At 60.4% G+C, this 115,343-nt stretch carries 102 protein-coding genes and 1 tRNA gene; 56 read left to right on the forward strand and 47 right to left on the reverse strand.

All coding sequences use genetic code 11. The features are described 5' to 3' along the window. On the forward strand, window positions 1-248 hold a 248-nt coding region (locus J5M66_RS00005; RefSeq protein ID WP_207817480.1), incomplete at its 5' end, for a hypothetical protein. A gap of 122 nt (window positions 249-370) precedes the next feature. Here J5M66_RS00005 and tyrS read toward each other — a convergent pair. Continuing rightward, the gene (tyrS, locus tag J5M66_RS00010) at window positions 371-1,570 is read right to left on the reverse strand and encodes a tyrosine--tRNA ligase (protein WP_207807657.1); all 1,200 of its coding nucleotides are present in this window, start codon (window positions 1,568-1,570) and stop codon (window positions 371-373) included. A 212-nt stretch (window positions 1,571-1,782) separates the two neighbouring features. Between tyrS and J5M66_RS00015 the strand changes: the two genes are divergently transcribed. Next, the gene (locus tag J5M66_RS00015; RefSeq protein WP_207807658.1) at window positions 1,783-3,207 is read left to right on the forward strand and encodes a peptidoglycan DD-metalloendopeptidase family protein; all 1,425 of its coding nucleotides are present in this window, start codon (window positions 1,783-1,785) and stop codon (window positions 3,205-3,207) included. 3 nt (window positions 3,208-3,210) lie between these two features. After that, a complete protein-coding gene (locus J5M66_RS00020; protein WP_207807466.1) occupies window positions 3,211-4,302 on the forward strand; it encodes an anhydro-N-acetylmuramic acid kinase in 1,092 nt (363 codons plus the stop codon). Between the two features lie 69 nt (window positions 4,303-4,371). Here the strand turns inward: J5M66_RS00020 and erpA are convergent, their stop codons facing one another. Together erpA and argC are read right to left on the reverse strand one after the other, a co-directional pair. Then, window positions 4,372-4,722: an iron-sulfur cluster insertion protein ErpA gene (gene erpA / locus J5M66_RS00025; protein ID WP_007918905.1), complete on the reverse strand. Its 351-nt coding sequence runs from the start codon at window positions 4,720-4,722 to the stop codon at window positions 4,372-4,374. A 168-nt stretch (window positions 4,723-4,890) separates the two neighbouring features. Then, a complete protein-coding gene (gene argC / locus J5M66_RS00030; RefSeq protein ID WP_056786719.1) occupies window positions 4,891-5,925 on the reverse strand; it encodes an N-acetyl-gamma-glutamyl-phosphate reductase in 1,035 nt (344 codons plus the stop codon). Window positions 5,926-6,059: 134 nt separating this feature from the next. Here argC and hemJ point away from each other — a divergent pair, with 134 nt between their 5' ends. The 6 genes from hemJ (at window position 6,060) to coq7 (ending at window position 10,593) form a co-directional block, all read left to right on the forward strand. Further along, window positions 6,060-6,488: a protoporphyrinogen oxidase HemJ gene (gene hemJ / locus J5M66_RS00035; RefSeq protein ID WP_123443853.1), complete on the forward strand. Its 429-nt coding sequence runs from the start codon at window positions 6,060-6,062 to the stop codon at window positions 6,486-6,488. Window positions 6,489-6,521: 33 nt separating this feature from the next. Continuing rightward, on the forward strand, window positions 6,522-7,490 hold the full coding sequence (locus J5M66_RS00040; protein WP_073476596.1) for a nitronate monooxygenase family protein: 969 nt from the start codon (window positions 6,522-6,524) through the stop codon (window positions 7,488-7,490). 66 nt (window positions 7,491-7,556) lie between these two features. Then, entirely contained in the window at window positions 7,557-8,504 is a 948-nt protein-coding gene (locus J5M66_RS00045) for a DUF805 domain-containing protein (RefSeq protein WP_123443856.1), read from the forward strand. 61 nt (window positions 8,505-8,565) lie between these two features. Beyond that, the gene (locus tag J5M66_RS00050) at window positions 8,566-9,354 is read left to right on the forward strand and encodes an SDR family oxidoreductase (RefSeq protein ID WP_056786709.1); all 789 of its coding nucleotides are present in this window, start codon (window positions 8,566-8,568) and stop codon (window positions 9,352-9,354) included. A 56-nt stretch (window positions 9,355-9,410) separates the two neighbouring features. Continuing rightward, a complete protein-coding gene (locus J5M66_RS00055) occupies window positions 9,411-9,749 on the forward strand; it encodes a histidine triad nucleotide-binding protein (protein ID WP_123443851.1) in 339 nt (112 codons plus the stop codon). Window positions 9,750-9,945: 196 nt separating this feature from the next. After that, on the forward strand, window positions 9,946-10,593 hold the full coding sequence (gene coq7, locus J5M66_RS00060; protein ID WP_041476678.1) for a 2-polyprenyl-3-methyl-6-methoxy-1,4-benzoquinone monooxygenase: 648 nt from the start codon (window positions 9,946-9,948) through the stop codon (window positions 10,591-10,593). 111 nt (window positions 10,594-10,704) lie between these two features. On the opposite strand, the gene speD is transcribed toward coq7, so the two are convergent. Beyond that, a complete protein-coding gene (gene speD, locus J5M66_RS00065) occupies window positions 10,705-11,499 on the reverse strand; it encodes an adenosylmethionine decarboxylase (RefSeq protein WP_024014530.1) in 795 nt (264 codons plus the stop codon). A gap of 237 nt (window positions 11,500-11,736) precedes the next feature. Beyond that, window positions 11,737-12,159, reverse strand: a complete 423-nt coding sequence (locus tag J5M66_RS00070) for an OsmC family protein (RefSeq protein WP_016772921.1) — start codon at window positions 12,157-12,159, stop codon at window positions 11,737-11,739. A 235-nt stretch (window positions 12,160-12,394) separates the two neighbouring features. Here J5M66_RS00070 and crp point away from each other — a divergent pair, with 235 nt between their 5' ends. After that, complete coding sequence (gene crp, locus J5M66_RS00075) at window positions 12,395-13,039, forward strand: cAMP-activated global transcriptional regulator CRP (RefSeq protein WP_016772920.1); 645 nt, start codon at window positions 12,395-12,397, stop codon at window positions 13,037-13,039. Here the strand turns inward: crp and J5M66_RS00080 are convergent. From J5M66_RS00080 to J5M66_RS00095, 4 genes are all read right to left on the reverse strand, one after another. Then, the gene (locus tag J5M66_RS00080) at window positions 13,036-13,734 is read right to left on the reverse strand and encodes a lipoate--protein ligase family protein (RefSeq protein ID WP_125925546.1); all 699 of its coding nucleotides are present in this window, start codon (window positions 13,732-13,734) and stop codon (window positions 13,036-13,038) included. The two genes, crp and J5M66_RS00080, sit on opposite strands and share 4 nt — an antisense overlap. Window positions 13,735-13,858: 124 nt before the next feature. After that, window positions 13,859-14,695 (reverse strand): indole-3-glycerol phosphate synthase TrpC, encoded by an 837-nt coding sequence (gene trpC / locus J5M66_RS00085; protein WP_123443849.1) that lies wholly within the window; start codon window positions 14,693-14,695, stop codon window positions 13,859-13,861. Next, entirely contained in the window at window positions 14,692-15,741 is a 1,050-nt protein-coding gene (trpD, locus tag J5M66_RS00090) for an anthranilate phosphoribosyltransferase (protein ID WP_123443848.1), read from the reverse strand. Before trpD ends, trpC begins: the two co-directional genes overlap by 4 nt. A 9-nt stretch (window positions 15,742-15,750) precedes the next feature. Then, complete coding sequence (locus tag J5M66_RS00095; RefSeq protein ID WP_041476683.1) at window positions 15,751-16,344, reverse strand: aminodeoxychorismate/anthranilate synthase component II; 594 nt, start codon at window positions 16,342-16,344, stop codon at window positions 15,751-15,753. A 407-nt stretch (window positions 16,345-16,751) separates the two neighbouring features. Here J5M66_RS00095 and estP point away from each other — a divergent pair, with 407 nt between their 5' ends. Then, window positions 16,752-18,659: an esterase EstP gene (gene estP, locus J5M66_RS00100; protein ID WP_016772913.1), complete on the forward strand. Its 1,908-nt coding sequence runs from the start codon at window positions 16,752-16,754 to the stop codon at window positions 18,657-18,659. A gap of 174 nt (window positions 18,660-18,833) precedes the next feature. Here estP and trpE read toward each other — a convergent pair whose 3' ends face one another. The 10 genes from trpE to J5M66_RS00150 all read right to left on the reverse strand — a co-directional run bounded on the left by trpE (window position 18,834) and on the right by J5M66_RS00150 (window position 31,300). Next, on the reverse strand, window positions 18,834-20,315 hold the full coding sequence (gene trpE / locus J5M66_RS00105; protein ID WP_122612453.1) for an anthranilate synthase component I: 1,482 nt from the start codon (window positions 20,313-20,315) through the stop codon (window positions 18,834-18,836). A 70-nt stretch (window positions 20,316-20,385) separates the two neighbouring features. Further along, complete coding sequence (locus J5M66_RS00110; protein ID WP_122612452.1) at window positions 20,386-21,204, reverse strand: phosphoglycolate phosphatase; 819 nt, start codon at window positions 21,202-21,204, stop codon at window positions 20,386-20,388. Beyond that, window positions 21,201-21,875, reverse strand: coding sequence for a ribulose-phosphate 3-epimerase (gene rpe, locus J5M66_RS00115; RefSeq protein WP_007918813.1), 675 nt, complete (start codon window positions 21,873-21,875; stop codon window positions 21,201-21,203). Before rpe ends, J5M66_RS00110 begins: the two co-directional genes overlap by 4 nt. 114 nt (window positions 21,876-21,989) lie before the next feature. Beyond that, window positions 21,990-23,138, reverse strand: coding sequence for an iron-containing alcohol dehydrogenase (locus J5M66_RS00120; protein WP_016772910.1), 1,149 nt, complete (start codon window positions 23,136-23,138; stop codon window positions 21,990-21,992). Between the two features lie 218 nt (window positions 23,139-23,356). Beyond that, entirely contained in the window at window positions 23,357-24,181 is an 825-nt protein-coding gene (locus J5M66_RS00125) for an ABC transporter permease (protein ID WP_016772909.1), read from the reverse strand. A 12-nt stretch (window positions 24,182-24,193) separates the two neighbouring features. Next, window positions 24,194-25,441: an ABC transporter permease gene (locus J5M66_RS00130; protein ID WP_016772908.1), complete on the reverse strand. Its 1,248-nt coding sequence runs from the start codon at window positions 25,439-25,441 to the stop codon at window positions 24,194-24,196. 198 nt (window positions 25,442-25,639) lie between these two features. After that, window positions 25,640-26,683, reverse strand: coding sequence for an ABC transporter substrate-binding protein (locus tag J5M66_RS00135; protein WP_016772907.1), 1,044 nt, complete (start codon window positions 26,681-26,683; stop codon window positions 25,640-25,642). 48 nt (window positions 26,684-26,731) lie between these two features. Next, window positions 26,732-27,856 (reverse strand): ABC transporter ATP-binding protein, encoded by a 1,125-nt coding sequence (locus J5M66_RS00140; protein WP_039757731.1) that lies wholly within the window; start codon window positions 27,854-27,856, stop codon window positions 26,732-26,734. 333 nt (window positions 27,857-28,189) lie between these two features. Continuing rightward, entirely contained in the window at window positions 28,190-28,819 is a 630-nt protein-coding gene (locus J5M66_RS00145; RefSeq protein WP_003228820.1) for a response regulator transcription factor, read from the reverse strand. A gap of 84 nt (window positions 28,820-28,903) precedes the next feature. Beyond that, complete coding sequence (locus J5M66_RS00150) at window positions 28,904-31,300, reverse strand: sensor histidine kinase (RefSeq protein ID WP_207807467.1); 2,397 nt, start codon at window positions 31,298-31,300, stop codon at window positions 28,904-28,906. Between the two features lie 74 nt (window positions 31,301-31,374). Between J5M66_RS00150 and J5M66_RS00155 the strand changes: the two genes are divergently transcribed. Beyond that, the gene (locus J5M66_RS00155; RefSeq protein WP_123443844.1) at window positions 31,375-32,361 is read left to right on the forward strand and encodes an alpha/beta hydrolase family protein; all 987 of its coding nucleotides are present in this window, start codon (window positions 31,375-31,377) and stop codon (window positions 32,359-32,361) included. A gap of 123 nt (window positions 32,362-32,484) precedes the next feature. Here the strand turns inward: J5M66_RS00155 and J5M66_RS00160 are convergent, their stop codons facing one another. From J5M66_RS00160 to J5M66_RS00170, 3 genes are read right to left on the reverse strand one after another with little or no spacing between them, the layout of a single operon-like run. After that, on the reverse strand, window positions 32,485-33,252 hold the full coding sequence (locus J5M66_RS00160; RefSeq protein WP_073476573.1) for a TerB family tellurite resistance protein: 768 nt from the start codon (window positions 33,250-33,252) through the stop codon (window positions 32,485-32,487). A gap of 1 nt (window position 33,253) precedes the next feature. Then, entirely contained in the window at window positions 33,254-33,925 is a 672-nt protein-coding gene (murU, locus tag J5M66_RS00165; RefSeq protein WP_123443843.1) for an N-acetylmuramate alpha-1-phosphate uridylyltransferase MurU, read from the reverse strand. Beyond that, window positions 33,922-34,941 carry a phosphotransferase gene (locus tag J5M66_RS00170; RefSeq protein ID WP_016772900.1) on the reverse strand — a complete coding sequence of 340 codons (1,020 nt, stop codon included), beginning with the start codon at window positions 34,939-34,941 and terminating at the stop codon, window positions 33,922-33,924. The genes murU and J5M66_RS00170 overlap by 4 nt, the downstream gene beginning before the upstream one ends. Before the next feature lie 130 nt (window positions 34,942-35,071). On the opposite strand from J5M66_RS00170, the gene J5M66_RS00175 reads away from it, so the two are divergent. The 11 genes from J5M66_RS00175 (at window position 35,072) to J5M66_RS00225 (ending at window position 49,171) form a co-directional block, all read left to right on the forward strand. Continuing rightward, window positions 35,072-37,873, forward strand: a complete 2,802-nt coding sequence (locus J5M66_RS00175) for an LPS-assembly protein LptD (protein WP_207807468.1) — start codon at window positions 35,072-35,074, stop codon at window positions 37,871-37,873. Beyond that, entirely contained in the window at window positions 37,848-39,170 is a 1,323-nt protein-coding gene (gene surA, locus J5M66_RS00180) for a peptidylprolyl isomerase SurA (RefSeq protein WP_207807469.1), read from the forward strand. Before J5M66_RS00175 ends, surA begins: the two co-directional genes overlap by 26 nt. Further along, a complete protein-coding gene (gene pdxA / locus J5M66_RS00185) occupies window positions 39,167-40,156 on the forward strand; it encodes a 4-hydroxythreonine-4-phosphate dehydrogenase PdxA (protein WP_207807470.1) in 990 nt (329 codons plus the stop codon). Before surA ends, pdxA begins: the two co-directional genes overlap by 4 nt. Then, complete coding sequence (gene rsmA / locus J5M66_RS00190; RefSeq protein WP_041476699.1) at window positions 40,153-40,971, forward strand: 16S rRNA (adenine(1518)-N(6)/adenine(1519)-N(6))-dimethyltransferase RsmA; 819 nt, start codon at window positions 40,153-40,155, stop codon at window positions 40,969-40,971. The genes pdxA and rsmA overlap by 4 nt, the downstream gene beginning before the upstream one ends. A 113-nt stretch (window positions 40,972-41,084) precedes the next feature. Then, window positions 41,085-41,465 carry a Co2+/Mg2+ efflux protein ApaG gene (gene apaG / locus J5M66_RS00195; protein ID WP_122612442.1) on the forward strand — a complete coding sequence of 127 codons (381 nt, stop codon included), beginning with the start codon at window positions 41,085-41,087 and terminating at the stop codon, window positions 41,463-41,465. After that, window positions 41,465-42,346 (forward strand): symmetrical bis(5'-nucleosyl)-tetraphosphatase, encoded by an 882-nt coding sequence (locus tag J5M66_RS00200; protein ID WP_207807471.1) that lies wholly within the window; start codon window positions 41,465-41,467, stop codon window positions 42,344-42,346. Before apaG ends, J5M66_RS00200 begins: the two co-directional genes overlap by 1 nt. A 33-nt stretch (window positions 42,347-42,379) precedes the next feature. Further along, window positions 42,380-42,709, forward strand: coding sequence for a thiosulfate sulfurtransferase GlpE (gene glpE, locus J5M66_RS00205; RefSeq protein WP_016772893.1), 330 nt, complete (start codon window positions 42,380-42,382; stop codon window positions 42,707-42,709). A 296-nt stretch (window positions 42,710-43,005) separates the two neighbouring features. After that, entirely contained in the window at window positions 43,006-44,928 is a 1,923-nt protein-coding gene (locus J5M66_RS00210) for a PrkA family serine protein kinase (RefSeq protein WP_016772892.1), read from the forward strand. Window positions 44,929-45,047: 119 nt separating this feature from the next. Beyond that, the gene (locus J5M66_RS00215) at window positions 45,048-46,319 is read left to right on the forward strand and encodes a YeaH/YhbH family protein (RefSeq protein WP_207807472.1); all 1,272 of its coding nucleotides are present in this window, start codon (window positions 45,048-45,050) and stop codon (window positions 46,317-46,319) included. Then, window positions 46,316-47,878 (forward strand): SpoVR family protein, encoded by a 1,563-nt coding sequence (locus J5M66_RS00220; protein WP_024014545.1) that lies wholly within the window; start codon window positions 46,316-46,318, stop codon window positions 47,876-47,878. The genes J5M66_RS00215 and J5M66_RS00220 overlap by 4 nt, the downstream gene beginning before the upstream one ends. Window positions 47,879-47,941: 63 nt before the next feature. Then, window positions 47,942-49,171, forward strand: a complete 1,230-nt coding sequence (locus J5M66_RS00225) for a multifunctional CCA addition/repair protein (RefSeq protein WP_024014546.1) — start codon at window positions 47,942-47,944, stop codon at window positions 49,169-49,171. A gap of 85 nt (window positions 49,172-49,256) precedes the next feature. Here J5M66_RS00225 and folK read toward each other — a convergent pair whose 3' ends face one another. Together folK and folB are read right to left on the reverse strand one after the other, a co-directional pair. Continuing rightward, a complete protein-coding gene (gene folK, locus J5M66_RS00230; protein ID WP_125916532.1) occupies window positions 49,257-49,775 on the reverse strand; it encodes a 2-amino-4-hydroxy-6-hydroxymethyldihydropteridine diphosphokinase in 519 nt (172 codons plus the stop codon). Next, window positions 49,766-50,122, reverse strand: a complete 357-nt coding sequence (gene folB / locus J5M66_RS00235; RefSeq protein ID WP_016772885.1) for a dihydroneopterin aldolase — start codon at window positions 50,120-50,122, stop codon at window positions 49,766-49,768. The genes folK and folB overlap by 10 nt, the downstream gene beginning before the upstream one ends. 74 nt (window positions 50,123-50,196) lie before the next feature. Here folB and plsY point away from each other — a divergent pair, with 74 nt between their 5' ends. Beyond that, window positions 50,197-50,766: a glycerol-3-phosphate 1-O-acyltransferase PlsY gene (plsY, locus tag J5M66_RS00240; protein ID WP_207807473.1), complete on the forward strand. Its 570-nt coding sequence runs from the start codon at window positions 50,197-50,199 to the stop codon at window positions 50,764-50,766. 23 nt (window positions 50,767-50,789) lie between these two features. Here plsY and tsaD read toward each other — a convergent pair whose 3' ends face one another. Beyond that, window positions 50,790-51,815 carry a tRNA (adenosine(37)-N6)-threonylcarbamoyltransferase complex transferase subunit TsaD gene (gene tsaD / locus J5M66_RS00245; protein WP_016772883.1) on the reverse strand — a complete coding sequence of 342 codons (1,026 nt, stop codon included), beginning with the start codon at window positions 51,813-51,815 and terminating at the stop codon, window positions 50,790-50,792. A gap of 199 nt (window positions 51,816-52,014) precedes the next feature. On the opposite strand from tsaD, the gene rpsU reads away from it, so the two are divergent. From rpsU to J5M66_RS00320, 15 genes are all read left to right on the forward strand, one after another. Then, window positions 52,015-52,230, forward strand: coding sequence for a 30S ribosomal protein S21 (rpsU, locus tag J5M66_RS00250; RefSeq protein ID WP_002551877.1), 216 nt, complete (start codon window positions 52,015-52,017; stop codon window positions 52,228-52,230). Between the two features lie 486 nt (window positions 52,231-52,716). Next, window positions 52,717-54,681, forward strand: a complete 1,965-nt coding sequence (dnaG, locus tag J5M66_RS00255; RefSeq protein ID WP_130887904.1) for a DNA primase — start codon at window positions 52,717-52,719, stop codon at window positions 54,679-54,681. Between the two features lie 67 nt (window positions 54,682-54,748). Continuing rightward, the gene (rpoD, locus tag J5M66_RS00260) at window positions 54,749-56,596 is read left to right on the forward strand and encodes an RNA polymerase sigma factor RpoD (protein WP_024014550.1); all 1,848 of its coding nucleotides are present in this window, start codon (window positions 54,749-54,751) and stop codon (window positions 56,594-56,596) included. Between the two features lie 126 nt (window positions 56,597-56,722). After that, on the forward strand, window positions 56,723-60,469 hold the full coding sequence (locus J5M66_RS00265) for a bifunctional diguanylate cyclase/phosphodiesterase (protein ID WP_207807474.1): 3,747 nt from the start codon (window positions 56,723-56,725) through the stop codon (window positions 60,467-60,469). Window positions 60,470-60,484: 15 nt separating this feature from the next. Further along, window positions 60,485-60,561, forward strand: a tRNA-Ile gene (locus J5M66_RS00270). A gap of 179 nt (window positions 60,562-60,740) precedes the next feature. After that, the gene (locus J5M66_RS00275) at window positions 60,741-61,202 is read left to right on the forward strand and encodes an Lrp/AsnC family transcriptional regulator (RefSeq protein WP_016772879.1); all 462 of its coding nucleotides are present in this window, start codon (window positions 60,741-60,743) and stop codon (window positions 61,200-61,202) included. 212 nt (window positions 61,203-61,414) lie between these two features. After that, on the forward strand, window positions 61,415-63,097 hold the full coding sequence (locus J5M66_RS00280; protein ID WP_207807475.1) for an NAD(P)/FAD-dependent oxidoreductase: 1,683 nt from the start codon (window positions 61,415-61,417) through the stop codon (window positions 63,095-63,097). A 12-nt stretch (window positions 63,098-63,109) separates the two neighbouring features. After that, entirely contained in the window at window positions 63,110-63,904 is a 795-nt protein-coding gene (locus tag J5M66_RS00285; RefSeq protein ID WP_197891290.1) for a carbon-nitrogen hydrolase family protein, read from the forward strand. Window positions 63,905-63,942: 38 nt separating this feature from the next. Beyond that, complete coding sequence (gene pqqF / locus J5M66_RS00290; RefSeq protein ID WP_207807476.1) at window positions 63,943-66,354, forward strand: pyrroloquinoline quinone biosynthesis protein PqqF; 2,412 nt, start codon at window positions 63,943-63,945, stop codon at window positions 66,352-66,354. A 156-nt stretch (window positions 66,355-66,510) separates the two neighbouring features. Then, window positions 66,511-66,585 (forward strand): pyrroloquinoline quinone precursor peptide PqqA, encoded by a 75-nt coding sequence (gene pqqA, locus J5M66_RS00295; protein ID WP_003444522.1) that lies wholly within the window; start codon window positions 66,511-66,513, stop codon window positions 66,583-66,585. 81 nt (window positions 66,586-66,666) lie between these two features. After that, window positions 66,667-67,578, forward strand: a complete 912-nt coding sequence (gene pqqB, locus J5M66_RS00300) for a pyrroloquinoline quinone biosynthesis protein PqqB (RefSeq protein WP_207807477.1) — start codon at window positions 66,667-66,669, stop codon at window positions 67,576-67,578. Window positions 67,579-67,717: 139 nt separating this feature from the next. Continuing rightward, the gene (pqqC, locus tag J5M66_RS00305) at window positions 67,718-68,470 is read left to right on the forward strand and encodes a pyrroloquinoline-quinone synthase PqqC (protein ID WP_039757691.1); all 753 of its coding nucleotides are present in this window, start codon (window positions 67,718-67,720) and stop codon (window positions 68,468-68,470) included. Then, window positions 68,467-68,742 carry a pyrroloquinoline quinone biosynthesis peptide chaperone PqqD gene (pqqD, locus tag J5M66_RS00310; RefSeq protein WP_136493063.1) on the forward strand — a complete coding sequence of 92 codons (276 nt, stop codon included), beginning with the start codon at window positions 68,467-68,469 and terminating at the stop codon, window positions 68,740-68,742. Before pqqC ends, pqqD begins: the two co-directional genes overlap by 4 nt. Then, on the forward strand, window positions 68,714-69,874 hold the full coding sequence (gene pqqE, locus J5M66_RS00315) for a pyrroloquinoline quinone biosynthesis protein PqqE (protein WP_280075023.1): 1,161 nt from the start codon (window positions 68,714-68,716) through the stop codon (window positions 69,872-69,874). The genes pqqD and pqqE overlap by 29 nt, the downstream gene beginning before the upstream one ends. Further along, window positions 69,840-71,639 carry a S9 family peptidase gene (locus tag J5M66_RS00320; RefSeq protein WP_207807478.1) on the forward strand — a complete coding sequence of 600 codons (1,800 nt, stop codon included), beginning with the start codon at window positions 69,840-69,842 and terminating at the stop codon, window positions 71,637-71,639. The genes pqqE and J5M66_RS00320 overlap by 35 nt, the downstream gene beginning before the upstream one ends. 113 nt (window positions 71,640-71,752) lie before the next feature. Here the strand turns inward: J5M66_RS00320 and J5M66_RS00325 are convergent, their stop codons facing one another. From J5M66_RS00325 to J5M66_RS00340, 4 genes are all read right to left on the reverse strand, one after another. Beyond that, window positions 71,753-71,911, reverse strand: a complete 159-nt coding sequence (locus tag J5M66_RS00325; protein WP_003228885.1) for a YqaE/Pmp3 family membrane protein — start codon at window positions 71,909-71,911, stop codon at window positions 71,753-71,755. A 95-nt stretch (window positions 71,912-72,006) separates the two neighbouring features. Further along, a complete protein-coding gene (locus J5M66_RS00330; protein ID WP_039757682.1) occupies window positions 72,007-72,327 on the reverse strand; it encodes a DNA-binding transcriptional regulator in 321 nt (106 codons plus the stop codon). Further along, window positions 72,320-72,676, reverse strand: a complete 357-nt coding sequence (locus tag J5M66_RS00335; protein ID WP_123443830.1) for a type II toxin-antitoxin system RelE/ParE family toxin — start codon at window positions 72,674-72,676, stop codon at window positions 72,320-72,322. Before J5M66_RS00335 ends, J5M66_RS00330 begins: the two co-directional genes overlap by 8 nt. Window positions 72,677-72,926: 250 nt before the next feature. Then, a complete protein-coding gene (locus J5M66_RS00340; RefSeq protein ID WP_207807479.1) occupies window positions 72,927-74,153 on the reverse strand; it encodes an aminotransferase class III-fold pyridoxal phosphate-dependent enzyme in 1,227 nt (408 codons plus the stop codon). 169 nt (window positions 74,154-74,322) lie between these two features. Here J5M66_RS00340 and J5M66_RS00345 point away from each other — a divergent pair, with 169 nt between their 5' ends. After that, the gene (locus J5M66_RS00345; RefSeq protein ID WP_123443828.1) at window positions 74,323-75,237 is read left to right on the forward strand and encodes a LysR family transcriptional regulator; all 915 of its coding nucleotides are present in this window, start codon (window positions 74,323-74,325) and stop codon (window positions 75,235-75,237) included. Between the two features lie 228 nt (window positions 75,238-75,465). On the opposite strand, the gene J5M66_RS00350 is transcribed toward J5M66_RS00345, so the two are convergent. The 10 genes from J5M66_RS00350 to bioB all read right to left on the reverse strand — a co-directional run bounded on the left by J5M66_RS00350 (window position 75,466) and on the right by bioB (window position 87,850). Next, complete coding sequence (locus tag J5M66_RS00350) at window positions 75,466-77,244, reverse strand: acyl-CoA dehydrogenase C-terminal domain-containing protein (RefSeq protein WP_123443827.1); 1,779 nt, start codon at window positions 77,242-77,244, stop codon at window positions 75,466-75,468. A 155-nt stretch (window positions 77,245-77,399) separates the two neighbouring features. Next, on the reverse strand, window positions 77,400-79,196 hold the full coding sequence (locus J5M66_RS00355) for an acyl-CoA dehydrogenase C-terminal domain-containing protein (protein WP_123443826.1): 1,797 nt from the start codon (window positions 79,194-79,196) through the stop codon (window positions 77,400-77,402). A gap of 90 nt (window positions 79,197-79,286) precedes the next feature. Then, window positions 79,287-80,576 carry a GGDEF domain-containing protein gene (locus J5M66_RS00360; RefSeq protein WP_039757672.1) on the reverse strand — a complete coding sequence of 430 codons (1,290 nt, stop codon included), beginning with the start codon at window positions 80,574-80,576 and terminating at the stop codon, window positions 79,287-79,289. Between the two features lie 191 nt (window positions 80,577-80,767). Next, window positions 80,768-82,573 carry a phenylacyl-CoA dehydrogenase gene (locus tag J5M66_RS00365; RefSeq protein WP_024014564.1) on the reverse strand — a complete coding sequence of 602 codons (1,806 nt, stop codon included), beginning with the start codon at window positions 82,571-82,573 and terminating at the stop codon, window positions 80,768-80,770. A 274-nt stretch (window positions 82,574-82,847) separates the two neighbouring features. Continuing rightward, window positions 82,848-83,144: a pyrroloquinoline quinone biosynthesis protein PqqE gene (locus J5M66_RS00370; RefSeq protein ID WP_130927163.1), complete on the reverse strand. Its 297-nt coding sequence runs from the start codon at window positions 83,142-83,144 to the stop codon at window positions 82,848-82,850. A 108-nt stretch (window positions 83,145-83,252) separates the two neighbouring features. Further along, window positions 83,253-83,933, reverse strand: a complete 681-nt coding sequence (gene bioD / locus J5M66_RS00375; RefSeq protein WP_016772864.1) for a dethiobiotin synthase — start codon at window positions 83,931-83,933, stop codon at window positions 83,253-83,255. Continuing rightward, window positions 83,930-84,739: a malonyl-ACP O-methyltransferase BioC gene (gene bioC / locus J5M66_RS00380; protein ID WP_207807480.1), complete on the reverse strand. Its 810-nt coding sequence runs from the start codon at window positions 84,737-84,739 to the stop codon at window positions 83,930-83,932. The genes bioD and bioC overlap by 4 nt, the downstream gene beginning before the upstream one ends. Further along, window positions 84,732-85,463, reverse strand: coding sequence for an alpha/beta fold hydrolase (locus J5M66_RS00385; protein WP_071173832.1), 732 nt, complete (start codon window positions 85,461-85,463; stop codon window positions 84,732-84,734). The genes bioC and J5M66_RS00385 overlap by 8 nt, the downstream gene beginning before the upstream one ends. Then, window positions 85,456-86,634, reverse strand: a complete 1,179-nt coding sequence (gene bioF, locus J5M66_RS00390) for an 8-amino-7-oxononanoate synthase (protein WP_207807481.1) — start codon at window positions 86,632-86,634, stop codon at window positions 85,456-85,458. Before bioF ends, J5M66_RS00385 begins: the two co-directional genes overlap by 8 nt. A gap of 160 nt (window positions 86,635-86,794) precedes the next feature. After that, window positions 86,795-87,850, reverse strand: a complete 1,056-nt coding sequence (bioB, locus tag J5M66_RS00395; RefSeq protein WP_016772860.1) for a biotin synthase BioB — start codon at window positions 87,848-87,850, stop codon at window positions 86,795-86,797. A gap of 91 nt (window positions 87,851-87,941) precedes the next feature. On the opposite strand from bioB, the gene J5M66_RS00400 reads away from it, so the two are divergent. The 5 genes from J5M66_RS00400 to rarD all read left to right on the forward strand — a co-directional run bounded on the left by J5M66_RS00400 (window position 87,942) and on the right by rarD (window position 93,734). After that, the gene (locus J5M66_RS00400; RefSeq protein ID WP_207807482.1) at window positions 87,942-88,676 is read left to right on the forward strand and encodes a ComF family protein; all 735 of its coding nucleotides are present in this window, start codon (window positions 87,942-87,944) and stop codon (window positions 88,674-88,676) included. A gap of 91 nt (window positions 88,677-88,767) precedes the next feature. Then, window positions 88,768-89,532: a TOBE domain-containing protein gene (locus J5M66_RS00405; protein ID WP_207807483.1), complete on the forward strand. Its 765-nt coding sequence runs from the start codon at window positions 88,768-88,770 to the stop codon at window positions 89,530-89,532. Between the two features lie 69 nt (window positions 89,533-89,601). Next, window positions 89,602-91,503 (forward strand): PhoX family phosphatase, encoded by a 1,902-nt coding sequence (locus J5M66_RS00410; protein WP_123443822.1) that lies wholly within the window; start codon window positions 89,602-89,604, stop codon window positions 91,501-91,503. Between the two features lie 164 nt (window positions 91,504-91,667). Then, window positions 91,668-92,642 (forward strand): serine/threonine protein kinase, encoded by a 975-nt coding sequence (locus tag J5M66_RS00415; protein WP_207807484.1) that lies wholly within the window; start codon window positions 91,668-91,670, stop codon window positions 92,640-92,642. Window positions 92,643-92,846: 204 nt separating this feature from the next. Then, on the forward strand, window positions 92,847-93,734 hold the full coding sequence (rarD, locus tag J5M66_RS00420; RefSeq protein ID WP_041476730.1) for an EamA family transporter RarD: 888 nt from the start codon (window positions 92,847-92,849) through the stop codon (window positions 93,732-93,734). 222 nt (window positions 93,735-93,956) lie between these two features. Here the strand turns inward: rarD and J5M66_RS00425 are convergent, their stop codons facing one another. Continuing rightward, the gene (locus tag J5M66_RS00425; protein WP_016772854.1) at window positions 93,957-94,475 is read right to left on the reverse strand and encodes a glycine cleavage system protein R; all 519 of its coding nucleotides are present in this window, start codon (window positions 94,473-94,475) and stop codon (window positions 93,957-93,959) included. Window positions 94,476-95,098: 623 nt separating this feature from the next. On the opposite strand from J5M66_RS00425, the gene J5M66_RS00430 reads away from it, so the two are divergent. Continuing rightward, a complete protein-coding gene (locus tag J5M66_RS00430; RefSeq protein WP_207807485.1) occupies window positions 95,099-97,276 on the forward strand; it encodes a malate synthase G in 2,178 nt (725 codons plus the stop codon). Window positions 97,277-97,479: 203 nt separating this feature from the next. Here the strand turns inward: J5M66_RS00430 and J5M66_RS00435 are convergent, their stop codons facing one another. Next, window positions 97,480-97,926: a response regulator gene (locus tag J5M66_RS00435; protein WP_123443819.1), complete on the reverse strand. Its 447-nt coding sequence runs from the start codon at window positions 97,924-97,926 to the stop codon at window positions 97,480-97,482. Between the two features lie 255 nt (window positions 97,927-98,181). Here J5M66_RS00435 and J5M66_RS00440 point away from each other — a divergent pair, with 255 nt between their 5' ends. From J5M66_RS00440 to J5M66_RS00475, 8 genes are all read left to right on the forward strand, one after another. Next, window positions 98,182-100,116: a putative nucleotidyltransferase substrate binding domain-containing protein gene (locus J5M66_RS00440; RefSeq protein WP_306662997.1), complete on the forward strand. Its 1,935-nt coding sequence runs from the start codon at window positions 98,182-98,184 to the stop codon at window positions 100,114-100,116. Then, window positions 100,113-100,820, forward strand: a complete 708-nt coding sequence (locus tag J5M66_RS00445; protein WP_207807486.1) for a 3'-5' exonuclease — start codon at window positions 100,113-100,115, stop codon at window positions 100,818-100,820. The genes J5M66_RS00440 and J5M66_RS00445 overlap by 4 nt, the downstream gene beginning before the upstream one ends. Before the next feature lie 242 nt (window positions 100,821-101,062). Further along, on the forward strand, window positions 101,063-101,539 hold the full coding sequence (locus J5M66_RS00450) for an RNA polymerase sigma factor (protein ID WP_189691481.1): 477 nt from the start codon (window positions 101,063-101,065) through the stop codon (window positions 101,537-101,539). Further along, the gene (locus J5M66_RS00455; protein WP_024014577.1) at window positions 101,536-102,510 is read left to right on the forward strand and encodes a FecR family protein; all 975 of its coding nucleotides are present in this window, start codon (window positions 101,536-101,538) and stop codon (window positions 102,508-102,510) included. Before J5M66_RS00450 ends, J5M66_RS00455 begins: the two co-directional genes overlap by 4 nt. Before the next feature lie 259 nt (window positions 102,511-102,769). Continuing rightward, entirely contained in the window at window positions 102,770-105,196 is a 2,427-nt protein-coding gene (locus J5M66_RS00460; RefSeq protein WP_125925483.1) for a TonB-dependent siderophore receptor, read from the forward strand. Between the two features lie 74 nt (window positions 105,197-105,270). Continuing rightward, window positions 105,271-106,401, forward strand: a complete 1,131-nt coding sequence (locus J5M66_RS00465) for a PepSY-associated TM helix domain-containing protein (protein WP_207807487.1) — start codon at window positions 105,271-105,273, stop codon at window positions 106,399-106,401. Further along, complete coding sequence (locus J5M66_RS00470) at window positions 106,398-106,577, forward strand: hypothetical protein (RefSeq protein WP_016772844.1); 180 nt, start codon at window positions 106,398-106,400, stop codon at window positions 106,575-106,577. Before J5M66_RS00465 ends, J5M66_RS00470 begins: the two co-directional genes overlap by 4 nt. A gap of 162 nt (window positions 106,578-106,739) precedes the next feature. Continuing rightward, window positions 106,740-107,369 carry a glutathione S-transferase gene (locus J5M66_RS00475; RefSeq protein ID WP_123443813.1) on the forward strand — a complete coding sequence of 210 codons (630 nt, stop codon included), beginning with the start codon at window positions 106,740-106,742 and terminating at the stop codon, window positions 107,367-107,369. Between the two features lie 181 nt (window positions 107,370-107,550). On the opposite strand, the gene creD is transcribed toward J5M66_RS00475, so the two are convergent. The 4 genes from creD to J5M66_RS00495 all read right to left on the reverse strand — a co-directional run bounded on the left by creD (window position 107,551) and on the right by J5M66_RS00495 (window position 111,725). Beyond that, window positions 107,551-108,918: a cell envelope integrity protein CreD gene (gene creD / locus J5M66_RS00480; protein WP_207807488.1), complete on the reverse strand. Its 1,368-nt coding sequence runs from the start codon at window positions 108,916-108,918 to the stop codon at window positions 107,551-107,553. Window positions 108,919-109,050: 132 nt separating this feature from the next. Beyond that, window positions 109,051-110,469: a two-component system sensor histidine kinase CreC gene (creC, locus tag J5M66_RS00485; protein ID WP_207807489.1), complete on the reverse strand. Its 1,419-nt coding sequence runs from the start codon at window positions 110,467-110,469 to the stop codon at window positions 109,051-109,053. Continuing rightward, the gene (gene creB, locus J5M66_RS00490; protein ID WP_024014583.1) at window positions 110,469-111,149 is read right to left on the reverse strand and encodes a two-component system response regulator CreB; all 681 of its coding nucleotides are present in this window, start codon (window positions 111,147-111,149) and stop codon (window positions 110,469-110,471) included. The genes creC and creB overlap by 1 nt, the downstream gene beginning before the upstream one ends. A gap of 69 nt (window positions 111,150-111,218) precedes the next feature. Then, a complete protein-coding gene (locus J5M66_RS00495; protein ID WP_016772839.1) occupies window positions 111,219-111,725 on the reverse strand; it encodes an ATP-dependent zinc protease in 507 nt (168 codons plus the stop codon). Window positions 111,726-111,983: 258 nt separating this feature from the next. Here J5M66_RS00495 and J5M66_RS00500 point away from each other — a divergent pair, with 258 nt between their 5' ends. Next, a complete protein-coding gene (locus tag J5M66_RS00500) occupies window positions 111,984-112,871 on the forward strand; it encodes an acyltransferase (protein ID WP_207807490.1) in 888 nt (295 codons plus the stop codon). 1 nt (window position 112,872) lies between these two features. Here the strand turns inward: J5M66_RS00500 and J5M66_RS00505 are convergent, their stop codons facing one another. Then, window positions 112,873-113,430 (reverse strand): DUF2780 domain-containing protein, encoded by a 558-nt coding sequence (locus tag J5M66_RS00505; protein WP_041476745.1) that lies wholly within the window; start codon window positions 113,428-113,430, stop codon window positions 112,873-112,875. Window positions 113,431-113,712: 282 nt separating this feature from the next. Here J5M66_RS00505 and J5M66_RS00510 point away from each other — a divergent pair, with 282 nt between their 5' ends. Next, window positions 113,713-114,021, forward strand: a complete 309-nt coding sequence (locus J5M66_RS00510) for a hypothetical protein (protein ID WP_024014586.1) — start codon at window positions 113,713-113,715, stop codon at window positions 114,019-114,021. 62 nt (window positions 114,022-114,083) lie between these two features. Here the strand turns inward: J5M66_RS00510 and fdhA are convergent, their stop codons facing one another. Beyond that, window positions 114,084-115,283, reverse strand: coding sequence for a formaldehyde dehydrogenase, glutathione-independent (fdhA, locus tag J5M66_RS00515; protein ID WP_016772834.1), 1,200 nt, complete (start codon window positions 115,281-115,283; stop codon window positions 114,084-114,086). Window positions 115,284-115,343 lie beyond the last annotated feature (60 nt).

The following is a 115,343-nucleotide window of genomic DNA, read 5'->3' on the forward strand; positions in this document are numbered from 1 at the left end:
CAACCGAGGCGCGCATTCTACAGCAGCCTCATTTGCTGTCAAGTGATTATTTTCAGAAGTTTTCGAAGAATTCTTCAACAACTTCAACCACTTGCGCTTCCGATCTCTCGTTAGCGGGAGGCGAATTCTACAGCGTTAATCGCTGCTGTCAACACCTCTTTTTCTCCGCTTTCGACCGAGAAGATCGAACCGTTAAAAGAGCCAAACATCACCACTCTCTCAACTCCTTCCAGACTTCGATGACCTGAAGCAAGCCGCTGTCGAAAACTGTGTAACTCTTTGAATCTCAAGGAGTTTTCCGTTTCGACTGCGCCGGAAGTGGGGCGAATTATAGACCTCTGGAATTCGCCGTCAACCCCCAATCTCAACTTTATTCAGATTTCAGCGTAATACGTGCAAAAGCCTTCTTGCCGGCCTGGCAAACGTGAGTCGCGCCCAGTGCATATATAAAGGAGCGATCAACCACCTCACCATCAACACGCACCCCGCCAGCCGCCAACAGATCACGCGCCGCCGCCGAGTTCTTCACCAGGCCTGCCTTATTAAGGACGGCAGCGATCGGCATATCCTCAACCGAAGAGAGTTCGATCTCAGGCAAGTCATCTGGAAGCTCGCCACCCTTCATGCGGTTGCCGGCGCCTCGGTGAGCATTCGCCGCAGCTTCTTCACCATGGAAGCGCGCAACGATCTCTTCAGCCAGCTTGATTTTGATGTCGCGTGGATTCGCTCCAGCTTCGACGTCAGCCCGGAAGGCGTTGATCTCATCCATCGAGCGAAAGCTGAGCAACTCGAAGTAACGCCACATCAGCGCATCCGGGATGGAAACCAGCTTGCTGTACATAACGCCTGGTGCTTCCTGAATACCGACATAGTTGCCCAGCGACTTGGACATCTTCTTCACGCCATCCAGACCTTCCAGCAATGGCATCGTCAGAATGCACTGGGCTTCCTGGCCATAACCACGCTGCAATTCACGCCCCATCAGCAAATTGAATTTCTGATCGGTACCGCCCAGCTCGACATCGGCGCGCAGCGCGACCGAGTCATAACCCTGAACCAGCGGATAGAGGAACTCGTGAATAGCGATCGGCTGGTTGGTGGTATAGCGCTTGTCGAAGTCATCGCGCTCGAGCATGCGAGCGACGGTATATTGCGAAGTCAGGCGAATGAAATCCGCCGGCCCCATCTTGTCCATCCAGGTGGAGTTGAAGGCAACTTCGGTTTTCGCCGGATCAAGGATTTTGAAAACCTGAGTCTTGTAGGTCTCGGCATTTTCCAGAACCTGCTCACGCGTCAGTGGCGGACGCGTGGCGCTCTTGCCACTCGGATCACCAATCATCCCGGTGAAGTCACCTATAAGGAAGATCACCTGGTGCCCCAGTTCCTGAAACTGACGCAGCTTATTAATAAGCACGGTATGCCCAAGATGCAGGTCTGGAGCGGTAGGGTCGAAACCAGCCTTGATACGCAGCGGTTGGCCGCGCTTGAGCTTCTCGACCAGCTCGGACTCGACCAATAGTTCTTCCGCACCACGTTTAATCAGCGCTAGCTGCTCTTCAACCGACTTCATAACAGACCCGCAAGGCTCAGATTCAAAGGGAACCAACCATACAAGAACGCGCACCAATTACAAGTTTTGCCCGGCGCACGGACACCAATCCACAGACCCGAGGTCTGCAGACTTGCTTCAGCGATGATTTGGTTATATTTTATACAGTTATTTCATCTTCATCATGTCATTCATCTTTTCCAATTCATCTATTTCAAAGTCAAAAATTACCTATGACCACAGAACCGTCTAAAGCTCCCCCGCTTTACCCGAAGACCCACCTGCTCGCCGCAAGTGGAATCGCCGCCCTTCTCAGCCTGGCGCTGCTGGTATTTCCCTCCAGCGATGTTGAAGCCAAAAAGACGACTCTGAGTCTTGAACTGGAAAGTCCTGCTGAACAACTGACACAAGATCAAGACGCTGCTGATGCGGCTCAAGCCACAAACGAGCCCGTAGCTTCGCCGTTCGCACAAATCGAAAACAGCGAAGAAAACGCCGCGCAAACCGCTGAAACCGCGCCGGCACCTGTTGCCCCTGCTGAGAAACCAAAAGAGCCTGGGCACCGTGAGGTCGTGGTTTCCAAAGGCGATACGCTGTCTACCCTGTTTGAAAAAGTCGGCCTACCGGCGGCCTCCGTGCACGAAATACTGGCAAGCGACAAGCAAGCCAAGCAGTTCAGCCAACTCAAGCGCGGTCAGAAACTCGAATTCGAACTCAGCCCGGACGGCCAGTTGACCAGCCTGCACAGCAAGGTCAGCGACATTGAAACCATTACTCTGACCAAGAACGATAAGGGCTATTCGTTCAATCGTGTCACCGCCAAGCCAACCGTTCGCACTGCCTACGTCCACGGTGTCATCAACAGCTCACTGTCGCAGTCCGCAGCCCGCGCCGGCCTTTCTCACAGCATGACCATGGACATGGCCAGCGTCTTTGGCTACGACATCGATTTCGCGCAGGACATTCGTCAGGGTGATGAATTCGATGTGATCTACGAGCAGAAAGTCATCAACGGCAAGGCTGTCGGCACCGGCCCGATCCTGTCGGCGCGCTTCACCAACCGCGGGAAGACTTACACCGCTGTTCGCTACACCAACAAACAAGGCAACAGCAGCTATTACACTGCCGATGGCAACAGCATGCGCAAGGCCTTCATCCGTACGCCGGTTGACTTCGCCCGCATCAGCTCGAAGTTCTCCATGGGCCGCAAGCACCCTATCCTCAACAAGATCCGCGCGCACAAAGGTGTCGATTATGCAGCGCCGCGAGGCACGCCGATCAAGGCTGCCGGTGACGGCAAAGTGTTGCTGGCCGGTCGTCGTGGTGGTTACGGCAACACCGTGATCATTCAGCACGGCAACACTTACCGTACGCTCTATGGCCATATGCAGGGCTTTGCCAAAGGCGTGAAAACCGGTGGCAGCGTCAAGCAAGGTCAAGTCATTGGCTACATCGGTACAACTGGCCTTTCCACCGGCCCGCATTTGCACTATGAGTTCCAGGTCAACGGCGTTCACGTCGATCCGCTGGGCCAGAAGCTGCCGATGGCCGATCCGATCGCCAAGTCCGAACGCGCGCGCTTCCTCGCGCAGAGCCAGCCGTTGATGGCGCGCATGGATCAAGAGAAGGCTACCATGCTGGCTTCGAGCAAGCGCTAAGCCATGGCCCTGTATATCGGTGTGATGTCCGGAACCAGTCTCGACGGGCTGGACATCGCCCTGATCGAGCAGACCTCGGCGATCAAACTGATCGCCACCCACTACCTGCCAATGCCTGACTCCCTGCGCGCCGAGCTGCTTGGCTTGTGCGCCAGCGGCCCCGACGAGATCGCCCGCTCGGCGATTGCCCAGCAACACTGGGTCGAACTTGCCGCGTCGGGCATTCACACCCTCCTCGCGCAACAACAACTCAAGCCCGATGCCATTCGTGCCATCGGTAGCCACGGTCAGACCATTCGCCATGAGCCGGCGCGCGGGTTTACCGTGCAGATCGGGAATCCAGCCCTGCTGACTGAGTTGACCGGTATTACCGTCGTCAGCGATTTCCGCAGTCGCGATGTCGCAGCGGGTGGCCAAGGTGCGCCTCTGGTGCCAGCCTTTCACGAAGCGTTGTTTGAAGAGCGTACTGGTAACCAGGCAGTCTTGAATGTCGGCGGATTCAGCAATCTCAGCCTGATTGAGCCGAACAAACCTGTAGCCGGTTTCGACTGCGGGCCGGGGAATGTTCTGATGGACGCCTGGATTCACCGGCAACGTGGCGAAAACTATGACCGGGACGGCAAATGGGCTGCGACCGGCAAGGTTGAACCAGCCCTGCTCAAGGCACTGCTCAGCGACCCGTTCTTCGTCACCAAAGGCCCGAAAAGTACCGGCCGCGAAGTCTTCAATCTGCCATGGCTGGAACAGCATCTTTCGAACCTGCCAACCTTCGCAGCCGAAGACGTTCAGGCCACGCTGCTCGAACTGACGGCGCTCACCATCGTCGAGTCGCTACAAGGCGCTCAATCGGACACTCAGGAATTGCTGGTTTGTGGCGGCGGCGCGCACAACGCGACGCTGATGAGACGTCTGGCGGATCTGCTGCCAAATACCCAAGTCGCCAGCACCGCAACTCACGGCGTTGACCCTGACTGGGTAGAAGCCATGGCCTTTGCCTGGCTGGCTCATTGCTGCCTCGAAGGCATCGCCGCCAATCGGCCAAGCGTCACCGGCGCTCGCGGCCTGCGCGTACTTGGCGCCATCTACCCGGCCTAAACTTCAGATACAAAAACGCCGCAGAACCGAAAGGCTCTGCGGCGTTTTTTTGTGTGCGGTGAAGCGCGATCAGATCGAGAACGACGAACCGCAACCACAAGTCGTGGTGGCATTCGGGTTCTTGATCACGAAGCGCGAACCTTCCAGACCTTCCTGATAATCCACCTCGGCACCGGCCAGGTACTGGAAGCTCATCGGATCGACCACCAGGCTCACGCCTTCGCGCTCGACGATGGTGTCGTCATCGGCCACGTCTTCATCGAAGGTGAAACCGTATTGAAACCCTGAACAACCGCCGCCCGTAACAAATACGCGCAGCTTCAAGCGATCATTCCCCTCTTCATCGACCAGGCTCTTCACCTTGTGCGCAGCACCTTGAGTGAATTGCAAAGCCGTGGGGGTGAAGGATTCGACGCTCATGCTGACTATCTCCCGGCGTTACGCCGCCATAATGCGTGATGACGCGCATTATCCGCTTGTCCTAGAAAATTGGTCAACTATTAGAGGAGCAGCGGCAAGCTTCAAGCGGTGAGCTTCAAGCTTGCCTCTGATCTCTTGTAGCTTGTGGCTTGAAGCTCGCAGCTGCTTTTAAGGCAGCATGCCGGCGTGTGACAGGCCGAAGCGCTCGTCCAGTCCGAACAGAATGTTCATGTTCTGCACCGCCTGGCCCGAGGCGCCCTTGACCAGGTTGTCGATCACCGACAGCACGACCACCAGATCGCCATCCTGTGGACGATGCACGGCGATGCGGCAGACGTTGGCGCCGCGCACGCTACGGGTTTCCGGGTGGCTGCCGGCTGGCATGACATCGACGAACGGTTCGTTGGCATAGCGCTTTTCGAACAGTGCCTGCAGATCAACCGAGCGATCCGCTACTGTCGCGTAGAGCGTGGAGTGAATACCGCGAATCATCGGCGTCAGGTGCGGGACGAAGGTCAGGCCGACGTCCTTGCCCGCCGCGCGACGCAGGCCCTGGCGAATTTCCGGCAGATGACGATGACCTTTTACCGCATAGGCCTTCATGCTTTCCGACGTCTCGGAGTACAAAGAACCAACAGCCGCACCACGCCCGGCACCACTGACACCGGATTTGCAGTCGGCGATCAAACGCGATGCGTCGGCCAGACCTGCTTCCAGCAACGGCAGGAAACCCAATTGCGTTGCGGTCGGATAGCAACCCGGCACCGCGATCAGGCGCGCTTTCTTGATCTGCTCGCGATTGACTTCCGGCAGACCATAGACCGCTTCGTCCAGCAATTGCGGTGCGCCGTGTGGCTGGCCGTACCACTTGGCCCATTCATCAGCATCTTGCAGACGGAAGTCAGCGGACAGGTCGATGACCTTGGTGCCCGCCGCCAGCAGCTCGCCTGCCAAGGCGTGAGCCACACCGTGTGGCGTGGCGAAGAAAACCACATCGCAGGCGCCAAGGGTTTTCACGTCCGGCACGCTGAACGCCAGCCCGTCATAGTGACCGCGCAGGTTCGGGTACATGTCAGCCACGGCCAGACCGGCCTCGGATCGGGAAGTGATGACGACCACTTCTGCCTGCGGATGCTGTGCCAACAGACGCAGCAGTTCGACACCGGTGTAACCCGTGCCGCCGACGATACCGACCTTGACCATAAACCTGCCCTCAACGAACCCACTGGAAAGCCGTCGATAATAGGGGTCGCGCGCGCCTGCGACAACCGCCAAGGTGACGCGCGGACGCTCAAGCCTCTACTATCTGGCTACCGTGAATGAGGGAATAACCAAAAATGCTCTATCTATGGCTCAAAGCGTTTCACATTGTCAGCGTCGTCTGCTGGTTTGCCGGGCTGTTCTACTTGCCGCGCCTGTTCGTTTACCACGCGCAAAGCACCGACACGATCAGCCAGGAACGCTTCAGCGTCATGGAGCGCAAGCTGTATCGCGGCATCATGGGCCCGGCGATGATCGCCACGTTGATCTTCGGTGGCTGGCTGATCTACCTCAACCCGAGCCTTTTCAGCCAGGGCGGTTGGATTCACGCAAAACTGACTCTGGTCGTTCTGCTGATCGGTTACCACCATATGTGCGGCGCGCAGGTAAAACGCTTCGCCCGTGGCGAAAACACCCGCAGCCATGTCTTTTATCGCTGGTTCAATGAAGTGCCGGTTCTGATATTGCTGGCTATCGTAATTCTGGTCGTGATCAAGCCGTTCTAACTTCAACCAATACAGATCCTCGGGGTGTTCTCAATGTCGCTGCCCGCTCTGCTCGAACAACGTCTGCGTCTGCCCGTCGTGGCGGCGCCGATGTTTCTGATCTCCAATCCGGAACTGGTGCTCGCCTGCTGCCGCAACGGCGTGGTCGGCAGCTTTCCGGCGCTGAACCAACGCGAAAGCAGTGGGTTCAAGGCTTGGCTGGAACAGATCGAGGCGGGCCTGGCGACGCTGGATAATCCGGCCCCTTATGCGGTGAACCTGATTGTTCACCACAGCAACCCGCGCCTTCAGGCGGATCTGGACATTTGCGTCGAGCATAAGGTGCCGATCGTTATCACCAGCCTCGGCGCGGTGAAGGAACTGGTCGACGCGGTGCACAGCTACGGCGGTCTGGTGTTTCACGACGTGACCACGCGGCGCCATGCCGAGAAAGCCGCTGAAGCGGGTGTCGACGGGCTGATTGCCGTCGCGGCCGGCGCCGGCGGGCATGCCGGCACCTGGAGTCCGTTTGCGCTGATTGCCGAGATCCGTGAGTTTTTCGACAAGACGCTGTTGCTTGCAGGATGTTTGAACCACGGCCATGAGATTCTCGCCGCACAGTTGCTCGGTGCGGATTTGGCCTACTTCGGTACGCGATTTATCGGCACCACCGAAAGTCACGCGCCTGACGCTTATAAAGAGATGCTGCTGACAGCCAAGGCTGCCGACATCATTCATACTCCAGCGGTGTCGGGAGTGCCGGCCAGTTTCATGCGCCAGAGCCTGGAGGCGGCCGGTTTCGACATGGCGGCCCTGCAAGGCAAGGGCGAGGTCAATTTCGGCGACAAGCTCAAGCCGATCAACGATGAAGCCAAAGCCTGGAAGACCGTGTGGTCGGCGGGTCAGGGTGTTGGCCAGATTGGTGATCTGCCAAGCGTGGATCAGTTGATCGCGCGGCTCGACGCCGAATATCGTCAAGCCCAAGCGCGCGCTGCACAGTTGCCACAACGCTGGCCGCGCTGAAAAACATATCTGGCCAGTCCTGATCAGACTGGCTGCCAAATGAATCGCGACAAGGATGCCTCGGCCATGAGCGACACCCGTTACAAGATCGTCTTCGACGGCGCACTACAGCCCGGCGTCGACCTCACCACCGCCAAAATGAATCTGGCAGATCTGTTCAAAAGCGATGTGGCCGCCATCGAGCGCCTGTTCAGTGGCCGCACCGTCGCCCTCAAACGTGATCTGTCCCACAGCGATGCCCAGACGTATTTGCAGGCGTTGAACAAAACCGGGATCGATGCGCGGATCGAAGCGGAAACCGCCATCGAGCTGAATCTCGCGGATGTCCACGATAACCCTGCAGCGGTGGCGGAACCGGACTCGCCTTACGCACCGCCGCGCGCCAATGTCGGTGAAGCTCTGCCGCCATTCGCCACGCTCAAGCCATTCAGCGTCGAAGGCCGGATCGGTCGCCTGCGCTTTCTGGCCTGGACCATGGTCTTGAGCCTGGTGACCCTGCCCATCGTCGGCGTGTTTGCTTTGATTGCGTTGGGCTTGGTCAGCGGCGACTCGACTACCGGGCTGATCCTCGGCGGCATTCTGGCGGTCTTCCTGTTCCTCGGCTTCATGATCGTCAGCATTCTGTTCAGCGTTCAGCGCCTGCACGATATCGGCTGGTCGGGCTGGCTGTGGCTGTTGAACCTGGTGCCGTTCGTCGGCAGTATCTTCCCGCTGGTAATGATGGTCGTACCCGGCAATGCCGGCGCCAACCGCTATGGCCCGCCGCCGCCACCGAACAGCACGGCGGTGAAAGTGCTGTGCTCGTTGTGGATCGTATTCTTCGCACTGATTTTTGCCGGCGGCCTGCTTGGCGGCTTCTCGGCTGTGCAGGAAGAATATGAAAGCAATCTGGAGAGCAGCTATGACAGCGGCTCGGTGACCACCGACGAAGTTGAGGTTGTCGAGCCGCCAGCGATTTCCGCCGACGAGGCAGCCGAACCGGCGCAGGCCCCTGTAGACTCTGCGCAAGAATGAACAGCGCTCCCTGCCGCGACAACCGCGTCGCCGGCGCGGAGCTGTTGCGATGGAGAACTGCATGACCCGTTACGCTCTGATCACTGGCGCTTCCAGCGGCATTGGCCTGGCCATGGCCGAAGCGCTGGCCCGGCGCGGCCGCAGCCTGATTCTGGTGGCACGACAGCGTGATCAGCTGGAAAGTATCGCCATCGAGCTGACCCAGCGTTTCGATGTCGAAGTATTATTTCGCGCCTGCGACCTCGGCGAACCGTTGCGCCTGTCAGGCTTTTTGCTGGAGCTGGAAGAAGGCGACCGGCAGATCGATCTGCTGGTCAATTGCGCCGGCATCGGCACCTGCGGGCCATTCCTGGCGCAAGACTGGATGACCGAGCAGGACCTCATCGAGGTCAATATCCTCGCCCTCACCCGCCTCTGCCATGCGCTGGGTAACAGCATGGCGCTGCTGGGTGGCGGGCAGATCCTCAATGTCGCGTCGGTGGCTGCGTACAGCCCCGGCCCATGGATGAGCACCTACTACGCCAGCAAAGCCTATGTGCTGCATTTTTCCGAAGCCCTGCGCGTGGAGCTCAAACAAAGCGGCGTGAAAGTCTCCGTGCTTTGCCCCGGCCCGACGCGCACACCGTTCTTCCGAACCGCACAGATGAGTAGCGAAAAGATCGAAAGCAGCCACTCGCTGATGAGTCCGGAAGAAGTGGCACTGCATGCCGTACGCGCACTGGATAAAAACCGCGCCATCATTATTCCGGGACGGCGCAACCGCTGGCTGGCGTTCCTGCCGCGACTAGGTTCGCGCTGGCTTAACCGGACGATTGTCGGCATGGTCAATAAAGCTTACTGCCCCCGCTAGGAACACGACTTCGAAGCGGTACACTCTATTCAGCCCAACTCAACGGAGAAACAGCAGTGGAAACTCTGTTCACCAAGATCATCAACCGGGAAATCCCGGCCAATATCATCTACGAGGACGACCAGGTTCTGGCCTTCCACGACATCGCCCCACAGGCTCCGGTGCACTTTCTGGTGATCCCGAAAAAACCGGTGCGCACGCTCAACGACCTGACCGAAGACGACAAGGCACTGGCCGGGCACATCCTGTTCACCGCGCAGCGTCTGGCGCTGGAACTGGGTTGCGAAGAAGGCTTCCGCGTGGTGATGAACTGCAATGAACTTGGCGGGCAGACTGTCTATCACATCCATATGCACGTGCTGGGTCAGCGCCAGATGAACTGGCCGCCGGGCTGATTGGCGACAACCAACCGTGGGAGCGAGCCTGCTCGCGAAGGCGCCGATACATTCAACACTTCAGTATCCGATAATCCGCTTTCGCGAGGAGGCTCGCTCCCACAAAAAAGCCTGACCGCCCAGCAAGTGACCCAGCGCAAACCCTCGACGGCCGATTCGGTTAAACTGGCCGCCGAGATTCTTCCCGGAGGTCAGCATGACTACCCAACGTCACTACTCGCCCATAGACCGTCTGCTGCTGCAAGCCGATGCCGCGATGCGCACCCTGTTGCCCTTCAGTGGCCAGCCGTACCGCCCGTCGCCGGCGATTCTGCAGCCGGATACGCAGATGAGCGATGAAGACACCCGCCATGTCGCCGGTCTGATGCGCATCAACCACACCGGCGAAGTCTGTGCCCAGGCGCTGTATCAGGGGCAGGCGCTGACCGCCAAGTTGCCGCAGGTACGCGCAGCCATGGAGCACGCGGCTGAAGAAGAGATCGATCATCTGGTCTGGTGTGAACAGCGCATCCATCAGCTGGGTAGCCACACCAGCGTGCTGAATCCACTGTTTTACGGCATGTCGTTCGGTATCGGCGCGGTCGCCGGGCTGATCAGCGACAAGGTCAGCCTTGGTTTCGTTGCGGCAACCGAGCATCAGGTCTGCAAGCACTTGAACGAACATCTGGAGCAGTTGCCTGCCGAGGACGAGAAGTCCCGGGCAATTCTCGAGCAGATGCGCATCGATGAAGAACACCATGCGGAAAGTGCGCTGGATGCGGGCGGATTTCGTTTTCCGGCGCCGGTAAAGTTCGGCATGAGTTTGTTGGCGAAGGTGATGACCAAGAGTACTTATCGGATCTGAGATCCGTGTCGGTGCTGATGACCTCTTCGCGAGCAGGCTCGCTCCCACAGAGGTTTTGTGTGAGGCATGAAAAAGGCGACCAGGAGGTCGCCTTTTTTGTTTCCGGGAATCTTAGGTCGGCATGTTGCGCGCGTAGAAGATTTCCAGCATTTCGTGTTTCACACGGTCGGTCACCTGGGCACGCTGCTCGGGCGAGAGGTTGCTGGTGGCATCGCCGAACAGGTAGTTGTCCAGTTCGAAGTTCTTCAGCAGCATTTTGGTGTGGAACAGGTTTTCCTGGTACACGTTCACGTCGGTCATCTGGTACGCGTCGCGAGTGTCTTCGGAGAGGTAGTTCTGGATCGAGTTGATCTCGTGGTCGATGAAGTGCTTGTTGCCTTCAACGTCACGGGTGAAGCCGCGCACACGGTAATCCACGGTCACGATGTCCGAATCGAACTGGTGAATGAGGAAGTTGAGCGCTTTGAGCGGTGAAATGACACCACAGGTCGACACGTCGATATCCACACGGAAGGTCGCAATACCATCGTCCGGATGGATTTCCGGATAGGTGTGCACCGTGATGTGGCTCTTGTCGAGGTGGGCCAGAATAATTTCGGGCAAAGGGCCCGGCGATTCTTCGATCTGGCTGTCAGTCGGGGTTACCGGCTCTTCCGAAATCAGAATCGTGACGCTGGCGCCCTGGGGTTCATAGTCCTGACTGGCGATGTTCAGGATGTTGGCACCAATGATCTCGACAACTTCTGTGAGAATCTGCGTCAGGCGTTTCGCGTTGTACTCTTGATTGATGTACTCAACGTAAGCCTGCTGGTCTTGCGGGGTTTCCGCGTAGCAGATGTCATAGATGTTGAAGCTCAAGGTCTTTGTCAGGTTATTGAACCCGTGGAGCTTGAGTTTGCTTTTCACCGTTAAAAACTCTCTATGTATGCGGCGCGGCCGCGTGATCAAGCATGCCCGTCAAGTGCGAACAACGCACCTGCGTAGGACGGTTAACACCTCTTCGCGATGGCGATTTTGGTTATCTGTTCAGGCGGATGACCCGTCGGCTGACCGATCACTGCCCTGAAAAAAGTGGCGCATTATGCAGACGTCAGCGGGGGATCGCCAGAGTCTGCACTGCTTATATGATAGTTGAATGTCGGTTCAGCCGAGTTCGACGATTTCATAATCGTGGGTGATTGCCACGCCAGCCGCGCCGAGCATGATCGACGCCGAGCAATATTTCTCGGCCGACAGTTCGATGGCGCGCTTGACCTGAGCTTCTTTCAAGCCCCGGCCCTTGACCACGAAGTGCATGTGGATCTTGGTAAACACCTTCGGATCTTCAGTCGCACGCTCGGCGTCGAGGAAGGCTTCACAGCTTTCAACGGCCTGGCGCGACTTCTTCAGGATGCTGACCACATCGAAATTGCTGCAACCGCCGACACCCAGCAAGAGCATTTCCATCGGGCGAACCCCGAGGTTACGGCCGCCGGCGTCCGGCGGGCCGTCCATCACCACGACATGACCGCTGCCGGATTCGCCGAGGAACATGGCTTCGCCAGCCCATTGGATGCGTGCCTTCATCGCCCAGACTCCACTGTAAAAAAAGGGTCGCCAGCTTAGCACAGCGCTTTGTCCCGACAGGAACGACGTCCTAGGACGGATGCTTTCTGGCTGTAGGTAATTTCTCGAATTTACGACGAAGTGTCTGGTAAGCTGGCGCCAATTCGCTGGCGCCAATTCGTCAGCTCTGTAGCGACCGCCTTCAGCGCCTCATAACAACTCAAACATCACCGTGCAGTCTTTTCGGGATACAACCATGGTTGCTATTACCCCCACACCCAAAATCAAGAACATCGACAAGCTGTTGATGCATTGCCAGCGCCGGCGTCATGCGGCCAAGAGCAACATCATCTGCGCCGGGGATCGCTCGGACACGCTGTACTTCATCATCAAGGGTTCGGTCACCATCCTCATCGAAGATGACGATGGCCGCGAGATGATCATCGCCTACCTCAACGCCGGGGATTTCTTCGGCGAATTGGGTCTGTTCGAGCAGGCAGGTCAGGAGCAGGAACGCAGCGCTTGGGTGCGGGCCAAGGTCGAATGCGAAACCGCGGAAATCAGTTACGCCAAGTTCCGCGAGTTATCGCAGCAGGATCCAGACATTCTTTACGCGCTCAGCGGACAAATCGCACAGCGTCTGCGCAACACCACACGCAAAGTCGGCGACCTGGCGTTTTTCGACGTCACCGGCCGCGTCGCCCGCTGCCTGCTGGAGCTGTGCAAACAGCCGGACGCCATGACACACCCGGATGGCATGCAGATCAAGGTGACCCGTCAGGAAATCGGCCGGATTGTCGGTTGTTCACGGGAGATGGTCGGCCGCGTGCTCAAGGATCTGGAAGAACGCAACCTGGTCGATGTGAAAGGCAAGACGATGGTGGTCTTCGGCACGCGCTAGACGTAAATCTGCGCCAGCATCAAACGAAACAATTCATCGAGACGCGCCAACGCCTGTGGCGCGTTGAATTTCTCATGCAGGGCAATGTGGCTTTGCGCCCTCACCCGCTGCTCCAGGCCACAGGCTTCATTGAAGCGATTGACCGCAGCAACCATCGCTTCGCGCTCGTCATCCATCAGCATTGCACCGTGCACCAAGCCCACCGGACGCAGGCCGCCCTGGCTCTGGCGCCAGCGCTGGGCGGTGCCGACCATCTTGCGACCGTCGAGATTGACGTTGAAACGTCCATCACAGAATGCGCCTTCGATTTCGCCCACGGACGAGGTGCCACCCAACTCATCCAGCAACTGACAGATCGGATCGCACAGGCGGCGGTAGCCGGTTTCGATGCGGTTCAGATCGCCTTCGCTGCGAGGCGGGGCATACACCAAGGCAATGTTGATGGTCGCAGCGGATTGCGGGACGGGCTCACCGCCCGTTTCACGCAACAGCACCGGCCAGCCAGCGGCAGCGGAGACTTCGCAGGCGTGGTCGAATTGCGCGAGTCGGTTGAGGCGGCGCGGCATGACCAGGGCGCGGTCGGTGGGTTGCCAGAACAGCAGGCCAAATTCGGCGTCGCCAGCGCAGACCGAGGCCAGCAAGTCCTGTTCGGCTTGCAGGCCGGATTCGATGGTCAGCGGGGTTGGCAGCGACATAACAGGCTCCGGCAACATGGAAATCTTTAGCGGTTTCGATGGCCCCTTCGCGAGCAGGCTCGCTCCCACACTGGAATGCAATCCTCTGTGGGGGCGAGCCTGCTCGCGAATGAGGTCGACTCGGTCAGTCGAGGGTCGAACCACTGATCGGCACACCACGCTCCGGGAAAAACAGGCGCTGCAATTCAATCCCCGGATTTTCCGCGCGCATGAACGCTTCGCCGACCAGGAACGAGTACACATCGCTGATTTCCATCAGCTCGACGTCGGCCCGATTGAGGATGCCGCTCTCGGTGATCACCAGGCGATCGCGCGGGATGCGCGGCAGCAGGTCGAGGGTGGTTTCCAGGCTGACATCAAAAGTATGCAGGTTGCGGTTGTTGACCCCGACCAGCGGCGTGTCGAGGGTTTTCAACGCGCGCTCAAGTTCGTCACCGTCGTGCACTTCCACCAGGACGTCGAGACCGACGCCTCTGGCTACGGCGGCCAGCTCGGCCATCTTCACGTCGTCCAGTGCGGAGACGATCAACAGCACGCAATCGGCGCCCAGCGCGCGGGCTTCAACGATCTGGTACGGATCGATCATGAAATCCTTGCGGATCACCGGCAATTTGCAGGCGGCGCGCGCCTGTTGCAGATAGGCATCGGCGCCCTGGAAGTAATCGATGTCGGTCAGCACCGACAGACAGGTCGCCCCGCCCTTTTCGTAGCTCTTGGCGATGTCGGCCGGCACGAAGTCTTCGCGGATCACGCCTTTGCTCGGCGAAGCCTTTTTGATTTCGGCAATCACCGCCGGTTGTTTCTTCTTCGCTTGCGCCAGCAATGCCTGGGCAAAACCACGGGGTGCATCGGCCGCCTTGGCCAGACTTTCCAGCTCGCTCAGGCTGACCCGGGCGCTGCGCTCGGCGACTTCCTCAACCTTGCGCGCCAGAATGTTTTCCAGAACCGTCGGTACACTCATCCTTCATTCTCCACTTTGAATACCGCGGTAAAGGCACCCAGCTCCTCGAGCTTTTCCCGAGCGAGGCCGGTGTGCAGCGCGTCGTGCGCCAGCTCCACACCTTGTTTCAGACTGCTTGCCAGGTCGGCGGCGTACAGCGCCGCACCGGCATTGAGCACAATCATCTCGGCAGCTTTCTGGCCGTTTTCGGTTTTGCGTTTACCGAGAGCGTCACGGATCAGCGCCAGCGATGCTTCCGGGCCTTCGACGGACAGGCCGTGCAGGCTCTGACTCTTCATGCCGAGGTCTTCCGGTTCGACCCAATACTCAGTGATTTCGTTGTTCTTCAGCTCGGCAACAAAGGTCGGCGCGGCGAGGCTGAATTCGTCCAGGCCGTCCTTCGAGTGCACGACCAGCACGTGTTTGCTGCCCAGTCGCTGCAAGACTTCGGCCAATGGCCGGCACAGCGTCTGGGTGAACACGCCGACGACCTGATGTTTCACACCGGCCGGATTCGTAAGCGGGCCGAGCATGTTGAACAGCGTGCGCAGGCCGAGTTCGCGGCGCGGGCCGGCGGCGTACTTCATCGCTTTGTGGTGGGTCTGGGCGAACATGAAACCGATGCCGACGTTGTCGATGCAGCGCGCGACCTGCACCGGGGTCAGGTTCAGATAAATGCCGGCAGCTTCCAGCAGATCGGCACTGCCGCTCTTGCCGGACACCGCGCGGTTGCCGTGCTTGGCCACGGTGCAACCGGCCGCTGCGACAACAAAGGAAGATGCGGTCGAGACGTTGAAGATGTTCGCACCGTCACCGCCGGTGCCGACCACATCGACCACGCCGTCGAGGGTTTTCAGCTCGACCTGATCGGCCAGCTCACGCATCACCGACACCGCGCCGACGATTTCGTCGATGCTCTCGCTCTTTATGCGCATTGCCATCATGAACGCGCCGATCTGCGCTTCGGTGCACTGGCCGGTCATGATCTCGCGCATCACATCGCGCATTTCATCGGTGCTGAGGTCGAGGTGTTCGACGATACGGCTGAGGGCTGTCTTGATATTCATGGGAAGTCCTTAGCGCGTGCCGCCGGTTTGTTTGAGGAAATTGGCAAACAGTTCATGACCCTGCTCGGTGAGGATCGACTCGGGGTGGAACTGTACGCCCTCGATGTTCAGGGTCTTGTGACGCAGGCCCATGATCTCGTCGACCGAGCCGTCGTCGTGCTGGGTCCACGCGGTCAGCTCGAGGCAATCGGGCAGGCTGTCGTGCTTGACGATCAGCGAGTGATAACGGGTAACGGTGAGCGGATGATTGAGGCCGGCGAACACGCCCTTGTCCTCGTGGAATACCGGGCTAGTCTTACCGTGCATGACCTGGCGGGCACGCACCACATCACCGCCGAAGGCCTGGCCGATGGACTGGTGGCCGAGACAGACGCCGAGGATCGGCAGCTTGCCGGCGAAGTGCTTGATCGCATCAATAGAGACGCCCGCCTCGGTGGGCGTGCACGGCCCGGGGGAAACCACGATGCGCTCGGGATTCAGCGCTTCGATTTCGGCGATGGTCAGTTCGTCGTTGCGCACCACTTTGACCTCGGCACCCAGCTCGCCGAGGTATTGCACAACGTTGTAGGTAAAGGAGTCGTAGTTGTCGATCATCAGCAACATGGCGTTTCGAACCTCTTGAATTCTGACTTGATGACAGCCTTCAGATAACTTGCCCGCAGGGCGCTGCGCGATGTCGGACGCGCACAGGGCGCCAGCACAGCGGCATTTCAAACAGACAAGGAAGGCAAAGCGATACAGATCCGGCGGAGCCGGCAGAGAAGATTCAGGCGCGCCAACGCCAGCGGGCGTGTGCCTTGATGACTTGATCCAGGAGTTTGCTGGTGATCAACACGGGGAAGGTCTCGTTCATACGTTCCGGCACAGTAACTTAGCTGGGCGGAGCGTGCAATATGGCGGGGCCTGCGGGTTATAAAACGGCAGAGGGATTCACGACCGATGGCAAAACGCCGAACGTTTTTGGTACTGTCGTTTCGTTCACCTACAACAATAAATAAACGGACTTGCTCATGATCAGACAGACGTTGTTTGTACCGCTGGCCAGCTGCTTGCTCGCACTCGCTTGCGCCCAGGCCAATGCAGCGCCCAATCCTTATTCGAGTTTCATCGTCTTCGGTGACAGCCTCAACGATGCCGGTACCTTCGCCGACACGGGCGGCCCGGCGGGCTCCACCGAGCGTTACACCAACCGTACCGGGCCGGTGTATCAGGATGGCAGCGGCGAAGTTTTTTCATTGAATTCCACCCAGTTGCTTGGCGGCCGCCTGGGCTTTTCGCCCGACCAGACAGCCTCTTCCAGCTCCGCAGTGCGCGCGGAAAACGGCCAGCCCGACGGCAACAACTGGGCGGTCGGTGGTTATCGCACCGACCAGATTCTCGACTCGATCACCACCCAATCGGCCACCGGCGAACGCACCCGCGCCGGTTACCTGCCGTCGAACGGCTTCCGCGCCGACCCGAATGCGCTGTATTACATTTCCGGTGGCGGCAACGATTTCCTCCAGGGCCGCATTCTCAGCCTGCCCCAGGCCAACGCCGCAGCCGATCGACTGGCCGATAGCGTGCAAACCCTGCAGACCGCCGGCGCCAAATACGTGATGGTCTGGCTGCTGCCCGACGTGGGCCTGACACCTGCTCTGAACGGCACGCCGCTGCAAGCGTTCAGCAGCACCCTCGCCAACCAGTTCAACAGTCAGTTGGTGACGCGCCTGCAAGGCATCAACGCCGAAGTCATTCCGCTGAACATTCCGGTGCTGCTCTCGGAAGTCTTCGCCGACCCGGGGCGCTTTGGTCTGGCTACCGACCAGAACCTCACCGCGACCTGCTTCAGTGGCAATAGCTGCACGGAAAACGCCCGTTACGGGATCAACAGCGCCACGCCGGATCCGACCAAACTGATCTACAACGATGGCGTACACCCGACCGAATCCGGGCAAAAACTGATCGCCGATTACGCCTATTCGCTGTTGGCTGCACCGTGGGAATTGAGCCTGCTACCTGAAATGGCCCACGGCACCGTGCGTGCGCATCAGGATGAATTGCGCAACCAATGGCAGGCAGACTGGGAGAACTGGCAAGCGGTCGGCCAATGGCGTGCGATTGTCTCGGCCGGCGGGCAGCATCTGGATGTCGACAGCCAAAGCAGCGGCGCCAGCGCCGATGGCAGCGGTTACAACCTCAACGTCGGCGGCAGCTATCGCCTGAACGAAGCCTGGCGCGTGGGCGTGGCGGCCGGTTTGTACCGACAGAATCTCGAGGCCGGGCACAACGATTCCGACTACAAGCTCAACAGCTACATGGCCACCGCGTTTGCCCAGTTCCAGCAGAACCGCTGGTGGGCCGACGCGGCGCTGACCGGCGGCAAACTCGACTACGACAACCTCAAGCGCAAGTTCGACCTCGGCGCCAGCGAGGGTGCGGAGAAAGGCGATACCGACGGCAGCCTGTGGGCGTTCAGCACGCGCTTGGGCTATGACATTGCGCAACCGGGCAGCCAATGGCATCTGTCGCCGTTCGTCAGCGCCGATTACGCCAGTGTCGATGTCGACGGTTACTCGGAAAAGAGCAACCGCGCCACGGCGCTGACCTTCGATGACCAGAGCCGCGATTCGAAACGCCTGGGCCTGGGCATCCAGGGCAAGTACAACTTCACCGCGCAAACCCAGGTGTATGGCGAATACGCCCACGAGCGTGAGTACGAAGATGACGTGCAGAAGGTCAACATCGCCCTCAATACCCTGCCGGCCAATGACTTCACCCTTGAAGGCTACACGCCGGCAAGTCACCTGAACCGCTTGAGCCTGGGTGTCAGTCACAAGCTGACGGCGGACCTGGCGCTGCGTGGGGGGTATACGTTCCGCAAGGATGATGACTTCAAGCAGCAGGGACTGAATGTCGGGGTTGTGCTGGATTTCTGAGTGATGGATGCAAAAAAAGCGGCGCCCTGACAGGCGCCGCTTTTTTTATGCCTCAACACAAAACCCAATGTGGGAGCGAGCCTGCTCGCGAAGGCGCTGGGTCAGTCAGCATCAACGGTGACTGACACATCCTCTTCGCGAGCAGGCTCGCTCCCACATGGGAAATTGCGTGGATCAGGCGTCCGGGGTTTGCTCAGCCAGGGCAACGGCGCGGAACATCGCGCGGCGTTTGTTCAGGGTTTCTTCCCATTCCAGCGCCGGCACCGAGTCGGCGACGATGCCGCCGCCGGCCTGCACGTGCAGCTCGCCGTTCTTGATCACTGCCGTGCGAATGGCAATGGCGGTGTCCATGTTGCCGTTCCAGGCGAAGTAACCGACCGCGCCGCCGTACACACCGCGCTTGACCGGCTCCAGCTCGTCGATGATTTCCATCGCGCGAATCTTCGGTGCGCCCGACAACGTACCCGCCGGCAGAATCGCCCGCAGTGCGTCCATCGCGGTCAGGCCCGACTTCAACTGGCCGGTGACGTTGGAGACGATGTGCATCACATTGGAATAACGCTCGATGACCATTTTCTCGGTGAGCTTCACCGAACCGATTTCCGAGACTCGCCCGGTATCGTTGCGGCCCAGATCGATCAGCATCAAGTGCTCGGCGATCTCCTTGTCATCCGAGAGCAGATCCTGCTCCAGCGCCACATCGGCTTCTTCGGTGGCACCGCGTGGGCGCGTGCCGGCGATCGGGCGCACGGTGATCAGATTGTCTTCGACGCGCACCAGCACTTCCGGCGAACTGCCGACGACGTGGAAATCGCCGAAGTTGAAGAAGTACATGTACGGCGTCGGGTTGAAGCAACGCAGGGCGCGATACAGATCGATCGGCGCAGCCTTGAAGTCGATCGACATGCGCTGCGACGGCACCACCTGCATGCAGTCGCCGGCAAGGATGTATTCCTTGATGGTGTCGACGGCTTTTTCGTAATCGTCCTGGGTGAAACTGGAACGAAACACCGGATCGGCCGATTGCTGTTTGCTGAAATCCAGGCCACGACGCGGGGTGATCGGCTGACGCAGTTGCTCGAGCAGTTCCTGCAACCGCGCCTGGCCTTGCTCGAAGGCATCGGCCTGCGCAGGGTCGGCGAGGACGATCGCGTGCATCTTGCCGGCCAGGTTGTCGAACACCACAACGGCGTCGGAAACCATCAGCAGAATGTCCGGCACGCCCAGCGGATCGGGGTTCGGGCATTTGCCCAGACGCTTCTCGACATAGCGCACACAGTCGTAACCGAAGTAACCGACCAGTCCACCGTTGAAGCGCGGCAGGCCGGCGATGGTCGGCACGTTGTAGCGCGCTTTGAAGGTTTCAACGAAGGCCAGCGGGTCTTCGACGTCATGGCTTTCGGTTTCGACGCCATCGACGGTGATGCTGACGTGATGATCATGAACCCGCAGCACGGTGCGGCACGGCAAACCGATGATCGAATAACGGCCCCATTTCTCGCCGCCCTGCACCGATTCGAGCAGGTAGGAGTTGGGCTGATCGGCCAGTTTCAGGTAGATCGACAGCGGCGTGTCGAAGTCGGCCAGGGTTTCGCAGGCCAGCGGGATGCGGTTATAGCCGTCAGCGGCCAGACGCAGGAATTCTTCGCGATTCATAAGGTGCCTCGTGGTGTGAGGTGCAATCAGTCAGGTATGCAAACGCGCCGGCACGGCCGGCCAGAATCAGTCAGGCGCGCCAACGCCAGCGGGCCAGGGCCTTGATGACTTTCATCCAGAGTTTGCGGGTGACCACCACGATGGCGTTTCCAGAAGGGGGTTGAACAGCGTCGGGCAACGTTATCCCACCGGCCAGATCCAGGCAACCGGGAATTAGTTTGCGCAAATCGTCGATCACCAGTGCCGGGGATTCCTCGGCAATCGGCCGGCCATGGTTGTAGCCATAACTCAGCGCGACACACTTGACCCCCGCTGCTTTCGCCGCCTGCACATCGCTGCGCGAGTCGCCGACGAACAACGATTGCGAGGCCGGAATGTTGGCCATTTTCATCACGAAAAACAGCGCCGCCGGGTCAGGCTTCTTCTGCGGCAGGGTATCGCCGCCGATGATCCACTTGAAGTAGCGGCCGATCTTCATCTGATCGAGCAGAGGCGCGACGAAGCGCTCGGGCTTGTTGGTGATCAGCGCCATGGCCACGCCTTGCTTGTGCAGCCACTTGAGCGTGTCGCGCACACCGGGATAGACCACGGTCAGCTCATGGCTGGCGCCGTAAGCCTCCATGAAAATCTCCAGTGCGCGCTCGGCTTCAGCGTCGTCCACTGCCGAGTCATCGATACCACCCGCCAAGGCCCGACGCACCAGCACCGGCGCGCCATTGCCGACCCATTCGCGCACCGCTTCGATACCTGCCGGCGGACGGCCGAGGGAGAGCAGCATGGTGTCCACCGCCGCTGCCAGGTCGGGAACCGAATCGATCAGCGTGCCATCCAGATCGAACATCACCAACCGTGGCAGTTGCCCCGGGAACAACTGCTCAAAACCGCTCATGGGCGCGCCAGTGCCAGTTCGGAACGCATCTTGTCGATGACTTCCTGATAGTTCGGCGCGTTGAAAATGGCCGAGCCGGCGACAAAGGTGTCAGCACCAGCAGCGGCAATTTCGCGGATGTTGTTGACGTTGACGCCGCCGTCGATTTCCAGGCGGATGTCGCGGCCCGAGGCGTCGATGATCGCCCGCGCTTCACGCAGTTTGTCGAGGGTGCCGGGAATGAACTTCTGCCCGCCGAATCCCGGGTTGACGCTCATCAGCAGGACCATGTCGACCTTGTCGATCACGTACTTGAGCACGTCCAGCGGGGTCGCCGGGTTGAACACCAGACCGGACTTACAGCCGCCTTCGCGGATCAGTTGCAGCGAGCGATCGACGTGCAGCGTGGCTTCCGGGTGGAAGGTAATGTAGGTCGCGCCGGCTTCGATGAAGTCGCCGACGATGCGGTCCACCGGGCTGACCATCAGGTGCGCGTCGATCGGCGCGGTGACGCCGTACTTGCGCAGCGCCGCGCAGACCATCGGACCGATCGTCAGGTTCGGTACGTAGTGGTTGTCCATGACATCGAAGTGGACGAAGTCGGCGCCGGCGGCGAGAACGTTGTCCACTTCCTCGCCGAGGCGGGCGAAGTCGGCGGAGAGGATCGACGGAGCAATTACGAAGGGCTGCATGACGCACCTGTGCTGAGCTAAATCACGATGGCGCGCATTGTATACCTCAAGTTTCCACACGCGCACCGGGACCGCGATGATTGGGTTGTGCCATGAGCCCTCAGCGACCGCGCCTCAGTAAGCCGCGCGGTAGATCTTCTCGATATCGCCGGCGCTGAGTTTGCGCGGATTGTTGCGCATCAGCCGCTCGATGCCGGCGGCTTCCACGGCCATCGCCGGGATCGCTTCCTCCGGCACGCCGAAACTGCGCAGCCCGGCAGGGATTTCCACCGCCGCGCACAGGTCGGTCATGGCCTGCACGGCTTTGTCCGCAGCTTCGCTGGCGCTCAGATGCGCGGTCTTCACGCCCATGGCTTCGGCAATATCCTGCATGCGTTCAACACAGGCCATTTTGTTCCAGGTCATCACATAGGGCAGCAGCAAGGCATTGCTGACACCGTGGGCAATGTTGAAGCGACCGCCCAGCGGATACGCCAGCGCATGCACCGCACCGACCCCGGCGTTACCGAACGCCATGCCGGCCATGAGGCTGGCGGTGGCCATGTCTTCGCGCGCTTGCAGGTTGGCGCCGTTGGCGTAGGCCTTGGGCAGAGCGCTGGCGATCAGCTTGATTGCGCCGATGGCGAGGGAGTCGGTGATCGGCGAGGCGTTCACCGACAGATAGGATTCGATAGCGTGCACCAGTGCATCGACACCACTGGCGGCGGTAACGCTGCGCGGACAGGTCAGGGTCATTTGCGGACTGACCAGCGCCACATCGGGCAACAGATAGTCGCTGACGATGCCTTTCTTCAACTGCGCGACCTTGTCCGAGAGGATCGCCACATTGGTGACTTCAGAGCCAGTGCCGGCGGTGGTCGGAATGGCGATCAGCGGCGGACCCTTGCGCGGCACCTGATCGACACCGAACAAATCTTCCAGCGCGCCGTGGTAACCGGCGTAGGCGGCGACACTTTTGGCAATATCGATGGCGCTGCCACCCCCGAGGCCGATCAAACCGTCATGCCCGCCCTCACGGTAGGCACGCATGCAATCTTCGACGATGGCGATTTCCGGGTCGGGCAGCACACGGTCGAAAATCTCGTACTCGCGCCCGCCAAGTTGCACCAGCGCCAGCTCGACAGTACCGGACTTGACCAGCGCGGCGTCGGTGACGATCAGCGGGTTGTCGATGTCGAGGCGGGTGAGTTCGGCGGCCAGTTGCTCGATGGCTGCGGCGCCGGTGATCAGTTTGTGAGCGATTTTGAACTGGGACAGACTCATGGTGCGCAGCCTCTTATAGATGTGGGAGCTGGGCACAAGATTAGCTGGGGATTTGGGGTTGTCTGCTATTCACCCTATGAATGGCCAGATCGAGAAGACCACGATCAACTGTGGGAGCGAGCGTGCTCGCGAATACGGTAGCCCTTTCAACTGATATGCCAGCTGACACACCGCCTTCGCGAGCAGGCTCGCTCCCACATTTTTGACCGCTTTCGAAGTCAGACTTGCGCGGTGCGGAGTTTCTCGCTGCGCCCGCGCAGCCATTCCAGCGTCAGCAGCAAGATCACCGAGAAGGCAATCAGCAACGTCGCCGCCGCGGCAATCGTCGGGCTGAGGTTTTCGCGAATCCCGCTGAACATCTGCCGAGGCAATGTCGCCTGCTCGGGCCCGGCAAGGAACAGCGTCACCACCACTTCATCGAAAGAAGTCGCAAAGGCAAACAGCGCCCCGGAAATCACTCCCGGCGCAATCAGCGGCAAGGTCACCCGGCGGAATGCTGTCAGTGGTGAAGCACCGAGACTCGCAGCAGCACGCACCAGGTTGTGATTGAAGCCCTGCAACGTCGCCGACACGGTGATGATCACAAACGGCACACCCAATACCGCATGCACGACGATCAGCGAGAAGAAGCTGTTGCCCAGCCCCAGCGGCGCGAAGAACAGATAACTCGCCACGCCGATGATCACCACCGGCACCACCATCGGTGAAATCACCAGTGCCATCACCAGCGATTTGCCGGGGAAGTCGCCACGGGTCAGGCCGATCGCCGCCAGCGTGCCGAAGATCATCGCCAGCACCGTCGCCGCCGGGGCGACGATGATGCTGTTCTTCAGCGCGCGCATCCATTCCGCCGAGGCGAAGAAGTCGTGGTACCACTGCAGCGAGAAACCTTGCAGCGGATAGACCAGGAAACTCCCCGAGTTGAAAGACAGCGGAATGATCACCAGCACCGGCAGGATCAGGAACAGCAGAATCAGGCCGCAGAGAATCCGCAGGCTGTAGAACCACACCCGTTCGATGGGCGACATGTAAGGACTCAGCATCGCAAATTCCCCTTAGCTCAGGCGCAGGCGACTGGCGCCGACCAGCCAGCTGTAGATCAGATAAAGCACCACGGTCGCCAGCAACAGCAGCCCGCCGAGTGCAGTGGCCATGCCCCAGTTGATGCTGGTGTTGGTGTAGAAGGCGACGAAGTAACTGACCATTTGGTCGTTCGGGCTGCCGAGCAGCGCCGGGGTGATGTAGTAGCCAATCGCAAGGATGAACACCAACAGGCAGCCGGCGCCGACACCAGCGTAGGTCTGCGGGAAGTACACCCGCCAGAAACTGGCGAACGGATGACAGCCCAAGGAAATCGCCGCGCGCATGTAGGTCGGCGAGATGCCTTTCATCACGCTGTAGATCGGCAGAATCATGAACGGCAGCAGAATGTGCACCATCGAGATGTATACGCCGGTGCGGTTGAACACCAGTTCCAGCGGTTTATCGATGATGCCCATGGCCAGCAGCGCACTGTTGATCAGACCGCCGGATTGCAGCAGCACGATCCACGCTGCGACCCGCACCAGAATCGAAGTCCAGAACGGCAGCAGCACCAGGATCATCAGCAGGTTGCTCTGCCGCGAAGGCAGGTTCGCCAGCAAATAAGCCAGTGGATAGGCGAGCAGCAGGCAGATCACGGTGATGACCAGGCCCATCCAGAACGTGCGAGCGAAGATGTCGAGGTAGATCGCCTGATCCGGGGTGGCTGGAGCCAGTTCGCCGAGGTCATCGATGCGGTGATCGACCGCCGCCAGCAGGTAATACGGAGTGATGCTGCTGGTGTTGCGTTTCACCGCTTGCCAGTAGGCCGGGTCGCCCCAGCGTTCGTCGAGCGCTTCCAGCGCTTCTTTATAAGAAGCCGGTTCGCTGGCGAACGGCAGCGCCCGGGCGGTTTTGGTCAGCAGGCTGCGGTAGCCGGCCAACTCCATGTTCAAGCGCTTGGACAGATCGCCCAGCGTCTGGTTTTTGCGGGCTTCGGCGAGGTCTTCGCTGGCCGCCTTGTACACCGGCTCGGCGGGCAGACCACGGCCGTCCCAACTGGCGATGGCAGTGACAGTGCGCGGCATGCCGCCAACCACTTCCGGGTTGCCGACACTTTTATAGAGAAGCGCCACGATCGGCACCAGAAACACCAGCAGCAGAAACAGCACCAGCGGCGCAATCAGCGCCTGGGCTTTCCAGCGGTTGACCCGCTCGGCGTGCTTGAGCTTCTGCTTCAAGGTGGGGCTGGCGCCCTCGTTCAGGGGAACGGCGATGGCCATGACGTACTCCGCAAATCTTTGATCGTTACAGAGGTGGTGAACCACCTCGAACTTTTGCCAGTGATCGTTCCCACGCTCTGCGTGGGAATGAATCCAGTGACGCTCTGCGTCACACAGGGACGCGGAGCGTCCCGGGCGGCATTCCCACGCAGAGCGTGGGAACGATCATCCGGAAAGCCATCGGTCCGCATGCTTGGCTTATTTGGCAGCCCAAGAGTTGAAACGCTGTTCCAGTTGCTCGCCGTTGTCAGCCCAGAAGCTGACGTCGATCTGCACCTGGTTGGCGATGTTTTCCGGGGTGGTCGGCATGTCTTTCAGGACATCCTTGGCCAGCAGCGGCACGGCTTGGGTGTTGGCCGGGCCGTAGGCGATGTTTTCCGAGTAGGTCTTCTGCTGCTGCGGCTGCACCGAGAAGGCGATGAATTTCTTCGCCGCTTCGGCGCGCTTGGCGTCCAGACCTTTCGGGATTGCCCAGGCGTCGAAGTCGTAGATGCCGCCGTTCCACACCACTTTCAGGTTGGATTCTTTCTGCACCGCAGCAATGCGACCGTTGTAGGCCGAACTCATCACCACGTCGCCGGAAGCGAGGTATTGCGGCGGTTGTGCACCGGCTTCCCACCACTGAATGCTTGGCTTGAGCTCATCGAGTTTCTTGAAGGCGCGATCCTGGCCGCCCTTGCTCGCCAGCTCTTTGTAGACGTCTTTCGGCGCGACACCATCGGCCATCAGCGCGAATTCGAGAGTGTACTTGGCGCCTTTGCGCAGGCCGCGCTTGCCCGGGAATTTCTTCGTGTCCCAGAAATCCGCCCAGCTGGTCGGTGCGGTTTTCAATTTGTCGGCGTTGTAAGCCAGTACGGTCGACCAGACGAAGAAACCTACGCCGCACGGCTGAATGGCGCCTTTGACGTAGTCTTCGGTCTTGCCGAACAGGGCCGGGTCGAGTTGCTCGAACATGTCTTCGTCGCAACCACGGGACAGCTCTGGCGATTCAACTTCGACCAGATCCCACGACACGCTCTTGGTGTCGACCATGGCTTTGACCTTGGCCATCTCGCCGTTGTATTCGCCGGCAACGATCTTGCCATTACCCGCCGCTTCCCACGGTGCATAGAAGGCTTTGACTTGCGCCGCCTTGTTCGCCCCGCCAAACGACACCACGGTCAAGTCCGGGCCGGCAGCCATCGCGCCGGTCGCACCCATCAGGCCCAGAGTCAGGGCGGTGAACTTCAGGGATCTCAACATTTATTGTTCTCTCCACGTGCAGGGTTGGTGTTGGTATTGCCGGGGCGCTTAGTGCGCCTCTAAAAGCGGATCGAGCGCACGAACGTGCTCGACCTGCCAGCCAAGCGGTACCACGTCGCCGACAGCAAGCGCGGGATCGAGCTCGGCAATCGGTTGTTTCACGAAGAAGTCGGTCTTGCCGCAGACTTCCAGGCGCACCCGGACGTGGTCGCCCAGATAGATGAATTCCGCCACCCTCCCTGAGAAGCGGTTGACGCATTGATCGCTCGAGCCGTTGAGGCTGACGCGCTCCGGACGGATCGACAGAGTCACCGGTTCGCCGGTCTGGCCAACGTTGACGGCCAGCGCCTCGACTTTTTCGCCACGCCCCAACTCGACCACGCAGCGCTCGCCACTCTGGCTGAGCAGGCGGCCGTTGAGGCGGTTGTTCTCGCCAATGAAGTTGGCGACAAAGGTGTTTTTCGGCTCTTCGTAGAGCGTGCGCGGTGGCGCGATCTGCTGGATCTCGCCCTGATGGAACACGGCAACGCGATCGGACATGGTCAGCGCTTCGCCTTGGTCGTGAGTCACGTAGACGACGGTCACGCCGAGGCGCTGGTGCAGGTGCTTGATCTCCATCTGCATGTGTTCACGCAGTTGTTTGTCGAGTGCGCCGAGCGGCTCGTCCATCAACACCAGTTGCGGCTCGAACACCAGCGCGCGTGCCAGTGCCACACGCTGCTGCTGACCACCGGACAGCTGCGCCGGATAACGCGAGGCGAAGGCATCGAGCTGAACCATGCTGAGGACTTTCTTCACCCGCTCGCTGACGTCGCTTTTGTTCAGGCCACGCACGGACAGCGGAAAAGCGAGGTTTTCGGCAACGGTCATGTGCGGGAACAGCGCGTAATTCTGGAACACCATGCCGATGTCGCGCTTGTGCGGCGGCACGTTGTTGATCGAACGCCCGGCCAGCAGAATCTCGCCGGCGGTCGGCGTCTCGAATCCGGCGAGCATCATCAGGCTGGTGGTCTTGCCCGAACCGGACGGCCCGAGCAGGGTGAGGAATTCGCCTTTGCGAATGTCCAGGTTGAGGTCTTTGACGATCAGGTTCTCGCCGTCGTAGCTCTTCTGCACACCACGAAAGCTGACCAGCACATCACCGGTCCCTGCGTTTGTATCGACCTGGCTCATACCCACACCTTTGTTGTTGATGACTGCTTGTTCATCAAGCCTAGTGGCTGGCGGCGGCCACGCAAATCGGGGCGCAGGAGAGAATCGCTTAAGCGTAATGGAAGGCTGGGGGTAGGGATTGCCCTACAAGGATGGCGCGTTTGGGCAAGCGCAGCGGCAAGGGGCAAGCTGCAAGCCGCTAGTAAAGGCAAAAGCGTCTGTCGCTAATGGATATGCCTACTCCGAACCTGTGGGAGCGAGCCTGCTCGCGAATGCGGTGGGTCATCAAACTGAATGGCTGACTGTTACGCCGCTTTCGCGAGCAGGCTCGCTCCCACATGAGGGCGGTGACGGTCAGAGGAGTTTGTGCTCCATCGCATATTTCACCAGTTCGGCCAAGGAGGTGATGTTGAGCTTCTGCATCAGCCGCGCCTTGTGGGTGCTGATGGTCTTGCTGCTCAGGGCCAGTTGCTGGGCGATGTCGTTGACGTTGGCGCCTTGGGCCAGGCGTTCGAACACCGAGAATTCGCGTTCTGACAACAGCGAATGCAGCGGCCGGGTATCGGTCAGGCCGACTTCGAAGACCATGCGGTCGGCCAGTTCCGGGTCAATGTAACGCCCACCTGCCGCGACTTTGCGAATCGCCGTGAGCAGCAGCGCCGGATCGCTGTCCTTGGTCGCATACCCGGCCGCGCCGACCTTTAACGCGCGCGCGGCCATTTGCGCTTCGTCGTGCATCGACAGCACCAGAATCGCCGGCGGATTGTTCAGCGCACGGATACGCGGGATCGCTTCCAGGCCATTGACCCCGGGCATGGAGATGTCCAGCAACACCACCTCGCACGGCACGCTGCGCAGGGTTTCGAGCAGTTGCTCACCATTGCTCGCCTCCCCCACCACTTGCAGATCCTTGGCCAGGCCGATCAGTTGCTTGATGCCCTCGCGGACGATGGTGTGGTCTTCGGCTACCAGTACACGGATCACGTTCTTCTCCAGATTTCAAGTACACACCAATCCCTGTGGGAGCGAGCTTGCTCGCGAAGGCGCCAGTCCAGACACCGCAACATGTCAAACCTCACTCACCGGCACTCGCACCACCAGACTGGTGCCCTCCCCCGGCTCACTCACCAGCTCCAGCCGCCCGCCCATGATCAGCACCCGCTCACGCATGCCGACCAGGCCAAACGACGTCGGCCTACCCTCGGCCGCGACAAATCCTACGCCATCATCGCTGACGGTCAGACACAATTCATCGCCCGCAAGCTCCAGCGTCAGCTCCACCGTGTGCGCCTGAGCATGGCGCATCACGTTGGTCAGCGCCTCCTGCAAAATCCGGAACAGCCCCACCGCTTTGGCATCGCTGAGTGCCGGCAGGTTGTCCGGCACCTGCACCAGACACGGTATCTGTGTGCGCGCCTCGAAACGCCGAGCCTGCCACTCGATGGCCGAGGCAATCCCGGCATCAAGGATCGGCGGGCGCAACGCCGTCGCCACATCGCGTACCAGCTGAAACAACTGCGCGATCAGGCGTTTCATGCTGTTGAGCCGCTCGTTGAGTCCCGGATCAAGCTGCGCGTAGGCCAATTCGCACATCGATGTCTCCAGTTTCAGCACGGTGAGCATCTGTCCCAACTCATCATGGACTTCCCGGGCGATGCGCGCCTTCTCTTCTTCGCGCACGCTTTCCAGGTGCGCCGACAGTTCGCGCAGTTGCTCGCGCGAGGCCGCCAGTTCCAGCTCGATGCGTTTGCTTTCGCTGATGTCCCAGACGATGCCGTCCCACACATAGGCGCCGTCCTCCAGCTGGCGGGTGATCGCTTTGATCTCGGCCCAGCGCTGCTCACCCTGGCGCGTGACGATGCGGCCCTGCCACGACCAGTCGCTGTCAGTGTCCAGCGCCTGATCCTGGGTGCGGTGATAACTGGCCTTGTCGTCGGGATGCACCAGGCTGCGCAGGCCCATGTCGCGATGAGCGATGGCTGCCGGCGCATAACCGACCAGACTTTCGCTGCCCTCGCTGATGTAGGCAAAGTCGATCTGCCCGGTGACCGGTGCCCGCTCCAGCCTGAACACCAGACCCGGAACGTTGGCGGCGATGCCTTGCAGGCGCGCCTCGCTTTCCTGCAAAGCGGCGAGCGCGCGGCGGCGATCGGTGACGTCGGTGAGGTAGACCACCAGATATTCACTGTCGCGAAAACGCAGGAAGCTCAGGGAAACGTCCGCCGGCAGCACACTGCCATCGGCGCGCAGGCAACTGGTTTCGAAGCTCAAGGGCCCTTCTTCACTGGCCCGTGCACGCTTCCACAGATTGAGCCAGCGATCCATGTGCAGGCCGGGCTCGAAATCGATCAGCGGCCGCTCGATCAGCCCGCCCGAGGGATAGCCGAGCATGTTTTCCGCCGCGCGGTTGGCGTAGCGCACATGGCTGTCCCAATTGACCCAGAGAATGCCGACGGTGCTTTGGTCGATGGAAAACTGTGTCAGCCGCAGCGCCTCTTCACTGGCCGCGCGCAATGCAATGTCTTCGCGGGCGCTGAGCAGGCGTTGTTCGAGGCTGTGCTGTTGGCGCCGCTGCCACGCCACGATTGCCGCGCAACTGAGCAGCATCACCGCGAACAACAGGCTGAGGTTCTGCCAAAACCCCGGCGACTCGGTCAGCCGTGGGTATTTCGGCTGCAGCCATTGGTTGTGCAGTTGTTCCAGATCCTTGGCCGGGATCGCGCGCAAGGCGCTCTGGACGATGCCGGCCAGCTCCGGCCAATCGCGCCGCGAGGCCACACGCAGCAGTTGCGGCAGGCCGATATCGCCAACCACCACCAGTTCGGCAAACTCCGGCTCCACCGACAGCCGGCCCAACTGTGCTTCGTCGACCACCGCGTAGGAGGCTTGCTGACTCAACAGCAGTTGCAACGCTTGCCGTTCCAGCGGCACGCCTTGCAGATTCAAGTGCGGATAGTTGCTGCGCAGGTAATCGGCGGTGCTGCTCGGCATGCGCACGGCGACGCGGGTCTGGCTGTCGAGCTTTTCCAGATCGACCGCGCCGCTGCTTTTCTGGTCGCTGACCACCAGTTGCGGCACGCGCATGTAGGGGTCGGAAAACTGCCAGAGGCGCAGCGCGCTCGGGGTCTGGCTGAGGCCCGGAGCGATGTCGATGTCGCCCTCGCGCAAAGCGTTTTCCAATGCCCCTAGATCCTGAAAGTTGCGCCAGCTCAGTTCCACGCTGAGGGTCTTGGCCAGCAGTTTCATCAACTCGACATTGGCCCCGGACAATCGCTGCAGGCGCCGATCGTAGGTCGCGTAGGGCGCCTGCAAGACCAGGCCGACGCGCAATTCGTTGTGCTGCGCCAGCCATTGTTGCTGGCTCGGCGTCAGTTGTGCCGCATGGCCCGGTGGCGCAGGCGCCGCCCAGCCCATCAAGGGAAACCACAAACAGCCGATAACCCACAGGCAGCAAAATCGCTTCATTGAAGTCTCATACACTGACAAATTCTGACCAACCCATTAGGCTGCCGGGATACTTTTCTGGCCTGGAATAACCGATGCCCTCTGTCTACCGCCTGGCACTGCCAGCATTGTGCCTGTCGCTGATCCTGCCTTGTGCGTTTTCCGTCGAAGCCGCCGACCCGGCGCCTGCCGCCACGGATAAACCCGCCGAAGAAAAACCGGCCGAGCGCCAGCCACTGCTTGAGCGTAGTCAGGAAGAGGCCGCCGCACTGCAACGTAAACTGCCAGCGCAAGAGCAGCAACAACTGCAGGCTGGCAGCGACACTTTCCTCGCCCTGTGGAAACCGGCCAACAGCGCCGAGCCCAAAGGCGCGGTGATCATCGTTCCCGGTGCCGGCGAAACCGCTGACTGGCCGCAGGCAATCGGCCCGTTGCGACGCAAATTGCCGGATGTCGAGTGGAGCAGCCTGAGTATCACCCTGCCGGATCTGCAAGGCGACGCCATTGCTCCGCGCGTGATCGAACCGGCCGCGGCGCCGAAAGCCCCGGAAACCACAAGCAAGGATGCCGCCACCGCACAACCGATCGAACAGGCCGCTGGCGGTGAAGCGGAGGTCGCCGAACAGGTGGTCGCCGAAACCAGCGAAGAACAAGCCAAGGCCGACGCCGAGCGCATTTTCGGACGCATCGACGCAGCGATTGCCTACGCCGAACAGCAGAGCGCGCGCAGCATTGTCGTGCTCGGCCACGGCACCGGCGCTTATTGGGCGGCGCGTTTTCTGAGCGAGCGGCAGACGCCGCAGGTGGAGAAACTGGTGATGGTTGACGCGCAAGCACCGGCCAAAGCCCTGCCGCCACTCGCCGAACTGACGCCGACGCTGAAGCTGCCGACGGTGGATATTTTCTACATGGACAAAGCGCTGGATCGCAACGCGGCGCTGGAGCGCATGCAGGCGAGCAAGCGTCTGAAGACCTCGGCGTTCAGCCAGGTGGCGCTGAAGGTATTGCCGGACAAGAAGGCTGAGCAGGAACAATTGTTTCGGCGGGTGCGGGGCTGGTTGAATCCTCAGGCTGTTGACTGACTGTTCCACCGAGTCGCCCTTAATTCGCGAGCAGGCTCGCTCCCACATTGGATCTATGCACAATTCAATGTGGGAGCGAGCCTGCTCGCGAAGAGGCAGGCACAAGCAAAACCCATCTAATTCCTAGCGAAAATCCCGCCGCTCCCGAATCAACGTATAGGCGTTATGCAATTCCCGCGTCCGCTCGGTCGCCTCACGTACCTGCGCCGGGGTCGCGCCGCTGCCGGCGATCTTGTCCGGGTGATGGCGACTGAGCAACCGTCGGTAAGCGCGCTTGATCTGCGCCGGCTCGCTGCTCGCCGACACCCCAAGCAACTTCATTGCCTCCTGGTAACTCACTGCCGCACTGACGATCGGCCGCTTGCCCGGCTCGTAATCGCTGGCCAATGCCTGCACCTGCTGCGCCGTCCAGCCGAGCCATTTGCCCCACTGCGCCAGCAACTCGCGTTCGCTGACCCCGGCGCGACCATCAGCCCAGACCATTCGCCAGCAGGCACGCAACACGCCCTCAGCCGCATGCGGTTGCGCACTCAATCGACGCAGATAGCCGCGCAGATTGTCGCTGCCGGACTTGCCGCGATTGAATGCAGCAATGGCCCGCCGTGTCGCCGGCTCGCTCATTTCCAGCGCGCGCATTTCATTGCGCGCCTGCTGGATATGCCCGTCAGTGACGCGCCCGTCGCTCTTGGCCAGACGCCCGAGCAACACGAACAGCAATTCATCGTTGCGCAGCATCGGCCGGCCGCCGAGCTTTTCGCGCAAGTGTCCCCAGCTTTGCAAGTGCAGGCGCCGATCCAGCGCCTGCCCCAACAACGCCCCAAGCATGGCCCCCGGAATGCTGGCAATCGCGTACCCCACTCCGGCTCCAATCAGAGTCCCTGGCCACAGCATCTCAGCGACTCGCTTCTATCAAGGCTTCGGCTTCGGCCAGACGCTCGTAGGTACCAACATCTACCCAATGCCCCTTCAACCGCTCGCCCGTCACTTCACCTTTGGCCATGGCGTTGCGTAGCAGCGGCGCGAGCTTGAACGCGCCATCGCTGCAACCATCGAACAACTGCGGATGCAGCACGCCGATACCGCTGTAAGTCAGCGTCTGCGCATCAGGCTCGCCGTCCTGCACTTTGCCGTCGATGAGAGTGAAGTCGCCTTTCGGGTGATGCGGCGGATTGTCGGCCAGCACCAGATGCGCCAGGCCATTGATCGGCTGGTGCAGCACGCTGAAGTCGTAATCGGTCCAGACGTCGCCGTTGACCACCAGAAACGCATCGTCACCCAGTAACGACAGCGCACGGAAAATCCCGCCACCGGTCTCCAGCGGCTCGCCTTCCGGCGAGTACTGAATACTCAGGCCGAAACGCGAACCGTCGCCCAGATGATCCTCGATCTGCTGACCGAGCCAGGCGTGGTTGATGACGATTTCGGTGAAACCTGCGGCCGCGAGGGCGCGCAGGTGATACTCGATCAGCGGCACGCCAGCGGCACGCACCAGCGGTTTCGGCGTGGTCAGGGTCAGCGGGCGCATGCGCTCGCCTTTGCCCGCCGCCAGAATCATTGCCTTCATGCCGTCGCTCCAGCACGCAAGCTGCTGAACAGCGCTTGCAGTTCCGCCAGTTCAGGACGGCGGGCGATCACTGCTTCTATATAAGAGAAGAAGCGCGGCACATCGGCCAGATAGCGTGGCTTGCCATCGCGATGGCAGATACGCGCGAAGATGCCGATGACTTTCAGGTGACGCTGCACGCCCATCAGGTCGCTGGCGCGCAGGAAGTCTTCGAAATCCGCCTGCACCGGAATGTCCAGTGCCGAGGCCTGCTGCCAGTAACTTTCCAGCCAGCCGCGTACACGTTCTTCCGGCCAGCTGAGGAAAGCATCCTTGAACAGGCAGGTCACGTCGTAGGTCACCGGGCCGTAAACCGCGTCCTGAAAGTCCAGCACGCCGGGGTTGGGCTCGCTGAGCATCAGGTTGCGCGGCATGTAGTCGCGGTGCACCAGCACTTTCGGCTGCGCCAGCGCGCTGTCGATCAGCAACTCGCTGATGTGCTGCCATTGTTGCTGCTGGGCCGCATCGAACTCGACGCCCAGCTCGCGCTTGACGTACCACTCGGGGAACAATTCAAGCTCGCGACGCAACAAGGCGACGTCGTAACTGGGCAACGGCGCAACCATCGGCAACTGTTGAAAAGCCAACAGCGCTTGCAGGGCATCGTGGAATAACGCGTCGGCATTTTCGCCATCGATCACGTCGAGATAGGTCTTGTTGCCCAGGTCATTGAGCAAAAGAAAACCGCGTTCTAGGTCTTCGGCGTAAATTTTCGGCACATTAATTCCGGATTTCGCCAGCAAAAAAGCGATATCCACGAACGGTTTGCAGTTTTCCTGGGGCGGCGGCGCGTCCATCACGACGAAGCTGCGGCCATCGCCCTCCCAGCGGAAGTAGCGGCGAAAACTCGCGTCGCTGCTGGCCGCGGTCAACGTGGCCGGGGGCACGGTGCCCCAGCCCTGCTCGGCAAACAGCTTTGCCAACTGCTCATCGAGCCAAACTTTCAGGTGTTGCAAGCGTACATCTTGGTCAGGCATTGCAAGGGTCTCCGACGGCGCTAGCCGTCAAGCGGGTCATGCTTTATTATCCAGCATCTTTTTCAGACCATCGAGAGGCGTGCGGCCCACACCGCGGGCAGATGGCACGCAGGAAGCCCGGACTAATAAGATGGCATTGAAATCCCCCGCGTTTCGTAAAAAATTTCCGTTGTTGGTAACCGGCAGTCTGCTGGCTATGCAACCTCTGGCCAGTCAATTCGTTGTTGCCGCCGAGCAGTATGACTGCTCCGTCTCGGCTACGGGTGGCTGGGACTGTGCGCCCAAGTCGCCCGCCGCGGCATTGCCGCCGCGCCCGGTACATGACGGCAGTGCCGTCAGCGCTGCCGGCGAGCCTGCGGCTGACAAGGGTTCCGACGCCGACACTGGCGCGAAAACCGCACTGGTCACCGAGTCCAAGGGCCGCGGCCTGAAATCCCGTAGCGAAGACTACAGTCACCTCGACTGGGTTCCGCGCGAGAAGCTCACCGCTGCGCAATTGGCCGAGACCGGTCCTTACTGCTCTGGTTCCTATATCGAACCGATTCGTCCTGGCATGAATGACAAGACGAATAAAAGTGACGCGCCGACCTTCATCGGTGCCAAAGCGTCGCGTTATGAGCAGGACACACAAGTCGCCAGCCTCGCCGGTGACGTGGTCATGCGTCAGGGCAGCATGCAGGTCGAAGCCGACGAGGCCAACCTGTATCAGGCCGAGAGCCGTGGCGAACTGGCCGGCAACGTGCGTATCCGCGACAACGGCGCGCTGATCGTCGGCGACCACGCCGATGTGCAGCTCGACACCGGCGAAGCCAAGGTCGACAACGCCGAATACGTGATGCACAAATCGCGCATCCGCGGTAACGCGCTGTATGCCAAGCGTGCTGAAAACGCGATCATCCGCTTGAAGGACGGTACGTACACCACGTGCGAACCGAACAGCAACGCCTGGCAGCTCAAGGGCAACAACATCACCTTGAACCCGGCGACCGGTTTCGGTACCGCAACCAACGTGACGTTGCGCGTCAAAGACATCCCGATTCTGTACACCCCGTACATCTACTTCCCGATCGACGACCGTCGCCAGTCCGGCTTCCTGCCGCCGACCATCGGTTCGGGCAGCGACACCGGCTTCATGCTGGTTACCCCGTACTACTTCAACCTGGCGCCTAACTACGACGCCACGTTGTACCCGCGTTACATGAGCAAGCGCGGCATGCTGGTGGAGGGTGAGTTCCGTTACCTGACCAAGTCGAGCGAAGGGCAGTTCGGTGCCTCGTATCTCAACGACGAGAACGACGATCGCAAGCGCCAGTCCGACTACAACGAGACTCGCTACATGTACAACTGGCAGCACAAGGGCGGTCTCGATTCCCGCGTGCTGACCCAGGTTGACTACACCAAGATCAGCGATCCGTATTACTTCCAGGACCTGCAAACCGACCAGATCGGCGTCAAGAGCGACGACTTCGTCAACCAGCAGGGCTCGGTCACTTATCGTGGCGACAGCTACACCGCACGCCTCAACGCTCAGCAGTATCAACTGGCGACCGTTTCGAACATCACACCGTATGGCCGTCTGCCGCAGATCACCTTCAATGGTCAGCTGCCGTATCACCCGGAAGGTGTGAATTTCGATTACGAGACCGAGTTGGTTCGCTTTGATCGCGACCTGCGTAGCGGCACGTTTGTACAGGAAGACGGCATCACTACCGAGTCGCGCCTGGACAACAACATCACTGGCCTGGCTCGCGCCAATGGCGATCGTTTGAATCTGAAACCGGGCGTCAGCCTGCCGATGAACTGGACGTATGGCTTCCTCAAGCCATCGCTGAAGTACCAGTACACGCAATATCAGCTGGATCTGGATAACACCGGTAAATCGCAGATCGATGCGATGACCGCAGAACAGAGAAAGCTCAACGGCGAGTTCGACAGCAACCAGAACCGTGGCGTACCGATCGCCAGCATCGATGGTGGCCTGTACTTCGACCGCAACACCTCGTATTTCGGCAAGAACTATCGTCAGACCTTGGAACCACGCCTGTTCTACCTCTATGTACCTGAGGTTGATCAGGAAGACATTCCGGTTTTCGACACCAGCGAATACACCTTCAACTACGCCTCGCTGTTCCGCGACAACCGCTTCTCCGGCGCCGACCGTGTCGGCGACGAGAACAAACTGTCGCTGGGCGTAACCAGTCGCTGGATCGAAGACAACGGCTTCGAGCGTCAGCGCATCAGCGTCGGCCAGGCTCTGTACTTCAAGGATCGCAAGGTTCAACTGCCGGGTATCGCTTTCAACGATCGTGACGACGCGAAATCCGACGTTTCGCCATACGCGCTGGAATACGAATACCGCTGGAACCGTGACTGGCGCACCACTGCCGACTACAACTGGGATCCGGACAGCCGCAGCCCACGCTCGGGCAGTGCGATGTTCCACTATCAGCCGGAAGACAATCCGAACAAAGTCATCAACGTTGGTTATCGCTACCGTAATGACCAGGTCCGTTTTGACCAGAACACCGGTAAATGGTCTGTGGGCGGCGGTGACTATGGCACCCCGGGCCAACCTGGCTACGTGAAGGACTACTACAAGATCCAGCAGCATGACTTCTCGGTCATCTGGCCGATCGTTCCGCAGTGGAACGCCATCAGCCGCTGGCAGTACGACTACAACCGCAACCGCACGCTGGAAGCTTTCGGTGGTTTCGAATACGACAACTGCTGCTGGAAACTGCGCCTGATCAACCGTTACTGGGTTTCCTATGACGAGTTCAGCCAGGAAGCTCCGCAAAACGAAAAAGGCGACCATGGCGTCTTCCTCCAAATTGTTCTGAAGGGACTCGGCGGCCTGACTGGCGCCAAGGTAGAGAGCTTCCTCGACAAAGGCATTCAAGGTTATCGTGAACGTGAAGACCAAGCTTTCTGATTGTCTGCGCCCGGTGCTGCTGGGCGCGCTGTTCCTGGGTACGGCGGCCAACGCCGCCGTACAGTCCATCGACAAAGTGGTGGCGATCGTCGACAACGACGTGGTCATGCAGAGCCAACTGGACCAGCGCGTTCACGAAGTTCAGCAGACCATCGCCAAGCGCGGTGGCGGCCTGCCGCCTCCGGGCGTGCTCGATCAGCAGGTGCTCGAGCGTCTGATCGTCGAAAACCTGCAACTGCAGATCGGCGAACGCTCGGGCATCCGCATCACTGACGAAGAGTTGAACCAGGCTGTCGGCACCATTGCTCAGCGCAACAACATGACTGTTGATCAGTTCCGTGCTGCGCTGGCTCGCGATGGCCTGAACTATGACGACGCCCGTGATCAGATCAAGCGCGAGATGATCATCAGCCGGGTGCGTCAGCGTCGCGTGGCAGAACGCATTCAGGTGTCCGAGCAGGAAGTGAAGAACTTCCTCGCCTCCGATCTCGGCAAGATGCAACTGTCCGAAGAACTGCACCTGGCCAACATCCTGATTCCAACCCCTGAAAGCGCTAACTCTGAAGCGATTCAGAGCGCTTATCGTCAGGCCATGGATGTTTACCAGCAGCTCAAGCAAGGCGCTGACTTCGGTCAGATGGCCGTGGCCAGATCCGGCAGCGACAACGCGCTGGAAGGCGGCGACATGGGCTGGCGTAAAGCCGCGCAGCTGCCGCCGCCGTTCGATCGCGAATTGAGCAGCATGGCCGTCGGCGACATTACCCAGCCTGCGCGTACGCCGGGCGGCTTCATTATTCTGAAGCTGTTGGGCAAACGCGGCGGCGAAGCGCAGATGCGCGACGAAGTGCATGTGCGTCACATCCTGGTCAAGCCGAGCCCGATCCGCGACGAAGCCAAGACCAAGGCGCTGGTGCAATCGTTGTATGACCGCATCACCGCCGGCGAAGACTTTGCCGAACTGGCGAAAAACTATTCGGAAGATCCGGGTTCCGCCCTTAACGGCGGCGACCTGAACTGGATCGACCCGAACGTGCTGGTACCGGAATTCCGCGAAGTGATGGCTTCGACCCCACAAGGTCAGCTGTCCAAGCCATTCCAGACCCAATACGGCTGGCACGTGCTGGAAGTCCTTGGCCGTCGCGCCACTGACGGCACCGAACAGGCCCGTGAGCAGCAAGCCATGACCGTACTGCGGAACCGCAAATACGACGAAGAGCTGCAGACCTGGCTGCGTCAGATCCGTGACGAAGCATACGTAGAGATCAAACTTCCTGGTGCAGACCAGGCAGCGCAGTGAAACCCAAGCGTTTCGCGCTGACACCCGGCGAACCAGCCGGCATCGGTCCCGACCTGTGCCTGCTGCTCGCTTCGCAAGCCCAGCCACATCCCCTGATTGCCATCACCAGCCGCGACCTGCTCCTTGAGCGGGCCGCGCAACTGGGGCTGGCCGTCAACCTGCTGGATGTCGCGCCGGGGCAGTGGCCAGATGTTCCAGCACCGGCCAATAGTCTGTACGTCTGGGACACCCCGCTCAGCGCACCGGTAATCGCCGGGCAACTGAACAAGGCCAACGCGGCATTCGTCCTCGAAACCTTGACCCGCGCCGGCAACGGCTGCCTGAACGGCGACTTCGCCGGGATGATCACCGCGCCGGTGCACAAAGGTGTGATCAACGAGTCGGGCATCGCGTTCTCTGGACACACTGAGTTTCTCGCCGACCTGACGCACACCGCGCAAGTAGTGATGATGCTTGCCACTCGCGGTTTGCGCGTGGCGCTGGTCACCACACATCTGCCTCTGCGCGAGATTGCCGACGCGATCACCCCGGAGCGGCTGGAGCGCGTGACGCGAATCCTGCACGCCGACCTGCAAGACAAATTCGGCATCGCCCGGCCCCGCATCCTGGTCTGCGGCCTCAACCCGCACGCCGGTGAAGGCGGCCACCTGGGCCATGAAGAAATCGACATCATCGAACCGACATTAGAGCGCCTGCGCGGCGAGGGCATGGACCTTCGTGGCCCGCTGCCTGCCGACACTCTGTTTACCCCCAAATATCTGGAGCACTGCGACGCAGTGCTGGCGATGTACCACGACCAGGGCTTGCCCGTGCTCAAGTACAAAGGCTTCGGCGCTGCCGTCAACGTGACGCTGGGCCTGCCGATCATCCGCACCTCGGTCGACCATGGCACCGCCCTGGATCTGGCCGGCAGCGGCAGGATCGACACCGGCAGCCTGCAAGTCGCCCTGGAAACCGCCTACCAGATGGCCGAGACCCGTTTATGAACGAGCAATACCAACACAAGGCGCGCAAACGCTTTGGTCAGAACTTCCTCCACGATGCCGGCGTTATCGACCGCATTCTGCGCTCCATTCACGCCAAGCCTGACGACCGCCTGCTGGAAATCGGCCCCGGTCAGGGTGCGCTGACCCAAGGTTTGCTGGGCTCCGGCGCGCAACTCGACGTAGTGGAGCTGGACAAGGATCTGATCCCGATCCTCAATCAGCAGTTTGCCGGCATGAGCAATTTCAACCTGCATCAGGGCGATGCGCTGAAGTTCGACTTCAATACGCTGAACGCCGCACCGAACAGCCTGCGGGTGGTTGGCAACCTGCCGTACAACATCTCCACGCCGCTGATTTTTCACCTGCTGAACAACGCCGGCATCATTCGTGACATGCATTTCATGCTGCAGAAAGAAGTGGTCGAGCGTCTGGCCGCAGGCCCGGGTGGCGGTGACTGGGGTCGTTTGTCGATCATGGTTCAGTACCATTGCCGCGTGGAACATTTGTTCAACGTCGGCCCGGGCGCATTCAATCCGCCGCCGAAAGTCGATTCGGCGATCGTTCGTCTCGTGCCCCACGCGGTACTGCCGCACCCGGCCAAAGATCACAAGCTGCTGGAGCGCGTTGTGCGCGAAGCCTTCAACCAGCGCCGCAAAACCTTGCGCAATACCCTCAAGCAATTGCTCAGCAACGCCGAGATCGAAGCCGCTGGCGTTGATGGCAGCCTGCGTCCCGAGCAACTGGATCTGGCCGCATTCGTGCGCCTGGCCGACCAGCTCGCGATACAGGTCCCGGCAGCTCCCGCCGCCGACTGACCCGCGATGAACGCTATCGGGCAGCACACCACTCTGGTTTACTGCCCGATACTTGCCTAGACTGATTCCCCATCAGCTACGCCCCGCGTTCCGCTTCGTTAAGGCCCTCTTGCATGTCCGATTCCCGTTACCAGGTCGATGTCAGCGTCGTCACCCATTATCTGGCAGACCAATCGCAACCCGAACACGACCGTTTCGCCTTCGCCTACACCATCACCGTGCAGAACAACGGCGAGCTTGCCGCCAAGCTTCTGTCCCGGCACTGGGTGATTACCGATGGTGACGGCCATGTCGAACACGTGCGCGGTGAAGGCGTCGTCGGCCAGCAACCGTTGATCGATGCAGGCAAGAGCCACACGTATACCAGCGGCACGGTGATGACCACCAAGGTCGGCACCATGCAAGGCTCCTATCAGATGCTCGCCGACGACGGCAAACGTTTCGATGCGACCATCAAACCGTTTCGGCTCGCCGTGCCCGGAGCCCTGCACTGATGACGACGTACGCCGTCGGCGACCTGCAAGGCTGCCTCGAACCGCTCAAGTGCCTGCTCAAGCAAGTTGCCTTCGACCCGGTGCTGGATCGGCTATGGCTGGTCGGCGATCTGGTCAACCGTGGTCCGCAGTCGCTGGAAACCCTGCGCTTTCTCCATGGCATGCGTGAATCGCTGGTCTGCGTGCTCGGCAATCACGACCTGCACCTGCTGGCCGCCGCGAAAAAGATCGAGCGCTTGAAGAAAAGTGACACCTTGCGCGAAATCATCGAGGCCCCCGACGGCCCGCAATTGATGGAATGGCTGCGCCAGCAGAAGCTGATGCATTACGACGAAACACGCGATGTTGCGATGGTCCATGCCGGCATCCCGCCGCAATGGTCGCTGCGCCGTGCGTTGAAGTGCGCCGCCGAAGTCGAGACCGCCCTGCGTGACGACAACGTATTCCCCGCCTACCTTGACGGTATGTACGGCAACGAGCCGGCAAAATGGGACAACGATCTCAAAGGCATTGATCGTCTGCGGGTGATCACCAATTACTTCACGCGCATGCGCTTTTGCACCGCCGAGGGCAAGCTCGACCTCAAAAGCAAGGAAGGCCTGGACAGCGCCCCGCCCGGCTACAAGCCGTGGTTCCAGCACAAGGAGCGCAAGACCAAAGGCCTGCGCATCATCTTCGGTCACTGGGCTGCGCTCGAGGGCAATATCCACGAGCCGGGCATTTCCGCGCTGGACACCGGATGCGTCTGGGGCGGCAGCCTGACGCTGATGAACGTCGACAGCGGCGAACGCCTGTCATGCAAATGCGACGAGCACGGCGGGCTTGCACACACGGTCGCGCCACTTATCCCCGAATCTTCGCCAGTCGACGCGCCGCGTTAGACTGCACTTTCAGTTGAGCTACAGGAACCCGCCATGAGCGAATTCAAACGAATCCCCCCGGAACAGGCGCAGGCCCTGCGTGAACAAGGCGCCGTTGTGGTTGACGTACGCGATCCAGCGACCTTTGCCGCGCTGCACATCAGCGGCTCCAAACATCTCGACAACCATTCGCTGCACGCTTTCATTCAAGGCGCCGACCTTGATGCACCGACCGTCGTGGTTTGCTACCACGGCAATTCCAGTCAGGGCGCAGCCGCCTATCTGGTCAGCCAAGGCTTCTCCGACGTTTACAGCATGGACGGGGGCTTTGAGCTGTGGCGTACGACTTATCCGTCGGAAACCGCGCAAGGCACCGCCGAATAATTTTTTTGCGCAGCGCAGGCCCCGGCTGCCGTGGGCCTGCGCGCGGCAGACGAACGGTCTGCCACAACTAATTACGTATCTCGCCTTTACCTCTCGAATTCCCAACTATCCTTAAGCGCAGGCCATCCAAATCAGGGGAGAGCCGGTACACCGGCGCGCGGATCATCGGGAGTAGCTTTCGCGGTTTGTCGACCGTGGGAGAATTCTGGGGGGTAAACAGCAGCTGCCACAGCGACTGCTGCCAGCATCGACTGAGTGATCCGGCGTCGGCTCCACGTATCGAGCGAGGTGACGTCATGAGTATCTTTAGCCACTTCCAACAACGCTTCGAATCCACACGCCAGGAAGAACTCTCTCTGCAGGAGTACCTGGAGCTGTGCAAAAACGATCGCAGCGCCTACGTTTCCGCCGCCGAGCGTCTATTGATGGCGATCGGCGAACCGGAACTGCTCGACACTTCGACCAATTCGAGGCTGTCGCGCATCTTCTCCAACAAGGTGATCCGCCGCTATCCGGCCTTTGAAGACTTCCACGGGATGGAAGAATGCATCGACCAGATCGTCTCGTATTTCCGCCACGCCGCCCAAGGCCTGGAAGAGAAGAAACAGATTCTTTATCTGCTCGGCCCGGTTGGCGGCGGTAAATCGTCCCTGGCCGAGAAGCTGAAACAGCTGATGGAAAAAGTGCCTTTCTACGCCATCAAGGGCTCGCCGGTCTTCGAATCACCTCTGGGTCTGTTCAACGCCACTGAAGATGGCGCGATCCTTGAGGAAGATTTCGGCATTCCACGACGCTACCTGAACACCATCATGTCGCCTTGGGCGACCAAACGCCTGGCCGAATTCGGCGGCGACATCAGTCAGTTCCGCGTGGTCAAGCTGTATCCGTCGATCCTAAATCAGATTGCCGTGGCCAAGACCGAACCCGGTGACGAGAACAACCAGGACATCTCGGCGCTGGTCGGCAAGGTCGATATCCGCAAACTCGAAGAATTCCCGCAGAACGACGCTGACGCTTACAGCTACTCCGGTGCGCTGTGCCGAGCCAACCAGGGCTTGATGGAATTCGTCGAAATGTTCAAGGCGCCGATCAAGGTGCTGCACCCATTGCTGACCGCTACTCAGGAAGGTAACTACAACAGTACCGAAGGCCTCGGCGCGATTCCGTTCACCGGGATTTTGCTGGCTCACTCCAACGAGTCGGAGTGGCACACCTTCCGCAACAACAAGAACAACGAGGCGTTCATCGACCGGATCTACATCGTCAAAGTGCCGTACTGCCTGCGCGTCAGCGATGAAGTGAAGATCTACGACAAACTCCTGTTCAACAGTTCCTTGTCCAAGGCGCACTGCGCACCGGACACCTTGAAAATGCTTGCGCAATTCACCGTGCTGTCGCGCCTCAAGGAGCCGGAAAACTCCAACATCTATTCGAAGATGCGCGTCTACGATGGTGAAAACCTCAAGGATACCGATCCGAAGGCCAAGTCGATTCAGGAGTATCGCGATTCGGCCGGTGTCGACGAAGGCATGAACGGCCTGTCGACCCGCTTCGCCTTCAAGATTCTCTCCAAGGTGTTCAACTTTGATCCGCATGAAATCGCCGCCAATCCGGTGCACCTGCTCTATGTGCTGGAGCAGCAGATCGAACAGGAACAGTTCCAGGCAGAAACCCGCGAACGCTACCTGCGCTATCTGAAGGAATACCTGGCGCCGCGCTACATCGAGTTCATCGGCAAGGAAATCCAGACCGCTTATCTGGAGTCCTACAGCGAATACGGCCAGAACATCTTCGACCGCTACGTGCTGTATGCGGATTTCTGGATTCAGGATCAGGAGTATCGCGATCCGGAAACCGGCGAGATTCTCAACCGCGTGGCGCTGAACGAAGAACTGGAGAAAATCGAGAAACCGGCCGGCATCAGCAATCCGAAGGATTTCCGCAACGAAATCGTCAACTTCGTCCTGCGCGCCCGGGCCAACAACAACGGCAAGAACCCGACCTGGCTAAGCTACGAAAAACTGCGGGTGGTCATCGAGAAGAAAATGTTCTCCAACACCGAAGACCTGCTGCCCGTCATCAGCTTCAACGCCAAGGCCAGCAAGGAGGATCAGCAGAAACACAACGACTTCGTTACGCGAATGGTTGAACGTGGCTACACCGATAAACAGGTACGCCTGCTGTCCGAATGGTACCTGCGGGTCCGCAAGTCGCAGTGAGGCAGCTGCAAGCTATAAGCCACAAGCTGCAAGAACAAAGCGCGTGAACCTGAAAACACGGGCATTCGCTTTTACTTGCAGCTTGCAGCTCAAAACTTGAAGCTCCCCGGAGGGGCCTTATGAGCTATGTGATCGACCGACGCCTCAATGGCAAGAACAAGAGCACGGTAAACCGCCAGCGTTTTCTGCGGCGTTACCGTGACCACATCAAGAAGGCTGTCGAAGAGGCAGTCAGTCGCCGCTCCATTACCGATATGGAGCACGGTGAACAGATCAGCATTCCCGGCCGCGATATCGACGAGCCGGTGCTTCATCATGGACGCGGCGGCAAGCAGACCGTGGTGCATCCCGGTAACAAAGAGTTCACGGCCGGTGAACATATCGCTCGTCCACCGGGAGGCGGCGGTGGACGCGGTCCGGGCAAGGCGGGGAATTCCGGCGAAGGCATGGACGAGTTCGTCTTCCAGATCACGCAGGAAGAGTTCCTCGAATTCATGTTCGAAGACCTTGAATTGCCGAATCTGGTCAAACGCAACCTGACCGGCACCGACACGTTCAAAACCGTACGCGCCGGGATCAGCAACGAAGGTAACCCTTCACGCATCAATATCATCCGCACCCTGCGCTCAGCACATGCACGTCGTATTGCCCTGTCCGGCAGCAGCCGCGCAAAGCTTCGTGAAGCCAAGGGAGAGCTGGCACGGCTCAAGCGCGAAGAACCGGACAACTTCGGCGATATCCAGGAACTCGAGGCTGAAATTGAAAAACTCAGCGCACGCATCCATCGCGTGCCGTTCCTAGATACCTTCGACTTGAAATACAACCTGTTGGTCAAGCAACCCAATCCCAGTTCCAAAGCAGTGATGTTCTGCCTGATGGACGTTTCCGGTTCGATGACGCAGGCGACCAAGGACATCGCCAAGCGCTTCTTCATCCTGCTGTACCTTTTCCTCAAGCGTAACTACGACAAGATCGACGTGGTGTTCATCCGTCACCACACCAGCGCCCGGGAAGTGGACGAAGAGGAGTTTTTCTATTCTCGTGAGACCGGCGGCACCATTGTTTCCAGCGCCCTGAAGCTGATGCAGGAAATCATGGCCGAGCGCTATCCGAGCAACGAGTGGAACATCTACGCCGCTCAGGCCTCGGACGGCGACAACTGGAACGACGATTCGCCGATCTGCCGCGACATCCTGATCAACCAGATCATGCCGTTTGTGCAGTACTACACTTATGTGGAGATCACCCCGCGCGAACATCAGGCCCTGTGGTACGAGTACGAACGCATCGCCGAAGCCTTCTCTGACACTTTTGCCCAGCAGCAACTGGTCTCGGCCGGAGATATCTATCCGGTCTTCCGTGAACTCTTCCAGCGCAGGTTAGTGACATGACCGCCAAAGAGCAGAAACGCCAACCGATTTCCACCGGCTCAGAATGGACATTCGAGCTGATCCAGACCTACGACCGTGAAATCGCCCGGATCGCGGCCCGCTATGCACTGGACACCTATCCCAACCAGATCGAAGTGATCACCGCCGAGCAGATGATGGACGCCTATGCCTCGGTGGGCATGCCGCTGGGCTATCACCACTGGTCCTACGGCAAACACTTCCTCAGCACAGAGAAATCCTACAGTCGCGGGCAGATGGGCCTGGCTTACGAGATCGTAATCAACTCCGATCCGTGCATCGCCTATCTGATGGAAGAAAACACCATCTGCATGCAGGCGCTGGTGGTGGCCCATGCCTGCTATGGCCACAACAGCTTCTTCAAGGGCAACTACCTGTTCCGCACCTGGACCGATGCCAGTTCGATCATCGATTACCTGGTGTTCGCCAAGCAGTACATCATGCAGTGCGAGGAACGCCACGGCATCGACGCCGTGGAAGACCTGCTCGATTCCTGCCATGCCTTGATGAATTACGGCGTCGACCGCTACAAGCGTCCGTATCCGATCTCCGCCGAAGAAGAGCGCCGGCGGCAAAAGGACCGTGAAGAGCACATGCAGAAGCAGATCAATGATCTGTGGCGCACCATTCCCAAAGGCGCGGACAAATACAGCGACAAGGACAACGCCCGCTTCCCGGCCGAACCGCAGGAAAACATCCTCTATTTCATCGAGAAACACGCGCCACTGCTGGAACCCTGGCAACGCGAAATCGTGCGCATCGTGCGCAAGATCGCCCAGTATTTCTATCCGCAGCGCCAGACTCAGGTCATGAACGAAGGCTGGGCAACATTCTGGCACTACACGCTGATGAATGATCTGTATGACGAAGGCCTGGTCACCGACGGCTTCATGATGGAATTCCTCACCTCGCACACCAGCGTGGTATTCCAACCGGGTTTCGACAGTCCGTACTACAGCGGCATCAACCCGTATGCGTTGGGTTTCGCCATGTACCGCGACATTCGGCGCATGTGCGAAGAGCCTACCGAAGAGGATCGCCGCTGGTTCCCGGACATCGCCGGTTCCGACTGGCTGTCGACCATCAAGTTCGCCATGAGCAGTTTCAAGGACGAGAGCTTCATCCTGCAGTACCTGTCGCCCAAGGTGATCCGCGATCTGAAGCTGTTCAGCATTCTCGATGACGACCAGAAAGACGACCTGCTGGTGCCGGCCATCCATGATGAGGGCGGCTACCGGATCATCCGGGAAACCCTGGCCGCGCAGTACAACCTCGGCAATCGTGAGCCGAACGTGCAGATCTACAGCATTGATCGGCGCGGCGATCGCTCGCTGACCCTGCGCCATCAGCAGCACGACCGCAAACCCTTGGGCGACTCCACCGAGGAAGTGCTCAAGCACCTGCACCGGCTCTGGGGCTTCGACATTCATCTGGAAACCCTGCAAGGCGACCAGATCATGAAAACCCATCACGTGCCGCCCCGCAGTGAACACAGCGAGGGCGATTACGGCCGGCTCGATCTGGCCGTGATTCATCTTTGATCCGGTTCTGGCCTCCGAAAGTCTGACGCAAGGGTTATCCTGTCGGACTGACGGAGGTTTTTTATGCAGGTTTACAAGGTTGGCGGCGCGGTACGTGATCGCCTGTTGGGGTTGCCGGTCACTGATGTCGACCGGGTCGTGGTCGGTGCGACCACTGAAGAAATGCTCGCCCAGGGATTCCGCCCGGTCGGCGCAGATTTCCCGGTGTTTCTGCACCCGAAAACCGGTGAGGAATATGCCCTCGCCCGCACCGAGCGCAAAAGCGGTCGCGGTTACGGCGGTTTCACTTTCTACGCAAGTCCCGAAGTCACGCTTGAAGAAGACCTGATTCGCCGCGACCTGACGATCAATGCCATGGCCGAGGACGATCAGCTCAACCTGACCGATCCGTACCATGGTCAGCGCGATCTCGAAGCACGAATCCTTCGCCATGTTTCCCCAGCGTTCGCCGAAGATCCCTTACGAGTACTGCGCGTTGCCCGCTTTGCTGCACGCTACGCAGGATTGGGCTTCACGGTCGCCGACGAGACCATGGGTTTGATGCGCCAGCTCAGTGAGTCCGGCGAATTGCAGGCGCTGACCGCTGAGCGCAGCTGGAAAGAGATTTCCCGCGCACTGATGGAAGACCATCCACAGGTGTTCATCCAGGTCTTGCGCGACTGTGGCGCACTCAAGGAGCTAATGCCGGAAGTCGACGCCTTGTTCGGCGTGCCGCAGCCAGAGACCCATCACCCGGAAATCGACACAGGCCTGCACACCCTGAGCGTGTTGGAGCAATCAGCGCTGCTCAAGCAACCACTGACGGTGCGCTGGGCCTGCCTGCTGCACGACTTGGGCAAAGGCCTGACGCCGGAAGAAGAATGGCCCAGGCATATCGCCCATGAGCACAACGGACTGAAGCTGATCAAAGCGGTCAACGAGCGCTTTAAAGTCCCCAAAGACTGTCAGGAACTGGCGCTGCTGGTCGGGCAATACCACACCCATGGGCACCGGGCGCTGGAGCTGAAAGCCTCGACGCTGCTGGAGTTGCTGCAGAGTTTCGATATCTATCGCCGGCCGCAGCGATTCGAAGAGTTTATCGCCGCGTGCGAGATGGATGCCCGTGGCCGCAAGGGCCTGGAGCAGCGAAGTTATCCACAGGCGGACTATTTGCGCGGAGCGGCGAAAGCTGCACGAGAAGTGGCCGTGCAGCCGTTGCTGGAGCTGGGATTCAAGGGGCCTGAACTGGGCGAAGCGCTGAAGCGGGAACGACTGAAGGCGTTGAAAGCCTACAAAGAGGCGGCGACAGCCTGATAAAAAACTTCGCGAGCAGGCTCGCTCCCACAGGAGACCTCGATCCCATGTCGGAGCGAGCCTGCTCGCGAAAGCGAATTTGATATCACCGCAAATCCGAAGGCGTGAGCTGCTCCCCCCGCCATTCGAACGCAACCGGCGCCAACACCTGATCAATTTGCGCCTCAGCCCACAATGTCGCAAAGCTTTGGCCCACCCCCGGATGCACCCGATCCGGCGCAATCAACGACAGCGGCCACAGCACAAAGGCATTTTTCAGGATTTCCGCACGCGGCAGGATCAATCCATCGAAATTACCCACCAGATTGCCATACAGCAGTACGTCGATATCCAGCGGCAAGCCCTTGCGATCCGGTGCATAGCGACCGTTATCCGCCTCAATGAATTTCAAGCGGCGATCAAGCTCCATCAACGGCAGATCGGTGTAGGCCGAGACCACGAAATTGAAGAACGGCCCGCTCTTGATGCCCACCGGCTGGCTCTCGAACACCGCCGAACATCGGATATCCACCAGGAACGTGGCCAGCGCATCGAGACCTGCGCGCAAATGGGTTTCGCGCTCGATATTGCTACCGAGCCCGAGGTACACCTGAGTCAGCGACATCCGCGCTCGATCTCCACACCCACACCGCCCTTGGCGGCCGGAACGGCGCCCGGCTTGGTCAGTTTCAGTCGCACCCAGGTGATCTTGAATTCGGCCATCAGCACTTCAACCAGACGCTCGGCAAAGGTTTCGACCAACTGGAACTGCGCCTGCTCGGCGAAGGCCTGAATGCGCGTGGAAACACTGGCGTAATCGAGCGCCAGGGTCAGGTCGTCACCGGCGGCGGCCGGGCGATTGTCCCAGGCGAAGCTCAGATCAAGACGCAGGCACTGACGGATGCCGCGCTCCCAGTCGTAGGCACCGATCACGGTGTCGACTTCCAGGCCCTCGATAAACACTCTGTCCAAGCACTTCTCTCCGCTGCACGACAAGGGCGCAATGCGCCGTTAGAATCAGGGCGTCCTCGCCCGGAATAGTTAGCATGTTTTGGTTACTGGCGATTCTCGCCTACCTGCTCGGCTCGCTGTCCTTCGCCATTTTGCTCAGCCGCCTGACCGGAAATCCGGATCCGCGAATGAGTGGCTCGGGTAATGCCGGCGCCACCAACATGCTGCGCCTGGCCGGTCGCAAACTGGCGATCCTGACCCTGCTCGGTGATCTGTGCAAAGGCCTGCTGCCGGTGCTGATCGCCTCGAGCGTGAGCCTCTCACTGCAGGATCAGGCCTGGATTGGCGTGTGCGCCGTGATCGGTCACCTGTTCCCTTTATACTTTCGCTTCCGCGGCGGCAAAGGCGTTGCCACTGCCGCCGGCATGCTGCTCGGCCTGTATCCACCCGCCGCGCTCCTGGCGGTGTGCGCCTGGATGCTGACGTTCTACCTGACCCGCACCAGCTCGCTGGCGGCGCTGATTGCCACGCCACTGACCCTGCCGTTGCTGGCCTGGCAAGAGCCGGAAGCCTTGCTGCCAATGAGCGCGCTGACCTTGCTGATTGTCTGGCGCCATCGCGGCAATCTACGCGACCTGTTTGCCGGGCGCGAACGGCATTTCTGACTGCCGTTAATGAGCGTCGCTCATTACAGCGCCGACAACTGCTCCATTGGCCAGCGTGCCTGCACGGTGATTGCCAGACTTTCCTGCTGACCGGCCTTCAGGCGCTGGCAACCGGCAAACGCGATCATCGCGCCATTGTCGGTGCAGAACTCCGGGCGCGCATAGAACACATCGCCCTTCATATCGCCGAGCATCTTTTCCAGCGAAACCCGCAACGCCTTGTTGGCGCTGACGCCGCCGGCAATCACCAGCCGCTTCATGCCTGCCTGTTTCAGGGCGCGCTTGCACTTAATGGTCAAAGTCTCCACCACGGCCTGCTGGAACGCCAGCGCGATGTCGCAACGGGCTTGCTCGCCGTCGTCCCCGGCGCTGACGCATTGCTGCCAGGTGTTGAGGGCGAAGGTTTTCAAACCGCTGAAGCTGAAGTCCAGACCCGGGCGATCACACATCGGACGCGGAAAAGTGAAACGTCCTGCGACGCCCTTCTCGGCCAGCTTGGCGATTTCCGGCCCGCCGGGGTAATTGAGGCCCATCATTTTTGCGGTTTTGTCGAAGGCTTCACCGGCCGCATCGTCGAGCGTCTCGCCGAGCAGGCTGTACTGGCCAATGCCATCGACCTGAACCAGCTGTGTATGACCACCGGACACCAACAAAGCGACGAACGGGAATTGCGGCGGTTTCGGCTCCAGCATCGGAGCCAGCAAGTGGCCCTCCATATGGTGCACGCCAAGCGCCGGAATGCCCCAGGCAAACGCCAGCGCCTGCGCGCAGGACGCACCGACCAGCAGCGCGCCGACCAGGCCAGGACCTGCGGTGTAGGCGATTGCGTCGATCTCGGTCGGCACACAGTCGGCCTCGGCCAACACCTGACGGATCAAGGGCAGCATGCGTTTGACGTGGTCACGCGAGGCCAGCTCCGGCACCACACCGCCATAGACGCGGTGCAGGTCGATCTGACTGAACAGCGCGTCGGCCAGCAGACCGCGTTCACTGTCATACAATGCGACGCCGGTTTCGTCGCAGGAGGTTTCTAATCCCAGTACTAGCATGGGTTTGCGCCTTGTTTAGGCTGAATTCGAAGGCGCGCATAATAGTCGCCACGTGATGCCCCGACCAGCGGTTTTCGATCAGAGGCTTTGCATTCCGAGCGATGAGGGGTTAACATCCGCAACCCTTAAAAACCGACGTCTTCAAGTGCTCTTTTGCCGCGAGGATGTTGACCCCGGTAATGAATGAAGGTAGCTCTGGATGCCAGCCGTCAAAGTAAAAGAGAACGAACCCTTCGACGTAGCTCTGCGTCGTTTCAAGCGCTCCTGCGAAAAAGCCGGTGTACTGGCTGAAGTTCGTAGCCGCGAATTTTACGAGAAGCCAACTTCTGAGCGTAAGCGCAAAGCAGCAGCCGCTGTTAAGCGTCACGCCAAGAAAGTTCAGCGCGAACAGCGCCGCGCCGTTCGTCTGTACTAATCCACAGACGTTCGTAGCAAGCTTCTTGCCTAAGCCCGGCCCTCAGCCGGGCTAATGGCATTTGCGTAAAACGCTTGATGCTTCACCGTCGACGCCGCCGATGCGACCGAGACAAATCTGCTTCACCGCGTCAGGCCTGGCTCTTTTGCCAGCGGTGCACGTCTTTTCTGACGAGCCTTTCAAGGCTACTGACGAGCACACCCACTGATTCCTCTTACGACGATCAGCCCAAGGCACCTGCATGCGTGCCCGCTTTATTGAGCTATCCGAGGCCGACAACCGGCCGTCAGCGGATTCAGCGCAACACTTTCACATAGTCGAAGACTGATAGGTACTAACGTCAGTGGATTTTCGGCAGATACACTTCCCGACAGCGATCACGCAGACGACATCGGTCGAGCCGCACTTTTTGTGCGTTTCCAGCAATGGCCCGCGTCCGACAGCCTGTCGCAACAGATTTATTGCAGCGCAGACGACGAGAACGCCATGGCCGGGCTGATTCCCCAGAGCTTCATTGACGACCTGCTGAACCGCACCGACATTGTCGACGTGGTCAGCTCGCGCGTGCAATTGAAGAAGGCCGGCAAGAACTACACCGCCTGCTGCCCTTTCCACAAAGAGAAAACCCCGTCGTTCAGCGTCAGCCCCGACAAGCAGTTCTATTACTGCTTCGGTTGCGGCGCCGGCGGCAACGCCCTCGGCTTTCTCATGGATCACGACAACCTGGACTTCCCCCAGGCCGTCGAAGATCTGGCCAAAGCCGCCGGCATGGAAATCCCCCGCGAAGAAAGCGGCCGCGAGCGCAAGCCGCGTCAGCCGACCGATTCGCCGCTGTATCCACTGCTCACCGCCGCCGCTGATTTTTACCGGCAGGCACTCAAGAGCCATCCGTCGCGCAAGGCTGCGGTGGATTACCTCAAGGGCCGCGGCCTGACTGGCGAGATCGCTCGGGATTTCGGCCTCGGCTTTGCGCCGCCAGGCTGGGACAACCTGCTCAAGCATCTGAGCAGCGACACCCTGCAACAGAAGGCCATGATCGAAGCCGGCCTGCTGATCGAGAACGCCGAAACCGGTAAGCGCTACGATCGCTTCCGCGATCGCGTGATGTTCCCGATCCGCGACACCCGTGGACGGATCATCGCCTTCGGCGGTCGCGTACTGGGCGACGACAAGCCCAAGTACCTGAACTCACCGGAAACCCCGGTATTCCATAAAGGCCAGGAACTCTACGGCCTTTATGAAGCACGCAAGAACAATCGCAACCTCGATGAAATCATCGTTGTCGAGGGTTACATGGACGTCATCGCCCTAGCTCAGCAAGGCTTGCGCAATGCCGTCGCCACGCTGGGTACCGCAACCAGCGAAGAACACCTCAAGCGCCTGTTTCGCGTCGTGCCGAACGTATTGTTCTGCTTCGACGGCGACCAGGCGGGCCGCAACGCCGCGTGGCGCGCACTGGAAGCGACCCTGCCGTGTCTGCAGGACGGTCGTCGCGCGCGGTTCCTGTTTTTGCCCGAAGGCGAAGACCCGGACACCCTGGTTCGCGCCGAAGGCACCGACGCATTCAAGGCGCGCATCAATCAGCACGCGCAGCCGCTGGCCGATTATTTTTTCCAGCAACTGACCGAAGAAGCCGACCCGCGCTCGCTTGAGGGCAAGGCGCACATGGCCACCCTCGCCGCACCATTGATCGACAAGGTGCCGGGAGCGAACCTGCGCATCCTCATGCGTCAGCGACTGACCGAGATTACCGGCCTGAGCAGCGAGACCGTCAGCCAATTGGTTCAGAGTGCGCCGCAGGAAGCACCGCCCGCCTACGATCCGGGCTTCGATTACGACGCCATGCCGGATTACAGCGACTACCATCAGCCGCAGGCACAGGACATGTACGTGCCGCAGCAGGAATGGACGCCGAAGAAACCCGGCGCCGGCGGCAAGAAGTGGGACAAGAAACCGTGGGACAAGCACGGCAAGCGTGGTGGCGATCGTGAACAGCAGCGCCCGCGCACGCCGATTGGCGTTGAATCGCCAACCCTGACGGCATTGAGAACATTGCTCCATCATCCGCAACTGGCCAAGCGCGTCGAAGACGCCGGGCACATTGCCGATGAAAATCAGACCAACGCCCAGTTGCTTGTGGCGCTGCTCGAAGCCGTACAGAAGAATCCCAAGCTAAACTCATTTCAGTTGATCGCGCGATGGCACGGAACTGAACAGGGTCGCTTGCTCAAGGCGCTGGCAGAAAAGGAATGGCTGATTGACGGAGATAACCTTGAACAACAGTTTTTCGACACCATTACTAGCTTGTCCGCCCGCCAACGCGAGCGAAATCTCGAACAGTTACTCAGGAAAGCGCGGCAAAGCGAACTGAGCGTCGAAGAGAAAAATCAACTGCGCGACCTTTTAAGTCGCAATGTTTCCGCATCAAACCCGACCTCAACTGGCGCGTGAGGTCATAGCTCAGGTATAATCCTCGGCTTGTTTTTTGCCCGCCAAGACCTTCAGTGGATAGGGTGTTATGTCCGGAAAAGCGCAACAGCAGTCTCGTATTATTGAGTTGATCAAACTGGGTCGTGAGCAGAAGTATCTGACTTACGCCGAGGTCAACGACCACCTGCCCGAGGATATTTCAGATCCGGAGCAGGTGGAAGACATCATCCGCATGATTAACGACATGGGGATCCCCGTACACGAGAGTGCTCCGGATGCGGACGCCCTTATGTTGGCCGACGCCGATACCGACGAGGCCGCTGCGGAAGAAGCAGCCGCTGCGTTGGCGGCGGTGGAGACCGATATCGGTCGCACCACTGACCCGGTGCGCATGTACATGCGTGAAATGGGTACGGTCGAGCTTCTGACCCGTGAAGGCGAAATCGAAATCGCCAAGCGGATCGAAGAAGGCATTCGTGAAGTGATGAGCGCAATTGCGCACTTCCCTGGCACGGTTGACCACATTCTCTCCGAGTACACCCGCGTCACCACCGAAGGTGGTCGCCTGTCCGACGTCCTGAGCGGTTATATCGACCCGGACGACGGCATCGCGCCGCCTGCGGCAGAAGTGCCGCCGCCGGTCGATCCGAAAGCCGTCAAGGCCGACGACGATACCGATGACGATGATGCCGAATCTTCCGACGACGAAGAAGAAGCCGAAAGCGGTCCGGATCCGGTCATCGCTGCACAGCGCTTCGGCGCCGTCGCCGACCAGATGGAAATCACCCGCAAGGCCCTGAAAAAGCACGGTCGTCACAACAAGGCAGCGGTTGCCGAGTTGCTGGCTCTGGCCGAGCTGTTCATGCCGATCAAACTGGTGCCGAAGCAATTCGAAGCCCTGGTCGAGCGTGTACGCAGTGCTTTGGATCGTCTGCGTCAGCAAGAGCGCGCGATCATGCAGCTGTGCGTACGTGATGCACGTATGCCACGCGCCGATTTCCTGCGTCAGTTCCCGGGTAACGAAGTCGACGAAAGCTGGTCCGACGCCCTGGCTAAAGGCAAGAGCAAGTACGCCGAAGCCATCGGTCGCGTGCAGCCGGACATCATCCGTTGCCAGCAGAAGCTGATCGCACTGGAAACCGAGACCGGCCTGACCATCGCGGAAATCAAGGACATCAACCGTCGCATGTCGATCGGTGAGGCCAAGGCCCGCCGCGCGAAGAAAGAGATGGTTGAAGCCAACCTGCGTCTGGTGATCTCGATCGCCAAGAAGTACACCAACCGCGGCCTGCAATTCCTCGATCTGATCCAGGAAGGCAACATCGGTCTGATGAAGGCGGTGGACAAGTTCGAATACCGTCGTGGTTACAAGTTCTCGACTTATGCCACCTGGTGGATCCGTCAGGCGATCACTCGCTCGATCGCCGACCAGGCGCGCACCATCCGTATTCCGGTGCACATGATCGAGACGATCAACAAGCTCAACCGTATTTCCCGGCAGATGTTGCAGGAAATGGGTCGCGAACCGACTCCGGAAGAGCTGGGCGAACGCATGGAAATGCCTGAGGACAAGATCCGCAAGGTACTGAAGATCGCCAAAGAGCCGATCTCCATGGAAACCCCGATCGGTGATGACGAAGACTCCCATCTGGGCGACTTCATCGAAGACTCGACCATGCAGTCGCCCATCGATGTCGCCACGGTGGAAAGTCTGAAGGAAGCGACGCGCGAAGTGCTGTCCGGCCTCACTGCCCGTGAAGCCAAGGTACTGCGCATGCGTTTCGGTATCGACATGAACACCGACCATACGCTCGAAGAAGTTGGCAAACAGTTTGACGTAACGCGTGAGCGGATCCGTCAGATCGAAGCCAAGGCGCTGCGCAAGCTGCGCCACCCGACGCGAAGCGAGCATCTGCGCTCCTTCCTCGACGAGTGATACCAGAACCCCCGGCCCAGGCCGGGGGTTTTGTTTTATGGCAGATTAAATTCCCCGCTCCGCCCTCCCCGCCGCGTACCCCGTCTACACTCGAAACAATCATCCCCAAGCCGTGACGAGAGCGTTATGCCCAGACTGGCGCCCGTGCTTTTTCTGCTGTCATTGATGATCTGCACCGCCACGGCTGACGCGCTGACTCTCACCGATGAAGAACGCAGCTGGCTGGCGGCTCACCCTGACTTGCGCCTGGGTGTCGACGCGTCGTGGCCGCCTTTCGAATTTCGTGACGATCAGAACCGCTATCAGGGTCTGGCCGCTGACTATATCGACGTGATTCGCCAGCGCTTGGCGATCAAGCTGACGCCCATCGAACCAGCAAGCTGGACGGTGGTGCTGGAGCAGGTGAAAAAAGGCAAGATCGATTTGCTGCCAGGGATCATGTCCACGCCGGAGCGCCAGAATTACCTGGCATTTACCCGGCCGTACCTCGACTTCCCGATCGTCATCCTTGCCCATGTCGGCGGCGCCCAGCCGCGCAAACTCGACGACCTCTACGGTCTGAAAATCGCCGTGGTGGAAAACTACGCCCCCCACGAACTGCTGCGCACTCACCACCCCGATCTGAATCTGGTCGCCATGCCCAATGTCAGCTCGGCGCTGCAAGCTTTGGCGACCGATGAAGTGGACGCGGTGGTCGGCGATCTCGCTTCCAGCGTGTGGAGCCTGCGCCAGCTCAAGCTCGACGGCCTCTACGTCAGCGGCGAAACCCCATATCGCTATCAATTGGCGATGGCCGTGCCCCGCGACAACAAGGTGCTGGTCGGGATACTTGATAAAGTCCTCGCCGACATGACGCCGGCGGAAATCAGCAGCATCCAGGAACATTGGGTCGGTAATGTGCTCGACCACCGCACGTTCTGGTCGGACCTGCTGATGTACGGTCTGCCCGGTCTGTTGCTGCTGATGACGATCCTTGCCGTGGTGATTCGCATCAACCGCCGCTTGAGCTCGGAAATCAGCCGGCGCATCGACCTCGAACAGGAATTGCGCAGTAGCGAATATCACTACCGCGGCCTGGTGGAGAGCTTGTCAGCCATCGCCTGGGAAGCGCGGATGAGCGACTTCACCTACAGCTATGTTTCGCCCCATGCTGAAGACCTGCTCGGGTATCCACAGTCTCACTGGCTGATTCCGGGTTTCTGGCACAACATCATTCATCCGGCCGACTTGACCCGCACGCAGAACTATTGCAGGGAAGCGCTGCGCCAGGGCCGCGATCACATCGTCGATTATCGCGTGATCACCGCCGACGGCCGCTGCCTGTGGGTGCGCGACATTGTCAGCCTGATCGAGCATGGCCACGAACCGGTGATGCGCGGGTTGATGATCGATATCAGCGAAATCAAACGCACCGAAGAGGCGCTGCGCCTGTCCGAGCAGAAGTTCGCATCGGTGTTCGAGCAGTGCCCGGACATTCTGGTGATTGCACGCCTGTCCGACGGCTGCCTGCTGGAGGTCAACGAGGCCTTCGAGGAGCAGATCGGCCTCAGGGCCGAGGACGTGATCGGCCAGACCGCCACCAACCTCAATATCTGGGGCATTCCCGGCGTCGGGCCGGGCCTCTTGCAGCGTTTGCAGGCCGGCAGCATCCGTAATCTGGAAATGCCCTTTCGCCGCAACAACGGCCAAGTCTTCACCGGGCTGATTTCCGCCGAGCCTTTCGACCTCGATACCACGCCGGCGCTGGTGGTGGTGGTGCGCGACATCAGCCAGCTCAAGGAAACCCAACAGCAACTGCAAACCTCTGAAGAGAAATTCGCCAAGGCTTTCCATGCGTCGCCCGACGGCCTGTTGCTGTCGCGCCAGAGCGACGGCCTGCTGCTGGAGGTCAACGAAGGTTTCAGCCGCATCACCGGTTTCAACAGCGCCATGTCAGTGGATCGTTCGACGCTGGATCTGGGTATCTGGGTCAACCTCAACGAACGCAAACAGATGCTCGACCTGCTGCAACGCGACGGTTTCGTCCGCGACTTCACATGCCACATCCGTCGCAGCGACGGGCAGATTCGCCTGTGCGAAGTGTCCAGTCGACCGCTGCCGATTGGCGACGAGGATTGCATGCTGACCATCGCCCGCGACATCACCGAACGCCATCTCATGCAGGAGAAACTGCAGCAGGCCGCGACCGTTTTCGAGAGCACCGCCGAGGGCGTATTGATCACCGATACTCAACAACACATCAGCGCCGTCAATCGTGCTTTCACCGAAATCACCGGTTACAGCGAAAGTGAAGCACTGGGCCACACGCCACGCTTGCTGGCGTCAGGGCTGCATGACAGCGCTTTCTACGCTGCGATGTGGCATCAATTGACCGACGAGGGACACTGGCAAGGCGAGATTTCCAACCGGCGCAAGAACGGCGAGCTGTACCCGAGCTGGCTGACCATCAGCGCGGTGCGCAATCGCGACAAGTTCATCACTCACTTCGTCGCGGTGTTCGCCGACATCTCCAGCCTCAAGCATGCCCAGGCCAAACTCGATTATCAGGCCCACCACGACCCGCTCACCGGTTTGCCCAACCGCACCTTGTTTGAGAGCCGCCTGCAAATGGCCCTGACCAGCCAGCAGGAAAATGGCGGCCAGGGCGCGGTGCTGTTTCTCGATCTCGACCGCTTCAAACACATCAACGACAGCCTCGGCCACCCGGTCGGCGACCTGTTGCTCAAGGGCATCGCCGTGCGCTTGAAAGAACAACTGCGCGATATCGACACGGTCGCACGGTTGGGTGGCGACGAGTTCATCATCCTGTTGCCGGGCTTGCAGCAAGCCAGCGACGCCGACAACATCGCGACGAAACTGCTCAACTGCTTCGGCGCGCCGTTCCAGGCCGGCGAACACGAGTTCTTTATCAGCGCCAGCATCGGCACCAGCCTCTATCCCCGCGACGGTTGCGACGTGGCCACGCTGGTGAAAAACGCCGACGCGGCGATGTACCGCTCCAAAGCCAAAGGACGCAACCGCGTCGAAAGCTACACCCGCGACCTCACCGCCCAGGCCAGCGAGCGCATAGCGCTGGAACACGAACTGCGCCGCGCAATCGAGCGCGATGAGCTGTTTCTCTATTACCAACCGAAAATCAGCCTGGTCGATCACAGTCTGGTCGGTGCAGAGGCGTTGATTCGCTGGCGTCACCCGACCTTCGGCGACGTGCCGCCCGAGCATTTCATTCCGCTCGCGGAAGAAAACGGCATGATCCTGCAGATCGGTGACTGGGTGCTGGAGACCGCTTGCCGGCAGATGTTCGAGTGGAACGAGATCTACCAACCGTTGGGGCCGCTTTCGGTAAACCTCGCCGGTGCGCAATTGCGTCAGCCCAACCTCTTGGTGCGCATCGAACAACTGCTCAAGGACAACCACCTCAGGCCGGATTTACTGCAACTGGAAATTACCGAGAATTTCATCATGAGTCAGGCCGAAGAGGCGCTGGCAGTGCTACACCAACTCAAACACCTCGGCGTGCAGCTGGCGATCGATGACTTCGGGACCGGCTACTCCTCGCTCAGCTACCTCAAACGCCTGCCGCTGGACATCCTCAAGATTGATCAATCCTTCGTCCGCGGACTGCCTGACGACCCCCACGACGCAGCCATTGTGCGCGCCATCATCGCGCTCGGTCGCAGCATGCAATTCACCGTGATTGCCGAAGGCGTGGAAACACAGGCGCAACAACAATTCCTCGCCGCGGAAGGTTGTGAACAGATCCAGGGCTACATCGTCAGCCTGCCGCTGCCCCCGGACGAATTCGCCGCGACGTTTCTGCATATAACCGTATCGGATTTTTCGGATAGCACAGCCGCGAAACCGTCGCTATAATCCGCGGCCTACTGAGGGCCTATAGCTCAGTTGGTTAGAGCAGAGGACTCATAATCCTTTGGTCCACGGTTCGAGTCCGTGTGGGCCCACCAAATTGAAAAGCCGCGCTGAATGCGCGGCTTTTTTGTGGGCGAGTGGTTGGGTTTCGTCTTGGCGGGCGCAACGTTCTGGAACTGCGCAAGAAAATCCGTTTGAGAGAACGCTGAAAGCCCCAACGCGATTGTCCCTGTAACATCCTTAACCTGATTGTCCCATGCCTCCGGAGTCCCCCTTGCCAGACACCCGCCAACCCATCCTCGACGAAATCGACCGCCAACTGATCGCCGCGCTGCAAATCAACGCCCGCGAAAGCGTGGCCATGCTCGCCCGTCAGCTAGGCATTGCTCGCACGACGGTGACGTCGCGTCTGGCCCGCCTGGAAAAGGCCAAGGTAATCACCGGTTATGGTGTGCGCTTGGGTCAGCGTGTGGTCGATGGTGGTTTGCAAGCCTACGTCGGAATCAAGGTGCAGCCGCGTTCCGGCAAGGACGTGCTGCGGCGCTTGAGTGCGATGGCGCAGGTGCAGCAGCTGTGTGCGGTGAGTGGCGAGTTTGATTATGTGGCGTGGTTGCGCACCGATTCGCCGGAGCAGTTGGATCAGTTGCTGGATCAGATTGGCAGCGTCGATGGGGTGGAGAAAACCACGACTTCGATCATTCTGAGCAGCAAGATTGATCGCGGGCAGCCGGTCTGAGCATTGGCCGGGCATTTGGCTGAGCCGCTTCGCAAGCAGGCTCGCTCCCACTTTTTTGGTCGGTATGCAGCCCGCAATCGTCAGTCTGCACAACAATCAGGCAAAACGACGACACATTGCGTCTTATTAACGCGCTCCACGCTCCCTAGAATGGCTGGCATCTTTTCCTATACTGACGCGAATCCTGCGTCGGGTCGCCAATAAGGTCAGCCATGAACAAGAACAATCGCCATCCTGCAGACGGAAAAAAACCAGTCACCATTTTCGGTCCGGACTTCCCGTTCGCGTTTGACGATTGGATCGAGCATCCCGCCGGTCTGGGGATCATTCCCGAGCAGCACCATGGCGCTGAGGTGGCGATTGTCGGCGCGGGTATTGCCGGTCTGGTGGCTGCGTATGAACTGATGAAACTCGGTTTGAAGCCGGTGGTGTACGAGGCGTCGAAACTCGGTGGTCGTCTGCGCTCGCAGGCATTCAACGGCACCGATGCCATCGTCGCCGAGCTCGGTGGCATGCGCTTTCCGGTCTCCTCCACAGCGTTCTACCACTACGTCGACAAGCTCGGCCTCGAAACCAAGCCCTTCCCCAACCCGCTGACCGGCGCGTCTGGCAGTACCGTGATCGATCTGGAGGGCGAAACCTATTACGCCGAAAGCCTGAAGGATCTTCCTGCATTGTTTCAGGAAGTGGCTGACGCCTGGGCGGATGCGCTGGAAGCCGGTTCGCAGTTCTCCGACATCCAGCAAGCCATCCGTGATCGCGATGTGCCGCGCCTGAAAGAGTTGTGGAACAAGCTGGTGCCGCTGTGGGACGACCGGACCTTTTACGACTTCGTCGCCACCTCGAAAGCCTTCGCAAAATTGTCGTTCCAGCACCGCGAAGTGTTCGGTCAGGTCGGTTTCGGCACCGGCGGCTGGGATTCGGACTTTCCCAATTCGATGCTGGAAATCTTCCGCGTGGTAATGACCAATTGCGACGATCACCAGCACCTGGTGGTCGGTGGCGTCGAGCAGGTGCCACAGGGCATTTGGCGCCATGTGCCGGAGCGCTGCGTGCACTGGCCGGCCGGCACCAGCCTGAAATCCCTGCACCGTGGCGCACCGCGTTCCGGTGTGAAGAAGATTGCCCACGCACCGCAAGGCCGTTTCGCCGTAACCGACAACAACGGTGACACCCGCGAATACGCCGCCGTCCTGACAACCTGCCAGAGCTGGCTGCTGACCACTCAGATCGAATGCGACGAAACCCTGTTCTCGCAGAAAATGTGGATGGCCCTCGACCGCACACGCTACATGCAGTCGTCGAAAACCTTCGTGATGGTCGACCGGCCGTTCTGGAAGGACAAGGATCCGGAAACCGGCCGCGATGTGATGAGCATGACCCTCACCGATCGCCTGACCCGTGGCACCTATCTGTTCGACAACGGCGACGACAAGCCGGGGGTGATCTGCCTGTCGTATTCGTGGATGAGCGACGCGTTGAAAATGCTCCCGCATCCGGTGGAAAAACGCGTTGAGCTGGCCTTGAACGCGCTGAAAAAGATCTACCCGAAAGTCGACATCGCCGCGCGGATCATCGGCGATCCGATCACCGTGTCGTGGGAAGCCGATCCGTACTTCCTCGGTGCCTTCAAGGGCGCCCTGCCCGGCCATTACCGCTACAACCAGCGCATGTATGCGCACTTCATGCAGGACGACATGCCGGCCGAGCAACGCGGGATCTTCATCGCTGGCGACGATGTGTCATGGACGCCCGCGTGGGTTGAAGGCGCGGTGCAGACCTCGCTCAACGCGGTGTGGGGCATCATGAAACATTTCGGCGGCTCGACACATAAAGAGAACCCGGGCCCGGGTGATGTGTTCAAAGACATCGGCCCTATCGCCCTGCCCGAGTAAGAGGATTCCCCGATGCGCGTAGCCGTTTACCAATGTCCACCGCTGCCACTGGACCCCGCCGCCAACCTGCAGCGCCTGCATCAGGTAGCGATGGAGGCCAAGGGCGCCGACCTGCTGGTGCTGCCGGAGATGTTCATGACCGGCTACAACATCGGCGCCGAAGCGGTGAGCACGCTGGCCGAGGTCTACAACGGTGAATGGGCGCAGCAGATCGCCCGGATTGCCAAGGCTGCGGGTCTGGCGATCGTTTACGGTTATCCGGAGCGCACCGCCGACGGGCAGATCTACAACGCCGTGCAACTGATCGACGCCCACGGCGAGCGCCTGTGCAACTATCGAAAGTCGCATCTGTTTGGCGATCTCGACCGGTCGATGTTCAGCCCCGGTGACTCCGACTTGCCGGTGGTTGAATTGAACGGCTGGAAGCTCGGCTTCCTGATCTGCTACGACCTGGAGTTTCCGGAAAACGCGCGGCGCCTGGCCTTGACCGGCGCCGAGCTGATTGTGGTGCCGACGGCCAACATGATTCCGTTCGATTTCGTTGCCGATGTCACCGTGCGTGCCCGCGCCTTCGAAAACCAGTGCTACGTGGCTTACGCCAATTACTGCGGCCATGAAGGCGATATTCAGTACTGTGGGCAAAGCAGCATTGCCGCGCCGGACGGCAGCCGTATCGCCCTGGCAGGTTTGGACGAGGCGTTGATCGTCGGTGAACTGGACCGACAACTGATGAACGATTCACGCCAGGCCAATCGCTATCTCAGCGATCGCCGCCCGGAGCTTTACGGCGCGCTCAACCGCCGCTAATCCGCTAGCATGGGCACTTCACTGTTCTGGAAGTGCCCATGCCTGCGCCGACTCATCCCCGCCCCCACTCTGAAACCCTGGCCAACGGCTTGCGCGTGACCCTGCGCCACGTGCCCGGTCTCAAGCGCAGCGCTGCGGCGTTGCGCGTGGGGGCCGGCAGTCATGACGTGCCGCTGGCATGGCCGGGGCTGGCGCATTTTCTCGAGCACTTGCTGTTTCTCGGCACCGAGCGCTTTCCCACAGACGAAGGGCTGATGGCCTACGTGCAACGTCACGGCGGGCAAGTGAATGCCAGCACCCGCGAGCGCACCACGGACTTTTTCTTCGAGTTGCCTGTGTCGTCCTTCAGCGCGGGGCTCGAGCGTCTGTCAGACATGCTCGCCCGGCCACGTATGAATCTGGACGATCAACTGCGTGAACGGGAAGTGCTGCAGTCCGAATTCGTCGCCTGGTCGCAGGATCCGACAGCGCAACAGCAGTTTGCCTTGTATGAAGGTTTACCAGCGGAGCATCCGTTGCGCGGTTTTCATGCGGGCAATCGGGACAGCTTGCAGGTCGAATCGCCTGGGTTTCAGTCGGCGCTGCAAGACTTCCATCAGCGCTTTTATCGAACCGGGCAAATGACCCTGAGTCTGGTCGGGCCGCAAAGTATCGATGAGCTTCGGGAGCTGGCGCAGCAATTCGCAGCGGTGTTGCCGGTTGGGGATAAAGTTGCCCAAGCCGCACCGCCACCGTTGGCAGTGAAAAGTTATCAACAGGTCGGCGCTCACACGAACCTGTTATTTGCTTTCGACGCGTTGCCCGAGTCATCCGCCGAGGCGATGGCTTTTCTCTGTCATTGGTTGAATAGCGCAAAACCTGGTGGATTGCTCGCATACCTGCATCAACAGAATCTGGCTGACAGCCTGAAAGCCACGCCGCTTTACCAGTTCGCCGGCCAAGCGCTGCTGCATCTTCAATTCCATGCCGACGGCGACCGCGTGGTTACCATTCGCGAACGCCTGCTGGATTGGCTGAGCTTCTTCGCCCGTCAGGACTGGAAGCCGTTGCGCGAGGAATACGCCGCCCTGCTTCAGCGCCAGCAGCAAGTCAGCGGCGCGTTGCAAGTGGCACGGCTCGATCTCCAGCAGCAAGCATTCGGCCTGTCCGAATCCGGCGCTACCGCACTTGAGCACATCCTTCGCGAGATCGGCGTTGTGGATAACTTCAGCGATCCTTGGCATCTGCCCGCCGCCAATCCTTTCTTGCGCGCCAGTGAACCGCTGGCCAACGCCGGGCTGATTCGCGGCCAGACCAGCGCCCACCGTGGCCTGCGCACGTTCGCCCAGGATCGCTCGCGCAGCCGTCGCGAACGGTCGCCGATGCAGTTTAGCCAGGCACTGCCAGACAACAGCGATGAAGGCGCGATTTACCTGCGCTGGCAGGTCGAGGCGGCGGCCAGCGCCGATCTGCGCGCAAGATTGCAGCGCAGTCTGCGCCAGACACGGCAGGATGCGTACGAAGCCGGAGTGGACTTGTCTTTCAGCGCCACAGGTAACCAATGGCTGCTGAAAATGGGCGGATTACAGGAACCGATGCCCAGCGTCCTCGAGCATGCGCTGAAATGTCTGACGATGATCGACGCCGATTCGCCGCGCGACGCGGTGCAGATACCGTCGATGCCGATCCGCCAACTACTGGAAGCATTGCCGGAAAAATGCCTGTCCACGATCGAAACCAGCGATGACGCCAATCAGCTGTGGACAACTTCGCGCTGGGACGGCCTCGCTCTAGGCCTCAACCAACAAACCCAATCAGCCTTGGGCCTGGCGCTGAGCCGCATTCCCGGCACACCGGACAATCAGCTACCGGTCATGCCAACCACACAAGGCCAGTACCACTGGAGCCAGATCAACACGGCCTCCAGCGAACACGTCTTGCTGCTGGTCTGCCCGACTGCCAGCCGCGACATCGCTGATGAAGCTGCATGGCGCCTTCTGGCTCAGGTGTGCCAGACGCCTTTTTACCAGCGCCTGCGCGTCGAATTGCAATTGGGGTACGCCGTGTTCAGCGCGCTGCGTCAATTGCACGGCAGGACCGCGATTGTCTTTGGCGTGCAATCGCCGACGACTTCGGCCGCCAAGTTGCTCGAACACATTCAAGAGTTCCTCAAAAACATCCCCGCGTTGATCGAAACAGTCGATGACGCAAGCCTCAAGCAGCAGCGCCAAAGCCTCGCCGATCAGTTCGACGATGCCACGCTGTCCACCAAGGATGCCGCCGAGCTGCTGTGGCAGGGCAAACTCGCTGGCCATTCGTCGGATTACCGTGAGCAGTTGGTCGCGGCGATCCAGCAGCTGAATCGACAGGCTTTGCTCGATGCTGCGCAACGCCTGATCAATGCCGAGGGCGGCTACCACTGCCTGGCCAATGAACCAATGCCGGGCACACCGTGGCAAGCGACAAACTGATCATTACCGAGGCTGCAAGGAGCTTTCTCAAAGATTCACGGGTCACGGCGTTGAAATTTTGAGTAACATAGCCGCCTAACTAATTGGAACATCACCGCGCTGCCGTGGACTATAACTATGGATAGCGCTATCCCAACCCTCAGAAGGAGACATCTCATGGCCTGGACCAAACCTGCTTACACCGACCTGCGTATCGGCTTCGAAGTCACCATGTACTTCGCCAGCCGCTGAGTTCTGCTTACGCAGATTCGCAGTGCAACGCCTCGGCTCGCCGAGGCGTTTTATTTTCCGCGTTGAAATGATGGAGCGTTCATGTTCGTCCAGATTCTGGGTTCGGCCGCCGGTGGCGGTTTTCCGCAGTGGAACTGCAACTGCGTCAATTGCGCAGGCTTTCGCGACGGCAGCCTGAACGCCAAGGCCCGCACCCAATCGTCCATCGCCATTTCCGATGACGGCGTGAACTGGGTGCTGTGCAATGCCTCGCCGGACATCCGCGCGCAACTGCAAAGCTTCGCCCCGATGCAACCAGGCCGCGCCCTGCGCGACACCGGCATCAGCGCGATCATCCTGATGGACAGCCAGATCGACCACACCACCGGCCTGCTCAGCCTGCGCGAAGGCTGCCCGCATCAGGTCTGGTGCACGGACATGGTTCACGAAGACCTGAGCACCGGTTTTCCCTTGTTCAAAATGCTCACCCACTGGAATGGCGGGCTGGACTGGAACCGTATCGAGCTCGACCAGAGCTTCACCGTAGCGGCCTGCCCGAACCTGCGTTTCACACCGTTACCGTTGCGCAGCGCCGCGCCGCCGTATTCGCCGCACCGTTTCGATCCGCATCCGGGCGACAACATCGGTTTGATCGTTGAAGACCTCAGCACCGGCGGCAAGCTGTTCTACGCGCCGGGACTGGGCAAGGTCGATGCGCCGTTGCTGGAAATCATGGCGGACAGCGATTGCCTGCTGGTCGACGGCACGCTGTGGGATGACGATGAAATGCAGCGCCGTGGCGTCGGCACCCGCACCGGTCGCGAGATGGGCCACCTGGCACAGAACGGCCCCGGCGGCATGCTCGAAGTGCTGGAGCAGTTGCCCGAGCAGCGCAAGGTACTTATCCACATCAACAACACCAACCCGATCCTCGACGAGGATTCCCCGGAGCGTGCCGAACTGGCGCGGCGTGACGTTGAAGTAGCGTTTGATGGCATGAGTATCGTGCTTTAAGCAATCGAGACCGCTGCGCGGTCTATTGCGAGCAGGCTCACTCCTACAATGGAATGCGATCAACTGTGGGAGCGAGCCTGCTCGCAAAGAGGCCAGCACAGACACCAGAGATTTCCAGGGTTGTTCCCGGAGAACAGACATGACCGACACCCCGCTGTCCCCCGCCGAATTCGAAGCGGCCCTGCGCGCCAAGGGCGCCTACTACCACATCTACCACCCTTACCACGTGGCGATGTACGAAGGCCGTGCGACCCGCGAGCAGATTCAAGGCTGGGTCGCCAACCGCTTCTACTATCAGGTAAACATTCCCCTGAAGGACGCAGCGATCCTCGCCAATTGCCCGGATCGGGAAATCCGCCGCGAGTGGATTCAGCGCCTGCTCGACCACGACGGCGCGCCCGGTGAAGATGGCGGCATCGAAGCCTGGCTGCGTCTGGGCCAGGCTGTTGGCCTCGACCCAGACCAATTGCGTTCTCAGGAGCTGGTGCTGCCCGGCGTGCGTTTCGCTGTCGATGCCTACGTCAACTTCGCCCGTCGCGCCAGTTGGCAGGAGGCCGCCAGCAGCTCGCTGACCGAACTGTTCGCGCCGCAGATCCACCAGTCGCGCCTCGACAGCTGGCCGCAGCATTACCCGTGGATCGACCCGGCCGGTTACGAATACTTCCGCACCCGTCTCGGTCAGGCGCGGCGTGACGTCGAGCATGGGCTGGCGATCACCCTTGAGCACTACAAGACCCGCGAAGGCCAGGAGCGCATGCTGGAAATTCTCCAGTTCAAACTGGACATTCTTTGGAGCATGCTCGATGCCATGAGCATGGCCTATGAACTGAACCGTCCGCCGTATCACAGCGTGACCGAACAACGGGTCTGGCATAAAGGAATCATCTTATGAGTTTCGACCGCAGCAAAGTGCCGAGCTGGCGCCCGGGCTATCGCTTCCAGTACGAACCGGCGCAAAAGGGCCATGTGTTGCTGTACCCGGAAGGCATGATCAAGCTCAACGAAACGGCCGCGCTGATTGGCGGCCTGATTGATGGCGAACGCGATGTCGCGGCAATCATTGCCGAACTCGACAAGCAGTTCCCCGGCGTGCCCGAGCTCGGTGACGACGTCGAGCAATTCATGGAGGTTGCCCGTGAGCAACACTGGCTCACCCTTGACTGATCTGCCGGCCAAACCGCAAGTCGGCCTGCCGCTGTGGCTGCTCGCCGAGCTGACCTACCGCTGCCCGCTGCAATGCCCGTACTGCTCCAATCCGCTGGATTTCGCCGAGCAGGGCAAAGAGCTGACCACCGAGCAATGGATCAAGGTGTTCCGCGAAGCGCGGGAGATGGGCGCGGCGCAATTGGGCTTTTCCGGCGGCGAACCGCTGGTGCGTCAGGACTTGGCCGAACTTATCCGTGAAGCGCGGCAGTTGGGTTTCTACACCAACCTGATCACCTCCGGCATTGGCCTGACCGAGCAGAAAATCAGCGACTTCAAAAAGGCCGGGCTTGATCACATCCAGATCAGTTTTCAGGCCAGCGACGAGCAAGTGAACAACCTGCTCGCGGGCTCGAAAAAGGCCTTTGCGCAAAAGCTGGAAATGGCTCGCGCAGTGAAGGCCCACGGCTATCCGATGGTGCTGAACTTCGTCACCCATCGGCACAACATCGACAAGATCGACCGCATTATCGAACTGTGCATTGCGCTGGAGGCTGACTTCGTCGAACTCGCCACTTGCCAGTTCTACGGCTGGGCGCAGCTCAACCGTGTTGGCCTGCTGCCGACCAGGGAGCAACTGGTGCGCGCCGAACGCATCACCAACGAATACCGGGCCAGGCTGGAAGCCGAAGGGCATCCGTGCAAGCTGATTTTCGTCACTCCGGACTATTACGAAGAACGCCCGAAAGCCTGCATGAACGGCTGGGGCAGCATCTTCCTGACCGTCACCCCGGACGGCACCGCCCTGCCCTGCCATGGTGCCCGCCAGATGCCTGTGCAGTTTCCCAACGTGCGCGAGCACAGCATGCAGCACATCTGGTATGACTCGTTCGGCTTCAACCGTTTTCGCGGTTACGACTGGATGCCCGAGCCGTGCCGCTCTTGCGACGAGAAAGAAAAAGACTTCGGCGGCTGCCGCTGCCAGGCGTTCATGCTCACCGGCGACGCCAGCAACGCCGACCCGGTGTGCAGCAAGTCCGAACATCATGGCGTGATCCTCAAGGCCCGCGAAGAAGCCGAGACCGCCACTCAAACCATCGACCAATTGGCCTTTCGCAATGAACGAAACTCACGCCTCATCGCCAAGGGCTGAGCCTTTCAGCGCCGCCCAGGCCGTCGCCGCCGGAACCGACTTCGCCGAACTGCAGCTCGGCGCCCATGGTGTGTTCTGGAATGAATATCGCCCCGAGGACGCCGCGTGCAGAATCTGGCATTGGCGCGATGGCATGGCGAAACGTCTGACGCCGGACGGCTTCAGCGTGCGTAGCCGCGTGTACGAATATGGCGGTGGCGCGTTTTGTCTGACGCCTGACGGGGTGGTTTTCGTCAATGAAGCGGATCAGCAGATGTATTGGCAGGCGCTGGATGGCGAGCCGGTCGCGCTGACGTCGACTGACTGCCGCTACGGCGATCTGCAATTCGCCGCTGGCCGGGTGTTGGCGGTCGAAGAGCAGCAGGATCGACATCGCCTGGTGGCGATTGATCTGGCGACCGGCACGCGCAAGGTGCTGGCCGAAGGTGCTGATTTCTACGCGTCGCCAACGCTGAGCCCGGACGGCCAGCGGTTGGCATGGATCGAGTGGAGCCGACCGCATCAGCCGTGGACCTCGACGCGGTTGATGATTGCGGAAGGTGATTTTTCTGCGCCTCGTTGTATTGCCGGCGAGCAGATTGAGGAGTCGATCCAGCAGCCGCGTTTCGACGCCGACGGCCGGCTCTACTGTATGACAGATCGTGGCGGCTTCTGGCAGCCGTGGGTCGAAACGCCCGATGGCTTGCACGCGCTACCGAGTGCCCAGGCCGATCACGCGCCTGCGCCCTGGCAACTGGGCGGCTGCACGTGGCTGCCTGTCGGTGATCAATTCTTAGCCAGCTGGAGCGAGGATGGTTTCGGTCGCCTGGCCCTTGGCGATGAAGATTTCAGCGGCGACTACAGCCGCTTCCGCCACCTGGCGATGGATCAACAGTTCATCTATTGCATTGCCGCAACGCCGGTGAGCCCGTCAGCAGTGATTGCCATTGATCGTGTCTCGCATGCAGCGAAAATCCTCGCTGGCGGCGTGGCTCCATTGCCCGCCGAACGCATCAGCCGTCCGCAGACCTTGCGTTATCCGAGCGGCTCCGGCGAGGCGCACGGTTTCTTTTACCCGGCCATGAGCGGTGAAGCGAAACCGCCGCTGGTGGTGTTCATCCACGGCGGCCCGACGTCGGCGTGCTATCCGATCCTCGATCCGCGCATCCAGTACTGGACGCAGCGCGGCTTTGCCGTCGCCGACCTCAACTATCGCGGCAGCAGTGGCTATGGTCGCGAATATCGGCAAGCGCTGCATCTGCGCTGGGGCGAGGTGGATGTCGAGGATGCCTGCGCGGTGGTGAGTTATCTCGCTGACCAAGGTCTGATCGATGGTGACCGCGCGTTCATTCGCGGTGGCAGTGCAGGTGGTTACACCACACTGTGCGCACTGGCGTTCAGGCAGGTTTTCCGCGCAGGCGCCAGCCTCTATGGCGTCAGCGATCCGGTCGCGCTGGCACGGGCCACGCACAAGTTCGAGGGCGATTATCTGGACTGGCTGATCGGCGATCCCGAGCGAGATGCCGAACGCTATGCCGCCCGCACGCCATTGCTGCACGCCGATAACATTCGCGTGCCGGTGATTTTCTTCCAGGGTGAACTGGACGCGGTGGTCGTGCCTCAACAGACCCGCGACATGGTCGCGGCGCTGGAGCACAACGGCATCCCGGTCGAAGCGCATTACTACCCTGACGAACGCCACGGCTTTCGTCGCGCGGCTAACCAGGCGCATGCACTCGAGCAGGAGTGGACGTTTTATCGGCGGGTGATGGGGCTGGTTGACTGAAAACCGTGTCGCCCCGTTAGCGAGCAGGCTCGCTCCCACAAAGGACTTGTGGCCACAGATCCAATGTGGGAGCGAGCCTGCTCGCGAAAGCTATCCAATAGACGCTACCGGACTCAACGCTTGGCGATGATATACACCGCGTGCACGATCCCCGGAATGTAGCCGCACAACGTCAGCAGAATGTTCAACCAGAACGCCCCGCCAAACCCGACCTGCAGAAACACGCCCAGTGGCGGCAACAGAATAGCGATGATGATACGAATGAAATCCATGGGGCAGCTCCTGAATGGGGGTTGGCTCACTTGAGCCATACAAGCTAATCGACCTGCGCCGTTCGTCAGGGTTCAGTGCAATAGCTGCGTCAGGCTCAAGCGAGAATTTTCAACCCGTGTTTTTGTACGATGCTCAGTAGTTTGAGCGCCATACCGCTGGGATGTTTGTCACCCGATTCCCATTGTTTGACCGTGGATGCACTGGTGTTGAGATAGCGTGCAAACACCGGCTGGCTGACCTTGTTACGCTCGCGTAGCGCCTTGATCTCCTCAGCCGGGATCGCCAAGGGAACCGATGCCAGACAGGAGTCATCGAATTCTCGCATCGTTGCTTTGTTGATTGCTCCGACAGCAAGCAACGCCCCGGCTGATTCGTGTATCGATTCAAAGACTTCACTTTTGAATTTCTTACTCATGACATATCTCCACAAACTCCTTCATCGCCAACAAGTCGCTGATCTGCGCTTCGGTCAGTTGCGCATAAACCTTTGCCAATTTACGTAAATCCTTCAATTCTGTTGGCGTGATATTGCTTTGATCCTGCTTGGCGAAAAGCACTTGGTAGATCCAGTAATGTCCACCTTTTGCCAAAACAATCGAACGGTGGCGGTTCGCCTTCAAGCGCTTCTTCCACACGCCTCCGCCAAGATCGTCCGCCTGTCCCTGAAGCATCTGGTGAAACGCCTCCTGCAACTCTTCATCTGTGATCCACGCCCTGCTGGCCTGAAGGGCGAAGCGCCTGGTCTTGAACAGCCTCAATGGCATAGGTATCCCTTCCAAAAACATACCACCTAGTGGTACAGATCGCAAAACGGCTTTTTCGGTGATACCGATCAGCCCGTAGCCGCATCCCTTGCTGGTATTCTCTAAAAGACCATCCGCGGTACGATTCCTCAAGCTCTAAATCCCGTCTGTAAAACCCGGCCACAAAAAAATGCCCCACGCCAAAAGAATCAGGCGTGGGGCGTGCGTTATACCGCGAGACGGTTCGGGTAATCGGTTGGGGCACCTCAGCTCAGACGGCAATGCCCTTGCGGCATTGCAATTGGGCGGTGCGCACTCGCGAGAAGGCGCGGCCCAGGCGCAGGAGCATTTCGTCGATGTTCGCTTTGCTGACAGTGAGGGCGGGGGTGAAGCGCAGGCAGTCAGGCTGCGCGGCGTTCAATATCAGGCCTTCGTGCAGTGCGGCATGGACGACGGCGTCGGCGCATTCGTTGGACAGCGTCAGCCCATGGAACAGGCCTTGGCCGCGCAACTCGCCGTGGCCGTAGCGGTGGGCCAGTCGCGCCAGGCCTTCGCGCAGGTGCTGGCCGTTGTCGTTGACCTGCTGAAAGAAGCTGCGGTCATGGATGCTGTCGAGCACTACCAGACCGGCCGCCGTGATCAAGGCGTTGCTGTGATGGGTGCCGCTCAGCTCGCCAGTGGCGAAGCAGCAGGCCTTGCCTCGCGCCAGCAAGGCCGCCAGCGGCAAGCCGCCGCCAAGGCCTTTGCCGAGCACGACGATATCGGCGCGAATGCCGTAGGACTGTTCGGCAAGCAAGCTGCCGCAACGGCCGATGCCGGTCTGCACTTCGTCGAGAATCAGCAGAATGCCTAGGTCACGACACAGTCGCTCGACCCCTTTGAGGTAGTGCTCGGTCGCGGGAATAACCCCGGCATCGCTCTGGATCGGCTCCAGCATGATTGCCACGGTCTGCGCATCAACCGCCGCATGCAGCGCCGGCAGGTCGTTGAATGGCACTCGATCGACCGTCGCCAGACTGCGGCCATGGCAACCCTGCTGCGCCACGATGATCCGCGAAGCGCCACCGCGATGCAGTTGGCCCCATTTGCGCGCCAGTTTGATCGCCGCCTCACAAGCCTCGCTGCCACTGTTGAGCAGGTACGCCTGATCGCTGGACGTGCTGGCGCACAGACGTTCGGCGAGGCTGAGCATGCCGCGACTATGCAGATTGCAGCCGGGATTGATCAGCGCCTGGGCCTGATTGGCGATGGCTTTGACCAGCGCCGTGGGGCTGTGGCCAAGGCTGTTGGCGCCGCAGGCCTGGGAAAAGTCGAGGTAGGCGCGATCGTTGCTGTCCCACAGCCAGGAACCCTGGCCGCGAACGAACACTTGATGCGGCCGCTCGACACTGGGCATCAGGCGTTGGGCATTGAGATGGTCGGTCATAGCGGATGGCCCCGCCTCGAAGCAGAGGTCATCCAGACTCGGCGTCTGGCGCCGCAAACTGAACAGATTCATGCAGAAAAACCTCGCTTGAGGTTTTTTGAACTGCCTATGTAATCACGAACGAAGCAAATGGAATTCGTCACGCTTTCTGGCCCTGCAAGCCTTGTGAATGCGGTTAGACTAGGCGCGCAAACGGGTTCAGGCCATTTCGATTTCCCAGCCATTTCGATAAGCGCGACTTATGGATTTCAAACAACTGCGTTATTTCGTCGCGGTCTACGAAGAAGGCCATGTCGGCCGTGCGGCTGAGCGCCTCTCGATCTCGCAACCAGCGCTGTCGCAACAGATCCGTCAGCTGGAGCAGAATCTCGACGTCACCCTGTTCGAACGCAGCAGTAAACGCCTGCTGCCGACCCTCGCTGCGCACACGCTGTACAACCACGCGTTGCCGCTGCTCGATGGCTTGCAGCGGGCGCGCGAGGCGTTGGGTAATTTCAAGGGGCAGGCGTTGCGCACCCTGGCGATCGGTGTGCTGCAAACGGTGCACACCAGCCTTGTGCCGCAAATGCTCGAGCGTGTGCGCAAGGCGCAGCCGCATCTGGTGGTGCAGATCTATGAACTTACGGGGCTGGAAATCGAACGGCGTCTGCTCAATGGTTCGCTGGACATCGGCATCAGCTATCTGCCGCCGCGCCAACCCGGTCTGCACGGGGTATTGCTGTATGAAGACGAACTGACGCTGGTGATCCCGGCAGACCATCCCTTGCGCGAGTTCAAGAAAGTCTCGATGCGCCAGGCTGCTGAACTGCCAATGCTGCTGCTCGGCGAAGAGTTCCAGATTCGGCAGATCTGGCAGGCACAACTGACCAGCCTCGGTCGACGCCCGCAGGTGCAGGCCGAGCTGAACAATATGTTGGGAATTCTCGACAGCCTGCCGCATACCAAGCTGGCGACGGTACTGCCGGGACGTTCGCAAAAGGAATACGACGATGAAGATCTGCTGTGGAAACCGCTGAGCGAGCCACGGGTGCCGTTGCAAGTTGGCCTGGTGTGCCGTGATGTGCAACGCCAGCAGGCCTCGTTGGTATTGCTGCGGACATTGCTTGAAGAGGTGATCGATCGCGAAATGAAGCCGGCTCTCGATCCGCTTGCCTGAAACTTTTCTTCAGGCAAAAGAAAACCCCGCCGAAGCGGGGCTTTGCAGACTGTTTCCCTGACATCCATTTCACTCCGCCACCCTGGCAGAATCCTACGTGTCCGTGTTGTTTACTTTGCGCTTCCTGCGCGACGTCCATGAAATGTAGAGTAGCCGTGGATCCAATATACGGATATGGGAGAACAGCAGCACGTCACGTAAGCAAATGCTTACATGACGTCTACAGGATCAGAACTGTGCCGCATCCAGCAGGAACAGCGACTCGCTACCGGCCTTGACCGACGCGCTCAACGAGTGGATACGCGGCAGCAAACGGGCGAAATAGAAGCGTGCGGTGCCCAGCTTGCTCGCATAGAAATCATCTTGCGCTTCCTTGCCCAGCGCGGCTTTGGCCATCAACGCCCACATGTAGGCGTAAGCGGTGTATCCGAACGCTTGCAAATATTCGACCGAGGCCGCGCCGATTTCGTTCGGATTGTTTTTCGCCCGATCCAGCAGCCACGCGGTCAGCTCGTCGAGGGTGTCGACGGCATCGTTCAACGGCTTGGTGAACTCGCCCAGATCGGCGCTGGCGGTTGCGGTGAAATGGCGAATCTCGTCAGCGAACAGCTGGTAGAACGCGCCGCCACTGCCAACGATCTTGCGCCCGACCAGGTCCAGCGCCTGAATGCCGTTGGTGCCTTCGTAGATCTGGGTGATGCGCACGTCACGCACCAGTTGCTCCTGGCCCCACTCGCGGATGTAGCCGTGGCCGCCGAAAATCTGCTGGCCGTGGACGGTGGTTTCAAGACCCAGGTCGGTCAGGAAAGCTTTCGCTACCGGCGTCAGCAGCGCCACCAGATCTTCTGCGCGCTTGCGGGTGGTCGCATCTTCGCTGAACTTGGCGGTGTCCAGTTGCATCGCCACGTACGTGGAGAACGCACGGCCGCCTTCGTTCGAGGCTTTCATGGTCAGCAGCATGCGTCGCACGTCCGGGTGGACGATGATCGGGTCAGCGACTTTGTCCTTGTTCTGCGCGCCGGTCGGCGAACGGCTCTGCAGACGATCGCGCGCATATTCAACAGCGTTCTGATAAGAGCGCTCGCCTGTAGCCAGGCCTTGAATACCAACGCCCAGGCGCTCGTAGTTCATCATGGTGAACATCGCGGCCAGGCCTTTGTTCGGCTCGCCGACCAGATAGCCGACGGCTTCGTCGAAGTTCATCACGCAGGTCGCCGAGGCCTGGATGCCCATCTTGTGCTCGATGGACCCGCAGTTGGCCGGATTACGCGCACCTAGGCTGCCGTCGGCATTGACCATGAACTTCGGCACCAGGAACAGCGAAATGCCTTTCGGACCGGCCGGGGCATCAGGCAGCTTGGCCAGTACCAGATGAATGATGTTCTCGGTGAGGTCGTGCTCGCCGCCAGTGATGAAGATCTTGGTGCCGCTGACCTTGTAGGAACCGTCGGCCTGAGGTTCGGCTTTGGTGCGAATGATCCCCAGGTCGGTGCCGGCGTGCGGCTCGGTCAGGCACATGGAACCGGCCCAGATGCCGGCGTACATGTTCGGCAGGTACGCAGCTTTCAGTTCTTCACTGGCGTGGGCATTGATCGACAGGCAGGCGCCGGCGGTCAGCATCGGATACAGACCGAACGCCAGGCTGGCGGAGTTGACCATTTCCTCGACCTGCGCCGACACGGCTTTGGGCATGCCCATGCCGCCGTAGGCCGGATCACCGCCGACGCCGACCCAGCCGCCTTCGGCATAAGTCTGATAGGCCTGTGGGAAACCGGCCGGGGTGGTGACGGCACCGTCCGCCCAACGGCAACCTTCCTCGTCAGCGGCACGGCTCAGCGGCGCGATGCTTTTGCTGGTGACCTTGCCGGCCTCTTCGAGAATCGCTTCAACGGTTTCGGCGTCGACGGTCTCGGCCAGCGCTGGCAGCTCGGCCCAGAGTTTGGCGACTTCGAACACTTCATTGAGGACGAAGCGCATATCGCGCAGCGGCGCTTTGTAGTCAGCCATGGCAAACCTCGCAAGATCTAAACAGGTGGTTCGTGGAATGATGTTTTCTGAGCCCGAGTGTACCTCAACAACTTTTGCGACACATAGGGTCAACCGGTGACTGATTTGTTATTTTTAGTCACCAGAAAAAAATCGCCGCGATCTTTCGATCTGCCCTACAAAGCAAACGCCTCCGCCGGCAAATTCATCAAACAATCACTGCCCGCCTCGATCGCTGCCTGATGCGCAGCCGTACGCGGCAACAAACGCTTGAAGTAGAACTCGCACGTCGCCAGTTTGCCCTTGAGGAAATCAGCCTCGCCCTCGCCCGCCTCCAGCTGTGCCTGCGCAACCAACGCCATGCGCAGCCACAGGTAGCCCAGGATGATGTAGCCGCTGTACATCAGGTAATCCACCGATGCGGCGCCGACTTCGTCCGGGTTCTTCATGGCCGCCATGCCGACCTTCATGGTCAGGTCGCCCCACTGTTGGTTGAGCCCGTTGAGTTGCGCGACGAAGCGGCCCAATTGCGCATGGTCGGCGTTCGCTGCGCAGAACTTGTGGACGATTTTGGTAAAACCGCGCAATAGCTTGCCCTGACTGCCCAGCACCTTGCGCCCGAGCAGGTCCAGCGCTTGAATGCCGTTGGTGCCCTCATAGATCGGCGCAATCCGGCAATCGCGCACCAGTTGCTCCATGCCCCACTCGCGAATGAAACCGTGGCCGCCAAACACCTGCATACCGTGGTTGGTCACTTCCAGCCCGGTGTCGGTCATGAACGCCTTGCAGATCGGCGTGAGGAACGCCAACAGGTCTTCGGCCTCCTGACGCGCGTCGGCGTCACTGCTCAGGTGCGCGACATCGAGCATCTGCGCGGTGAAATAGGTCAGCGCGCGGTTGCCTTCGTTGAAGGCTTTCATGGTCAGCAACATGCGCCGCACATCGGGGTGGACGATGATCGGGTCAGCAGGTTTTTCCGGGGCCTTGGCGCCGGTCAGCGCGCGCATCTGCAGGCGGTCATTGGCGTACTTGATCGCACCCTGAAAACTCGCCTCGCCCAGACACAGCCCCTGCATGCCGGTGCCGAGCCGCGCGTGATTCATCATGGTGAACATGCAGTTGAGGCCTTTGTTCGGCTCGCCGATCAGGTAACCGGTGGCGGCATCGAAGTTCAGCACGCAGGTGGCTGAAGCCTTGATGCCCATCTTGTGCTCGATCGAGCCACAGGAAACGCCATTGCGCTCTCCCGCTTCGCCTGCTGCATCGGGCAGGAACTTGGGCACGATAAACAGGGAAATGCCCTTGGTTCCGGCCGGTGCGTCCGGCAGCTTGGCCAGGACCAGATGGATGATGTTGTCGCTCAGGTCATGCTCGCCGGCGGAAATGAAAATCTTGCTGCCGGTGATCGCGTAGCTGCCGTCGGCCCGGGGCACCGCGCGAGTCTTGATGATGCCCAGATCGGTGCCGCAGTGGGCTTCGGTCAGGCACATGGTGCCGGTCCACTGGCCAGCGGTGAGTTTGCTCAGGTAGGTGTCTTTCTGCTCGGCGGTACCGTGGGCGTGGATCGCCGACATCGCGCCGTGGGTCAGGCCGGGGTACATGCCCCAGGACGTGTTGCTGGAGCCGACCATCTCGCTGATCACCAGTCCCAGCGAACTCGGCAACCCTTGGCCACCGTAAGCCGGATCAGCCGCCAAACCGTGCCAGCCGCCCTCGACATATTGTGCGAAGGCCTGCTTGAAGCCTGTAGGCGTTGTCACCACGCCGTTGTCGAAATGGCAGCCCTCTTCATCGCCGCTGCGATTGAGCGGGGCCAGCACGTTCTCGCAAAACTTCGCGCCTTCTTCGAGGATCGCGCTGATCATGTCCGGGCTGGCGTCATGCGCGCCGAGACTGGCGTAACTGGAGTGGAAGTCGAAGACGTGATCGATCAGAAAGCGCATGTCGCGCAGGGGAGCTTTGTAGTCGGGCATGGTGGCTTCTCCGTCAGCAGATTCCTCCAACCTACTGCTGGCCACCACGCGCGGCAATCATCGTGCAGGCGCTGAATGCGCCGTCATCACTCAACCCGCAGCAGCGTCCATGCGCACCGCGCCACGGCGGTTCTGCCCGAATGCCATGACGCAGTTACGCCCGGCGCCCTTGGCGCTGTACAACGCCTGGTCGGCGGACTTGAGCACTTCTTCAGGAGTGCGCTGCTCGACACGTTCGGCGACGCCGATACTTACCGTCACCGACACCGCCGAAGCCCCGGAACCGCTGCGGCGCTGGCGACCTTGCTGATCATCCTGCGGGCGGTTTTCCTGGTTGCGTAACTGAATGCTGTAAGACGCAATCGATTCACGGATCACTTCCAGGTGCGGCATGCACTCCTCAAGAGTCTTGCCTGCGAACACCAAGGCAAATTCCTCACCGCCGTAGCGATACGCCCTACCGCCACCGCTGATTTTCGACAGTTTGCTGGCGACCAGGCGCAGCACCTGATCACCGACATCGTGGCCGTGGGTGTCGTTGAATTTCTTGAAGTGATCGACGTCGCTCATCGCCAGGACATAGTTGCGCCCCAGTCGCTGCATGCGTTCGTTGAGCGCACGTCGTCCCGGCAGGCCGGTGAGCTCGTCGCGGAAGGCCATTTGATAGGCCTCATGCGCAACGGCGGCGGCGATCATCAGCATCACCTGGCTGCACATGATGTTCAGGGTGAACGGCAGAATGAAGGTCTTCGGCAGCATCCAGAACACCCCGAGCAAGCCGACCAGTTGCGCCGCGTGCAGCGGGCGCGGGTTGCGCCAGTATTGCCAGGCCAGGAGCAGGAAGGCCGAGATGAACACTGGATAGGACAACTGGATCAGGCTCATCCATGCCCCATGCAGCGCCGGCCAGCGGATCTCCGACAGCCACAACAGCAGCGCCTGTGGGTAACTTTGCTCCAGGCCCAGCGCCACGCTGCCAAATGCCAGCAGCACGGCAAAGCGCGCGACCATGTCCTGAAACAGATGGGTACGTTCCTGCCATGCGGCGAATAATCCGAACAACAACGGCAGCAGCAGGCAGACCAGATGAAACACCACCGCAGCGTCTTCGCGGACCTTGCCGTTGTCGCGGTAGAAATCTGTCTGGGTGTCCAGCAGAAAGTAGGCGATGTACACCGTGAGCATCAGAAACAGTTCGCGCTGACGTCGATACACCGCGCAATACGCGCCACCGAGGAGCAGAACCAATGTCGGCAGGACGTTGAACAGCGACGTGAAGAATACGCTGAGGTCTTTGACGTACGCAGCCGCCAGCCCCGCAAGCAATAACAGCAGTGATGGCAGGAAATGGCTGAAACGTACAGCGGAAGAACGCGGCAAGGGTAAGCTCCGACCCGTCATAGCAAAGAGATGGCATTGTGCCTGCAAAGTGCGGCCAAGCCCATACAATGTGATCCAGATCACACACGGTCTCTGTAACGGCCGGAAGCTCGACTATCTGAGCGATCCGCAAACAAAAAAACCGCTGCCCCCTAACGGGAGCAGCGGTTTTCGTCAGACTGCGTTAAGGCTTAGTAGCCCAGCGCGAAGTCTTCTTCCTTCATGTCCATCAGGTTGCCAGCACCCGACAGCATAGTGGCCACGTGCGTACGGGTACGCGGCAGGATGCGCTGGAAATAGAAGCGCGCGGTTTGCAGCTTGGCGGTGTAGAACGCCTCGTCGCTGGTGCCGGCAGCCAGTTTTTCCGCAGCCAGACGCGCCATGTCAGCCCAGAAGTAGGCAAGGCAGGCATAACCGGAGTACATCAGGTAGTCCACGGAGGCCGCGCCGACTTCTTCGCGGTCTTTCATGGCGGCCATACCGACCTTCATGGTCAGCTCGCCCCATTCCTTGTTCAGTGCAGCCAGCGGCGCGACGAATTCCTGAACGGCTTCGTTGCCTTCGTTGGTCTGGCAGAACTTGTGGACGATCTTGGTGAAGCCTTTCAGAGCTTCGCCTTGAGTCATCAGCACTTTACGGCCGAGCAGGTCCAGAGCCTGAATGCCGGTGGTGCCTTCGTACAGCATCGAGATGCGGCTGTCGCGAACGTTCTGCTCCATGCCCCACTCGGCGATGAAGCCGTGGCCGCCGTAGATCTGCACGCCGTGGTTGGCGGCTTCGAAACCGACTTCGGTCATGAACGCTTTGGCGATCGGGGTCATGAATGCCAGCAGTGCGTCGGCCTTCTTCTTCTCTTCTTCATCGACGCCGTATTTGACGATGTCGACTTGCTTGGCGGTGAAGTAGACCATCGCGCGGTTGCCTTCGGCGAACGCCTTCATGGTCAACAGCATGCGGCGCACGTCCGGGTGGACGATGATCGGGTCAGCGGCTTTGTCCGGCGCTTTCGGGCCAGTCAGCGAGCGCATTTGCAGGCGATCACGAGCGTATTTCAGACCGCCCTGGAAGCCGATTTCGGCGTGAGCCAGTCCTTGCAGTGCGGTACCGAGGCGAGCGGTGTTCATAAAGGTGAACATGCAGTTCAGACCCTTGTTCGCCGGGCCGATCAGGTAACCAGTGGCGCCGTCGAAGTTCATCACGCAGGTAGCGTTGCCGTGGATGCCCATCTTGTGTTCCAACGAACCGCAGCTCACTGCGTTGCGCGCGCCAATGGTGCCATCGGCGTTTGGCAGGAACTTTGGAACGATGAACAGCGAGATGCCTTTAGTGCCAGCCGGAGCATCCGGCAGACGCGCCAGTACGATGTGGACGATGTTATCGGCCATGTCGTGTTCGCCGGCCGAGATGAAGATCTTGGTGCCGGAGACTTTGTAGGAACCGTCGGCCTGAGGCTCGGCCTTGGTGCGCAGCATGCCCAGGTCGGTGCCGCAGTGCGGTTCGGTCAGGCACATGGTGCCGGTCCATTCGCCCGAGACCAGTTTGGTCAGATAGGCTTCCTGCTGCTCAGGGGTGCCGTGCTCGGAGATGGTGTTCATCGCACCGTGCGACAGGCCTGGGTACATGCCCCACGACCAGTTGGCTTCGCCGACCATTTCGCTCACTGCCAGGCCCAGCGACTCAGGCAGACCTTGGCCGCCGTGCTCAACGTCGTGGGCCAGGCTTGGCCAGCCGCCTTCGACGAATTGCTTGTACGCCTCTTTGAAGCCAGTCGGGGTTTTCACGCCGGACTCGCTCCAGGTGCAACCTTCGATGTCGCCCACGCGGTTCAGCGGCGCCAGTACCTGCTCACAAAACTTGGCGCCTTCCTCGAGGATGGCGTCAACCATGTCCGGCGTGGCGTCTGCGCACGCTGGCAGGCTCTGATAGTGCGCTTCGTAGCCGAGCAGTTCGTCACGAACGAAGCGAATATCACGCAAGGGGGCCTTGTAGTCAGGCATAGCGATAAACCTCTGCTGATGTAACCGGGAATGAACGACCGTGTTGAGTTGTTGTGACGGTCAAACAGTTGTTTGAAACATACGTTTACGCCGAAATCTTGTCAAGCATCGTTCTTTTGCCGTTCGTCATCACATTATTCAAATGCCGGAAACTGGAAATCGCCGCGGCTTCACTTAAGCCACGGGCGTTGTAAAAAGATTAGTTGAGCAAGAAGGACTTAAACGAAAAACGCCGCGACAGGGCGCGGCGTTTCGGTATCTAGAACAAACTCATTCAGGCAAAGGTATCAATGAGCGTCCCGAGCACTTCGTCGGAAGCCTTGGCCACCTTCACACCCAGCTCTGCCTGGATCTTGCCCTGCGACAGCTCGACGATATTGCTCGTCAGATCCGATTCTTGTGCGCGATCCACACCGCGCAGGCGATTGACCTGCACTTCGGACGACTGGCTGGTCACCGAACGTTCGATGGTGTTGTTGGCGATCTGGCTGGCCGCCTGATCGACGCGGTTCTGCCCGGACTGAATCGAGCTCAACCCCGCATAAAAAGCTGTGTTGCCGGAGATTTCCATAGTCACTCTCATCCCTGCAAAGGATCAATGCTCGCCATTGAAGCAGACGCGCCAGCAAAACACCCGTCAAAAACACTAATGGCACAGTGCCTGTTCATAGCGAGAAACTTAATCGAGCAAATCCAGTTGCAGATGCTCGGCGACCGCTTCGGCGCTCAACGCCTTGAGTTTCGGCACCCGGCCCAGGCACGGCGCGGGAATGCGCTCGGCCAACGTTGCCAGATTTTCCTCCAGCCGCGAAGTTTTCGGATCGATAATATTGGCCACCCACCCCGCCAATTGCAGGCCGTCGCGGGCAATCGCCTCGGCGGTCAGCAACGCATGACTGATGCACCCCAGCCTCACGCCCACCACCAGAATCACCGGCAGCTTCAGCGCAATCGCCAGGTCCGACAGATTGTCCTGATCCGCCAACGGCACCCGCCAGCCGCCCGCGCCTTCGATCAGGGTGAAGTCGGCGTTCATCGCCAGAATCCCGCGCATCGGCGCCAGCAGCGATTGCACCGTCAGCGCCACACCTGCTTCGCGTGCCGCCAGATGCGGAGCGATCGCTGGCTCGAACGCTACCGGGTTGACCTGTTGATATGTCAGCGGCAACGAACATTCGGCCAGCAGCGCCAAGGCATCGGAATTACGCAAGCCCTTGGGCGTGACGTCGCAACCCGATGCTACCGGTTTGCCTGCCGCCGTGCTCAAGCCAGCCGAACGCGCCGCATGGAGCAATCCGGCAGCGACGGTGGTCTTGCCGACATCGGTGTCGGTACCGGTGATGAAATAGGCTGCGCTCATAGAGGTTTCTCCAACACGGCGTACACCACCTGATACGTTGCCGGCAGCCCCGACACCTGACGGAAGCGCTCATACGCGTCGATCAGCCCGAGAATCCGCGCCCGTCCTGTCAAACCGCCCGGCCGCCCGGGATTCAGATTATGCGCGCCCAGCGCCTTCAGCTCGTGAGTCAGGCTGCGCACATCCGGGTAATGCAACACGTGCGGCTGATTCTCCAGCGCCAAAATGCGCATGCCACTGCCGGCACATAACTGTTCATAGCGGGCGAACTCGCGGAAGCGATTGACGTGCACCAACCCGTCGACCTGCTGCCAACTCTCCCGCAATTCGTACAGCGTCCCTGTACACAGACTAGCAAACGCAAATATCCCGCCCGGTTTAAGCACGCGAAAAGCTTCGCTGAGCACCGTTTCGAAGTCGGCGCACCACTGCACTGCAAGGCTGGAGAAAATCAGATCGACGCTCGCCTCCTGCAACGGCAGCCGTTCGGCATCGCCAGCAATGAAATGCTCAGCGCCACCCAACGGCCGTGCGTGATTGAGCATGCCCTCGGCAATGTCCAGCGCGACACCGCTGCCCTGGGTGAAACGCGAGGCCAGCGCCCGGGTGAAATAGCCGGTGCCGCAACCGAGATCGAGCCACCGCGACGGCATGAAACTCCCAGGCAAACGCTCAAGCAGCTGCGTGCCGACGTCACGCTGAAACTCGGCGACGCTGTCGTAACTGGCCGCAGCACGAGAAAAAGACGCCGCCACCTGGCGCTTGTCGGGCAAGCCCCCAGGCAGCACAAGGGACAGATCAGTCATCAGCGCACTCATGTAGAAACGCCTGGATCGCGCCCGCGACTCCATGCGGGTCTTCCAGCAGAAAAGCATGGCTGGCCTGTTCGATCAGACCAATTTCGATATCCGGCAACAGCGCGAACAATGCGCCGGCCGCTTCCGCCGGGACCAGCGCATCCTGTCCGCCGAACAGATGAAACTGCGGGCCGCGAAACCCCGGCAACGCTTGGCGTGTGTCCAGTTGCGCAAGGAGCTCCAGACCCGCCATCAGCGCAGTCGGCGCGGCTGCCGGTGCACCACCGAGCAGCAAGCGCGACAAGCCACGCGGGTCTGGTGAACCTTGCGCGCATAACAGCGCGAAGCGCTTAAGCGTGGTACGCGGGTCGGCCTGGCAACCGGCAAGAAACGCATCGAAAGTCTCGCCGGGCATCGCGCTCGGCCACTGTTCATGAGCAACAAACGCAGGGTTGCTTGCCAGCGTGAGCAGCCCGCAGCACGCCTCACCGCGTCGTGCCGCCAACTCAGAGGCGAGCATGCCGCCCAGCGACCAGCCACCGAGCCAGACTTCCTGTGGAATGCGCGCATCGAGCTCTTCGAGCCAGTCTTCAAGGTCAGCGGAGTCCAGCTCCGGCAGCGGTTCAATCTCGACTTGCAGATGTTCGTCGAGGCCACGCAATGCTGCGGCCAGCGGTTCCAGCGGCGACACGCCGAGGCCCCAGCCGGGCAGCAGAATCAGACGATTACGCATGGCCTGGCTCCAATGACAATCGGGCGAAACAATCTGCTAACCCTTCCAGCAACAGTTGCACCTGCGCCTCGCTGTGGGCGGCGGTCAGCGTCACGCGAAGGCGCGCGCTGCCGGCCGGCACGGTCGGTGGGCGAATCGCAGTGACCATCAGCCCGCGCTCGCGCAGCATCTGCGACAACCGCACGGCGCGCCCGGCATCGCCGATCATGATCGGCTGGATCGGCGTGAAGCTGTCCATCAGCTCCAGTCCGATCTGCTCGGCGCCGTGGCGGAACTGGCGAATCAGCATCTGCAAGTGTTCACGGCGCCAGTGTTCGCTGCGCAGCAGCTCGAGGCTTTTCAGCGTCGCGCAGGCCAGCGCCGGCGGTTGGCTGGTGGTGTAGATGTACGGGCGGGCGAACTGGATCAGGCTTTCGATCAACTCTTCGCTGCCGGCGACAAAGGCCCCGGCGGTGCCGAAGGCTTTGCCGAGGGTCCCGACCAGCACCGGCACATCGTCCTGGCTCAGGCCGAAATGCTCGACGATGCCGCCACCGTTGGCGCCCAATGGGCCGAAGCCGTGGGCATCGTCGACCATCAGCCACGCGCCTTTGGCCTTGGCCGCGCGGGCCAGCGCCGGCAGGTCGGCGATGTCACCGTCCATGCTGAATACGCCATCGGTGACCACCAGCGTGTTGCCGGTGGCTTTCTCCAGGCGCTTGGCCAGGCTTTCGGCGTCGTTGTGCAGATAGCGATTGAAACGCGCGCCGGACAACAGGCCCGCGTCCAGCAACGAGGCGTGATTGAGCCGGTCTTCGAGCACCGTATCGCCCTGCCCGACCAGCGCGGTGACCGCGCCGAGGTTGGCCATATAGCCAGTGGTGAACAGTAGCGCACGCGGGCGCCCGGTCAGATCGGCGAGTGCTTCTTCCAGCGCGTGATGCGGGCTGCTGTGGCCGATCACCAGATGCGACGCACCACCGCCGACACCCCAACGTTCAGCGCCGGCGCGCCAGGCTTCGATCACCTGCGGATGATTGGCCAGGCCCAGATAGTCGTTGTTGCAGAAAGCGAGCAGCGGCTGGCCGTCCACCACCACTTCCGGCCCTTGCGGCGATTCGAGCAGCGGGCGCTGCCGATAGAGGTTGTCGGCACGGCGGGCAGCAAGGCGTGCGGCGAGATCGAATGACATGCAGGCCTCGATTTTCAAATGACACAGATCCCCTGTGGGAGCGAGCCTGCTCGCGAATGGGCGTCACATCCAACAGGGATGTTGGCGGCCAAACCGCTTTTGCGAGCAGGCCCGCTCCCACAGGGGTTTTGCATTCCTTCAGGGCAATCCGCGCGGTTTATTACACCGCAGCGTTGTAGAACTGCTCGCTACTCTTCTGCTCCACCAGTGCCTGCTCAATCGCAGCCTGATGAACCTCATCGGAATGCTCTTCGCGAGCTTCCGGCTGGATACCGAGGCGCGCGAACAATTGCATGTCCTTGTCCGCCTGCGGGTTGGCGGTGGTGAGCAATTTGTCGCCGTAGAAAATCGAGTTGGCGCCAGCGAAAAATGCCAGGGCCTGCATCTGCTCGTTCATCGCTTCGCGACCGGCGGACAGACGCACGTGGGATTGCGGCATGAGGATGCGCGCGACGGCGAGCATGCGGATGAAGTCGAACGGGTCGATGTCTTCGGCGTTTTCCAGCGGCGTGCCGGCGACTTTCACCAGCATGTTGATTGGCACTGATTCCGGGTGCTCCGGCAGGTTGGCCAACTGGATCAGCAGATTGGCGCGATCGTCCAGCGATTCGCCCATGCCGAGAATGCCGCCGGAGCAGATTTTCATTCCCGACTCGCGTACATAGGCCAGCGTCTGCAGACGTTCGCTGTAAGTACGGGTGGTGATGATGCTGCCGTAGAACTCCGGCGAGGTGTCGAGGTTGTGGTTGTAGTAATCGAGACCGGCCTTGGCCAGCGCTTCGGTCTGCTCCTGATCGAGACGGCCGAGAGTCATGCAGGTTTCCAGGCCTAGGGCTTTCACCCCTTCAACCATCTTCAACACATACGGCATGTCTTTGGCGGATGGATGTTTCCACGCCGCGCCCATGCAGAAACGCGTCGAACCAATGGCTTTCGCGCGGGCCGCCTCTTCGAGGACCTTCTGCACTTCCATCAGTTTTTCTTTTTCCAGCCCGGTGTTGTAGTGCCCGGACTGCGGGCAATACTTGCAGTCTTCCGGGCAGGCACCGGTCTTGATCGACAGCAGTGTCGAGACCTGCACGCGGTTGGCGTTGAAATGTGCGCGGTGCACCGTTTGCGCCTGGAACAGCAAGTCGTTGAATGGCTGTACGAAGAGTGCTTTGACTTCTGCCAGAGACCAATCGTGACGCAGGGTGGCGGTGGTGCTCGCGCTCATGGGCAATTCCTTGGTTATGCTTGGCTGGCGCCGGGGAAAATGGAATATCCACAGGCGCTACACGGATGTTCGGCATATTTAAGGAAGAGCGATGCGCTGTCAACCGCAATACAAGGGACAGGTTTACATCTGTTTAAAAAACGTACAGACCTGTTTGCTGTGCGATGAGCCCGCAGAAGCACAAATGCCAATGTGCGAGGCCTGCGAAACCGAGCTGCCCTGGCTCGGCAGTCATTGCCAGACCTGCGCTTTGCCACTGGCGGCGGATGGCCTGACTTGCGGCGAGTGCCTGCTAGAGCCTCCGGCCTTCGAGCAGGTCGCCGTGCCCTGGGTTTATGGCTTCCCCGTGGACAGTCTGATTACACGCTTTAAACACAACGCGAAATGGCCGTTTGGTCACCTGCTCGCCGACGTTCTCGGCCAATACCTGCAGCATCGCTTCGCCGAAGACTTGCCGCGACCCGATGTGTTGCTACCAGTGCCGTTGGCGAATAAACGCCTGCGTCGGCGCGGATTCAATCAGGCGGCGATGCTCGCGCGCTGGTTGAGTGTGTCGCTGGATTTGCCGCGTGAAGAACAGGTGCTGCGGCGAGTCATGGACACCGATGCCCAACAGGATCTCGACGCCAAGGCGCGCAAACGCAACTTGCGCAGTGCCTTTGCGCTGGCGCCTGATGCACAGGTTAAGGGCCGACATCTGGCGCTGGTGGATGATGTTCTGACCACGGGCGCGACCGCTCAAGCGCTGGCGCGGTTGTTGATGAATGCAGGTGCGGCGCGGGTTGATGTGTATTGCCTGGCTCGTACACCGAAACCCGGTACCTGAGCTCAACTCCTACAGGTTGTGTGTTCGGCTTGACTCGCGCGTTGCAAGTGGCCAACGTCCCTCTCATCGCCCGAGCCAGAAGCGTTCTGCCATGTCCCTGCCCACCCTGCTCTCCCAGCACATTGTCCGCCGTCCGCAGCGCATTGCCCTGCTGCAACACATCGCCGAACAGGGCTCGATCACCCGTGCGGCGAAAAGCGCGGGGCTCAGTTACAAGGCGGCATGGGATGCGATCGATGAGTTGAACAACCTGGCGCAGAAACCCTTGGTCGAGCGCGTGGTGGGTGGCAAGGGTGGTGGCGGCGCCAGACTGTCCAGCGAGGGCGAGCGGGTGCTGCGCCTGTATCAGAAATTGCAGGCGTTGCAGGCGCAGGTGCTGGAAGCGGCGGAGGACGCCAGCGATCTCGACCTGCTTGGGCGGCTGATGCTCAGGACCAGCGCGCGCAATCAGCTGCATGGCACGGTCGCGGCCATTCAGCCGCAGGGGCGCAACGATCTGATCCGCCTCGAACTGGCAGAAGGCATTGCTCTGGAGGCACAGATCACCCACGACAGCACCGTGCATCTGGAATTGCAGGTCGGTACCGAAGTCATGGCGCTGATCAAGGCTGGCTGGCTTGAGTTGCTCGGCTCCGATCAGCCGGCCACGCCCGGACACAATGTCCTGCGCGGCACCATCGAAGCCATCCTCGATGCCGAGGACGGTCCCAGCGAGGTGCGCATTTCCCTGCCCAACGGCCAGACACTTTGCGCCTTGGCCGAACCGCTGCACTTGCGCAACCAGCAACTCGCCGTGGGGTCTGCGGTGCAGGTGCAATGCGCGCCGTCCAACGTGCTGATCGGCACGCCGCTCTGATTTGTCTTGCCACAAAAGCGTCATCGACCCGCATTAAGGTGTTGCCCATAACCAAGCAGGGAGCCTGATGTGAGCCTATTAGAAGAAAACCAATCCACTGATCTGGAAAAAATGGTCGGCCTCAGCCGTCGCGGTTTCATCAGCGCCGGTGCCTTGTGCGGCGCGGCGATGTTCCTCGGCGGCAACCTGCTGAGCCGCAGCGTCATGGCCGCCAGCGTCAGCGCCGGCAACAGCCGCCTGCTCGGTTTCGAGAGCATTCCGGCGGCGACCACCGACGCCATCAGCCTGCCCAAGGGTTACAAGTCTTCGGTGCTGATCAGTTGGGGCCAGCCGCTACACAAGAACGGCCCGGCCTTCGATCCGAGCGGTAACGGCACCGCTGCCGCACAGGAAGTGCAGTTCGGCGACAACAACGACGGCATGAGCCTGTTCGCCTTCCCGGACGACAAGAACCGCGCGCTGATGGCGATCAACAACGAATACACCAACTATCGCTACCTGTATCCGCATGGCGGCATGCCGCAGTCGGCTGAGGATGTGCGCAAGGCATTGGCCTGCGAAGGCGTGTCGGTGATCGAAGTGCAGCGCAAGAACGGCCAGTGGCAATTCGTCCAGGGCTCGCGCTACAACCGCCGCATCCACGGCAACTCGCCGCTGCGCATCAGCGGTCCGGCCCGCGGCCACGACTTGATGAAAACCGCCGCCGACAAGCACGGCAAAAAAGTCCTCGGCACCTTCCAGAACTGCGCCAACGGCAAGACGCCGTGGGGCACCTACCTGACCTGCGAAGAAAACTTCACCGACTGCTTCGGCAGCAGCAACGCCCAGCAGCAGTTCGATGCCGCGCAAAAGCGCTACGGCGTTGTCGCCAGCAGCAAAGACATCAACTGGCACCCGCACGACCCGCGCTTCGACATGGCCAAGAACCCCAATGAGCTCAACCGTCACGGCTGGGTGGTCGAGATCGACCCATTCGATCCGCAATCGACTCCGGTCAAACGCACCGCGCTGGGCCGCTTCAAACATGAAAACGCCGCACTGGCCGAGACCGACGATGGTCGCGCTGTGGTGTACATGGGCGATGACGAGCGTGGCGAGTTCATTTACAAATTCGTCAGCCGTGATCGCATCAACCATCGCAATCAGAAGGCTAACCGCGACATCCTCGATCACGGCACGTTATATGTGGCCAAATTCGATGCCGGCGACGGCAACCCTGATCACCCGAAAGGCCGGGGCCAGTGGATCGAACTGACCCACGGCAAGAACGGCATCGACGCCAGCAGCGGGTTTGCCGATCAGGCCGAAGTGCTGATCCACGCGCGCCTTGCCGCCAGCGTGGTTGGCGCAACACGCATGGACCGCCCGGAGTGGATCGTCGTCAGCCCCAAGGACGGCCAGGTTTATTGCACCCTGACCAACAACGCCAAACGTGGCGAAGACGGGCAACCGGTGGGCGGGCCGAACCCGCGCGAGAAAAACGTCTACGGGCAGATTCTGCGCTGGCGCACCGACCGCAACGATCACGCTTCGAAGACGTTTGCCTGGGATCTGTTTGTGGTCGCGGGCAACCCGGGCGTGCATGCCGGGACGCCGAAGGGCGGCTCATCCAACATCACCCCGCAGAACATGTTCAACAGCCCCGACGGTCTGGGTTTCGACAAGGCCGGACGTCTGTGGATTCTCACCGACGGCGACTCGAGCAACGCTGGCGACTTCGCCGGGATGGGCAACAACCAGATGCTCTGCGCCGATCCTGCGACCGGTGAGATTCGCCGTTTCATGGTCGGGCCGGTGGGTTGCGAAGTGACCGGGATCAGCTTCTCGCCGGATCAGAAAACCCTGTTTGTCGGGATTCAGCATCCCGGCGAGAACGGCGGTTCGACCTTCCCCGAGCATCTGCCCAATGGCAAGCCAAGGTCTTCGGTGATGGCGATTACTCGCGAAGACGGCGGGGTTGTCGGCGCCTGATAATCCGCTTTCGCAAGCAGGCTCGCTCCCACAGGCAATCGCATTCCAAGGTGGGAGCGAGCCTGCTCGCGAAGAGGCCCGGGAAGACACCAACACCCTTCGCGCTGCCATCTGCGCTACCATGCCGAGCCGGACGCAGCAGCCTGCTGCGCGCAGGAGTCAGCATGGCCCACCCGTTTGAAACCCTCACCCCCGATCTCGTCCTGGATGCCGTTGAAAGCATCGGTTTCCTCAGCGACGCGCGCATTCTGGCGCTCAACAGCTACGAAAACCGTGTGTATCAGGTCGGTATCGAAGACTCCGAGCCGCTGATTGCCAAGTTCTATCGTCCGCAGCGCTGGACCAACGAGGCCATAATCGAAGAGCACCAGTTCACTTTCGAACTGGCCGACATCGACATTCCGGTGGTAGCGCCGCTGATTCATAACGGCGAAACCCTGCATGAGCACGCCGGCTTCCGCTTCACCCTGTTCCCGCGTCGTGGTGGCCGGGCGCCGGAGCCGGGCAACCTTGATCAGCTGTATCGCCTCGGCCAGTTGCTCGGGCGCATGCATGCGGTGGGCGGTACCAAGCCGTTCAAGCACCGCGAAGCCCTCGCGGTGCAAAACTTCGGCCATGCCTCGCTGAACACCCTGCTCGAAGGCAATTTCATTCCAAAGAGCCTGCTGCCGGCTTACGAGTCGGTTGCCCGCGACCTGCTCAAACGCGTCGAAGATGTCTACGCCGCCACGCCGCACCAGAACATCCGCATGCACGGCGACTGCCACCCCGGCAACATGATGTGCCGCGACGAGATGTTCCACATCGTCGACCTCGACGACTGCCGCATGGGCCCGGCGGTGCAGGACATCTGGATGATGCTCGCCGGCGATCGCCAGGAATGTCTCGGCCAGTTGTCGGAATTGATGGACGGCTACAACGAGTTCCATGATTTCGACCCGCGCGAGCTGGCGCTGATCGAACCGTTGCGCGCCTTGCGCCTGATGCACTACAGCGCCTGGCTGGCACGGCGCTGGGACGACCCGGCGTTCCCGCACAGCTTTCCGTGGTTTGGCACGGAGCGGTATTGGGGCGACCAGGTGCTGGCGTTGCGTGAACAGTTGGCGGCACTGAATGAAGAACCGCTGAAACTCTTCTGATTCAAACCTGAACCCTGTGGGAGCGAGCCTGCTCGCGAAGACGTCATTTCAGGCAACATCGATGTTGAATGTCAGACCGCGTTCGCGAGCAGGCTCGCTCCCACAAGATCGCTGTTCACAATTCTATGAACATTGGTCTACGACATTCGCGGACAAATCTCCTTACAATCCCTCCTTTGTCAGCTGCCTGAGCAAGGATTCTGCATGCAAGCCGCCAACCCGCGTCGCGGGTACATTCTGGGCCTGAGCGCCTACATCATCTGGGGCCTGTTCCCGATCTATTTCAAAGCCATCGCCGAAGTCCCGGCCGTCGAGATCATCATCCATCGGGTGCTGTGGTCGGCGCTGTTCGGTGCGTTGCTGCTGATGGTGTGGAAACACCCGGGCTGGCTGCGCGAGTTGCTCGACAATCCCAAGCGCCTGGCGATTCTTGCCTTGAGCGGCACGCTGATCGCGGCCAACTGGCTGACCTACGTGTGGTCGGTGAACAACGGCCGCATGCTCGAGGCGAGTCTGGGTTACTACATCAATCCGCTGGTCAACGTGCTGTTGGGCATGGTGATCCTTGGCGAGCGGCTGCGGCGCATGCAGTGGGTTGCGGTCGGTCTCGCGGCCATCGGCGTAGCGCAGCAGGTGTGGCAGGTCGGCAGTCTGCCGTGGGTGTCGCTGGCGCTGGCGCTGACCTTCGGTTTCTATGGTCTGATCCGCAAGCAGGCGCCGGTCAAGGCGCTGCCGGGGCTGGTGGTGGAAACCTGGATGCTGGTGCCGATCGCGATTGCGTGGTTGCTGTTCAATCAGACTGCGACGAGTGTGCAGCCGGCCTTCTGGACCACCTCCGAAGCCTGGTGGCTGGTGGCCGCCGGCCCGGTGACACTGGTGCCGCTGGTGTGTTTCAACGCCGCCACCCGCCACTTGCCCTACACCACCATCGGCTTCCTGCAATACATCGCGCCGACGCTGGTGTTGCTGCAAGCCGTGCTGCTGTTTGGCGAGCATTTGTCGTCCAGCACGCTGGTTGCGTTCATGTTTATCTGGGCCGGCCTGGCGGTCTATAGCGTTGATGCGTGGATAAGTTTGCGCCGGCGCGCCTGATCAAAAAACGCACAAACCTCTGCAGGCCACGGTTCTCGTGGCCTGCATCGTTCCTTCCCAAGCTTATCCACAGCGTGATCCCCGCCGTTTGTGCGCAAGTCACTGAATGCTGGCGGTTTTTTGATCAACCTGCGCAAAGCCACGGCCGGCGTGGCGTGGCGGTCTGTCTCTACAGGTTATCCACAGGCAGGTGCACGTTAAACCTGAATAACCCTGTCTGCGCTAAACCTCTGTGCGTAACACCAGTTCGACCATCAGATCATCGGCCAGGGTTTCCAGGCGCGCCTGCAGAACGTCGAGCGACAAGGTGAGTGGCACCGCCAGAATCGCCTCGGCGTGAAACAGCGGCTCGCTGCTCATCGGCGCCGGGCGCACCTCAGTTACCAGTCGCTCCAGGTTCACACCCTGCTCGCTCAACAGCCGAGTGATATCGCGGACGATACCCGGTCGGTCATTGCCGACCAGTTCCATAGCGATCGGTTTCCACGTGCAGGACTGCTCCACTCCGCTTTCGGCAATCAGTACCCGAATGCCATGGGCCGACAGCGCTTGCAGGGCATCGACCAGTTCGTCGTAAGCCTCCGCCGGCACACCCACGCGCAGAATCCCGGCGAACTGCCCGGCCATACGTGACATGCGGCTTTCCAGCCAGTTGCCGCCGTGCTCGGCAATGCATTGGGCGATGCGCTCGACCTGCCCGGGCTTGTCCGGGGCGAAAACGGTGAGTACGAGATGGTCCATGGCGCAGCCCTCTTGTCATGACTTTTGTTATCGAAGGGCAAGTATAGGCAAGCGGATTGATTCAGCCTGACCCAGTGCTGGCAGATGATGACCTGTGGCGAGGGGATTTATCCCCGTCCGGCTGCGCAGCAGTCGTGAGTCCTGCCAATTGGGTCTGCCAGCCGGACCGCAGGGGGCGGCTTCGCCAGCCAACGGGGATAAATCCCCTCGCCACAAATCGTTAAACCCAAATTGCTCCTTAGCAGGCCCACAGTAATTATGTGTACAACTTTCGATATTTAGCTGGAACAATCCAATGCTTTTTTGAGAACATCCCGTTCCGCGACGTGACCGCAATGCGTCATGAGGTCGCAGAACGACGTAATTAGTCTGATTTTCACAAGCGCAACTCATCATGTAGTATGCCGCAGCGCGCACTACATAACGCTGGATCGATGTCTGCCCAAGGCCCTTCGCAACCCTGAAAGCCCCGTCAGCAAGGCCTCCAAGCCGTTGATTGGTCCTAGCCCAGCCGCCAGTAATGGCATGTACTGGTCCGCAGGTTTGTGGTTTAAATGGCCAGAAGCTTCATTGTTAAATTGACGAGCTGAAAAGCGAAATAGCTGAGCAGAGTGAGGCAAGCAATGACTGAACACGTTCAAGTCGGTGGCCTGCAGGTCGCCAAAGTCCTGTTCGACTTCGTGAACAACGAAGCCATTCCCGGTACCGGCCTCACCGCCGAACAATTCTGGGAAGGTGCCGACAAGGTCATTCACGACCTGGCGCCGAAGAACAAAGCCCTACTCGCCAAACGCGATGACTTCCAGGCGCGCATCGATGCCTGGCATCAGCAGCATGCCGGCCAGGCGCACGATGCCGTGGCCTACAAAGCTTTCCTGCAAGAGATCGGTTATCTGCTGCCAGAAGCGGCTGATTTCCAGGCGACGACGCAAAACGTCGACGATGAAATCGCCCGCACCGCCGGCCCGCAACTGGTCGTGCCGGTGATGAATGCGCGCTTCGCGCTCAACGCCTCGAACGCCCGCTGGGGCTCGCTGTACGACGCCCTCTACGGCACCGACGCGATCAGCGAAGACGGCGGCGCGGAAAAAGGTAAAGGCTACAACAAGGTGCGTGGCGACAAAGTCATCGCTTTCGCCCGTGCTTTCCTCGATGAAGCCGCACCACTGGCCGCCGGCTCCCACGTCGATTCGACCGGCTACAAAATCGCTGACGGCAAACTGGTCGTCACTCTGAAGGGCGGCAGCAACAGCGGCCTGCGCGATGACGCTCAGTTGATCGGCTTCCAGGGCGACGCCAACGCGCCGATCGCGGTGCTGCTCAAGCACAACGGCCTGCACTTCGAAATCCAGATCGATGCCAGCACTCCGGTCGGCCAGACCGATGCCGCCGGGGTCAAAGACATTCTCATGGAAGCGGCGCTGACCACGATCATGGACTGCGAAGACTCCGTGGCCGCCGTCGATGCCGACGACAAAGTGGTGATCTACCGCAACTGGCTCGGCCTGATGAAGGGCGACCTCGCGGAATCCGTGTCCAAGGGCGGCCAGACCTTCACCCGCACCATGAACCCGGATCGCACCTACACCGCGCCCAATGGCGGTGAAGTGACCCTGCACGGTCGTTCGCTGTTGTTCGTGCGCAACGTCGGCCATCTGATGACCATCGATGCGATCCTCGACAGCCAAGGCAACGAAGTGCCGGAAGGCATCCTCGACGGTCTGGTGACTTGCCTGGCCGCAATGCACAACCTCAACGGCAACACCTCGCGACGCAACACCCGCACCGGTTCGGTGTACATCGTCAAACCGAAAATGCACGGCCCGGAAGAGGCGGCGTTCACCAACGAGCTGTTCGGGCGCATCGAAGATGTCCTGCGCTTGCCGCGCAACACCCTGAAAGTCGGGATCATGGACGAGGAGCGCCGCACCACGGTCAACCTCAAGGCTTGCATCAAGGCCGCCAGCGAGCGCGTGGTGTTCATCAACACCGGTTTCCTCGACCGCACCGGCGACGAAATCCACACATCCATGGAGGCCGGCCCAGTGGTGCGCAAGGCTGACATGAAGGCCGAGAAGTGGATCGGCGCCTACGAGAACTGGAACGTCGACATCGGTCTGAGCACCGGCCTGCAAGGTCGTGCGCAAATCGGTAAAGGCATGTGGGCGATGCCGGACCTGATGGCCGCGATGCTTGAGCAGAAGATCGCTCACCCGCTGGCCGGCGCCAACACTGCCTGGGTCCCTTCTCCAACCGCCGCTGCGCTGCACGCCCTGCACTACCACAAGGTTGACGTGTTTGCGCGTCAGGCCGAACTGGCCAAACGTGCCCGCGCCTCGGTGGACGACATCCTGACCATTCCACTGGCAGTGAACCCAAGCTGGACACCAGAGCAGATCAAGAACGAACTGGACAACAACGCCCAGGGCATTCTCGGTTACGTGGTGCGCTGGATCGACCAGGGTGTCGGCTGCTCGAAAGTGCCGGACATCAACGACGTCGGCTTGATGGAAGACCGTGCGACGCTGCGTATCTCCAGCCAGCACATCGCCAACTGGCTGCGCCACGGTATCGTCAGCCAAGAGCAAGTGATGGAAAGCCTCAAGCGCATGGCGCCGGTGGTCGACCGTCAGAACGCCAACGACCCGCTGTATCGCCCGCTGGCACCGGACTTCGACAGCAACATCGCCTTCCAGGCGGCGGTCGAACTGGTGATCGAAGGCACCAGGCAACCGAACGGCTACACCGAGCCGGTGCTGCACCGTCGTCGTCGCGAGTTCAAGGCCAAGAATGGTCTGTAATTTTCGCTGACGCTGGAAATGAAAAGGCCCTGATCGAGAGATCAGGGCCTTTTTGTTTGTGAGGTGGATTGATCGTTCCCACGCTCTGCGTGGGAATGCAGCCCGGGACGCTCCGCGTCCCACAACTGCGGACGCAGAGCGTCCATTGATGCATTCCCACGCAGAGCGTGGGAACGATCATCTGCTGGGCGGCGAAATATGTCTTAGGGTTCTATGCCCAATTCGTGTTTCACCAGCTCAAGCAGCTTCCCCGTATCAATCGGCTTGAGCAGAAAATCCACCACGCTCAAGTGCATCGCTTCGATCGCATCTTTCACGTCGGCATCGCCGGAGACGATGATGATCGGCATCGCTGCACGTACCGATTCACGCACCTGGCGAATCAGCTCGAGGCCATCGACATTGCCCATGCGCAGGTCGGTAATCACCAGACCGATCGAAGGCTTTTCATCGAGCATTTTCAGCGCGGTTTCACCGCTGGCTGCGGTCATGCAGCGAATGCCGTCCACCGCGAGGATCTCCGACAACAGCTCGCGGGCGTCCTTGTCGTCGTCGACGATCAGGACACGCTGCGGCGGCAGATCAGGTTCGAGCATCACTGCGCTGAGCGCTTCCCGCTCGGCGTCGCTCAAAATATCGTGGTCGGACATGGCGCTCTCTAAATGTTCAAACAATCCCTGGCAAGTCGTCAGACATCACCGGACAGCGCTTCAATGTGCACTTCGTCGGAATTTTTTCCAAGTGGTTAGCGCAAGCTTTTCCGAGCTTTTGCGTAGGTTATTTCCGAAAATCGGCCAATGGTGGCAAAACCTAGACTTACGTCCAATGGGCACCCTGCCCGCCGGGGTCGACCATGGTCGCAACGATCCGACAACAACAATTCGAAAAAGACTGCGGTAATGGTTATGAGCAAAGCGGACGCCTTCACCCAGGCAGGGAAAACCGCGGTGTTGCAGAACATTCAGGGCACCCTGCAATTCCTCCAGCGCTTCCCGCCCTTCAATCAGATGGAACACGCCCACCTCGCCTATCTGGTGGAGCAATGTCAGCTGCGTTTTTTCGCCCAGGGCGAGAGCATCATCAAACCGGCCGACGGCCCGGTGGAACACTTTCATATCGTCAAACAGGGTCGGGTGGTCGGCGAACGCCAGCACATCACCAAGCCCGGCACCGAGACCACGTTCGAAATCACCACCGGCGAATGCTTTCCGCTGGCCGCGCTGCTCGGTGAACGCGCCACGCGCACCGAACATCTGGCGGGCGAAGACACCTTCTGCCTGCAACTGAACAAACTGGCGTTCATCAAACTGTTCGCCCTCTCCAGCGCCTTCCGCGACTTCGCCTTGCGTGGGGTGAGCAGCCTGCTCGATCAGGTCAACCAGCAAGTCCAGCAAAAAGCCGTGGAGACTCTCGGCACTCAATACTCGCTGAACACCCGTCTCGGTGAACTTGCGATGCGCCATCCGGTGACCTGCAGCGCCGAGACGCCACTGCGTGAAGCGGTGAAGCTGATGCACGAGCAACAGGTCGGCAGCATCGTCGCAGTGGATGAGCACAAGGCGCCGCTGGGGATTTTCACCCTGCGCGATTTGCGCCATGTGGTCGCCGAAGGTGTCGGCGATTTCAGCGACGCCATCGAACAGCACATGACTCGTTCACCGTTTTATCTGTCGCCGGATCACAGTGCCTTCGATGCGGCGATCGCCATGACCGAGCGGCACATTGCTCACGTCTGCCTGGTCAAGGATCAGCGCTTGTGCGGCGTGGTGTCCGAGCGTGACCTGTTCTCCCTGCAACGGGTCGATCTGGTGCACCTGGCCCGGACCATCCGCAGCGCGCAACGGGTCGAACAACTGGTGACCTTGCGCGGCGAGATCGGCCAACTGGTCGAGCGCATGCTCGCCCACGGCGCGTCGTCGACGCAAATCACCCACATCATCACCCTGCTCAACGATCACACGGTGTGCCGGGTCATCGAACTGACCCTCGCGGAAAAGGGCGACCCGGGTGTGCCGTTCAGTTGGCTGTGTTTCGGCAGCGAGGGCCGGCGCGAGCAGACGCTGCACACCGATCAGGACAACGGCATCCTGTTCGATGCCCGCGATGCCGCGCACGCGGCAGAGATTCGCGGCAAGCTGCTGCCGATTGCCCAGCAGATCAACCAGAGCCTGGCGCAGTGCGGTTTCACTCTGTGCAAGGGCAACATCATGGCCGGCAATCCCGAGCTGTGTCTGTCGCGGGCCGAATGGGCGCGGCGCTTCGCGGCGTTCATCCGCGAAGCCACGCCGGAGAACCTGCTGGGCTCGAGCATTTATTTCGACCTGCGCGTGGTCTGGGGCGATGAGCAAGGCTGCGAGCAATTGCGCCGGGGCATCCTCGATCAAGTCGCTGACAACCGTTTGTTCCAGCGCATGCTGGCCGAGAACGCGCTGCGCAATCGCCCTCCCGTTGGGCGCTTCCGTGAATTCGTGCTGGCCCGCAAGAACGGCGAGAAAGCTACGCTGGATCTGAAGATCCAGGGCCTGACGCCGTTCGTGGACGGCGCCCGTCTGCTGGCGCTGGCCAATGGCATTGACGCCAACAACACCCTCGAACGCTTTCGCCAACTGGTCGATAAAGAGGTCATCGAGCCGCTCGACGGCGCGGCGTATGAAGAGGCCTATCACTTCATTCAACAAACGCGGATGCAGCAGCATCAGTTGCAAACCCGGGAAAATCAGCCGTACTCCAACCGCGTCGATCCCGACAGCCTCAATCATCTCGACCGACGTATCCTGCGCGAATCCCTGCGCCAGGCGCAGCGCCTGCAAAGCAGCCTGACCTTGCGGTATCAGCTATGAGCCTGTTCTCCTGGCTACGCCCGGCCAGCCCCGTGGTGTCGGCGGACTTGCAGCAGCGGCTGGCAAAGCTGCCGGCGCTTGCCGAGCTGAGCGAATGCAGCCTGCGCGAGCAGCGCTGGGTGGTGCTGGACCTGGAAACCACCGGCCTGAATATGAGCAAGGATCGGGTCCTGTCGATCGGCGCGGTAGTGATCGAGGACGGCGCGATCGATTTCAGCCAACAGTTCGAGCGCACACTGCAATGTCGCGAACTGAAGCTCAGCCCCAGCGTACTGATTCATGGCTTGGGGCCGAATGCGATTGCCGCAGGCAGCGACCCGGCGCAAGCGTTGCTGGAGTTGCTGGAATTCATCGGCGACAGCCCGGTGCTGGCGTTTCATGCGCCGTTCGATCAGCACATGCTCGGGCGCGCAGTGAAGGAGCACTTGGGGCACAAGCTGCAACATGTGTTTCTGGATGTGGCGGATATCGCGCCGTTTCTGTGTCCGCAGGCGCAGATTCGCGAGGCCGGGCTGGATGAGTGGATCGAATGGTTCCGGCTTGAAGTGTTCGAGCGGCATAACGCGAGTGCCGATGCACTGGCCACGGCGGAGTTGGCATTGATTCTGTTCAGCCGCGCGCGGGCGCAGCAGATTTACAGTCCGTTGCAGTTGCAGCAGCGGTTGAGCCAGTGGAAGCGGCGGCAGCAAACTCACTCTTTCTAGCGCTACCCCTGTAGGAGCTGCCGCAGGCTGCGATCTTTTGATTTTATAAACAGCAAGATCAAAAGATCGCAGCCTTGGGCAGCTCCTACAGAGGCATGCAGCCCTATCACCTGACCAGTGGCCAATTGCTAACCATTCCCACCTCTGCCAGAATCGCGAACTATTCTCGTTAGTTAACATTTCCCAATCGGTGATGTCCGGTGTCGTCAGTGCCCAACCCCCACAGTGAGCTCGTCGGTGCGATGTATCGCGACCATCGCGGTTGGCTGCTGGCGTGGTTGCGGCGCAATGTGGCGTGTCCGCAGCGTGCCGAAGACCTGAGCCAGGACACCTTCGTGCGCTTGCTCAACCGCGACGAACTGCTTACGCCGCGCGAACCTCGGGCGTTTCTGGTGGCGATCGCCAAAGGCCTGTTGTTCGACTATTTCCGCCGCGCCGCGCTGGAACAGGCCTACCTCACCGAACTGATGCTGATCCCCGAAGACGAGCAGCCTTCGGTGGAAGAACAGCAAATGATCCTCGACGACCTCAAAGCCATCGATCGCCTGCTCGGCAAGTTGTCGACCAAGGCCCGCGCGGCCTTCCTGTATAACCGCCTCGACGGCCTCAGCCACGCCGAAATCGCAGACAAACTCGGTGTCTCGGTACCGCGCGTGCGGCAGTATCTGGCCCAAGGCCTGCGCCAGTGCTACATCGCCCTGTACGGTGAGCCGACATGACGGCGGCCAGTTCGCGCCCGGTGCCGGCGCATGTGCTGGACGCGGCGATTGCCTGGCAATTGACCCTCGATTCGAGCACCGCGCTGGAGCGTGAAGAATTCGCTAAATGGCATGCCGCCCATGAAGAACATGCCCGTGCCTGGCGTCAGTTGGGCATGCTCGATCAGCGCTTCAGCGTCGCCAAGGGCCCGGCCCGAAGCGCGTTGCTGCAATCGCGCGAAGGCATTCGCCGGCGCGTGCGCAAACTCGGCAGCGGGCTGGCCAGTGTCGTGGTGATCATCGGGCTCGGGCTGTTTGTCAGTGAGCGCTACCTGCCGCTGGATTACTGGCTCGCCGATCAGCGCACCGCCACCGGTGAACAGCGCACCGTGCGCCTGTCCGACGGCACTCTGCTCAACCTCAATACCCACAGCGCGGTCGACGTACGCTTCGATGACGAGCGCCGCTTGATCGTGTTGCAGGAAGGCGAAATTCTCGTCGAGACCGGGCATGGCGACGCGCGGCCGTTTATCGTCGAAACCCGCGAAGGCAGCATGCGCGCGCTGGGCACGCGGTTTCTGGTCAAGCGCGAGGACGATGGCACACGCCTGAGCGTGTTGCAGTCGGCGGTCGCGGCCCATGCCCAGGCCAACCCGCAAGAACTGGTTCTGCGCGAAGGCCAGCAGGTGCTGTTGCGCAGTGACGGGCTGGGCTCGATTGCCGCCCTCGCCCCCGGCGCCGATGCCTGGACGCGCGGCATGCTGGTGGTGGACAACGCCCGGCTGGGCGATCTGGTGCACGAGTTGGGGCGCTATCGTCGCGGGCATCTGGGCGTGGCGCCGGAAGTGGCCGATCTGCGCATTACCGGCAGTTTTCCGTTGCATGACACCGACAAGGCACTGAGTGCATTGCTGCCGACTCTGCCGGTGCAGATCGAGCGGCATACGCCGTATTGGGTCACCGTGGCGAAGGCGCAGCCCTCCGCCCCTTGACATGATCGTTCCCACGCTCTGCGTGGGAATGCAGCCCGGGACGCTCTGCGTCCCTGCCGAAGCGGACGCAGAGCGTCCAATGAGGCATTCCCACGCGGAGCATGGGAACGATCAATGTGGGAGCGAGCCTGCTCGCGAAGGCGCCATCAGCCGCACAACCATTTCCAACAAAAAAAGAATTTCCACCCAGCCCTATCACTTTTCCAATCTCGTCCGGCACACAGGCAATTGAGAAATATTTCCATTCAGGAGCCGCCGTATGTCCCGTTCGCCAGACACCTTGTTGCGCCCCAGTCTGCTGGCTTTTGCCATCGCTTTCGGCACGCCGCTGATCAGCAGTCCGTTGCTCGCCGCTGAGCAAGCGTCCAGCGTGCGCGCCTACAACCTGCCGGCGGCGCCGCTGTCGACCACCCTGAACCAGATCGCCAGCCAGGGCGGCCTCGCCCTGTCGCTCAATCCTGCGCTGGCCGCCGGCAAAACCTCGGCGCCGGTCAACGGCCAGTACGACGCCGCCGGTGCCCTGCGCGCGGCTTTGCGCGGCACCGGTCTGCAGCTGGAACAGAGCAGCGCCGGCACTTACACCCTGGTGGCCGTGCCGGAAGGCACGCTGGCCCTGCCGGAAACTTCGGTCATCGGCGTGGAAAACTTCGAAAGCGCCTGGGGCCCGGTCGAAGGCTACACCGCGACTCGCACCGCCGCCGGCACCAAGACCGACACCGCGCTGGTCGAAGCACCGCGTTCGATTTCGGTGGCAACCCGTCAGCAAATGGACGACCGCAGCGTGCACAGCCTCGATGACGCGGTGCGCTACATGCCGGGCATCACCGCCAGCAGCTACGGCAGCGACACCCGCGCCGACTGGCTGCGCGTGCGCGGTTTCGAACCGACCCAGTTCCTCGATGGCCTGCCGCTGCCCAAAGGCGTGTACGCCAACCCGAAACAGGAAACCTGGAACCTCGACCGCCTCGCCCTGCTCCGCGGTCCGGCCTCGTCGGTGTACGGCCAGACCCCGCCGGGCGGTTTGCTCGACATGGTCAGCCGCCGCCCGAGCGCTGAAGCCAGCAGCGAAATCCAGTTGCAATACGGCAGCGACAATCACCGCCAGATCAACTTCGCCAGCACCGGTAAGATCGATGACGCCGGGCAGTTTCTCTATGGCCTCAGCGGCGTGGTGCGCGACAGCGGCACCCAGGTCGACCACGTCGACAACAAGCGCTACAACATCGCGCCGAGCCTGACCTGGAACATCGATGACGACACCAAACTCACTCTGCTGAGCCAGTTCACCCGCGACGACACCGGCATCACCAGCCAGTTTCTGCCCATTCAGGGCACCAAAATCAAATCGCCGCTCGGTGATATTTCCCATCACAAGAATCTCGGCGATCCGGATTGGGAATACTACGACCGCACCTACTACGCGCTGGGTTATGCCTTCGAACATCGATTGAACGATGTCTGGCAGTTCAAACAGAACTTGCGCTACACCAAGTCGGACCTGTCGTTCCAGTCGCTGACACCCGGTTCCTACCCGTTCACCACCGTGGATGCAGAAGGCAACGTCGGCCGCACCAGCACCAGCGTCGACGAAGACATCAGCCAGTTTGCCGTGGACAACAACTTCCAGGCCGACTTTGCCACGGGCGACATTCGCCACACCTTGCTGCTGGGTCTGGATCACCAGCGCAGCAACACCAACTACACCTCGATCTTTGGCGATGGTCTGCAAACCAACGTCATCAACCCGATCTACGGCCAGCCGATCGTACGTCCGGCGCGCTCCACGGCGTTTTACGACTACAACCAGAAGACCTACCAGACCGGTCTCTACGTGCAGGACCAAATGGCTCTCGACCAGTGGCGCCTGACCCTCGGCGGCCGTGAAGACTGGGTGCACACCAGCACCCAATTCATCAACCAGAGCGACGCCACCAACACTCAGCGTGACAAGAAATTCAGCGGCAACGCGGCGCTCAGCTACGTCTTCGATAACGGTTTCGTGCCGTACCTGTCCTACGCCGAGTCGTTCCAGCCGACGACGGGCGCCGATGCCACCTCGACCGGCTCGCTCAAGCCAACCGAAGGCAAGCAGTGGGAACTGGGCATCAAATACCAGCCTCCGGGCAGCAAGACCCTGCTGACCGCCGCCGTGTATGACCTGACCCAAAAGAACGTCGCGGTGAACACCTTCGTCAACAACGTCTCGGTGACCAGCCAGACTGGCGAAGTGAAGGTCAAAGGCCTGGAGCTCGAAGCGGTGTCGGATGTGACCGACAACCTCAAAGTCATCGCCGCCTACACCCTGGCCAAATCCGAAGTGCAGAAAGGCGTCGACAAGGGCAACCGCCTGCAACTGATGCCCAACCAACAAGCCTCGCTGTGGACCGACTACACCTGGCACGCCGGCGTGCTCGACGGTTTCGGCATTGGCGCCGGCGTGCGCTACACCGGCAACACCTACGGCGACAAGGCCAACACCTGGCTGGGCAAGGCCGATGCCTATACCGTGTTCGACGCCAGCGTGCATTATGATCTGGGCCGTCTGGACAACAGTCTCAAAGGTGCATCGCTGGCGGTGAACGCGACCAACCTGTTCGACAAGGACTACATTTCCACCTGCGACAGCTTCTATTGCTACTACGGCGACCAGCGCAGTGTCGTCGCCAGCGCCACTTACAAGTGGTAAGCCAGTGAGCTGAAACAGGCCCTGTTACCAAGCCGTCCGAACCGGGCGGCTTCGGTGTTTTTGAAGGTCATGCAATGAAAAGTAAAACCATCCGCCGCTGGTCGTTTATCCACACCTGGACCAGCCTGATCTGCACGGTGTTTCTGCTGATGCTGGCGCTGACCGGTCTGCCGCTGATTTTCAGCCACGAGATCGATCACGCGCTGGGCAACGCCCCGGAGCTGCGCGAGATGCCGGCCGACACGCCGCAACTCAACCTGCAGCAACTGGTCGAGGCGGCGCAGAAGCATCGCCCGGGCGAAGTCATGCAGTACTTCGGTTATGACGACGAAGAGCCGAACGCGGCGTTCGCGATCATGGCCAGGACGGCCGACACCGAGCCGAACTCTTCGCACACCTTCATGCTCGATGCGCGTACTGGCGAAGCGCTGGAAACCCCTTCGGCCAACGGTGGTTTGATGCTGTTCATCCTGCGTCTGCACGTCGACATGTTCGCCGGGCTGCCGGGCAAGCTGCTGCTGGCGTTCATGGGGCTGCTGTTTGTTGTGGCGATCGTCTCCGGCACGGTGCTATACCTGCCGTTCATGCGCCGCTTGAAGTTCGGCACCGTGCGCCAGGACAAATCCACCCGCCTGCGCTGGCTCGATCTGCACAACCTGATTGGCGTCGTGACCCTGACCTGGTGCCTGGTGGTGGGCGTGACCGGGGTGATCAGTGCCTGCGCCGACCTGCTCATCGCCGCCTGGCGCAACGACGCGTTGACCACGCTGATAGCGCCGTATCGCGATGCGCCGCCGCTGACCCAACTGGCGCCGGCTACGCGGCTGCTCGACATCGCCGAGGAAGTCGCACCGGGGATGAAGCCGGATTTCATCGCCTTCCCCGGCACGCGCTTTTCCAGCGAGCACCATTATTCGGTGTTCATGAAGGGCGGCACGCACCTGACGTCGCACCTGCTGACGCCGGTGCTGATCGACGCCACAACACTGCAAGTCACCGCCGTGGCCGAACGGCCGTGGTACATGGACGCCATGGGCATGTCGCAGCCGCTGCACTTTGGTGACTACGGCGGCATGCCGATGAAGATTCTCTGGGCAACCCTGGATGTGCTGACAATCATTGTGTTGGCCAGTGGCGTTTATCTTTGGGTAGTGCGGCGCAAGGCGGCCAAGCCTGTTCTGGAACCGGCGGAGGCCTCGGCATGAAGCCGCGTCAGTCGAGTTTCTGGAAGGTTTTCAGCACACCGATCGTGATCGCCCTGCTCAGTGCGGCGGGGCTGTTTGCGGCGTTGCTGGGGGATGGAATCTGGGATGCGTTGAGCTGGGTCGGGCTTGGTGTGCCGGCATTTCTGGCGATAAGAGGTTTTCTGCCGCGAAGCTGAGAATCCCTTGGGGGAGCGAGCCTGCTCGCGAAAGCGCCCGGACCCTCAACATCAAAGTCGACTGTCACGACGCCTTCGCGAGCAGGCTCGCTCCCACATGGGTTCTGCGCCGGACGCGAGCAGGCTATGCTGCCCAATCATTGTCCTGATCGAGACCTTGCCATGTCCGCCCCCAGCATGACCCTGTACCACAACACCCTGTCGCCCTTTGTCCGCAAGGTCATGGTGCTGCTGCACGAAACCGGTCAGCAGGATCGTGTCGCGCTGCAGGACTGCGTGCTCAGCCCGGTCAGCCCGGACCCGGCGCTGATCGCCGACAACCCGCTGAGCAAGATCCCCGCCCTGCGCCTGGCCGATGGCAATGTCATCCATGACAGCCGCGTCATCCTTGAGTACCTCGACCAGCAGCACGTCGGCAATCCGCTGATCCCCCGTGAAGGTGCGGCGCGCTGGCGGCGCCTGACCCTGGCGTCGATGGCTGACGGGATCATGGATGCCTCGGTGATGGTGCGTTATGAAACCGTCCTGCGCCCGGTGGAAAAACACTGGGATGAATGGCTGGACGCTCAGCGCGACAAGATCCGCCGCGCCCTCGCCGTGCTGGAGAGCGAAGCGATTGCCGAGCTGACCAGCCACTTCGATGTCGCGGCGATCAGCGTGGCCTGCGCGCTGGGCTATCTGGATCTGCGCTTCCCGGACATGGACTGGCGTGCAGCCAATCCGCAACTGGCCAACTGGTATTTCGAGGTGAGTCAGCGACCGTCCATGGTGGCGACGATGCCCAAGCCCTAAAGCTGCGCTGCCTGTTCCGGCCTCTTCGCGAGCAGGCTCGCTCCCACAGCTGACCACATTCCAATGTGGGAGCGAGCTTGCTCGCGAATGCACCAACTCGGTTTCGGAGGTAGTGACGCAATAAGCAGCGTCACCAAAACCTCCGCTTCCCGCTGTTCCTCGCGTAACCCAAGCCACCCGCTCATTGCATCGCCTCCACATCAAACTCCAGCGGCTTGGCGGACTTCAAACCAATCCCGTACCAGTCCAGTTTGCGCGTCAGCACCATGAACACGCCGAGCAGACCGAATAGCATCAGCGAGCCCATCAACAGCGCGTAATCCTCGGCGCTGAGCAATCCGTACAGCAGGCCATACAGCGCCGCCAGCCCGGCCGAGAAACTCAAGCCATGCCGCGCGCTGCGCAGGACGTGGCTGACATAGAAGCCGATCAGCAACACGCAGCCACTCGCCGACAACAGATACGCCAGCGCAAAACCGATGTGTTCCGACAGCGACAGCAGCAGCAGGTAAAAGAACGCCAGCGCAACACCGACCAGGGCATATTGCACCGGGTGCACCGCCAGGCTTTTCAGCACTTCGAAGAGGAAGAAACCGGCGAATGTCAGGACGATGAACAGCAGCGCATATTTGATCGCCCGATCGCTCTTCAGGTACTGATCCACCGGGTCGATGAAGCTCACGCCGAAGCTGCGGCCGTTGAGTGCATCACAGTCGCCAGCGACGCAGCGCTCCATCGCCTCTTGCAGGTTGGTGGAGAAAAACGAGGTCTGCCAGTCGGCGCTGAAACCCTGATCGTTGATCTCGCGCTTGGCCGGCAGGAAGTTGCCGACGAAGCTGGGGTGCGGCCAGTTGGCGGCGAGGCTGACACTGCTGGTCTTGCCCACCGGCACCACACGCAGCGAGCCGGTGCCTTGCAGGCGCAGGTCGAAACCGAAGGTCAGTTGCGTGGCTTTGCTGGCGTCGAGCGCCGGCAGGGTCACGTGTACGCCCTCACCGATCCAGGCCACTTCGCTGCCGGGCACGAAATCCAGTTGCTGGCCGCCGAGCTCGAGTTTCAGCGCGTTTTCGATACCGCGAATATCGCTGATACCGACGACAAGGAACGGCGCGTCGAATTGGTAATCGGCAAAATTTTCCTTGATGCCCAACTGCGCCGGCAGGGAAAAATGCCCGTCGATACGGTTATCGGCGTGAAACAGTCGCGCCTCGTAAATGCCGCGTTTGCGCAGCTCGGTCTGCACCTGGCCGTCGAGTTCGAAACGCTCCGGCAGAAAGTACAGACGCCCGCGCGCTTCGCTGACTTCTTCGTAGCGCTTGTTGGTTTTCTCGTTGGTTTTCCAAGTGCGCACCACCTTGCGATACGGCACCACCATCACCGGCCCGGTCAGTTGCTGGCTGTAACTGGAGCTGCGCGCGATGTCTTCGAGCACACCGTCGCGCAGTTGCTGACGCTCATCGATGATGCCGTCGATCATCAGCAAGGGGATCAGCAACAGCAGGATCAGCAAGGCGATCGCGCCGAGTTTGATGGTCAGATTCTTGTTCATGGGACTCTCCCTGTTTGGATGGGAGGAGTCTGCTGATGCGGTGTGGTGGCAGTGTGGGGGGAAATATGGAGATTGTGTGGAGAATGCATTCCCTGTGGGAGCGAGCCTGCTCGCGAAGGCAGCAACGGGGTCTCACGGCAAGCGCAATACTACCTCAACCCCGCCCTCGACATTGCCAATGCGCATCACCCCGCCATGCAACTTGACCACTTCCTCAACGAAGTTCAGCCCCAGCCCGGTGCTCTTGCGTCCGCTGTCCGGGCGCGGCAACGAGTAGAAGCGTTCGGTCAAACGCGGCAAGGCGTAATCGGGAATCGGCGTGGTCTGGTTGAACAGGCGGAACTCGATCTGCTCGCCAACCCGCTCGGCGCTCAAGCGCAACAGCCCCGACGTCGGGGTGAAATCGAGTGCGTTTTCCAGCAGATTGCCCAACGCCTGGCGCAGCAGAAACGGCTCGCCAATCAACAGCAGATCCTCGCCGATCGCTTGCTCGATACGCAGTTGTCTGCCCTCGATCCGCGCGGCCTGCGCCTTGAGCAGTTCTGCGACCAACAGCGCCAGCGGCACTGCCACCCTTTCTTCCAACCCTTGGCGCTGTTCCACCTGCGCCAGATTAAGCAGGCGCTCGATCAACTGCTGCATCCGCGCGCTTTCGCTGTCGATGTTGCTGACAAAGCGCAAACGCTGGACGGGCGGCATCTCGCTTTGCAACAGCTCCGCTGAGCCCCGGATCGCCGCCAGCGGACTTTTCAATTCATGGGTCAGGGTGTGCACGTAGCGCTCGACGTAGGCCTTGCCTTCGAGCTGCGTGCGCATCTGCTCGACCGCTGTGGCCAGTTGCTCCAGTTCGCCGCCGCGATAGTGCGGCACTTCCACGCGCCGGCCTTCGCTCACCGCCTGGGCATAACCGGTCAAACGGTGCAGCGCGCGGCTGAGCCACCATGAGAGCAAGGCACCGAAGAGCAGGCCGAGGCCGATCAGTCCGGCGCCGTAAAACAGCAAGCGCCGCTCGGTGCGATCGACGTAGGGCTGCAGCGAACTGTTGGGCTTGGCCACGGTGACCACGCCGATGATCTTGCCATTGTCGCGAATCGGCGCGCCGACGTGCATCACTGAAGAGCTCGGATCGTCAGGATCACTGCGGCTGGAGCGCGCGCCGTACTCGCCGCGCAGGGTCAGGTAGACGTCGTTCCAGCGCGAATAATCCTGGCCGACCGCGACGCCGCTGGAGTCGAGCACGACGATGCCCTTGGCATCGGTGACATAGATGCGGTGGTTGACCTGATTTTTCGGCAAGCCCCAGATGGTCGCTTGCGGCTGCCGCTCGCCATAGGCGCGGAGCAATTGCGGCCAGCGGTTCTCGCTGAGGGTGCCGGCCTTGAAATCGTCGCGCAGGATTTCAGCCATCAGGTTGGCGGTGTCCACCAGCGTCTCTTCGGTGGACTGACGCACGCCGGGGCGAATTTCTTCCATCACCGTGTTGAGGACGAAATAACCTGTCAGGCCGACAAACAGCACGTATACCAGAAAAATCCGCAGCCCCAGCGACATCAGCTGTGCCCCGGGCTATAGCTGTAACCGAGGCCGCGATGGGTCTGGATCGGCTCGGCCTCGGCGCGCACCAGGCGCAACTTGGCGCGCAGGCTTTTGATGTGACTGTCGATGCTGCGCTCGTAACCGGCGTCTGCCGCTACGCCCAGCGCATCGAGCAATTGCTCGCGGCTGAACACCCGCTCAGGTTGTTCGAGCAGGCATTGCAACAAGCGGAATTCATGGCGGGTCAGGCTCAGCGGCTGGCCGCGATAGCTGATCTGTACGCGTTCGGCATCGATGCGAAACAGCGTTGAGCCTGCTTCCAGGGTTGCGCGCGGCGCCATGCGCTTGAGGATGGCTTTGACCCGCGCCGCCACTTCACGCGGGCTGAACGGCTTGACCACGTAATCGTCGGCACCGATCTCCAGGCCCACCACGCGATCGATCTCGGCGTCGCGGGCGCTGAGAAACAGCACCGGCACTTCCGTGAAGCGCCGCAATTGTTTGCAGGTTTCGAAGCCACTGATGTCCGGCAGACCGATATCGAGAATGATCAGGTCGGCCGGGGTTTGTCGCTGATGCTCCAGCGCCGCCGCGCCGAGGTTCAGCCACGTGGTGCTGAACCCCTCGCCCTGCAAGGCAAAAATCAATGTGTCGGCAATCGCCGCTTCGTCTTCGACAATCAGGATGTGCGGCATGGCGTCCGAGCCCGTGGCAGTGAGTGCGCGAACGGTGCCCCAAGCCCGGGGTTACGTCAATCAGACCACTTAGCAGTCAGGCTTGTCGGCGGTGTAACGCCGCGCCGGATTGACCGCCGCGCCGAACTCGCGCAAGGCCTTGGCGCCGATCAGCAGCGGATAGTTGAAGTGGCTGCGGTCGGTCAGGTTGACCTCGACGGTGCGCTTGACGTTGCCCAGGCACAGTTCCAGATCGACCACCGGACGCTTGGCGACATCGCTGCTGTCGCGCTCTTCATCGTCCTCGTCGGAACGGCTTTTGATCTTGCTGATCCGCGCGACCTTATGCTCGAACACCTTGTTGCTGGCGTCCTTGGTGGCGAGGCGGAAACGTACCCAGTCTTCGCCATCACGGGTGAAGGTCTCGATGTCCTTGGCCGACAGCGAGGCGGTCAGCGCGCCGGTGTCCATCTTGGCCTTGAGCACTTCGCCACCGATTTCCGGCAGCGCGATGTATTCGTAGCGACCGTACAGCGTCGGCTCGGCGGCCATGACCGGCAGCGCAACGAGGGCAAACAGAGCAAGGAGGGATTTCACGTAAGGGGTTTCCTTGGGAGGTTGGGCAACGGGATTTTAGACCGTCGCGCGGTTGATCGTTCCCACGCTCTGCGTGGGAATGCATCCAGTGACGCTCTGCGTCACAGGGAACGCGGAGCGTCCCGGGCGGCGTTACCACGCAGAGCGTGGGAACGATCAGGTTAACGGGACTGAAGAGAAACATTCGTCAGCGCCGATTTGGCCTGCTGCGCGAAGCTGCTTATCATGGCTCGCCCCTGCCACTTCATAGAGTTGCTTATGCGCCGCCTGCTCACCGGCTGTTTCGTCACCCTGCTGCTGTTGCTCAATACCCTGATCCTGATCGGGCCATTGATGGTGTTTGCCCTGCTCAAACTTGTCGCACCCGGGCGCTGGCGGGATTACGCATCAGGGACGGTGATGTGGATTGCCGAGACCTGGGCCGAGATCGACAAGCTGATCTTCCAGCTGTGCATACCCACGCAATGGGACATTCGCGGCGGCGACGATCTGCGCCGCGACACGTCCTATCTGGTGGTCAGCAACCATCAATCGTGGGTCGATATTCCGGCACTGATCCAGACCCTCAACCGGCGCACGCCGTTCTTCAAATTCTTTCTGAAAAAAGAGCTGATCTGGGTGCCGTTCCTGGGCTTGGCGTGGTGGGCGCTGGATTACCCGTTCATGAAGCGCTACACCAAAGCCTTTCTGGCAAAGAACCCCGAGCTGGCGGGCAAGGATCTGGAAATCACCAAAGCGGCGTGCGAGCTGTTCAAGCGCCAGCCGGTAACGGTGGTGAATTATCTGGAAGGCACGCGCTACACCCTGGCGAAAAGCACCCAGCAGGAATCACCGTTCAACCACTTGCTCAAACCCAAAGCCGGCGGCGTGGCGTTCGTGCTGGCGGCGATGGGTGAACAACTCGATGCGATGCTCGATGTGACGGTGGTGTATCCGCAGGAAAAAATCCCGGGCTTCTGGGACCTGATCAGCGGCAACGTGCCGCGAGTGATCATCGACATCAGGACCCGCGAACTCGACCCGGCGCTGTGGCAGGGCGATTACGAGAAAGATCCGGCCTTTCGCCAACACGTCCAGAACTGGGTCAACCAGCTCTGGATCGAAAAGGATCAGCGCATCGCCGAACTGCGCAACGAGCGCGGCTGACTCAAGTGCCGGTGCCGACACCCCAGATGCTGCCCAGGCTGCTCAACAGCGAACCGCCGACGCCCTGCTGACCGAGGTATTGCAGCAACACCGGGGCAAACTGGCCGATCATGCCGCTGTCCATGCCCAGCGCGCTGAACGCGTTGTTGAGGTCGTTGCTGTCTTTGACATTACCCAGCGCATTCTCAAGGCCAGCGGACTTGCCGGACGAACCGAGCAACGCCCCGAGCGCCGCCAGATTGCCGCTGCCACCGGACAGCTTGTCGATGCCCGGCACTTCCTTGGCCAGTTGCGAGTAGTCGGTGCTGCTCAACTGATTCTTCGCCAGCCCGAGCATCGCACTGGTACCGCCAACGGCCTGCTCCGGCGTGACGTCCAGCGCACTCAGCGCACTCAACAAACCAGCGGTCTCCGAGGTCGGCGCCGCAGCGGCCGCCTTGTCACCACCCTGCATCCCCGCTACCGCACCGGCCACGTCGTTCAAACTGAAACCGGCAAACACCGGCCCGGCGGCCAGAGTCAGGAGCGATGCCAGGGCAAAACCGCGTGAAATCTTCATTCAGACATCCTCTTGGGAAAAAGCTGCCACCGGACAACGGCGACGAAACTGCCGGTTTGACCGGGTATTGGGCGGCATGTTCCTCGCGGCGCATCCCCTTCTCTACGCACTCACCAAAATGAATTGTTCAATCGTTGAATAGCCACTTCACTATTCGACTTCACACTGAAAACCCGACTATTTATTTCGATTGGAACTAACCAACTGTCAGATCTGACAGTTGGCAGTCATAACGATGCAAGTGAATATCTCCACTCCAATTACGTAACGGAGTACGAAAAGATGAAGTTGAAAATTGTCACTGGCACCCTGCTTGGTCTGACCATGATGAGTACTGCCTATGCTGCAACCTGCCCAACGATATCAGTGACTCATGCGCAAGGCGCCGAAGATGTCACCTTCACTTCTGCCCGACTTAAAGATAAAGACACTGCCAATTCAGTTGTCATCTGCCGATACGAAGGTGAGGCAGACCTTGGCGTCTCGGCTGGCTACAGAAACGACACTCCGGTTCAAGCCACCGGTAGCAATTGGACCGGTGATGAGTGTGCAACCAAGGATGGTGACGCCCGCAAATGCGCCTTTAAATAACTGGTCGAACACAGAACGAAAAAGGGCAGCCCGATCGGCTGCCCTTTTTACATGGGTAGAACTTACGCCGCACTGAACAACTTATGCGGATCAATCACAAACTTCTTCGGCACACCCGCATCGAACTCGCCGTAACCTTCCGGCGCCTGATCGAGGCTGATCACTTGCACGCCGACCACTTCGGCAATGTTGATGCGGTCCCACATGATCGCCTGCATCAACTGGCGGTTGTACTTCATCACTGGAGTCTGCCCAGTGTGGAAGCTGTGGGATTTGGCCCAGCCCAGGCCGAAGCGGATGCTCAGGCTGCCCATTTTCGCCGCGGCGTCGACGGCGCCCGGATCTTCGGTGACGTACAGGCCCGGGATACCGATCTTGCCGGCAACGCGCACCACGCCCATCAGTGAGTTGAGCACCGTGGCCGGGGCTTCGGCCTTGACGCCGTCGTGGCCGTGGCCGCGTGCTTCGAAACCGACGCAGTCCACCGCGCAATCTACTTCCGGCTCGCCCAGCAGCGCGGCGATCTGTTCGTGCAGCGGGGTGTCTTTGGACAGGTCGACGACCTCAAAACCCTGTGCCTTGGCGTGGGCCAGGCGGATGGTGTTGACGTCGCCGACGATCACCACCGCCGCACCGAGCAAACGTGCGGAAGCGGCAGCGGCCAGACCGACCGGACCGGCGCCGGCGATGTACACGGAGCTGCCCGGGCCAACGCCGGCAGTGACGGCGCCGTGGTAACCGGTCGGGAGGATGTCGGAGAGGCAGGTCAGGTCGCGGATTTTCTCCATGGCCTTGTCGCGATCCGGCAGTTTCAGCAGGTTGAAGTCGGCGTACGGCACCAGCACGTATTCGGCCTGGCCACCGGTCCAGTCGCCCATGTCGACGTAACCGTATGCGCCGCCGGCACGGGCCGGGTTGACGGTCAGGCAGACGCCGGTGTGTTGCTCCTTGCAGGAACGGCAGCGCCCGCAAGCCACGTTGAACGGAACAGAGACCAGATCGCCGATCTTCAGGTTTTCGACGTCGGAGCCCTTTTCGATCACCTCGCCGGTGATTTCGTGACCCAGCACCAGACCGGTCTGCGCCGTGGTCCGGCCGCGCACCATGTGCTGGTCGGAGCCGCAAATGTTGGTGGAGACCACTTTGAGGATGACCCCGTGTTCGATCTTGCGACCGCGCGGGTCCTGCATTTTCGGATAGTCGATTTTCTGTACTTCGACCTTGCCAGCGCCGAGATACACCACACCACGATTGCCAGACATGCCATCACCTCTATATTTGTTGTTGGGTAGAGAGTTGATTGAGCTTCAAGCGGCAAGCTA

The organism is Pseudomonas sp. 67(2021) (assembly GCF_017491835.1).
GTDB lineage: Bacteria > Pseudomonadota > Gammaproteobacteria > Pseudomonadales > Pseudomonadaceae > Aquipseudomonas > Aquipseudomonas atacamensis.

Coding starts and splice junctions, on each gene's coding strand:
- tyrS (WP_207807657.1), bottom strand. CDS start 1,570: ATGAAGTCGGTTGAAGAGCAGCTAGCGCTGATTAAACGTGGTGCGGAA.
- J5M66_RS00015 (WP_207807658.1), top strand. CDS start 1,783: ATGACCACAGAACCGTCTAAAGCTCCCCCGCTTTACCCGAAGACCCAC.
- J5M66_RS00020 (WP_207807466.1), top strand. CDS start 3,211: ATGGCCCTGTATATCGGTGTGATGTCCGGAACCAGTCTCGACGGGCTG.
- erpA (WP_007918905.1), bottom strand. CDS start 4,722: ATGAGCGTCGAATCCTTCACCCCCACGGCTTTGCAATTCACTCAAGGT.
- argC (WP_056786719.1), bottom strand. CDS start 5,925: ATGGTCAAGGTCGGTATCGTCGGCGGCACGGGTTACACCGGTGTCGAA.
- hemJ (WP_123443853.1), top strand. CDS start 6,060: ATGCTCTATCTATGGCTCAAAGCGTTTCACATTGTCAGCGTCGTCTGC.
- J5M66_RS00040 (WP_073476596.1), top strand. CDS start 6,522: ATGTCGCTGCCCGCTCTGCTCGAACAACGTCTGCGTCTGCCCGTCGTG.
- J5M66_RS00045 (WP_123443856.1), top strand. CDS start 7,557: ATGAGCGACACCCGTTACAAGATCGTCTTCGACGGCGCACTACAGCCC.
- J5M66_RS00050 (WP_056786709.1), top strand. CDS start 8,566: ATGACCCGTTACGCTCTGATCACTGGCGCTTCCAGCGGCATTGGCCTG.
- coq7 (WP_041476678.1), top strand. CDS start 9,946: ATGACTACCCAACGTCACTACTCGCCCATAGACCGTCTGCTGCTGCAA.
- J5M66_RS00070 (WP_016772921.1), bottom strand. CDS start 12,159: ATGAAGGCACGCATCCAATGGGCTGGCGAAGCCATGTTCCTCGGCGAA.
- crp (WP_016772920.1), top strand. CDS start 12,395: ATGGTTGCTATTACCCCCACACCCAAAATCAAGAACATCGACAAGCTG.
- J5M66_RS00080 (WP_125925546.1), bottom strand. CDS start 13,734: ATGTCGCTGCCAACCCCGCTGACCATCGAATCCGGCCTGCAAGCCGAA.
- trpC (WP_123443849.1), bottom strand. CDS start 14,695: ATGAGTGTACCGACGGTTCTGGAAAACATTCTGGCGCGCAAGGTTGAG.
- trpD (WP_123443848.1), bottom strand. CDS start 15,741: ATGAATATCAAGACAGCCCTCAGCCGTATCGTCGAACACCTCGACCTC.
- J5M66_RS00095 (WP_041476683.1), bottom strand. CDS start 16,344: ATGTTGCTGATGATCGACAACTACGACTCCTTTACCTACAACGTTGTG.
- estP (WP_016772913.1), top strand. CDS start 16,752: ATGATCAGACAGACGTTGTTTGTACCGCTGGCCAGCTGCTTGCTCGCA.
- trpE (WP_122612453.1), bottom strand. CDS start 20,315: ATGAATCGCGAAGAATTCCTGCGTCTGGCCGCTGACGGCTATAACCGC.
- J5M66_RS00110 (WP_122612452.1), bottom strand. CDS start 21,204: ATGAGCGGTTTTGAGCAGTTGTTCCCGGGGCAACTGCCACGGTTGGTG.
- rpe (WP_007918813.1), bottom strand. CDS start 21,875: ATGCAGCCCTTCGTAATTGCTCCGTCGATCCTCTCCGCCGACTTCGCC.
- J5M66_RS00120 (WP_016772910.1), bottom strand. CDS start 23,138: ATGAGTCTGTCCCAGTTCAAAATCGCTCACAAACTGATCACCGGCGCC.
- J5M66_RS00125 (WP_016772909.1), bottom strand. CDS start 24,181: ATGCTGAGTCCTTACATGTCGCCCATCGAACGGGTGTGGTTCTACAGC.
- J5M66_RS00130 (WP_016772908.1), bottom strand. CDS start 25,441: ATGGCCATCGCCGTTCCCCTGAACGAGGGCGCCAGCCCCACCTTGAAG.
- J5M66_RS00135 (WP_016772907.1), bottom strand. CDS start 26,683: ATGTTGAGATCCCTGAAGTTCACCGCCCTGACTCTGGGCCTGATGGGT.
- J5M66_RS00140 (WP_039757731.1), bottom strand. CDS start 27,856: ATGAGCCAGGTCGATACAAACGCAGGGACCGGTGATGTGCTGGTCAGC.
- J5M66_RS00150 (WP_207807467.1), bottom strand. CDS start 31,300: ATGAAGCGATTTTGCTGCCTGTGGGTTATCGGCTGTTTGTGGTTTCCC.
- J5M66_RS00155 (WP_123443844.1), top strand. CDS start 31,375: ATGCCCTCTGTCTACCGCCTGGCACTGCCAGCATTGTGCCTGTCGCTG.
- J5M66_RS00160 (WP_073476573.1), bottom strand. CDS start 33,252: ATGCTGTGGCCAGGGACTCTGATTGGAGCCGGAGTGGGGTACGCGATT.
- murU (WP_123443843.1), bottom strand. CDS start 33,925: ATGAAGGCAATGATTCTGGCGGCGGGCAAAGGCGAGCGCATGCGCCCG.
- J5M66_RS00170 (WP_016772900.1), bottom strand. CDS start 34,941: ATGCCTGACCAAGATGTACGCTTGCAACACCTGAAAGTTTGGCTCGAT.
- J5M66_RS00175 (WP_207807468.1), top strand. CDS start 35,072: ATGGCATTGAAATCCCCCGCGTTTCGTAAAAAATTTCCGTTGTTGGTA.
- rsmA (WP_041476699.1), top strand. CDS start 40,153: ATGAACGAGCAATACCAACACAAGGCGCGCAAACGCTTTGGTCAGAAC.
- apaG (WP_122612442.1), top strand. CDS start 41,085: ATGTCCGATTCCCGTTACCAGGTCGATGTCAGCGTCGTCACCCATTAT.
- J5M66_RS00200 (WP_207807471.1), top strand. CDS start 41,465: ATGACGACGTACGCCGTCGGCGACCTGCAAGGCTGCCTCGAACCGCTC.
- glpE (WP_016772893.1), top strand. CDS start 42,380: ATGAGCGAATTCAAACGAATCCCCCCGGAACAGGCGCAGGCCCTGCGT.
- J5M66_RS00210 (WP_016772892.1), top strand. CDS start 43,006: ATGAGTATCTTTAGCCACTTCCAACAACGCTTCGAATCCACACGCCAG.
- J5M66_RS00215 (WP_207807472.1), top strand. CDS start 45,048: ATGAGCTATGTGATCGACCGACGCCTCAATGGCAAGAACAAGAGCACG.
- J5M66_RS00220 (WP_024014545.1), top strand. CDS start 46,316: ATGACCGCCAAAGAGCAGAAACGCCAACCGATTTCCACCGGCTCAGAA.
- J5M66_RS00225 (WP_024014546.1), top strand. CDS start 47,942: ATGCAGGTTTACAAGGTTGGCGGCGCGGTACGTGATCGCCTGTTGGGG.
- folK (WP_125916532.1), bottom strand. CDS start 49,775: ATGTCGCTGACTCAGGTGTACCTCGGGCTCGGTAGCAATATCGAGCGC.
- plsY (WP_207807473.1), top strand. CDS start 50,197: ATGTTTTGGTTACTGGCGATTCTCGCCTACCTGCTCGGCTCGCTGTCC.
- tsaD (WP_016772883.1), bottom strand. CDS start 51,815: ATGCTAGTACTGGGATTAGAAACCTCCTGCGACGAAACCGGCGTCGCA.
- rpsU (WP_002551877.1), top strand. CDS start 52,015: ATGCCAGCCGTCAAAGTAAAAGAGAACGAACCCTTCGACGTAGCTCTG.
- dnaG (WP_130887904.1), top strand. CDS start 52,717: ATGGCCGGGCTGATTCCCCAGAGCTTCATTGACGACCTGCTGAACCGC.
- rpoD (WP_024014550.1), top strand. CDS start 54,749: ATGTCCGGAAAAGCGCAACAGCAGTCTCGTATTATTGAGTTGATCAAA.
- J5M66_RS00265 (WP_207807474.1), top strand. CDS start 56,723: ATGCCCAGACTGGCGCCCGTGCTTTTTCTGCTGTCATTGATGATCTGC.
- J5M66_RS00280 (WP_207807475.1), top strand. CDS start 61,415: ATGAACAAGAACAATCGCCATCCTGCAGACGGAAAAAAACCAGTCACC.
- J5M66_RS00285 (WP_197891290.1), top strand. CDS start 63,110: ATGCGCGTAGCCGTTTACCAATGTCCACCGCTGCCACTGGACCCCGCC.
- pqqF (WP_207807476.1), top strand. CDS start 63,943: ATGCCTGCGCCGACTCATCCCCGCCCCCACTCTGAAACCCTGGCCAAC.
- pqqB (WP_207807477.1), top strand. CDS start 66,667: ATGTTCGTCCAGATTCTGGGTTCGGCCGCCGGTGGCGGTTTTCCGCAG.
- pqqC (WP_039757691.1), top strand. CDS start 67,718: ATGACCGACACCCCGCTGTCCCCCGCCGAATTCGAAGCGGCCCTGCGC.
- pqqD (WP_136493063.1), top strand. CDS start 68,467: ATGAGTTTCGACCGCAGCAAAGTGCCGAGCTGGCGCCCGGGCTATCGC.
- J5M66_RS00320 (WP_207807478.1), top strand. CDS start 69,840: ATGAACGAAACTCACGCCTCATCGCCAAGGGCTGAGCCTTTCAGCGCC.
- J5M66_RS00325 (WP_003228885.1), bottom strand. CDS start 71,911: ATGGATTTCATTCGTATCATCATCGCTATTCTGTTGCCGCCACTGGGC.
- J5M66_RS00330 (WP_039757682.1), bottom strand. CDS start 72,327: ATGAGTAAGAAATTCAAAAGTGAAGTCTTTGAATCGATACACGAATCA.
- J5M66_RS00335 (WP_123443830.1), bottom strand. CDS start 72,676: ATGCCATTGAGGCTGTTCAAGACCAGGCGCTTCGCCCTTCAGGCCAGC.
- J5M66_RS00340 (WP_207807479.1), bottom strand. CDS start 74,153: ATGAATCTGTTCAGTTTGCGGCGCCAGACGCCGAGTCTGGATGACCTC.
- J5M66_RS00345 (WP_123443828.1), top strand. CDS start 74,323: ATGGATTTCAAACAACTGCGTTATTTCGTCGCGGTCTACGAAGAAGGC.
- J5M66_RS00350 (WP_123443827.1), bottom strand. CDS start 77,244: ATGGCTGACTACAAAGCGCCGCTGCGCGATATGCGCTTCGTCCTCAAT.
- J5M66_RS00355 (WP_123443826.1), bottom strand. CDS start 79,196: ATGCCCGACTACAAAGCTCCCCTGCGCGACATGCGCTTTCTGATCGAT.
- J5M66_RS00365 (WP_024014564.1), bottom strand. CDS start 82,573: ATGCCTGACTACAAGGCCCCCTTGCGTGATATTCGCTTCGTTCGTGAC.
- J5M66_RS00370 (WP_130927163.1), bottom strand. CDS start 83,144: ATGGAAATCTCCGGCAACACAGCTTTTTATGCGGGGTTGAGCTCGATT.
- bioD (WP_016772864.1), bottom strand. CDS start 83,933: ATGAGCGCAGCCTATTTCATCACCGGTACCGACACCGATGTCGGCAAG.
- bioC (WP_207807480.1), bottom strand. CDS start 84,739: ATGACTGATCTGTCCCTTGTGCTGCCTGGGGGCTTGCCCGACAAGCGC.
- J5M66_RS00385 (WP_071173832.1), bottom strand. CDS start 85,463: ATGCGTAATCGTCTGATTCTGCTGCCCGGCTGGGGCCTCGGCGTGTCG.
- bioF (WP_207807481.1), bottom strand. CDS start 86,634: ATGTCATTCGATCTCGCCGCACGCCTTGCTGCCCGCCGTGCCGACAAC.
- bioB (WP_016772860.1), bottom strand. CDS start 87,850: ATGAGCGCGAGCACCACCGCCACCCTGCGTCACGATTGGTCTCTGGCA.
- J5M66_RS00400 (WP_207807482.1), top strand. CDS start 87,942: ATGCGCTGTCAACCGCAATACAAGGGACAGGTTTACATCTGTTTAAAA.
- J5M66_RS00405 (WP_207807483.1), top strand. CDS start 88,768: ATGTCCCTGCCCACCCTGCTCTCCCAGCACATTGTCCGCCGTCCGCAG.
- J5M66_RS00415 (WP_207807484.1), top strand. CDS start 91,668: ATGGCCCACCCGTTTGAAACCCTCACCCCCGATCTCGTCCTGGATGCC.
- rarD (WP_041476730.1), top strand. CDS start 92,847: ATGCAAGCCGCCAACCCGCGTCGCGGGTACATTCTGGGCCTGAGCGCC.
- J5M66_RS00425 (WP_016772854.1), bottom strand. CDS start 94,475: ATGGACCATCTCGTACTCACCGTTTTCGCCCCGGACAAGCCCGGGCAG.
- J5M66_RS00430 (WP_207807485.1), top strand. CDS start 95,099: ATGACTGAACACGTTCAAGTCGGTGGCCTGCAGGTCGCCAAAGTCCTG.
- J5M66_RS00435 (WP_123443819.1), bottom strand. CDS start 97,926: ATGTCCGACCACGATATTTTGAGCGACGCCGAGCGGGAAGCGCTCAGC.
- J5M66_RS00440 (WP_306662997.1), top strand. CDS start 98,182: ATGAGCAAAGCGGACGCCTTCACCCAGGCAGGGAAAACCGCGGTGTTG.
- J5M66_RS00445 (WP_207807486.1), top strand. CDS start 100,113: ATGAGCCTGTTCTCCTGGCTACGCCCGGCCAGCCCCGTGGTGTCGGCG.
- J5M66_RS00450 (WP_189691481.1), top strand. CDS start 101,063: ATGTATCGCGACCATCGCGGTTGGCTGCTGGCGTGGTTGCGGCGCAAT.
- J5M66_RS00455 (WP_024014577.1), top strand. CDS start 101,536: ATGACGGCGGCCAGTTCGCGCCCGGTGCCGGCGCATGTGCTGGACGCG.
- J5M66_RS00460 (WP_125925483.1), top strand. CDS start 102,770: ATGTCCCGTTCGCCAGACACCTTGTTGCGCCCCAGTCTGCTGGCTTTT.
- J5M66_RS00465 (WP_207807487.1), top strand. CDS start 105,271: ATGAAAAGTAAAACCATCCGCCGCTGGTCGTTTATCCACACCTGGACC.
- J5M66_RS00470 (WP_016772844.1), top strand. CDS start 106,398: ATGAAGCCGCGTCAGTCGAGTTTCTGGAAGGTTTTCAGCACACCGATC.
- J5M66_RS00475 (WP_123443813.1), top strand. CDS start 106,740: ATGTCCGCCCCCAGCATGACCCTGTACCACAACACCCTGTCGCCCTTT.
- creD (WP_207807488.1), bottom strand. CDS start 108,918: ATGAACAAGAATCTGACCATCAAACTCGGCGCGATCGCCTTGCTGATC.
- creC (WP_207807489.1), bottom strand. CDS start 110,469: ATGTCGCTGGGGCTGCGGATTTTTCTGGTATACGTGCTGTTTGTCGGC.
- creB (WP_024014583.1), bottom strand. CDS start 111,149: ATGCCGCACATCCTGATTGTCGAAGACGAAGCGGCGATTGCCGACACA.
- J5M66_RS00500 (WP_207807490.1), top strand. CDS start 111,984: ATGCGCCGCCTGCTCACCGGCTGTTTCGTCACCCTGCTGCTGTTGCTC.
- J5M66_RS00505 (WP_041476745.1), bottom strand. CDS start 113,430: ATGAAGATTTCACGCGGTTTTGCCCTGGCATCGCTCCTGACTCTGGCC.
- J5M66_RS00510 (WP_024014586.1), top strand. CDS start 113,713: ATGAAGTTGAAAATTGTCACTGGCACCCTGCTTGGTCTGACCATGATG.
- fdhA (WP_016772834.1), bottom strand. CDS start 115,283: ATGTCTGGCAATCGTGGTGTGGTGTATCTCGGCGCTGGCAAGGTCGAA.